Raw genomic sequence first — 114131 nt, forward strand, 5'->3', positions numbered from 1 at the left:
AAAGCGATCACCCATGCTCCCCATCGTGGAGAAGACCCTCCGCACGTCCTTCGTCAACGCCTCGCGCAAGGAGGTGTCCGACCTCACGCTGCCCGCCGACTTCGAGACACTCGACTGGGACGCGCTCGACTACCTCGGCTGGCGCGACCCGAAGATCGGGCGGCGTGCGTACGCCGTCGTGCCGACCCTGGACGGCGACCTGATCGGCATCCTGTTCCGGCAGGCCGAGGCCTCGCCCCGCTCCCGTGCCCAGTGCTCGTGGTGCCAGGACGTCAAGCTGCCGAACGACGTCGCGTTCTACAGCGCGAAACGGTCCGGGCCGGCCGGACGGAACGGCAACACCGTCGGCACCCTGGTGTGCCAGGACTTCCAGTGCTCGCGGAACGTCCGGAAGCTGCCGCCGCCCGCCTACGAGGGCTACGACGTCGAGGCAGCGCGCCTCCGGCGCATCGAGGACCTGCAGGTCCGGGCCGCGTCCTTCGCCGCCGAGGTCTGAGACGCCGGCGTCCTCGGAAGACGCCGCCGAGTCCGCGAGACGCCGCCGGATTCGGAGGCGTCTCGCGCTGACGCCGGCGTCTCGCGTCCGCAAACGCGACTGACGACGGACGGGAGGCCCGTGACGGATCCGCCACGGGCCTCCAGGCCGTCAACCGGTCGCGTCTACCGACCGATGGTCGACATGTCGGGGTAGCGGTCGCCGGTCGGGACCGGCAGCGCCGACAGGCGCGACAGCTGGTCCGCCGTGAGGGTCAGGCCGGCTGCGCCGACGTTCTCCTCGAGGCGGGAGACCCGCTTCGTGCCGGGGATCGGGACGATGTCGTCGCCCTGGGCCAGCAGCCAGGCGAGCGACACCTGCGCCGGGGTGGCGCCGGCTTCGGTGGCGATCTCCTTGACCGCGTCGACGATGCGCATGTTCTGCTCGAACGCCTCCTGCTGGAAGCGCGGGTTCGCCAGGCGGAAGTCGTCGGAGTCCAGGTCGGACGGCTTCGTGATGGCACCCGTCAGGAACCCGCGGCCGAGCGGCGAGTACGGCACCAGGCCGATGCCGAGCTCGCGCAGGGTGTCGAGCACGTCGCCCTCGGGGTCACGCGTCCAGAGCGAGTACTCGCTCTGGAGCGCGGTGATCGGGTGGACGGCGTGGGCCTTGCGGATGGTCTCGGCGCCGGCCTCGGACAGTCCGATGTGCCGGATCTTGCCCTCCTGCACGAAGCCGGCGAGCTGGCCGATGACGTCCTCGATCGGGACGGCGGGGTCGACGCGGTGCTGGTAGTAGAGGTCGATGTGGTCCGTGCCCAGGCGACGGAGGGATCCTTCGAGGGCCTCGCGCACGGACTCGGGCTTGCTGGAGATCCCGCGCTGCTGCGTCGGCGTCTCCTCGCCGGCCTCGTGGTGGTACAGGCCGAACTTGGTCGCGATGACGACGTCGTCGCGACGGCCCTCGAGCGCACGGCGCAGGAGTTCCTCGTTCGTGTAGGGGCCGTACGCCTCGGCGGTGTCGAACAGGGTGACGCCGAGGTCGATCGCGCGGTGGATGGTGCGGATCGACTCGTCGTCGTCGGTGCCGGCGCCCGTGTAGAAGGCGCTCATGCCCATGGTTCCGAGGCCGATCGGTCCGACCTCGAGGTCTGCGAGCTTGCGTGTCTGCATGCTGCAGGTCTACTCCCGGTCCCCCTGACGGCGGGAGGCACTGGCTGTACCCGCCTCCGCACCGCTACGCTGCGAGGGACGGGGCAGACGCCCCGGGCTCGGGGGAGTGTCGTGGTCGTCATCGGGATCGTCATCGCCGTGGTCGTCGTGCTCGGCGCCCTGCTCGTCGTGCTCGAGGTGCAGAACCGCCGTCGGCGGCGAGCGCTCGCGGACCTCGAGGACTTCTCCGACCCCACGGCCGGGCCACGTGCCATGGTCGAGGCCGACGCCGCTCGATCGACGGCCGAAGGGGTGTCGAGGACCGCGCACCCGGGTGGCAGCGCCTCCAGCGGGATGTTCTCCGGCTGACCCACCCGGCCGCTCCGGCGGTTGTCGGAAGCAGCGGGTCCGCGGTGACCAGCGCTACCGGCGCTTCGTGAGGTTCCTCTAAGGTGCTCGCACGATTGCTCCGCGCACTGGTGTGATCAATCCGTGAACCTGTACTTCCGACTGCTCTTGCTGCAGCTGCGGACCCGTCTGCGCGCTCGGGTCGGTGGACGCCGCCGGGCGTCGCTCTGGGACGAGGTCCGGACGCCGTTCCGGGTCGCTCCCACCGACCTCGACCCGCTGCGGCACGTCAACAACGGCAAGTACCTGTCGATGCTCGACCTCGGTCGGCTCGACCTGATGCTCCGCTCCGGGTACTGGGCAACGCTGTCCGAACGTGGCTGGTACCCCGTCGTCTCGGCGCAGACGATCACGTACAAGCGGTCGTTGACGCTCGGGCAGCGGTTCGAGCTCCGCACCCACGTGCTCGGGGTCGACGACCGTGCCGTGTACCTGGAGCAGACGTTCGTGCGACAGGGCGCCGTGATGGCCCGCGCCGTGGTGCAGGCCCGGTTCCTGCGACGTTCCGGCGGGACGGTGCCGACCGCGGACCTGCTCGAGGCGGCGGGTGGCGCGGACCGCGACCTCACCGTGCCCGACTGGGTGCACGACTGGGCGAGTGCGACCCGGATCAGCAGCAGCGCGGCCTGACCCGCACTGATCGGCGTCGCCGGCCGGTCCTACGATGACCGCATGGACATCGTCGACCTGGTACTGCCGGACGTCGCCGCGTGGCGCGCCTGGCTCGACGACCACGAGCACGAACCGGACGGGGTGTGGCTCGTGCTCGCGAAGAAGGGCGTCACGGAGCCGACGACGCTGACCTACGACACGGCCCTCGACGAGGCGCTCTGCTCCGGGTGGATCGACGGGCAGCGGCGCGGGCGCGACGACACGACCTACCGCCAGCGGTTCACCCCGCGCCGGAAGGCCTCGCTGTGGTCGCAGCGGAACCTCGGCCTGGTCGCGGCACTCATCGCCGAGGGCCGGATGCGGGAGCGCGGGCACGCCGAGATCGAGCGCGCCAAGGGCGACGGCCGGTGGGACCGCGCCTACGCCGGCTCGGCAACGGCCACGGTGCCCGAGGACCTGCAGGCCGCGCTCGACGCCGCCCCCGCAGCCGCCGCGCTGTTCGCCGAGCTCGACGCCACCAACCGGTACGCCGTGCTGCACCGCATCACCACCGCCCCGAACGCCACGGTGCGGACGAACCGGCTCGCCAAGCTCGTCGGCGGACTCGAACGCGGCGAGACCCCGTACCCGCGGCCCACCCGTCCGTAGACCCTGCGAACCCGGAAAGCGGTCGGGGGACACCGACTCAGGGACCGGCAACGCACCGGGCGTAGACCGGGGACATGACCACAGGCACTGACACCACGAACCGTCCGGCCGCGTCCTCCGGCACCTTCCGCATCGGCGGCGACCTCGAGGTCAACCGGCTCGGCTACGGCACCATGCAGCTCACCGGCCCCGGCGTCTGGGGACCGCCGAAGGACCACGACGAGGCGATCCGCGTCCTCAAGCGCGCCGTCGAGCTCGGCGTGAACTTCTTCGACACCGCCGACTCGTACGGCCCCTACGTCGCCGAGGAGCTCCTCAAGGAGGCCCTGCACCCCTACGGCGACGACGTCGTCATCGCCACGAAGGCCGGCCTCACCCGCATCGGCCCGAACGTCTGGCCGCCCGTCGGCCGCCCGGAGTACCTCCGGCAAGAGGCGGAGATGAGCCTCCGCCGCCTGGGCCTCGAGCGCATCGACCTGTTCCAGCTGCACCGCATCGACCCGAAGGTCCCGCTCGAGGACCAGGTCGGCGAGCTGAAGAAGCTGCAGGACGAGGGCAAGATCCGCCACATCGGCCTGTCCGAGGTCTCCGTCGACGAGGTCAAGGCCGCGCAGGAGATCGCCACGATCGTCTCCGTGCAGAACCTCTACAACCTGCAGAAGCGTGACGCCGAGGAGCTGCTCGACTGGTCCGAGCAGCAGGGCATCGGCTTCATCCCGTGGTTCCCCCTGGCCACGGGTGGCCTGACCGGCGAGGACTCGCCGCTCACCGAGATCGCCGAGCGCAAGGGTGCCACCCCGGCGCAGCTCGCGCTCGCCTGGCTGCTCAAGCGCTCCCCGGTGATGCTGCCGATCCCCGGTACGTCGAGCGTCGCGCACCTGGAGGACAACCTCGCGGGTGCCACCGTCGAGCTGACCGACGACGAGTTCGAGGAGCTGGCGAAGCTGGGTCACTGACCCTCCGGGCGCGACCGCGGGTCGCGAACGCGACGACCGGTCGGACGGGAGGCGCGGTGCCAGCTGGCACCGCGCCTCCCGTCCGTTTTCCCGCCCTCTCCAGATCCGTGCTTGCGCACGCATACCGGGTATGTGCATACTCAGTATGGCCACGGTGGCCCGGGACAGGGGAATTGTCATGAGCGTTCGGATGGGCGTACTCGCGCTGCTGGTGGGGGGACCCGGCTACGGGTACCAGCTCCGGGGGGAGTTCGAGCACCGCACCGGCGGGAGCTGGCCGCTGAACATCGGCCAGGTCTACACGACCCTGGACCGCCTGGAACGCGACGGCCTGGTGGCCCGCGGCGACGCCGACGACGACGGACACGTCGTCTACACGGCGACCGACGCGGGTCGCGCGGAGGTGGCACGCTGGTTCAGCGAGCCCGTGCCGGCCAAGCGCGGCCGCGACGAGCTGGCGATCAAGTTCGCCCTCGCCGTGACGGTGCCCGGAGTCGACGTCGCCCGGCTGGTGCAGGTGCAGCGCGGTGCCGCGATCCGGAACCTGCAGGACCTGACGCGGCTGAAGCGCACGACCGACCCGTCGACGGACCTGGCGTGGTCGCTCGTGCTCGAGTCGATGGTGTTCCAGGCCGAGGCCGAGGTGCGCTGGCTCGACCACGTGGAGTCGAGTGTCGCGCGGTACCGGCCGGACGAGCACCCGGCGGCGCCTGCCAGTGCCGACGCCTCCGCTGCCGCTTCCGCTCCCCGGAGCGCACGGTGACCGCCGCACCGCTCCTGCAGCTCGACGCCGTGAGCGTGCACTACGGCTCCGGCGCGAAGGCCGTCACCGCCCTGGCCGGCATCGACCTGCGGGTCGAGCGCGGCGAGATGGTGGCCGTGATGGGCACCTCGGGGTCGGGCAAGTCGACGCTGCTCGCCTGCGCCGGCACCCTGCTGCCGCCGACGAGTGGTGAGGTGCTGATCGACGGCGCCTTCGTGTCCGACCGTCCTGCCAAGGAACTCGCAGCGCTGCGCCGACGACTCATCGGGTTCGTGTTCCAGGACTTCAACCTGATCCCCTCGCTGACCGCGGTCGAGAACGTGGCACTGCCGCTCGAGCTGGACGGGTGGAAGGCCTCGCAGGCCCGCCGCGCCGCGGAGCTCGCGCTGGACAACGTCGAGCTGTCGCACCGCGCCGACGCCTACCCGGACGACCTGTCCGGCGGCCAGCAGCAGCGCGTCGCGATCGCCCGCGGCGTGGTCGGCGAGCGCCGGCTCGTGCTCGCCGACGAACCGACCGGAGCCCTCGACTCGCAGACCGGCGAGGTCGTGCTCCGCATGCTCCGTCGGCACGTCGACGCCGGAGCCGGCGCCCTCCTGGTGACGCACGACGCCCGGCACGCGGCTTGGGCGGACCGGATCGTGTTCCTGCGCGACGGTCGGGTGGTCGACGAGACCGTGTACTCGGGCGTCGAGGCCGCGCTGACGGACCGGACCGCCTCGTGAGCCGGGGTCGGCGTGCCGGGACCGGCCGGACGCCGTTCGCCCTGAGACCGGCGCTCCGTCTGGGGCGTCGACTGGCGTTCGCGAAGGCGGGCCGCGCGGCACTGATCATCGCGCTCATCGGGATCCCCACCGCCGGGTTCGCCGCGGTCGCCGTCGTGGTGCAGTCCACACAGGCCACCGCAACCGAGCGGCTCGACTACGACCTCGGCCAGGCATCGGCGCAGATGCGGGTGTCCGGCCCGGACCTGCCCGGCATGGTGCAGGACCCCGTCCAGTGGCAGTCCACGGACTCGAAGCGGAACAGCCCCGTCACGAAGTCGGACGAGGACTCCCCCTTCGCGAACGTCCTGGCGCACGTGCCCGACGGCGCCCTGTCGATCCCGGTCGGCGGCACACCCGTCGTGGTCCAGGGGCCGAAGGGTCCCGTCGGCCTGACCGCGGTCGAGGGCAGCGTCTGGGACCCGTCGCTCGAGGGCCACTGGCACGTGCTCGACGGTTCCAGGCCGACCACGCGCAGTGAGCTCATGGTCACGCCGGCCACGCTCGAACGCCTCGGGGCGCGGATCGGCGACACGGTGGACCTGACCGACCCGGTCACCAAGCGCTTCACGATCACCGGCACCTTGACCGACCTGGGGACGGACCCGGGTTCGCAGGGCGTGTTCCTGCCCTGGGGCACGACGCTCTCGACGACCGACACCACCGACGACGTGGGGCTCACCGACGTCACCGTGTACCTGCCGTCGGACGCCCCGACGTGGTCGGAGATCCGGCAGCTCAACGCGCACGGCATCATCGTGCAGTCGCGTCCGGTCGTGCTCGACCCGCCCGACGCCCGGCTCCCCGGTGGGCAGCTGGGTTCGTCGCTCGGCTGGTACCTCGGGGCGATGGGACTGCTCGGCGTCTTCGCGATGTTCGAGGTCGCCCTGCTCGCCGGGGCCGCGTTCCTGGTCGGCACCCGGGCGGACACCCGCTCGTACGCCATCGTCACGAGCGTCGGCGGCGACAAACGGTTCGTCCGCACGATCGTCGCCGGGTCGGGCCTGGTGCTCGGGCTCGTCGGCGCGGTCCTCGGGGTCACCGCCGGCACCGGGATCGGTGTGCTCGCCTACCGACTGATCGACAACGGCAACGTGGCGTCGTTCCCCGGGTTGCACGTGCCGCCGCTCCTGCTGCTGTCCATCGCGGCCGCCGGGGTGCTCGCCGGACTCGTCTCCGCGCTCGTCGCCGCACGGTCGGCGACCCGGATCAACGTGCTCGCGGCGCTGCGGGGCTCGCTCCGTCCGGTGCCCGTCAGTCGTCCGGCCCGCCGTCGTCGGCGCATCTGGGGCCCACTGCTCATGGTCCTCGGAGCCGTGATGACGATGGCGTGCGGCGTCGGCGTCCTCATGCTCAACGACCGCCCGGTGCAGCACGACCGGTGGGCCTACGTCGTCGGTGCCGGCGTCGCGATCGGGCCGTGCCTGATGCAGCTCGGCATCGCCATCTGCTCACCGTGGCTGCTCGCCCTGATCACCCGGCTCACCTCGCGGGCCGGTCTGTCCGCCCGGCTCGCCGCCCGCGACGCCCGCCGCAACCCGGTCCGCACGGTACCCGTGCTGGCGAGCGTGATGAGCGTCGTGTTCGTGGCCTCGGTCGTGATCACGTGGAGTGCGTCGAGTCACGCCCAGTACGTCCGTGGGTACGAGTACACGACGGCGGTCGGGGTCGCGACGGCCGAGGTGCAGACCGAGACGAAGGACGGCGGCAGTACCGGTCGCCACGACGCAGAACTGACGGCCCACGCCGCGAAGGTGGTGTCCGGGGTCTTCGACCAGGACCGCATCCGGGTGCTCGGTGTCGCGCAGGAGCAGCCGGGCGACACCCCCTCGACCGTCACGATCCCGCACCGCTGGAGCGCGTACGACTGCCCCGCGAACGACACGACGAGCTGCTCGTACTACCTGGACACGGCGAGCGTGTCGAGCCCGCACATCTGGACCGGGACCGTGGACGACTACGCTGTGCTCACCGGGCACCGGCCGTCCGCCGCCGTGCGGGACGCGCTCGAGCGCGGCGAAGCCGTGTCGCTCTGGCCCGAGTACGCCCACGACGGTGCGGTCCGCGTCGACACCTTCCACGACCGGACGTGGGAGAGCGACCCCATCACCGAGCGCAGCCGACCGGCGGCCAGCGTCTCGATCCCCGCGGTACTCGACGTGCAGACCCCGCGGATCCAGGTCGGCGTCTTCATGACGAAGGCGACCGCCGAGCAGTACGGCGTGCCCGTGGTCGACGGCATGCTCGTCACGACGCTGCCCCACGACCTCGACCCGGCCCAGGCGGACGAGCTGAGCTCGGCGTGGCAGAGCTTCGGCGGCGACGACCGTGCACGGTGGAGCGGCCCGTCGTTCATGTACGAAGCCGGTCCGATCGACAACGAGGCGATCATCCGGGCGATCGTGCTCGCACTGGCCGCGGCCGTCACGATCGGTGCGACGGCGGTGGCGATCGGACTCGCACGGTCCGACGGCCGGCGGGACGACGAGGTGCTCGATGCCATCGGTGCCGCACCACGCCTGCGCCGAGGGGTGTCGACCTGGCAGGCGGCGATCCTGGCCACGGTCGGCTCGGTGATCGGGACGCTCCTCGGACTCCTGCCGATCCGCGCCCTGACCCTGCGGTTCACCGAGAGCCCGGTCGGGGTGAACCACATGCCGTTCGTGCCGGACTGGCCGGTGCTGGCGCTGCTCGCGATCGGCCTGCCCCTCGTGGTGACGGCCGGGGCCTGGCTGACCTCGCGGGGTCGGCGGCGGGTGGCGGTGCGACGGGCGCACTGACGCGCGCGCTGCCTGAGCCGCGCGCTGCGTGAGGCTTCGCTTGGTGAGCAGAAGATGTCGAGTCGGCTGCTCGGACTCGACGTCTTCTGCTCACGAAGTGACCGGCAACGAAGACTCGGAAGCACATTGACTACGTTTGGCGTCACAACAACCGAACGATCACAGTGCGGACGTCCTTGAGTGGCCACATCAGCAACGGATGGGTGAGATGAGCGAAATTGCACGGCTCGTCGATGCCGGAGCGATCGAAGCCGCGGTCGCCGAAGCTCAGGGGCTGGCTCCCGACCGGGTGGCCGACCTGCTCTTCGCCTCGGGCGGCTTCGCTGTGGACATGGCTCCGTACGACGCGTTCGTCCGGCGCTGGTACGAGCGCCTCGACAGCCCCTATCTGCGCGCGGCGGCTGCGGAACGGTTCGGGGATGCCTACCTCACCGAACTCGCGGGGGTGCCCGGGGGCGAGGCGTTCGCGGCCGAGCTGACCGAGGCCGCACTCCGAGCCGTGATCGCGCACACCGGTCGACTGATGCGCGGGCCGGCGATCACCGAATGGGCAGAACCGCACGTCGCGGTGATGAGCACCGCCCGCGCGCGCTCCTGGCGAGACGCGTCGATGGATCTCGCGAAGGTGCACTTGCCGGAGTGACGGACTGGAGGCCCGTGGCGGCGTCGCCACGGGCCTCCAGTCCGTCATGGAGTGAGCAGAAGGCGACGGGTCGGGTTTTCGGACTCGTCGCGTTCTGCTCACTCGATGCCACTCACGCGAGCTCGGGCAGCGCCTCCGCGTAGGTGCGGAAGTCGCCGCGCTCCGTGTGGATCGCCCACAGGCGGTCGGCGATGGACTCCCCGGAGTGCTCGGGCTGCCCGTCGTCGATGCCGAACGGGATGATGAGCTGGCCGACGTGGACGTCCTCGTCGCGCACGGCGTCGTGCAGCAGCTGCGCGTAGGCGCTCTCGGCCGCGAAGGCGACGGACGTTCCGGTGACGCGGGCGCCCGGTCGGACCGCGCTGCCGCCGTTGACGAACAGGATCGTGCCGTGGCCGATCGCGCGCATGCCGGGCAGCACCTGGCGGACGGCGTTGACCGAGCCGTAGACCGAGAACTCGATCGGGCCGACCAGGTCGTCCGCCGTGGTCTCGAGCACGGGGCGCATGTACTCCTTGGCGGGAAGCGGGCTGTACTGCAGTACCTCGATGGGGCCGAGCTGCTCCGTGGCGCGCTCGAGTGCGGTGCGCAGGGAGTCCCCGTCACGGACGTTCGCGGCGAACCCGGCTGCGGTGTGGCCGTGCTCACGCAGTTCGGCGGCGAGGCCGTCCAGGCGGTCCTGGTTGCGGGAGATCAGGGCGACGGCGAAGCCCTCACGGGCGAAGCGCTCGGCGACGGCGAGGCCGAGGCCCTTGCCGGCCCCGACGATGGCGATGGTGGTCATGCGGTGTACTCCTCGTCGCTCACGTGCTCGAGCCAGGTGGTGGTCGTCGCCGGGTCGGCGGCGGCCTCGAGCATCGCGAGGTGTTCCATGTAGTCGGTGGGGGTCGCGCCGTGCCAGTGTTCCTCGCCGGCGGGCGTGTAGACGGTCTGTCCAGCCTGCACCTCGATGACGCGGCCGTCCCGGGTACCCATCCGCGCGACGCCCTCGGTGACGTGCAGGGTCTGCCCCTTGGCGTGCGAGTGCCAGGCGGTGCGGGCGCCGGGCAGGAACCGGACCTTGGCGACGGTCATCGTCTGACCGGGCTCCTTCGGCGAGGCGATGGCGTCGAGGTACACGTCGCCGGTGAACTGCTCGGGCGGGTTCTTGACGGTCGGCTGCTTCGGTTCGATCTGCATGCCGACGACGGTAGGCCGCCGTACGCACCGTCGGGAGGTGCCGACAGACCCCCTCAGGGGTTTCCCGAACGCAGCGTGTGTGATCGACCCACGACCCCGGGAGGATCATCGTGGACACACCCGCCGGAACGCCCCGCAGCCGCCGTCTCTGGTCGGTGGCCGGCCTCGCCGCCGTCGCCGCGCTGGCCCTCACCGCCTGCACGAGCGGCGACGGAGCAGAGCGGGACGGGTCCGACCGCGGCGGTTCGCCGTCGGCGCGCGCGACCGCGCCCGCCGACCTGTCGGCCGGTCAGGTGGCGCTCGACGGTGACACCACCGACGTGGTCACCGGCCTGGAGGCCCCCTGGTCGGTGGTCCTGACGGGTGACGACGGCGACGCGCTGGTCAGCGAGCGCGACTCGGCCCGGGTGCTCGAGCTGCGGTCCGACGGCACCACCCGTCAGGTCGGCACGGTCGACGGTGTCAGCCACGGCGGCGAGGGCGGACTGCTCGGGCTCGCGCTGCACGACGACGACCTGTTCGTCTACTCCACGGCCGACGACGGCAACCGGATCCAGCGGTACGAGCTGACGGGGAGCACCGGGTCGTGGGGGCTCGGCGAGGCGACGTCGATCATCGACGGGCTGCCGAAGAACACGTTCCACGACGGCGGCCGGATCGCGTTCGGGCCCGACGACATGCTCTACGCGAGCGTCGGGGACGCCGGCGCGAGCACGGACGCGCAGGACGAGGAGTCACTCGCGGGCAAGATCCTGCGGCTCACCCCGGACGGCGACGTCCCCGCCGACAACCCGATCGACGGCTCGCCGGTGTGGAGCCTCGGGCACCGCAACGTGCAGGGCATGGGGTGGTCGTCGGACGGCACGATGTTCGCGTCGGAGTTCGGCGAGAACACGAACGACGAGCTCAACGTGATCGAGCCCGGGTCGAACTACGGCTGGCCCGAGGTCGAGGGCACCGGCGGCGAGGACCAGGGCTTCGTCGACCCCGTGCAGCAGTGGTCCACCGACGAGGCGTCCCCGAGCGGCCTCGCCGTCGTCGACGACACGGTGTTCGTCGCGAACCTGCGGGGCGAGGTGCTCCGGGCGGTCCCGGCCGACGACCCCGGCACGGCGACCGAGTACTTCGCGGGCGACTTCGGCCGCATCCGGACGGTGCTCGAGGGCCCGTCGGACACGCTCTGGTTCGTCACGAACAACACCGACGGGCGCGGGACACCGTCGAGCGGGGACGACCGGATCGTCTCCGTCCCGTTCACGCGCACGTGAAAGGGGTTCCCGCAGCCCCTCGCTCGCGCCGGACGGGGCCAAGTACCGTGACGGCATGAACCACCGCGACGAAGCGCGCGACTTCCTCTCCAGCCGTCGCGCCCGCATCACCCCCGAACAGGCCGGCGTCGAGACCTTCGGCACACGGCGCCGCGTCACCGGGCTGCGTCGCGAAGAGGTCGCACGCCTGGCCGGCGTCAGCATCGACTACTACACGCGACTCGAGCGCGGGAACCTGCAGGGGGTCTCGGACAGCGTGCTCGACGCCATCGGCCGGGCCCTGCAGCTCGACCCCGCCGAGCAGGAGCACCTGCGGGACCTGTCGCAGCACCAGAACGAGACCCCGCGTCGCGCCGGTCGTGTCGTGCCCGTCGCTGCCGTCCGGCCCGAGCTGCAGTACCTGCTCGACGTCGTCACGGACGCCCCGGCGATGATCATCAACAACCGGCAGGACATCGTCGCCGCGAACGCGCTCGGCTTCGCGATGCACTCGGACCTGGTCGCGGCACCGGCGCGGCCGATGAACTTCTCGCGCTTCATCTTCCTCGACCCACAGGCGCGGAACTTCTACCAGGACTGGCAACGGGCCGCGCACACGAACGTCGCGATCCTGCGCCGCGAAGCGGGCCGGACGCCGAACGACAAGGACCTCGCCGCGCTGATCGGCGAGCTGTCGATGCGGAGCGACGACTTCCGCGAGCTCTGGGCAGCGCACGACGTCCGCCGCCACTACGCCGGCGTGAAGTCCTTCCGGCACAGCGTCGTGGGGCCGCTCGAACTGCACTTCCAGACGCTCGAACTCGCCGAGGACCCGGGGCTCGCGCTCACGATCTACCCGGCGACCCCGGGCAGCCCCACGGCCGACGCCCTGCGGGTGCTGGCTTCGTGGGCGGCGACCGAGGGCATCGCGGAGCGGGCGCGCCAGCTCGCCTGACGCGGTGGTGCGACCACCGCATGTGCCGGGAGGGACGGGGCGGGCCCGCACCGCGCCTCTCGGCCGCTCGTGGTCGCGTCAGACCTCCGGGATCACCCGGTCGAACCGGCTCGTGTCCGTCCCGTCCGGGTCCGGGCCGATCCCTGCTGACGGGTACCACCAACCCCTGCTTCCGGCACCCGGCCGGCCGTACCGTGGACGCATGGACACCAGAAGCGAAGTGCGCGACTTCCTCCGCACACGCCGCGAGCGCGTCACGCCGCAGCAGGTCGGTCTGCCCGACTTCGGTGGGGTCCGCCGCGTCAAGGGGCTGCGGCGCGAAGAGCTCGCGCTGGTCGCGGGGATGAGCGTCGACTACTACGTCCGCCTCGAGCGCGGGAACCTGACCGGGGTCTCCGAGAGCGTCCTCGAGTCGTTGTCCCGTGCGCTGCGTCTCGACGATGCCGAGCACGCGCACCTGTTCGACCTGGCCCGCCTGCAGAACGCTTCGGGTGCCTCACGCCGGACAATCCCGACGTCGAAGGTCCGGCCGAACGTGCAGCGGGTGCTCGACTCGATCAGCGCCCCGGCCTGGGTCCGCAACGGCCGGTTCGACTTCCTCGCCGGCAACGCGCTCGCCCGCGCGGTCTACTCGCCGCTGTTCCTGTCGCCCTCCGGCACTCCGAACACCGCGCGTTTCGCGTTCCTCGACCCGCGCGGTCAGCAGTTCTGGCGAGACTGGGACTCGGTCGCCGGCGACGTGGTCGCCGCCCTGCGCGCCGAGGCGGCCCGCTCGCCGTACGACAAGGGACTGACCGACCTGATCGGGGAGCTCTCCACCCGCAGTGACGAGTTCCGGCGGCGCTGGGCCGCCCACGACGTGATGCGGCACCGGAGCGGTGTGAAGCGCGTGCACCACCCGGACGTGGGCGACATCGACATGAGCTACGAGACGATGGAGCTCGTCACGGACTCGGGGCTGACCATGGTCGTGTACGGCACCGAGCCCGGCTCGGCGTCCGAGGAACGGCTGCAGCTGCTGGCGAACCTCGCGGCGACGAGCGCGACCGGTGCGACGAGTGCGGCGGCTGTGTCGACCGCTTCCGTCGCTGGTGCTGCTGCTGCCGCCGCTGCTGCCGGGGAGGACGCGTGAACGAGACCGAGTCCGTCGAGACCGTCGTCCCGGCTCCGCCGACCGGGTTCCTCGGCCGACTGCGGTTCCGGTGGCGTGCCGAGCAGGAGATCCACGAGCTCACCCGCGACCGTCAACTCGAGGAGCGGGTCCGAGCCGAGGCAGCGGTGCGGCTCGCGCCCGGGCCGTGGCACCTGGGGGAGCTGTTCCGGCGACGGTGACGGCTGAGGGGGGAGGACAGCACCTGTCACGGCTCCGCGGTCGGCCCTAGCGTCGAGGACATGACCTTCGCCGACACCGACCCCGAGTTCGCCCGGTACCACGCCGACTTCGTGGACGAGACCCTGCGGAACGCATCACTCAGCGAGCACGACCGCGTGGTCGTCCAGCTCGGTGCGACGATCGCGGCCGGGGCGCCGACGGCGTTCCGCGATCTGCTGGACGAGGCCCTCGACGGTCCGCTCTCGCCCACCGAGGCGAAGGAGATCGTCTACCAGGCCGTGGCCTACGTCGGTTCCGCACGCGTCGGCGACTTCCTGACGATCACCAACGCCGTACTGGTCGCCCGCGGGGTCACCCTGCCGTTGGCTGGACAGTCGACGACGACCCCGGCGGACCGACTCGAGCGCGGCCGAGCGGTGCAGGGCGCCGTCGTCGGTGTGGACCGCATCGACGCGATGTACGAGAACGCCCCCGCGGACGCCGTGCACTTCCAGCGGTTCCTGTCCGGCAACTGCTTCGGGGACACCGTCGGCCGGGACGGGCTGTCGCTGCCCACCCGTGAACTCCTGACCTTCGCGCTGCTCGCGGCGCTCGGCGGGGCCGACGCCCAGGTGCAGGGGCACGTGGCCGGCAACCTGAACGTCGGGAACACCCGCCAGCAGATGCTGGACGTCCTGACCGTGCTCGTCCCGCTCATCGGTTACCCGCGCACGTTGAACGCCCTGGCCGCCGTGAACGAGGGAGCACCCGCAGCATGACCACCGACCACTCGATGTCGACGGGCCGGACCCTGCTGTTCGCCGTCGCCGGGGGAGCAGCGGTCGGCAACCTGTACTGGTCGCAGCCACTGCTCGACGACATCGCATCGTCGCTCGGCACCTCGGCGTCGCTCGCCGGGCTGCTCGTCACGCTGACCCAGGTCGGCTACGCCCTCGGCATCCTGCTCGTCGTGCCGCTCGGGGACGTCCTCGACCGCCGACGCCTCATCCCCTGGGTGCTCGTCACCTCCGCCGTCGCGCTGCTGCTCGCCGCGATCGCTCCGACCTTCGCGACGCTCCTGGTCGCCCTGGCACTGGTCGGGCTGACCACGGTCGCCGGGCAGCTCCTCATCCCGCTTGCCGGGGACCTCGCGGACCCCGCGCAGCGCGGACGCGTCGTCGGCACGATCGCCTCCGGGGTGCTCACCGGCATCCTGGTGTCGCGGACGATCAGCGGCCTGGTCGCGGACGCGTTCGGGTGGCGTGCGATCTACGTGCTCGCCGCCGTCGTCGCGGTGATCCTCGCCCTGTTGCTGCGGCGCGCCATCCCGGAGCTCGAGGCCCGCGGCGGGGTGCCGTACCCGCAGCTCATCCTGTCGGTGTTCCGTGCCGTCCGGACCCACCGGACCGTGCAGGTCACGCTCGTGATGAGCTCGTCGGTGTTCGCCGTGTTCACGATGTTCTGGACCGCCCTGACGTTCCTGCTGAGCAGCGACCCTTACGACTTCTCCACCAGCAGCATCGGGCTGGTCGGCCTGGTGGGGCTCGCGGGTGCCGTGGCGGCGCAGCGGGTCGGGCGGCTGCACGACCGGGGACTGTCGGTACCCGTCACCGGGGGAGCGATCGTGCTCCTGCTCGTCTCCCTGGTCGTCGCCGGGATCGGTGCGCACTCGATCGTCGTGGTGCTGCTCGCCGTGCTGCTGCTCGACGTCGCCGTGCAGGCCGCGAACGTGCTCAACCAGACCCGGCTCTTCTCGGTGGACCCGGCCGCGCGGAGCCGGCTCAACACGGCGTTCGTCACCTCGAACTTCATCGGTGGCGCGATCGGTTCGGCCCTGGCGTCGGTGCTGTGGAACGCCGGGGGCTGGACGGCGGTCACGATCGGCGCCGCGGTGCTGGCCGGATTCGCCGCGACGGTCTGGGTCGTGCACCGGAACCGTGGGCTCGTGGTCGAGCCGGAGCGGGCCTGATCACGGGGCTCAGCGGAGCAGGGGGTTCGCGACCTCGAGCTCGCCGTGGTCGACGAGCCAGCGCACGGCGTCCAGCACGGTCTCCTCGGCGGTGAACGCCGGCGCGTAGCCGAGCAGACGACTCGCCTTCTCGGTGCTGAAGACCTGGCTGCGGGACAGGTGCTCCCAGCTGGCGTCAGCGTGCTCTGGAGCCGTGGTCTCGCGGAACCGGTCCCACGTGACGGGGTCGAGCCGGGCCTCCTGGCCGAACCACGACGCTGCCAGGTGGGCGTACCCGCGCGCGGTGAGCGCCGTCGGAGCCGTGACGAAGAAGTCCTCGCCCGCCGCCGCATCGCGGTGCTCGACCGCGAGCTGGAACGCCTGCGCGACGTCGTCGGCGTGCACGTGTGCCATCGTCTCGGCGCCGAGACCGGGGACCTCGAGCGGTTCGCCGGCGGACAGCTTCGTCAGCACCGAGGTGTCGAGGTTGCCGAGCGGACCGATCGGCGTCCAGCCCGGACCGCTGATGTGCCCGGGGTGCAGCGACGTCGTGACCAAACCACCTGATGCGGTTTCTTCCTCGAGCATCCGGGCGATGGCGTCCTTCTGGACGCCGTAGTCACCGAACGGCGGGGTCGCGTTCTGCTCGGTGATCGGCAGCACGTGCGAGACGCCGGCGCGCCAGATCGAGCCGCAGTGCACCAGGTGCGTACCGGTACCGTGGAGCGCGTCGACCAGCGCTGCGGCCGAGGACTCGGTGAAGCAGACGAGGTCGACGACGGCATCGGCACCGAGGGCGGCGATGCGGCTGCCGAAGGTGCCGTCGCGGTCCTCCTGCTCGCGGTCGGCGGTGATCCGCTCGACCTGCTGCCACTCCGGGGCGTCGGCGTACGGGGTGCTCGTGCCGCGGGTGACGGCGACGACCCGGTGACCCGAGCGGACGAGACGGGGGACGAGGAACGAGCCGATGTGGCCGGTGGCTCCGATGACGACGATGTGCATGGGGGCCACCGTAGGCCGAGGCGTGCGGATCGTGAGCAGGAATGGTCGGGTGCGGCGGTGCGACCCGACCGTTCCTGCTCACGTAACGCGCCCGCGGCGAGCGCGGCGCCCACGAGCGCCGCGCACGAGCGGCATGCTCAGTCGGCGGTGATGACCTTCACGGAGCCGGCGATGGTCGCGGCGTCCTCGGCGAGCGCGACGACGGGGTCGGGCAGGCCCGCACCCCCGAGGGCCTTGCGCGCACCCCAGCCGACGAAGCTGCCGACGAGGGCACCGACGCCACCGAGGATCGCGCCCTCGATGCGCAGGTCACGCTTGCCCGTGGTGCCGAGGGCGGCACCGGCGAGGGCACCGGACGCGACACGTCCGAGCAGCGCCGAGGGGGCGATGCGGTTCGGGGTCTTCGGCAGCTTGTCGCCGATGAGCTCACCGATGGCGGAGGCCACGAGCAGCCCGCGGCCGACCGGGGTGCTGAAGACCTTCCACTGCTGCCACGAACCCTTCAGCGAAGACCGGTCGTGGTTCAGTGCGAGGACGGCGAGCGGGGTGGCGCTCCGGCCGCCGCTCATGATGCCGAGGACCAGGGTGCGGACCAGGGTGTGCTGCTCGTGCTGCTTGCTCATCGTGACTCCTGTCGTGTTGCCCCTGACGGTACGCACGGTGACCTCGGGTGTTCCGAGCATCGCGGGCGACGGGCGGACGTCGGGCGTTCCCCGGGCGTTCCCCGGGCACGGAGCCGCCCCGAGTAGCGTCCGGCCCATGAGCAACGTCATCGTCTTCGGCGGCCACGGCAAGGTCGCACTCCTCGCCACCCGCATCCTGTCCGAGCGCGGACACACGGTCACCTCCGTCATCCGGAACGCCGACCAGTCCGACGAGATCCGAGCCCACGGCGGCGAACCGCACGTCGCGGACATCCAGCAGCAGTCCCTGAACGACTTCGCCGAACTCGTCCGCGGGCACGACGCCGTGGTGTGGTCGGCCGGTGCCGGTGGCGGGTCCGTCGACCGGACCTGGGCGATCGACCGCGACGCTGCGGTGCTGTCGATCCAGGGGGCGAAGCAGGCCGGCGTCGACCGGTACGTGATGGTGTCGTTCTCGGGCTCGCAGCTCGACCACGGCGTCCCGCAGGACCAAGACTTCTTCGCGTACGCGCAGTCGAAGATGATCGCCGACGCCGTGCTCCGCGACTCGGGGCTGCAGTGGACGATCGTCGCCCCGAGCACCCTGACCGACGACGAGCCGACCGGCTCCGTCGACTGGGACGGCTCGTCGACCCAGGTGCCGCGCGGTGACGTGGCGCACGTGGTCGCCGACGTGGTCGAGAACCCCGGTACGGCCGGCAACACCTTCAGGTTCAACACCGGGTCGACGCCGGTGGCGGAGTTCCTGCGCGCCGACGCGATCTGACCGAGACCGACTGCGCCGACGCGGTCTGACCAAGACCGACCGCGCCGACGCGGTCTGACCGACAGTCAGACCCACCAACGCGCAGACCAACGGGGTCGCGGCGGTTCTCCGCCACGACCCCGTCCGTGTCCCTGCAGAGCGTCGAGCTCAGTAGAGCGTCGAGATACCCGTCATGTCGCCACGGCCGAGCGTGCGGCCGTCGAGCTCGCAGTAGCCGCCGGACGGCTCCATGACCTGGCCGGTGCCGGTCTTCACGTGGTCGAGGCCGTACAGGTGACCCCACTCGTGGGTCGCGACGACCTGGGTGTCGAAGCGCGCGCCCGAGCAGGTGGCCGTCGAGCTCCACTTGAAGCCGGTGGCGTAGCGCTGGTCGGCCTCGCGGGCGTTGCCGTTGCCGTCGAACCAGACGCACGTCACGCCGAGGGTTCCGGTCGGGAGCTTGCCCCAGCCCATCACGTTGTAGCCGTTGTTCCGCGAGCAGCCGCCCTGGTCGGTGAGGTTGGGCTTCTGGGTCGCGAGACGCAGGTAGTCGTTCTTCGCCGTCGACGTGACGGTGCGGTCACACGCCGAGATCGTGCCGTTCCAGGCGTTCGCCCCCTTGCGCAGGGCGTCCTTGGCGTACGTCGACTTCTGCCCGGTCTGGTTGTAGTACCACTTGACCGTGCTCGGCCAGGTGTAGCCGGACGCCTTGTACGCCGTGCTCGTGCACTTCGTGGTCGCAGCGGTCGTCGCGGCGGGGGCGGCCTGCGCCGTCGCGGCCTGGCTCTGCGCACGCTCCTGCTGGACGGCGGGGGCCGAACCGGTCCAGGCCTCGTCGACGCGGACGGCGACACCGGCGGAGCCGTTGTTCGCGATGAGGACGTCGGCGAGTTCGGGCGCCCCGGGGGCGGCCGAGCTGCTCGCCATGACGCTCTCACCCGGCGCGGGGAGCGCGAAGGTGCGGCCGTCGGGCGTCACGACCGTGCCGGAGGTCGCCGTGCAGCCGCTCTCGAGCGTCTGCACGGACAGGGTCCCGGGGGCGCAGCTCGCGCCGGCCCCCGGGGTCGCCGCCTGGGCGGGTGCTGCGGTGATGGTGAGGCCGGCGAGGATCGCGACGATCGCCCCGGTGCTCAGCGCGTTCCTGACAGGACGCATGGTTCCCTTCCAGCGGCAGGCGACGTGCCCACCGCTCCTGATCGGGGTCCATGCTCGCCGATGACCACGCAGCGGGTCCAGGACTGCGCTGCGGGGACACGCCCCCAGTCAGGGGCGGCGGCTCAGGCCATCTGCGCGTAGAAGGGCTCCGGTGCATCGGCGAGCGACGCCTTCACCATCCGGCTCCAGTCGTCGACGAGCACCTCGGCCACGCCACGCTCCACACCGTCGAGTGCCGCACGGGCCACGTCCGTCGGGTCCGTCTTCGGGCCGTCGTAGTCGCCCATCATGTCGGTGTCGGCCGCACCGAGGTGGAGTCCCTGCACGCTGATGCCCCGGTCGGCGAGCTCCAGGCGAACGGCGTTCGTCATGTTCCACTCGGCCGCCTTCGCCGCGGCGTAGCCACCCGCGCCGGGCGCCGCGAACCACGACAGGGCCGACAGCACGTTGACGATCGCGCCGCCGCCGTTCCGCTCGATCACCGGTGCGAAGGCGCGGATCATCGACAGGCTGCCCCAGAAGTGCGTGTCCATGGCCTTCCGGACGATGGTCAGGTCGTCGGTCACCAGGGAGCCCTGCGTCGAGATGCCGGCGTTGTTCACGAGCAGCGTCACGTCGCCCGCGGCGGCGGCCACCGCGTCGACCGAGGCCTGGTCGGTGATGTCGAGGGGCAGCGCGACGACGCCCTCGACGTCGACGAGTTCGGGTCGGCGTGCGGTCGCGTAGACCTTCGACGCACCGCGCTCCAGCAGCTCCAGGGCGAAGCGGCGTCCGATGCCCCGGTTCGAGCCGGTGACGAGTGCGACCGATCCAGCGATCTCCATGGTGTCTCCTCCTGCCGCTCGGGTGTCTCCCGCAGCGGCTCGGCTACGCTAAGACCTCACATCCATGTCAGGGGCAAGCCCCGGATCGGAGCACCATGCGGATCGGTGACCTCGCTGCGGAGACCGGCGTCAGCGTCCGCTCGCTGCGGTACTACGAGGAGCAGGGGCTGCTCACCGCGTCGCGCACCGCGAGCGGGCAGCGGATCTACACGGACGCGGCCGTCGAGCGGGTCCAGCTCGTGCAGCAGCTGTTCGCCGCCGGGCTCGCGAGCCGCACGATCGTGCAGCTGCTGCCCTGCGTCGACCGCGGGGAGTCGACGCCGGAGTCGTTCGCGCTGCTCATCGCGGAGCGGGACCGGATCACCGCGCAGCTGGCCGAGCTCGAGGCGGTCCGGGGGCGGCTCGACCAGGTCATCGCGATCACCGAGCACCCCACCGCCGAGCACTGCCCGGCACTGCGTGACCGGCCTGCGGAGCCGGTCGCGGCCTGAGACGCGGCACCGGGACGGACTGGAGGCCCGTGGCGGGTCCGCCACGGGCCTCCAGTCCGCATCCTGGTCACGACCAGGGCCGCGGGTGCCGCGTCAGGGCTGGCACACCTGGATCTGGTCCAGCTCGGCGAACCCTGTCCCCTTGGTGAAGGTGAGCGTGTTCGCGCCGGCCTTCAGCGTGACCGTCTTCTGCGCCCATCCGAACCGGCCCCAGTTGACGGTCGGCGCGTAGCTGACCGAACCGGCCGAGGTGCCGTTGACCGCGAGCGCGTGGGTGCTCGTCGCACCCGTGCCGTTGTCGTACCGGACGTTCACCGTGTACGTCCCCGCGGTCGCGGCCTGCACCGTGAACTGCACGGAACTCGTCGCGTTGTTGATGTTGCCGACCTTCGCGCCGCCCACCGCGTCGGCCTGCGTGACGGTGCTCGTGTCGTTCCGGACCGCGGACTCGGCCTCGTACCGCTGCGCGTTGATCGGGATCGACCCGACCCGCACGTCGTTGTACGTGGTGGTGAGGTTCTCGACGTTCGTCGCCTGGTACAGCGTCTTGCCGTCGGCGCTCGAGTCGAAGCCCTGGGCGAAGCCGCTGAACGTCCCGCCCTCGGCGTCTCGCGCGTCGTACGTCACCGCGTACGGCAGCTGCTCCCACGAACCCGTGCCCTGGTTGCGGTTCACGACGAAGTTCTGGCCGCCGTCGATGTTGCCCGCGCTGTCGAGGGACCACTTGGACGAGACGACGATCATGCCGTTGGCGTTGCCGGCGGTCGGCACCCAGCGCACCTCGGGCGACGACCCGACCCCACGGCCGTCCGGCAGCGCGATCTTGGTGCCGATGCTCGTCTCGGGGCTCCAGTTCAGACCGTCCGGTGAGGTCTTGAAGTACACCGGCGCCGTGTTGTTCGTCTGGCTCGGCCGGTTCACGACCTCGAACGTCGCCACGTAGTTGCCGTTCGGGATCCTCGTCACCGTGATCATGCCCGGACGGTCGCTCTTGTTGGTCGGTGCGGACACGTTGACCAGGGGACCCCAGGTCAGGCCGCCGTCCGTGGAGCGCCGGTAGCTGACGGCCTGCAGGACGTTGTTCGCCTTCTGCCGCTCGTCCGAGAAGTACGTGACCAGCCCGCCGTTCGCGTCGACGGCGACGGACGGCTCCCACACCGTCGAGGTCGTCGAGCTCGGGCTCGGGTCGTAGGTGGCCGGGCCGCCGGTGTCGACGGTGCTCACGAAGGACCAGGTCAGCCCGTGGTCGAGGCTCTTGTACATGACCAGTCGGCTGCTCGAGCGGTCGGTGGGCATGATCATGCCGCTCAGCAGCAGCGTGCCGGCCGGCATCGTGCCGAGCTGGATCGGGGTCTCGTACAGCGAGGGCTGCGCGGTGCGGGTGAGCGTCGGGAACTGCGTGCTCGGCTTGACCGTGGCGACGCGGCTCCACGAGGTGCCGTTGTCCGTGCTCCGGTAGATCGGGTAGACCTGCACGCCGTTCTCGAGCACGAGCTGGTCGAAGGTGACGAACTGCTGGCCGTTGGCTGATCCGCTGTTCTTCAGGACGATGTTCTTCGCGTAGGTGGTGCCGGCAGCGCGGCCGCCCTCGGGGTTGAACGAGGAACCCGCTGCCGGCGAGTACACGAGGGCTCCGTTGCCGGTCGTGACCGCCTGTGCGGGGAGGGGGCCGGTGACACCGGCGACGAGGGCTGCCGCAGCAGCGGCAGCGGTGACGACGAGCGCGAGCGTTCGGCGTCGACGAGGCGCCGGAGCGGCGCCGAGGCGGAGGGACATGGTGCTCCGTTCGGTTGGTGGTGCAGTGGTGGTGCGCGGAGACGGACTGGAGGCGCGGGACCGACCCGACCCGCGCCTCCCGTTCGTCACGGGGTCGCGGACAGGGCCGCTGCCACGGCCCGTTCCTGTCGCGTGTGCGCAGCGAACGCGTCGGCGACCGGGTTGCGACGACGGTCGAGGCCGCCGGCGCCGTCCTCGACGAGGTCGAAGAGGCCCATCGTGAGCAGGTGCTCCTGGCGTGGGGCGTCCGTGTGCCGCCAGGTCCACTCGTACATGTCGAACAGCGGCCACCAGGTGTAGCCGACGACCGGCACGCCCTCGTCGCGGAGCTCCCGCACGGCCGTGACCGAGGCGTCCAACCAGCCGATGCGCTCCTCGACCGAACCGGTGACGCACGTCTCCGTGAGCATGACCGGGGCACCGTAGCGCTCGGCGTAGGTGGTGAGCACGTCGCGGAGCCCCTCGACGCCGGTGTCCTCGTAGGGCCGCGGGTCGGCGAACCCGCCGCCGTGGTGCACCCCCGCCTCGAACACCTCGGTGGAGTGCAGCGGGTAGTAGTTGACGCCCATCACGTCGGGCCGGACGGCGTGCTGCCGGAACCAGTCGAGGTCGGCGTCGGTGACGCCCCCGGACCGGAGCCGACCGACCAGGGGGTGCGCGTCGTCGACGCCACCGGTGACCAGGTCCTCGACCAGGAACGTCTGGGCGCGCAGGCGTGCGACCGTGTCCCGGTGTTCCGGGGCGTCGACGTCGCCCACGTACCGGATGCCGGCGTCGACGTGCACGAAGGTGGCGGCGTCCCCGAGTTCGCGGGTGATCGCGTGCTGCGTCGAGACGAACCCCTTGGCCAGGGCGGACGCGATCCGGGCCGACCCCTCGGCGCCGGTCAGGTACGGGGGCCAGTACCCGTACTCACCCGAGAACAGGGCGTGGATGACGGGCTCGTTCACCGGCGTGTAGTCGGTGGCGACGTCGCCGTACCGCGCCGCGAACCGGGCGGCGTACTCGGTGACGTGTGCCGGGTAGTCGGGGTGGGCGAACTGCCCGTCGAGCCAGAGCGGTGTGCCGTAGTGCAGCAGGTCGACGACGGGGCGCAGGCCGGTCTCGCGGAACCGCGCCATGACGCCGTCCACCCACGACCAGTCCCAGACGCCCGGCTCGGGGGCGACCCGGTACCAGGGGACGCCCCAGCGCAGGAGCTCGGCGCCGACGTCCACCGCCAGCCCGAGGTCAGCGGCGTACTGCCGGTAGTGGTCGGTCAGCTCGTACTCGTCGATGGGCCGTTCACCCGGTCGGGCCTGCGGGACGAAGGTGTCCTCGATGCCCAGGGCGAAGTGCAGCCTGCCGTCGTCGGACCAGTGCATGGTGTCTCGTTTCGTGGTGGGCACGGCCGCTCCGGGCTCGTGCGGTGTCGTCGTCACTTGAGCCCGGTGCTGGCGACGCTCTCGATGAAGCGGCGTTGCACGAGCAGGAACATGACGGCGAGGGGCAGCACGGCGATCAGGGCGCCGGCCATCATCACGCCCTGCGGGATGATCCCGCCGGGCCCGGTCAGCAGGGTGAGGCCGGACGTGATGGTCCCCATGTCCTGGTCGGTGGTGAACACCAGCGGCCAGAGCAGGTCGTTCCAGTTGTTGACGAAGGTGAAGATGCCGAGCGTGAGCAGGGCGGGGACGGCGTTCGGCAGGACGACGCTCCGGAAGATCCGCCACTCCGAGGCCCCGTCGATCCGCGCCGCGTTGTCCAGGTCGCGGGGGAGCGACACGAAGAACTGGCGCAGGAAGAAGATCCCGAAGGCGTCGGCCGCCCGCGGCGCGATCAGCCCCGCGAACGTGTTCACCCACCCGAGGTCGGACACCAGTTGGTAGATCGGGATGAGCGTCGCCTGGAACGGGATCATCAGGCTGGCGACGATCACGATGAGCAGCACCTTGCTGCCCCGGAAGTCGAGCCGTGCCAGGGCGTAGGCGGCGAGCGCGTCGAACGCCAGCGCGAACACCGTCACACCGCCGGCGAAGGCGAAGCTGTTCAGGATGAGCCGCCCGAACGGCAGCTGCGTGAAGATCGCCCGGAAGTTGTCGAGCGTCCAGGTGTGCGGGAACAGCGTCGGCGGGTAGGCGTTGACCTCGCTCGCCGGCTTGAACGCGGTGAACACGATCACGAGCACGGGGAGCAGCACCGCCAGGGTCACGACGGCCACGGCTGCGAAGCCGAGCCACCGCATCGACGGCTGTCGACGGGCCACCGTGCTGCGTCGGACGACGGTCGCGGGACGGGGGAGCGCGGTCATGATGTGGTGTCCTCTCCGCGCTTCCCGAAGAACAGGAACTGCACGAGGCTGAGCAGCAGGGTCGCGATGAGGAGCACGTACGCCAGGGCGCTCGCGAACCCGAGGTCGAGGTCCTTGAAGCCGGACTGGTAGATCTGCATGACGATCGTCTCGGTCGACCGGTACGGACCACCGCCGGTCAGGACGTAGATCTGGTCGAACGCCTGCAGGGCGGCGATGAGGGCGACGATCACGACGAACGCCATCGTGTTGCTCAGCATCGGGAAGGTGACGTTCGCGAACCGCTGGCGGCCGTTGGCCCCGTCGAGCTGCGCTGCCTCGTACAGGCTGGTGGGGATCTCCTGCAGCCCGGCCAGGAAGATCACCATGTAGAAGCCGAAGTTCTTCCACACGGCCACGAGCACCACGGTGGGCATCGCGAGCGTCGGGTCCTGCAGCACGTTGCCGAGCCGGATGCCGACGAGCTGCAGCCAGTGGTTCAGCAGGCCGATCTGCGGGTCGAGCAGGTACGACCACGCGAACGCGGCGACGGCCAGGGACACGATGAACGGCAGGAACAGCGCCGACCGGAAGAACCCGCGGAACGGCAGGGCCGGGTGGTTCAGCACGAGGGCGAGCACCAGGGCGACGACGATCGCGACGGGGGTGAAGAGCACCGAGTAGAGCGCGGTGTTGCCGATGGACCGCAGGACGTCGGGGTCGGTGAAGACCCGGACGTAGTTCGCGAAGCCGATGAACGACGGGTCGCCGAACCCGCTGGCGTCGGTGAACGACAGCTGGAGCGCGGAGAGCATCGGCCAGAGCACGAACGCCCCGAGGATGACGATCGCGGGTGCGAGGAACCCGACGATGTTGGCGCGGCGGCGGAACGTGCCGTTGAGGGGCGATCGTCCGCCGAGCTGGCCCGGTGGTCGGTACCGACGGCGTCGGCCGAGTTGCTGCGTGGTCACGAGGGTCCTCCGAGGGCCGCTGCTGCTACTTCAGGGCCGACTGCACGTCGGCGTCGGCGGTGGCGAGGAGCGATCCGGGGTCCCCGCCCGCCATCGCCTTCTGGGTCGCGGTGTCCACGGCGGTGAGCACGCCGGCGCTGTCGACCACGCCGGGCAGGAGCGGGATCGTGGTGCCCGGCAGCCCGGTGAGCGTCGCGACGGTCGGGTTCTCGTCGACGTCCGCGGCGGTGACGTCGGTGCGGAGCGGCGGCCAGCCGGACCCGAGGGCCCACTTCGTCGCGACGGACTGCTCGTTGAAGTAGCGCAGGAACCGCTCGGCTGCGGCCTGCTTCGCGTCGTCGGTCTGGGCCGTCACCCCGAGCGAGATGCCGATGGCCGAGGCCACCTGTGCTTCGGGGCCCGCCGGGATCGCGGCGATGCCGTAGTCGATGTCCGACGCCTCGGCGACACCGGCCATCCAGGGGCCGCCGATCTCCATGGCGGTCTTGCCGGCCGTGAAGAGCTTGTCCGCGGCGATGCCGTCGACACCGGTCGGCGAGATCTTGTCGTCGCGCACCGCCTTCGCCCAGTACTCGAGCGTCTCGGCGTTCGCGGCGGAGTCGATGGTGGACTTCGTGCCCGCCTCGTTCGTGATCGATCCGCCGTTGCCGGCGAACAGGCTCGGCCAGATGCCGTTGCCGACGGTCTGGTGGTCCGGCAGCACGAGCCCGTACTGCTCGGGGGTGCCGTCGCCGTTCTCGTCCTTCGTCAGCTTCTTCGCGTCGGCGACCCACTCGTCCCAGTTGGTCGGGAAGGAGTCGATGCCGGCCGCTGCGAACAGCTTCTTGTTGTAGATCACGGAGAGCGGGACGAACCCGCTCGGCACGCCGTACTCCTTGCCGTCGACCCGCTCCATCGCGACGGCCTGTTCCTTCAGGTCCCCGGTGTTGTTGGCGTCGTCGGCGTAGAAGTCGCTGAGGTCGACCAGCGCCTTCTTCTGCGCGTAGACCGGCAGCCGGTCGGAGGTCATCGCGACGAGGTCCGGGCCCTTCTTCGCGGACAGGGCGGGGAGCATCGTGTCGTCGATCACGGCCCAGGTCTTCGTCTGGGTCGTGATGGTGACCTTGTCCTGCGAGGCGTTGAAGTCCTTGACGATGCCGTCCAGGACCTTGCCGTCGGCCTCGGTGTAGCCGTGCCAGAACGTCAGGTCGACGTGGCCGCCGTCACCCGACGATCCGGGGGAGCCGGCGCACCCGGCGAGGGAGAGCGACGCCGCTGCTGCGAGCGCGACGACCGCGATGTGCTTCTTCATCGAAAACCTGCCATCCGTCCGGCACGTCGGTGTGCGGACCTCGTCCATCCCGGATTTACACCGGTGTAAATGTGGACAGTAGCCGGTGCTCGACCGCCCGGTCAAGGGGTCGGGGAGCACCCGTGGTCAACGGGTCAGGCAGCAACCGGACGCAACGGTCCGGACGACGCCCGGACGACGAGTGCGTGCGGGGAGCGCAGCACCCCCGGTGTCGCCGGGGCACCCTCCTCGAGCTGGGCGACGAGCACCCCGACCGCCGTCGCCGCGACGCGGTCCAGGTCGGCCGACACCGTGGTCAGCGCCGGGGTCGAGTACGCCGACTCCTCGATGTCGTCGAACCCGACGACCGCGACGTCGTCCGGCACGGTCCGGCCCGCGAGCTGCAGGGCGCTCATCGCCCCGAGCGCCAGCGCGTCGTTGCAGCAGACGATCCCGTCGACCGGCACGCCGGCGTCGAGGAGCTGCCGTGCAGCCGCCGCTCCCTCGGCCCGGTGCCACAGCGCGGTCGGCACCACCCGCTCGGGCGCGAACGGCAGGCCGTGGTCGTCGAGTGCCTCGCGGTAGCCCCGCAGTCGCTCCTGCGCCGTGCGCACGGGGCCCGACGGGTCGGAGCCGATGAACGCGATCGACCGGCGGCCGGCGTCGAGCAGGTGCGCGGTCGCGTCCCGCAGCGCGTCCGCGTTCGACATCGCGATGAACGGCACGGGGACGTCGGGGATCGGCTCACCGAGCACGACCAGGGGGAACTTCACCTCGAGCGCGGCGGCATCGCTCGGCCGGACGGTCAGCGGGCTGTAGATGATGCCGTCGATGGAGTGCTCGCGCATCCGGGTGATCGCGTCCGCCTCGCGCACGCCGCTCGCGGTCTGCTCGATGAGCACCGTGTAGCCCACGGCTCCGGCAGCGCGGATGACGGCGTCGGCGAGTTCGGCGAAGTACGCCTGCCGCAGTTCCGGCACCGCGAGCCCGAGCACCTTGGAGCGTCCGGCGCGGAAGTTCCGGGCCGAGACGTTGAGCTCGTAGCCGAGCTCGTCGACGGCGGCCATCACACGGTCGCGGGTGCGGACGGAGACGTGTTCGTAGCCGGACAGCACGTTCGAGACGGTCTTCTTCGAGACACCCGCCACGGCGGCGACGTCGCTCATCGTGGGCGGAGAGCGGTGCCCCTGCGCCATCGGGCGCCCCCTCTCACGTGCGGACTGCGTTCGGCAGGAACCTACCGCACCAGCGTGGTGCGGACCGGACGGGAGGCCCGTGGCGGGTCCGCCACGGGCCTCCCGTCCGGTCTCGGCCGCGCTCAGGCGCCGGTCTGCTCCGTCGGCGCCGCCACGGGCTTCGACTGGCTCGACCCTCGTTGCCGCAGGGACACGGTGGCGATCACCATCACCGAGATGACCAGGAACTCCGACTGCCAGTTCTGCATCGACTCGAACCAGAACTGGCTCGTGCCGAGGTAGCCCCACGCCGAGACCACGCTGTCGCCGTGCTCGAGCTGCTCCTCGTTGTAGGCCGCAGCGCCTCCGATCACGTGCCCGACGACACTGCCGAGGAACAGCACCGCGAACAGGATCAGCAGGGAGTTCTCGTACAGCACGAGCACGATCCCGCCCCGGCGCACCGGCCACGGAGCCTTCGGGTCGTCGGCGTGCTCCCGGGGGTCCTCGTCCTGCGGGCTCTGTTCGTCCAGGGGCTCGGACTCGCTCGACCCCTTCTGGAACAGGAACACCGTGAACACGATGTAGGCGCCCATCTGCAGGAACTCGCTCTCCCAGTTCTCGAACGTGGCCTCGGCGAAGTCCCCGCTCGTCAGGAAGCCCCAGAGCGACACGGCCGCCTCACCGTGCTGGAGTGCGTCCGCCGCAGACACCCGCCACCCGGCGAACACCATGCCGACGAAGCACACGACGAAGACGGCGACGTTCGCGAGGAGCAGGCCGTGCCGTCGCACGCGCTGCCACCCACTCGATCCGTTGTGCAGGCCGAGGGTCACCGGGTCCTCCGTTCGTCGTCTCGTGCCCATCGTGGTCCGGACGCCACGAACGCCCTCGCAGGAGCACCCGACCGCTCGCGGCGGTTCCGTCAGCGACTCAGAGCGTGATGCCGGTGGCCTCGGCGAGCGCGTCGAGCAGTTCGGTGCGGAACCGCTGGTCGGCGACCGCCGGGTGCGGTTCCTGCCGCTCCCCGTGGAACCAGTAACCGCCTGTCACGGTTTGGTCCGGGTCGGTCGCGAGCGTCTCCTGCGTGCGGTGTCCGAGCTCGAAGTCGTCCGGAGCGCCGGCCCCGCCCATCTTGGTCGCCACCCAGCCCGGGTCGACGGCGTTGCTCAGCACGCCCGGGCGTCGGAGCGGCACCTCGGCGGCGAGCGCCGTCACGAACAGCTTCGTGTCGGAGTACGAGTTCGTCTCCGACGCGCCGGTCCAGTCGACGGTGTCCAGGCGCGGGCGGCCGCCCCGGTGCATCCCGCTGCTCAGGTACACGTGCCGCTCCGGCGAGCGCAGCAACGCGGTGAACAGGTAGGGCGCCACGACGTTGACGGGCACCAGGGAACGGCCCGAGATCACGCCGGCGTTGTGCACGACGGCGTCGAGCGGGGTGCCGGCGTCGAGTTCCCGGGCGGTCGCGATCACGGCGTCGCGGTCCGCCAGGTCGGCGACGACGAGTTCGGCACCGCGCTCCACCAGGTCGGCGATCGCCTCGGCGCGGGCCCGGTTGCGCGCGTGGACGACGACGTCGTGTCCGCTGCGGAGCAGCGAGTCGGCGGTTCCCCGCCCGAGGCCGTCGGTGGATCCGGTGACGAGGATGCGTGCCATCCGCCCATCATGCGCCCGACCGCTGCGGCGGGTCCGGCAGGTGTACCGGCAACGGGCGGACGGGAGGCGCGGTGCGGGCCCGCCACGGGCCTCCCGGCTGTTCACGGGCCGGCCACAGGGCCGCGGTACGGTCGCTGCATGAGCAGCTTCCTCGAGCCCATCGACGCCGTCGGCGTCGGTGACGCGACGATCGTGCCGGACGCCACACGACCGGTCGCGGCGGTCGTCACGGGCGACGACGTGCGGTGGGTGACGTGGCCGGACGCCCCGTTGCCGGACGGTGCGGTCGACGAGGTCGGGGTCCTCGCGACCGACGAGGGCGCTTGGGTGGTTTACGTGTCGCGCGAGGACGCTGAAGGCGACCTCGACACAGAGTCGCGGATGGCCGTGCACGTCACGCCGGCCGGGGTGACGTGCGCGGTCGACCTCGGGGATCGACGGGTGCTCGGGGCGGACGTCGAGGGGCTGTGGATCGGCGACCCACGTGACGCGTCGATGTGGATGGGTGAGGACGAGGACGAGGGCCTCGAGGATCCGGAGGACGACGAGGCGGTCGAGAACGACGAGGACTCGGACGACCCGCTCGACGGCGTCGACCCGGAGACCCTGCCGTGGGCGCCGTCGGAGCCGTTCTGGCCGTCGCCGGAGGAGTGGGCGGCGACGCTGGCGGCCGGCGAGGAGCCGGAGGACGACGACCCCGAGCTGCTGGACGACGACGATCACGACGTCCGCCCCCGCTACTTCTGGAGTGCCGGACCCGACGCCGACGACGAGGACGACTTCCCTCGCCCGTCGGGACCACCGGCCGATCCCGCGCCGCCCCTGCCGACCCCGCCGACCGACCTCGTGCTCGTGCGGACCGACGGCAGCCGGACGACGATCACCGTCGACCACCTGGCTGAGGAGGTCCGCCGGGCGGGCACGGTGCTCACCGTCCGGTACATGCCCACCGGACCCCGGCGCACACCCGATCCGACGGGCGGATTGACCTACCACTACGACGCTCGGGAGGTCGACCTCGACGTCGCTGCCGGCCTGCCCAGCGTCGTCACCACCGATGACCTGCCGTCCCGTGCCGCGAGCGACGAGGACGAGACGTCGTGGGAGGACGAACAGGAACGTCTGGAAGCAGCCCGCGCTCCGTGGACGGAGCGGTTCGACCTGACCGACGTCGAGGGCGCGCGCTGGCCGCTGCACGACCTGGACGCTGCCGCACGGGAGCGCGCGGTCGCGGACCTCGTGGACGTGTTCGAAGCCCTCGACCAGCCCGGCATCCTGTGGACCCGCGACCATCCCGAACCCCGGCGGTCGGCGAGCGACTACCGAGCCGTCGAGGTCACCGTCGAGGGCGAGTGGCCGGCGACCGAGGTCGTGGTGTCGTTCGATCACCGCGCCGTGCCGTACCTGCGGCTCCGTCGGCGCTACCGGGTGTTCGACGACGCCGGGCACGTGGAGGACTGGACCTACGTCGGCGTGCACCTGGACGAGGACATCGACAGCGGGCACATCGCCGACCGAGCGGACGCGGTGGACGGGGTGCTCGACATCTGACGGCGTCGGTCCTGCCTGATCCCACCGCCCCGTCCGGCCCGCTGGTCCTGTACGTTTCCTGTGTAGACATCCCCCTGATCAGAGAGGACGCGGCGCCATGAGTGACGGCACGCCCCAGTACAACCAGCAGAACCCGAACCCCTACGCCGCCGGCGGGCAGCCCTACGGCGCTCCGATGCAGCCGTCGTCCGACCGCTTCAACGTCATGGCGATCGTCGGGTTCGTCCTGGCCTTCGTGGTGAACATCGCCGGCCTCGTGGTGTCGATCATCGCGCTCTCGCAGATCAAGAAGACCGGGGAGCGCGGCCGCGGCCTGGCCCTCGCCGGCATCATCATCAGCGCCCTGTCGCTCGTGTTCGGCATCATCTGGATCATCTTCGGGATCGCTGTCGTCGCGAACGCTCCGGCGGGCAGCATGGGCAGTTACTGACACCCACCAGCACCAGAACGGAGGCCCGTGGCAGCTCGCCACGGGCCTCCCGTCTGTCCGGTGTCGGTTCCGAGCGTGGCCTCAGCCGATGACGCCGGTGTGCTCCAGCACGATGTTCAGACCGATCAGGATCAGGACGACGCCACCCGCGATCTCCGCCGGCTTGCCGAAGCGGGCACCGACACGGCGACCGACCAGGACCCCGACGAACGACAGCACCGCGGTGGTGATCCCGATGAGCAGCACCGCGCCGCCGATCGAGACGGGCAGGAACGCCAGGGTGACGCCCACCGCCAGGGCGTCGATGCTGGTCGCGACCGCCAGCACGAGGAGCTCGCGTACCGGCAGCCGATCGGTGTCCTGCTCGGTGTCCTCGTGCTTCGAGAACGCCTCCCACAGCATCTTCCCGCCGATCAGCGCGAGCAGCCCGAACGCGACCCAGTGGTCGAAGGCCGCGATGTACTGCGCGAACGCCGACCCGAGCAGCCAGCCGAGCAACGGCATCACCGCCTGGAACACCCCGAACGTCAGCGCGATCACGATCGCGTGCCGCATGTCGAAGCGCTTCATGTGCAGGCCCTTGCCGAGGGCGACGGCGAAGGCGTCCGCGGAGACGCCGAGCGCGATGAGGAAGAGGGCCCAGAAGGACATGGGAATGGCGCCTTTCGAGACGGTCGGATGGAGACTCCGACGTCTCAGGACCTGACGATCCTGGCACGGTCTGGGGCACGAAAAGGCCTGATCAGCGGGATTCGTCGCCCCGAATCCGCGGGTTGGTGGGCCCGGTCCGCGAACCCGGCCCACGTTCTCGACGTGACCAGGGGACGGACTGGAGGCCCGTGGCGGCGCCGCGGTGCGCCTCCAGGCCGTCAGCCGGTGCGTCAGGAACCGGCGGCCGCGTGCGCGGCCACCTGGCTGGCCGTCAGTTCGGTGCCGTAGACGGCGGCGTACCGCATCGACCCGGTGAAGTACGGGTTGTTCGTGGCACCCGGCCACCCGCTGACGACGTCGTAGCCGACGCGGAAGTACCCGGTGAAGTTCTCGGGGCTCTTGAAGGCCGCGTTCGACGTGACGAGCGTGCCGTCGACGTACAGGCGCATCCCGTTGGTGGGCGACATCGTGGCGACGGTGTGGTGCCAGGCGCCGTCGGTGTAGGCCTTCGGCGAGGTGAGGACCTGCGTGGCGCCGTTGTACGTGCCGAACGCGAGCTGGCCGCTGGTGGTCAGGTAGAGCTTCCGGTCGTGCTGGCTCGACGCTCCGGTCTGGCTGCTGCCGAAGCCGATGAGCATGCCGCCGGCGACCGTGGTGCGGAACCAGACCTCCTCGCTGAAGGTCGTGGGGTTGGCGTACGAGCGCGGAGTGGAGACGTAGCTCGTCGAACCGTTGAGCGCGTACGCGCTCCCGCTGTCACGAGGGCAGGCGTTCGGGCTCGGCGTGGTCGCGGTCATCGTGCCCTGGTAGGTGCCGTTCGCGCCGCGGCCCGACCAGTCGGTGGCCGTCTTCGAACCCGAGGCCTCGGTGAGGCGGTAGGCGAACAGCGCGTTCGCGGTGTCCGCACCGACGGCACCCGTGCACGTGAAGTACGGGGCGGTCGCCGCCGTGTTCGCGCTGTTGGTCACGCGCGCGGTGTACGCCGAGCGGGTCGGGGCGAACTGGTTCAGCAGGACGACGACGGCCAGGGCGACCACGAGCAGGACGGCGACGACGCGACCGTCGCGCAGGCGACGGAGGATCACGAGGGACGCACCGCCTCGACGCGGCCGACCGCCAGGCACGCCACGAGCGGCACGAGGCACACGGCGAACAGGGCGACCCAACCCAGGGGGTCGAGGTCGATGTTCGACATGAGCTGGTAGTGCCCGTTCTTCGTCAGCTCGTGGATGACGACCTTGCCCATCTCGCCGTCGACCAGGTGGACGCTGTTGCCGCCGTGGGCGTCGACGCGGACCGGGAAGATCCCCGACGAGATCACGGTGGCCTCGACGCCGGTCGGGCTCGAGGTGTTCGTGATCGTCGTCACGTTGACGAACGGCTTGAACACGAACGCCGCGTACGCGACGGTCAGGGCGCTGCCCGCGATCCGCAGGCACGTGCGGGTCACCCGGTCGGTGAACGCGCTGGTCAGGGTCAGGATGATCAGCGTGCCGATGAGCAGGATCGGAGCGGCACGGAGCAGCCAGCCGATGCGCGGGACCAGGAGCGCGGGGGCGCCGATCACGTCGGCCTGGGTGAGCGTCCACGGGTCGGTCGCGCCGTTGACGTCACCGCGGGTGTGGATGCCGCCGTCCGCGTCGATCGAGACGATGCGGTGCGTGTAGACGACGTCCGGGTTGGCGGAGGTCTCGAACGAGACGATGTCGCCGACGCTGAGCGTGGCGACGTCCACCGGCAGGTCGAGCACGAGGGTGCCGACCGGGGCGGCTTCGCCCATCGAGGGGGTCTCGACGACGAACCAGCGGCCGCCGGCGGAGAGGAACAGGACGGCGGCGGCGAGGAGCAGTGCGGCGATCGCGGCGACCGACCAGGCGAGGACCGTCTCGGAGCGGGTGACCTGACGCCCGCGGAGGACCGGGCGGTCGAGCATGCCGCTGAGCGGGATCGCTGCGGTCTGGCTCATGGGCGCTGCTCCGGACGGTCGGGGTGGGGCGGTGGTGGGGCTGGTCGTGCTGGTCTTGCTGGTCTTGCTGGGGTGGCGACGCTCGGCCGGAGGGGGGTCGGCCGAGCGTCGCCGGTCTGGGGGAAGGGTGATGGGGGTCGGATCAGGCCGTGAAGGTCCAGGTCATCGGGACCGAGGCGGCAAGGCCCTGGTAGGTGTTGCCCGCCGAGGAGTCCAGGGTCACCGCGAAGTTGAACGGGACGCTCGCGCCGGCGGCCGGGGCCTGCGGCATCGTGAAGGCCGACGCCGCCGCACCCTTGAAGCTGGCGAGGGTGCCGCTGAACACCGTGGTCGAACCGGAGGTGACGACGAGGTTCATCTTGGCGCAGAGGTCGGTCGCGGTGCCGTTGGCCGAGCCGTTCGCCGACTGGGTGCACGTGGCGCCCGGGTTCAGCGTGAAGGTGCTTGCGTTCGCGGTGCCGGTGTTCTTGATCGAGATCGCGGTGTTGACCGTGTTGCCCGGGGTCATCGTCGTGCTGCCGCCGAACTTGTTGATCGTCGAGCAGGTCGCCGAGTTCGTCGAGACCGAGCCGCCGTCGGTGCTGAGGCAGGTGACGGTCGCGCCGGCGTTCTGCTCCTGCATGATCAGCGTGCCGCTGCCGGCGGTGTTGCTGCTGTTGGTGATGCTCGCGGCGAACCCGGAGAGGGTGCCGGTGAGCGAGAGGGAGAGCAGGACGGCGGCGAAGATACCCGCGAGGAGCGCCACGGGGGCGAAGCGGATCCGCTTCAGTGCGGAGGTGCGGAGCTTGGTGGACACGGGGTACCTCTTCGTTCGGTGGTGGTTGCAGGAAGTCGGGGAAGCAAGGCATTCGGGCTGTTTTGCTTCAATGGTTAAGATAGTCACTGATTCACCAAGTTGACCACTCGTATACTTACCCCAGTGCGGGGGACGCCTCTTGTCCCCCCGGTACCCGACACGGAAGAGGGCCCTCGTGGCAGCAGCACCGAACGACGACGACGCCGCCGATCTCATGGCCGCGTTCACCGCCGTCGTGCGTGCGAACGCGAGCCTGGTGAGTCAGCTCAGCGCTCGTGCGGGCGTCCACGAGAACGCGTTGCGAGCGCTCGTGCTCATCAGTGACACCGGGTACTCCACGCCGACCGAGGTCGCCGGGTACCTGGGGCTGACCTCGGGCGCGGTGACGAACATGATCGACCGGATGAGCACCGCCGGCCTGCTCGAGCGCGCACCGAACCCGGCGGATCGCCGCGGCTCACTGCTGCGGCTGCTGCCCCCGGGGCATGTCGTCGTGTCGGACTACCAGGAGCGGTACACAGCGATGCTCCGGGCCGTCGACGGGGCGCACAAGGGCGAACTGCACGAGGTACTGAACGACCTGGCGACGAGTCTGTACGAACAGGCTGCCGCCGCGTCCTGATCTCGCTCGCGGGGACCGCGCGTCTACCTGGTGGGGATCGCCCGTTCCTCCGTCGAGGTGAGGCCGGCACGGCGTTCCCGAGCCGTCCCGCGGACGCGCTCGTCCTCGAGCACGAGCACGACGGTGTCCCGGAGGGGTCGGGTCACTCCGCCGGCGTCCCTGAAGGCCACGGTGGAGCGCTGCGCGAACCCGCCCTCCGACACCGGGATCCACAGGGGGAGTGATCGCGGTCCGGCCCAGTAGGCCACGTCGTGCGCGAGCAGGACGTCGTCGTCGACCGCGACCAGCTCGTCATCGAACCCGGTGACCTCCGCCACACACCGGAAGAAGTCCTGCATCGGCACCGGAGCGCCCACCGCGTTGACCGTGCCGACGAACCCGTCGCGCCCGGCCCGGACGAGCCAGGCAGCGAGGTCCGCGACGTCGATCACCTGGACGAACCGCTCCGCCGACGTCGGCACCAGCACCGGCCCACCGCGGTCGAGGCGTGCGGGCCAGTACCCGAACCGGTCACTCGGGTCGCCGGGGCCGACGATCAACCCCGGGCGTGCGATGAGCAGCCGTGACCCGAGCCGGAGCCGCGTCATGCGCTCGGCGAGGACCTTCGCGTCGGCGTACTCGGACGGGTCCTTCGGCTCCACCAGCCGGGCGGACTCGTCAGCGCCCGGTTCGTCGTTGTCCGCGTACACCGAGACCGTGGACACCAGGGTCCAGTGCGCGGCTCGGTCGGCGAGGGCGTCGAGCGCCGGGGCGACGAGTTCGGGGGCGCTGGCGAGCTCGATGACCTCGTCCCAGTTCCCGGTGGCCTGTTCGTAGGCGCCGGCCAGGGCTCGATCCGCCTGGACGAAGCGCGCTCCCTCGGGAACGTTGCCGGTCGTGCCCCGGGCGAGGCAGGTGACGTCGGCACCCTCGGCCAACAGCTCGTCGACGATCGTTCGCCCGAGCCAACCGGTTCCGCCGAGTACCAGGACGCGTCGCACGCGCTGCGTCATCAGACGGGCTGGAGGGGTCGTCGTTCACCGTCGGGGAGCTCGACCCGGATGCGGTCGCCCGGCCGGACCGTGCCGCCGGTGAGCACGACGCTCATCACCCCGCCCTTGCGCTCGACCGTGCCGTCCTCGGCCCGCCCCAACACGGCACGGAGGAGCCCCGGCTCGAAGCCGTTGATCTGCTGGCACGGGTTCCGCAGGCCCGTGACCTGCACGGAGGCGTCGTCGCCGAGGTGCAGCACTGCACCCTCGGGCAGCCCGAGCAGGTCGATGCCACTGGTCGTGACGTTCTCGCCCATCTGTCCCGGTTCGACGCTGAACCCGGCTTCGGCGACCTCGTCGAACAGCTCGGCGTGCAGCAGGTGGACCTGGCGGAGGTTCGGCTGCGACGGGTCACGCGCGACCCGGGAGCGGTGCTGCACGGTCGTGCCGGCGTGGGCATCACCCTCGATGCCCCACCCCGCCACGAGCGTCACCGCGTCGACCAACGGCTTGCTGAACCGGTGCTCGCCGTCCTTGCTCACCGCGACCACGCGCGGCTGGTCCATGTCGTCCCCGCTCATGGGGCCGATTCTGCCCCATGGTCACGGTCGCGCGAGTGCAGCGTCGGTCAGTGGCGCTCGCGCAGACCGGTTCAGCGGCGCTTGCGCAGCGCGTTCGTCGCCCACAGGGAGACGGCGATGAGCACGGGCTGGAACAGCAGGCGGACGAATCGCTTGGTGTCGGTGTCCAGGCCGAACCCGTCGCGGTGGTGCATCCACTGCGCGATGTTGCCGGGGAAGACCGCGAGGAAGAACACCGCGACGACCCAACCGACCGTCACCTGACGCCGAGCCAGGAGCATCAGCGCAGCCCCGAGGGAGATCTCCACCACGCCGGAGGCAATCACCGTGACGTCGGTCGGCAGCGGCACGAACTTCGGCACCTGCGCCTGGAACTCCTCGCGGGCCACGGTCAGGTGGCTGATGCCGGCCCAGGTGAGCATCGCGCCGAACAGGATGCGGACGATGGTCCGGGGGCGGGTGGAGCGGACTGCGGGGGTGCGGGTTGCCATCGGGGTGGTGCCTTTCACGGTGGTGGTGGGGTTCGGTGGAGTGGGGGTGCCGAGGTCAGCGGCTGCGGAGGACGCGGCGTCGGCGTGCGGCCTCGAAGCTGATCGCGGCAGCGGCGGCACCGAGCGTGAGGATCCGGGCGACCGGACGGCCGCGGGTCGAGGTGACCAGCCGCAGCACGCCGGCGAGTGTGAGTGCGGCAGCACCGCCGGTCGTGCTCGTCACCGAGCCGTCTTCGCGGTCGATCACGAGCCGGGTCCCACCGAGGGCTGCCGCCGCGACGGCGGAGCCGGTGCCGGCCAGGTCGGTCCCGGGTGCACGGCGGACCGCTGCGGTGGCGAGTCCGAGCCCGGACAGGACTTCCAGGCCAGGGATGCCGAGCGCGTGTGGGACGCCCGGCTTGAATCCACGTCGCTGCATCTGCTGGGCTCGAGCGCGCAGCGGGGTGCGGCGAACCGTGGCGATGCCGTGCCCGGCGAGCAGGCCACCGGTGACGAGGTCGATCCAGCTGGTGAGTTTCACGTTGTGCTCCATTAGGTTGTGCACAACCTAACACGTCGAGGTATCCGTCGGTCAAGGTCCCCAGGTCCTATCCGCGGCGCCGACCGCGGAGGACGATCACGACGAAGACCACGAGCACCGTGACGACCACGGCCGCTGCGATCACCACGGCAGGCAGCACGTCTACGGACGCGGCCATCGTGTCGTCGCAGTCCGGCACGGACACTGCACAGGATGCTGACGCTGCTGCTTGGACCGGACCCATGAGCGCAGTGAACCCGAGAAGCCGGACGAGGACAAGCGAAGACGGTCGGAGGGCCAGTAGGTTCGTCTGGTGCCATCACGAGTGTCCGGGTTCGCCGGCGACCTCCGCCTCCGCCTGACGATCGCCTCCCTCGTCGTGATCGCCGCGCTCTACCAGTACTTCTGGAACCTGGCCGGCTCGAACATCACCGGCGACGAGAACATCTACCTGCAGAGCGGGTGGCAGTACGTCAACGGCGACTTCACCGCGAACCGCGAACACCCGCCGACGGCCAAGTACCTGTTCGGGCTCGTGCAGCTCCTCACCGGGCAGGGTCCGATCGGCCCGCGGGTCCTCGTCGGCGTGCTCACCTTCGCGGTCGGCGTGGTCCTGTACCTGTGGCTGCGTCGCGAGATCGGGTACTGGGGTGCCCTGCTGGCGGCGTCGCTGTGGTGGCTGACTCCGCGTGGTGGTGCGGGTGCCCGCGTCGACCGGCTCGCCCTGCTCGACCCGGTGATGACGGCCTTCGCCGTGTTCGCGATCGTCGCCGCGTGGTGGTGGATCCGCAGCGAGCGGGCTTGGTGGCTCGCTCCCGTGTCCGGCGTGCTCATGGCTGCCTCGGTCACGTCCAAGCTGTCGACCATCGTGCTGCTCCCGGCGTTCCTGCTGCTCCCGGTCCTGTTCAAGGCCTGGCGGAAGGGCCTCGTCGGCGGCGTGCTGTGGGTCGCCGCCTTCACGGTCACGTTCGTCGCCCTGTACGTCCCGATGGGCATCCGTTCGGCGATCCAGTACATGGTCGCGTTCCAGGAGGGGCAGAACACCAACGGGCACCCGATCACGATCGACGGGCAGATCTACACGTTCGCACCGTGGTGGGCGAGCTTCCGGTTCTTGCTCGACGGCACCGGCAAGGGGATGCTCGTCGTCCTCGCGATCGGTGTGCTCGCTGCCCTGGTGGTACGGGCGGACCGCCTGGTCGCGTACGTCGGCGCATCCCTGGTGCTGCTCGTCGGGTTCTACGTCGTCGTGGCCAAGATCGCGCTGCCGACCTACTACACCGCGTGGATGCCGTTCCTGCTGGTCCTCGCCGCCATCGGCTTCGCGCGACTCGCCACCGTCCCCCCGAGGGCCCTGACCGTCCCGGTCGTGCTGGTCCTCGTCGCGACGCTCGTCGTCCCCTCGTTCCGGGTGAGCCAGGCCGTCGCGCGGGCGCACCCGACCGGGATCGCGCTGTTGCCCGGGTACCTCGAGGAACACGATGTGCCCGACGGTCGGATCCTGTTCGTGTCGGCGACTCCCACGCTCTTCCAGCCGTACGTCGGCGACCACGGCACCAACCGACTCGACCGCGGCCCCTACGTCGCCATCGTCGTCGGACGCGACCAGCGGCTCCCTGCACCGGAGGCCGTGACCACGCTGCTGCAGGATGACGCCTCGTCCTTCACCACGGGCAGACTCGACGGCCTGCGCGTGTGGGTCCCGAAGGACGGCCGCATCCGCGAGGACAACGGGGCACTCACGATCGCCCGCTAGTCGATGCTGTGCACGCAGTCGCAAAGTGTCGCCGTAGAGCGGCTCGGGTAGGTGGCTGCGCATCTAATCTGTCGCCGCACTTGCGTGCGTAAAGTGTCGCTCCGCCACGAACCGCACCGTCACGGGGGGCCAACGGCGTCTCAGGGGAGGACGAAAGGGCGCTGGCTTCGCGAAACCGCTCTTTGGACGAAGCCAGTCGGTTCATCCAAGCCCTTCGCTATAGGCGACTCTGGAAGTGCTGCTGTACGAGTGAGAGCACTTCGGGCGGGGTGGTCGTGTCGCTGGCAAGGCGTCGAAGGAAATTGGTTGCTGCTCCATCGTTGACCCACCGGGCGGCTTCGGCGACCGCGAGACTGGTCGACACGGGTGCCCGTCGGCAAGTTTCGTCCAGGCTGTCCCACCACTCGGGGAACGCCCGCGCGACACTTCCGACAGCGAGGGTCAGGACTCGAGAGGCCCTGTTTCCGATGAGGTCCGTGTCGGTCTCCCCGATGACGCGCTCGAACTCTTCAAGCAGCGGCGAAGGCGGAAGGATGCGCTTGCAGACTTCCGTCATGAAAGTGAGGTTCTGGCCGAAGACGGCTGGTCGTTGGGTGTCGGCGAGCTTCCCGGTGACCTTGAGCGCGTGGCGGAACGCGGCGAGAACCGAGATGCACTGGGGCGGGGTTGGGCGTGCTGTGTCGTCCGCGGAGCGGTGGGACAGATCGGCTAGTAGGGACAGCAAAGTGTTCGTGATCTGGGGTTCGTGCTGGGCGCGTATGGCGCCGATAGCTCGTGCTAGAACCGCCGAGGTCACTTCCGGCGTCCACCCCGGGTCGAGGATCTCCTGACGCAGCTGCTCAGTGAGACTGATCACGGCGCCGGGTGCCCGAAGTTTGAGCAGCGTGGTCGTCCAGCCTAGGCCGCGCGTGCTCCACTCGTCCGGCTCCCAGTCGCGTCGATGCTTCAGCAAGACCTTGACAGCGTCCTCTTGATCCTTGTTGTGGCTGTGCTTCAGGAGCCCGTCGAGGGCTGCGCCGCCGTCGGCCGAAGCGGACGCCTCCGCGGCCGCCAGACGAATGCGCGTCCTGGTCGGGACGGGCGAGCAACTCGCGAGCAGCGCCTCGATCGCTGGGCGTTCGCGTGCGAGTGTGGTGGCGGGCACGAAGGTGGCGAGCGCGTCAAGTACCTTGTGTGCGATCGTCTCGTACTGCTGACTCTCTCGCCCTCGTTCGGCGAAGAGCGTGATCGTTTGGGCGACCGCAATTTCATCGGCGCTCGCGACTCGGACCATCGCCGGCCAGGCCGTCGCGGGCACCACGTCGGTCGCGGGGACGAGTGCCGTGGCGATTTGCCGCGTGGTGCCCGGGTCGGCGGATTGGGCTGCCCGGGACAGCAAGTGGCAGAACTCAGTCCAAAGCCCCGGGGACGTTGGTGCCGCATTGGCCAGGATCGCGGCCGCTACTTCCGTGGGATGATCGCCCGCGAGCTGGCGGAGCAAGCCGGTCAGGTTCCGGCGATGGTTGCCGGTGACGGCTTCGTCGAAGACCTCTTCCGTGATCGAAGCGAGGTCGTCCGCGTTCGGGCTGGAGTTCGAGATGGCACGTGCGAACACGGTCATCCAGTTCGAGGGATGGTCAGCCCTCACGATCGCGCTCCAGTCGTCCCAGTTTCCGGCGTCTCGGTTCGCGCTTACAAGGTCCACGACGTCATCGAAGACCGCCATCGGCACCGCGAAGTGGACTGCCACCTGAAGCAGCTCAGTCGCGTCTCCGAGTTCGCCACGAGCGAGCGTCGCGAGGATCCCCGCACGCCCCGCCTCCGGCAGATATTGGTAACGCCTCTGGAGATCCCGAAGGAGACACCGACGGTGCGGACGTCCCGATGCGAGGACATTCTCGATGAGGCGACGGATCTCGGATTCGGCCAGCCGATCGCCTCTTCCGCGTCTGGTGTTGAGCGCGTCGAGACCTTCATTCAGAAGCGCGACGGCGTGATCGGCGTCACCATCGCCAACGTGGTCGCCAAAAATCCGGACGATGGTCGTTAGATGACCGTGCGCCGACGGCAGTAGCTCTCGCGCCGCGTCGAGTACCGATGGCGCGTGGTCTTCGGGGGCGCCGAGCAGAAGATCGACGCTCTCGATCAACCCGTCACGTCGTTCCCGCAGGAGGGTGCCCCACCACTTCAAGGACATCTCATCGAGGGGCCGCTGGAGGATCCCGGTGAGGATCGTGTAGACACCGCCACGAGCTTCCTCGGGAACAGCGGAGGCGGCTCTGTCGAATTGCGCCGGCGTCAGGTCGGCTCTGCGCATGAGGTGTCCTGCGATCGCCCAGTAGCCGGAGCGTCTGATAGCCATCCCTTCCCCGAGGCGACGCCAATCATCCTCGGCGTCTTCCGTGGCGAGGTGACGGGCGACCGCGAACTCCGCGAACGTCTGGTGGAAGAACGCGACCGTGCGCGCGCTGAACTCGGCGATGCCGTCGCTCTCGAGATGGCGGCGAGCGTCGTTCGTCATCTCTGGGACGGGGACCTGGTCAACGAATCGCGACACGCTTCGCACCCACATGCGCTCAGCGATCCGAGACGCTCCGATCTCGACGTCCTGCGACAGCTGGGTGATCCGCCCGCGCCGGTCGGTGTGAATCCGGTCCAACCAGTACTGCTCATACAGCCGGGACGCGGTGAGGTCGGCGGGCAGGGCCCCTTCCGTCGCGTACAGCGAGCAAGCCATGCCGAGGCGAAGCGGCACTCCGAGCACCTCGACTCCGCCGTGGCTTCGCAACGTCGAATCGAGGCTCGCGAGAAAGCTCGCTCCCAGTTCCTCGGTCAGATCGTCCCCAAGGTGGTCTCGGACGTAGTCCTCTGCCCACGAGCGCGCTTCCTCCGCCGAGAGGGGATAGATCGAACGGGGCTTGACGGACTTGCAGAATGAGCCAGCGGCGAGCAACTCCGTCCACTCAGTCTCACGACAGGTCACGAACAGGTCCGCATGGTCAGCGACTGCCTGCAGAATCCGGTCGATCTGTGCCGCCGTGTCGTCGCGCGTGACGATGTCGAGGGTGTCCAGCACCACCAGCGGTCGGACAGGCTCGTTCCCCGCGATTGCGCGCACGCTGGACGACAGCGATCCGTCGCTACCGATTACCGCACCGAAGTCGCGGTCAAGATTCTCCGCGTTTCCTCCAGAAGTCGGGACCTGGTCACACCTAACGAGGATCACGACACGATCCCCGCTCTCCGCGGCGACCACTTCGCCGGCAAGGACGCTCTTCCCCATTCCGCCCTCGCCGAGGAGCACGCGGACATCGGACGATTCGGCGAACAGCGTGCCGAGCATGGGTAGCCGGTTCTGCTCCCTGAGGGTCCTCGGTCGCAGACCAGTTCGCCCCTCGTTCGTCGCTCGTCGCGCGGAGGAGCGAAGCTCGGCCGGTGCCCGACCCGAAACGCCATCGAGGGACCTGTTGATGCCCGCGAGTACGTCGCCGGACTGCGTCAGCAGAGTGTCAAAACTCCGGACGGTGTAGGCCGTGACCGCGTCCTGCAGCCCTGGTGCGTTCTTCGCGACGCGGACGAACGTGACAGCTGCGGCATCAATCAGGCGGTCTAGGAACGGTTCAAAGGACGCCTCGGCATTGCGCCGGAGTTTCGCGGCGGCCGCTCCTTGGGACAGGATCCGCGGGTCGGGGTCCTTCACGACGGCGAGCAGGGCGTCATCGGACTTCAACTCGGCTTTCAGCATGGTCGCGACGTCCGTACTCACGGCGCGCATCTCCGACCATCGCAGGGGATCGGGACGCCGGTTGGCGAATTCCTCGCGAAGTACGTTGTGAATCTCGCGGCGAAGCGCGCGCTTGCTGGAGCGTGAGTTCCACAGCCCGACGGACAACCGAGCGGCGTCGGACACATCGCCGGCAATCGTGGCCCCGGTCGACAAGTCGAACGCACGAAGGATCAGCTTCGTCATCACCGTCGCTAGACCGAGAAGCATCATCCCCATCGCGCAACACTATCGAGGCATCGTCGATTTCCCAAAGGCTCTCCGGCCGGTCCGGTCGGGACAATGCGAGCGCTTTCATGGCTAGGTCGATGCGTCGTGGCCGCGGAGCCAACCGCCGACATCAGCTGCTCGCCACCGCCAACAGCGCTCGAAGTCGCCGCTGCTCGTCTCGGACCGCGCGCGATCGCCTGATCAGGAAGTCTGCGCGAATCGCATCCACCGCCGCTCGAATGCTCCACCGAGTCGACCGCGGAGTCGCGACCGCGACGAGCATCGATGTGATGTATGCCGAGGCCACGACCAGAGCGGCTCCTGTCGGAAGTGACCGTGACACGGCGAGGCCCACTGTCGGAGCGGAGGCAGCCACGAGGTAGACGCACGCCGGCACAATCCCTCCCCATGAACGCTTGGGCGCGTCGCGAAGGTAGGCGCACAGGACGGCCTGCACGCCGCCAGCGGCTGCCGACGGCGCCGCCAACGCGAGTGAAGCCACCACCCACGGCACGCTCGTACCCGCCCACACGGCGAGACCCACCGAGACCGCCACCGAGAACAGCGCCACGAAGGATGCCGCTCGGAGCAGGAGACGGATCGGACGCGGACGCAATGCCGACATCGGCAGAGCGTCCATCGACGAGTACAGGTCGTCGAGGGTGTGGCTTAGAACACGGAGCTGCTGCTCCGGCGTCCCGAACACGACCGTCCCGACCCAAAGCGCCGCGATGACGAGGAGCGTCACCGAGACGACGACCGCCCACGCGTGAGCACGTCCGCTGCCGCTGAGCACGAGCCCCGCGTCAGCGACCCCGATTCCCGCGACGACCCAACACATGACGGCCAAACGGCGGCGATTGACGTCCGCCTGAGCCGCGGCGACGATCGTGAAGCTCTGTCCAGCGGTCACTGCCAGCACGGCCAGGACGATCCCGAACAGCAATGGAATCAGCCACGACGAGTCCGCCGCCGCGGCAACGCTGACCGCGTTCACGGTGACACCGAGGTGTTCACGATCCGAGCTTATTGTCACGGCGGCCACGACGAACCCGCCGCAGATCATGGCGGTCATGGCACCGATGACGGCGCCAGCGCGCAGAGCAAGCCCGGCACCGGCAGGCGCGGATGTGACCGCGTTTTGCGAGGTCATTTCCCGCTGAGCGCCGTGAAGAACGCTGTCTTCAGCGCTTTGCCCTTGAACACCTGGTCCCTGGTCGACTCCGGGTTCTCCGCCTGGTACGTGTCGTACACGGTCTTGAGGGAGGTCAGAACGGACGCGAAGCGGGCTGTGTTGAGTGCGTCAGGCATCCGCCGGTGGTTCTTGTCCCACCGGATCTTGTCCGCCGCGTACGCCTTCAAGGTCTTCATCACGTAGCCGACGGCGACGTAGAAGCGCGCGTTCGTGAAGTCGTCGAAGATCGCTGTCGCGTCCCCCGACCGCAGGTACGCGTCCGCCTGCGCCATCACCTTCACCACAGCGAGGTAGGAGTCACGGTCGACGCCGTCGCCGAAGATCGTCGTGTAGAGCTTGTCGTCGTTGAGGACGCTCTGCGGACGTGCGCGGGCGTCATCCGGCCTCGCGAGCGCGATCGCGATCATGTACTGCGACAGTTCGGTCATCGCGATGATCCGGCCGCCGTGCTTCCCCGTCCCGCGGTACTGGTGCTTCCGGCGTTCGTAGTACCAGCCCTGGGTCTCGAAGTACGCCTCGATGTCTCGGTGTTGCTTCTCGGTGGCGTGCAGTTGGGCGGGCTGGATGCTGTTCTGCCGGTTCGTCGACGCAATGACCCCGTCCCGGACCGCCTCGTCCGCGCTTGTGATGATGCGAACGAGCAGGCCCTGATCCAGCCGCTCGTCCGACACATCGCCAGCACGGTCCGCCTCATGGAGCACGTTCGAGGTCTGCAACCCGTTCACGACGAGGGGGTTCGTCAGCGACACGGACAGAGGGGGTGCGTCCTGGGCTGCGTCGCAAAGCACCGTAACGCCGTTGTTCAGCCACCAGAACGTGGGACCGTCCTCGGTGGTGAGGGTTCCACGGATCGCGGCGTTGACCTGCACCTTGGATCCTGCGTAGTCGCGGACGTTTGACTCAAAGATGTTCGGCCGAAGCTCCTGCCCGTCCTCTTGACGGATGAAGGTCAAGTAGTCGCGCAGTGTGACCAGACCGACGAAGGACTTGTCGTCGCGGATGAATGGGCCGTTGAACTTTAACGTCGAGGTGGTCGCCGGCGTCGTGGCGATGATCTCGCACATCGCTTTCGCTCCGAGGAGTCGCACCTCGACGGTCGCGTTCGCAGGCAGCAGCTTCTTCACCGCGTCCTCGAGCGACTTGCGTTTCGATTCAGCGTCGTGGTTGTCGACGAGGTTCTCGTCCGGACCATTGGTGGAGTAGTAGATGTGGAAACGGAACCGAGCGAACTTCGTGAGCGTGTTCTCGTAGAGGCGCCGGAAGATCCCCGTCCGCTCGATCGTGGCGCTGTTGAGCGTCAGTTCCAACGCCTTCTCATCGGAGTCGAACGGGATCGTCTTCTCCAGAGTGTGGCGCATCCGTGTCAGCGGATCGCTCTGCCACGATCCGGTCCACTTCGACTGGATCACGACGACGTCGACGGTCGCGTTCTGGGCGAGCGACTGCAGGGCCTTCTTGTCGCCGAGAACCAGGGGACTGTCGATGTCGAGCACTTCAGACTCGTTGATCACCACGTAAAAACCATCGATGCCGCCGTCATGGCTGCCGCCGATGATGCCCTTCTTGACCTCACCCGCGCTCAGGCCGAACTGCTTCGTGAGTTCCTGCCCGCAGAAGTGTTCAAACGCGTCGCCCAGCGGCTCGTCCGACATCTCTTGCGCCCGGTAGGCGTCGAACGCGCTCTGCAAGACCGCTTGGTCGGGTGTCTGAGACTGGGGCACTGCACGCTCCGCTTCGAGGCCGGTATCGATGGGTCCGAACGATGATGACGACCTCACTTGAGCGTAATGTAGTTGGTTGTTCGCCTCATTCTCGGGTTAGTCGCAGCCGTGGAGTCTGGATCGCCTCGCAGGGGAACGGCCGTCGCGAACTGCCCTCCCAGCACGAGAAGTCCCGCGGCGAGCCCCATGACCGTCTTCTCGTTCCCCTCATTCACTGTGCGACGGGCCGCACCGCGGTCACCCATCGGGAGAGTGGAGTTCGTTGTGCGAGCAGCTAAGCAACTTTATCTTCCGTTCATCGCGAGGGGGTGTTGGCCGGCTGGGGCTGCAGGTGGCTCTCCGTTCGCTTGGTATTTCCCGGGGGCCGCGACTCGATGGCCCATTCGAGCTGCCGAGGTGAGACTCCGGCGTGACGCGCGAGGCCCGCTTTCCCGTCCACAGAGGACGAGAGGGCTGCGGTTATTTGTGCGGCCGTGGGCGGCTTGACGAAGAGTCCGTTGGGCATCCGGGGCGGAGTCGGCGACCACACCACGGGCTCGTTCACGCCATGGCTGAGGAGAAAGGACCGCAGATAGAGGTTCAGGTGCTGTTGCAGCTCTTTGGTGATGCGGAGCCGGAAGGACGCGTAGTCATGGCCGTCGGCTCGATTCCGCGCGCTCGCTAAGGCAGGCGGCGCGTTGTCGAGTGTGGTGCCGGTGAGGCGCTGGAACGCGTAGCGGCGCGCGTGGAGGAGGCGGCGTGCTCCACCGATCCGCACACCAGATGCATTCGCGATCGCTACCCAATCGTCCATCGGGAGGAGGCCATCGAAGGGCAACTGGACGCGTCGATGGTAATCGACGGGGCACCCTTCATCGTCAAGCTGCCGTGCTACGGCGCCGACAGCTTGTAGCAGCGCGTCGGTCTGTTGCGGTGTCCCGAGCATGCTCGGGCGCAACGCTCGTTTGAGGGCGCTGTCGTTGGCGACTTCGGCAGCACTCCCGGCGCCGGTCAACCGAATTGCAACGCTCAACCCGCGTTGCAGGGCTGGCCCGGTCACCGCGCCGCCGACGTCGAGCCGTTCCGCGATCTCTGGCCAGCACAGATCCGGGACTCCGCGGAGCCTTCGTGCAGCGATGTGCGGCCCTGGCACGCTTGTCGCGGGGGCGGTGGTGTCGTGGAGAACCCGCTGGCCGACACTGAAGTCCTGGTCGAGCGCTCGGAGCACGTGACGGCGAAGCGTCGGTGGCGCGCCCGGCCAGCGCGCGAGCAGCTCCCGCACACTTCCGGGGCCGTGTCCGGCGCCGCGGGGGACGTGAGAAGGTGCGCGGCTGAACGTCACCGTACGGATGATTGGGGCCGCGGCCTCAGGTGGCATCTGCGTCAGATGGAACGCGGCGCCCGTGAGAGCCGCCATGGCGACGGCGTTCCGTGGGGGTGTCGCGCCGGCGTGTGCTTCATGATCCAGCATGCCGCTGAGGAGATCGCGTGGCACGCCGGCGAGGTCGGCGACGAGTTCGGGAAGCTCGGCTGCGCGGAGGGCGACGGCTGCTGCTTGGAGCGACCGGATCAGATCCCAGGCCGACCCGTCGCGAGTGGCGAGGATGATTGATGCTTGCGCGATCGCCGGCCATGCGGTGATGGGGAGCAGGGTCTGGTCCCATGTGTCTGGGAGCCAACCACCGCAGACGTCTCGGCTGGGTTTGCCGTCTCTGTCGCGAAGCGGCGTTTGGCAGGTCGAGGGGTCGAAGAGCCGTTGGGTCCGGTCGCGTGTTTCAGTGAGCGGTCGGGTGCAGTGCGGGCAGTTGTCGAGGAGTATGCGCTTGTGGATCAGGCAGAAGAACGTCCAAGGGCTGCGCCAGGCGAGGTTGAACACGCCGGGGCGCTCGCGGAGGCAGTCGGGGCAGTAGCGGGTTCCTGCGCGCCAGGACCATGGACCGCGGGAGGAGACGTTGGTCGTGCCGGAGGCTGTTTGGCCGGTTAGGTTGACGAGTTGCCCGTCGAGAGCGCGCATGGTGGCAGCGTCGAGGGCTGCCGGCGAGATGCCAGTCGCTTCGGCGATGTTGGCACGCACTGCGGCCGGCAGTCCGACTGTGAGGCTCCGCACCAGTGCGGGCGGCACGGTCTCCAGGCCGAACGCTCGGAACAGCGCCCACCGGGACGCGCCGAACGTTTCCCAGCTCCACCGGGTGATCGCGGTGTTCAGCCATTCGCCCCGGTGCAAGCGCAGGGTGGGTCCGAGCCTTGTCGGGGCTGTCAGTCCGTAGCTCATTTCGACGGTTCCGGAGAGTAGCCCCCTGCTTCGAACACGGCCATCCGTCCGGCCCGGCCCGCTTCCACCTCCTCCTGCAGCGGTATCAGGTCGAACACCTCTCGCGTCAGCGTTTCAGCTCCGGAGTCCATCGCACAGACAGTGGCGTCGATAACGAGTCTGGCGAGGGCGTTGAGGTATCCATTCGTGCGCGCCCACAGGTACACACCGTGGTCGTCAGCGAGCCAACCGGGCGCGGTCGGGACGTCGGAGAGCCGGATCCGCGCCTCGAATCCGTCGAGGAGGGCGAACCACTCCTCTCGCCCGGCGTCGTCGTCGATGGTCATCCGATCGATCTCAAGGGGGATCCATCTCCCGCGAGAGTTCCTGGCTCCGGCTTGCAGCTCCGCCGATCCACTGTTGTGCAGCACCCAGTCGATGTTGTTGCCGCTGAGCACCACACGAATGCCGAAGTTGCTCATCCATCTGATGATGTTGTGCACGTTCCGTCCGGTGCGTCCAGAGAAGTTGATGTGCTGGATCTCGTCGATGACGATCAGTTCGAGGCCCGATCTTGTCGCGGCTTCCTTGAAAGCGCGCAAGGGCCTCCGGTCGGCGATCCAGCCCAGCTCAGTGCAGGCGAGGTCGATCAGCTCGTTGACCGTCATCGGGCCCTCAAGGTGGATGAAGATCGCGGGCCGGAACTGCTCGAGCGACCTGGCGACGCAGTCCTCGACGTCGATCGAGCGGTTGATCGCGAGACGGCAGAGTTCGGCGGCGACGAACATCTTCGCCAGGGTCGTCTTGCCGACACCGGGTTCGCCCGAAAGCACCAGGGTGTCCTGATTGCGGTCCTCCTGATCGACCGACGATTTCGCGGCGACGCGGAGCGTGCTGAGGACGCGCTCGCCAGCGCTCGTGATCAAGGCGGGCATCGAGCGAAGGAACCGGGCGCGGGCGCGGTCATAGCGAACGCGGTCCCGTGGAGCCAGAGCGTCGATCTCCGCACGGGAACGTCGCCGCGGGTCGGGGACGTCCAGGGCGAGGATTCTGCGGACGTACCCGCGGTCCTGTGGTGCGAGCAACGCCATGGCACCTTCGTCGAACTCGATCAAGGGACTGGGCGTCAACGCGGTCACTCTGCGCCTCCGGGGAGCGTGAAACTTCGCAGAGCACGGCGCGCGGGCCCCGACTTCGTTCCTGTGGTTGGCGTGTCTGCGGCGTTCATCCCCCCTGAGCTGTCAGAACCCGCGAACGGTCGCGTCGTCGAACCGCCGATGGTCTCTGACGGCCGGGCGACGGGCAGCGCCTGCTGGGAAGATGCGGCCCGTTCTGGTGCTTCGAGTACTGGAACGCCAGCCCCCGGGCTGGTGAGCCGCGCGGCCTGGAGCACGACGAGGTCGTCGATGAGGTCGACGTGGCGCATCCGCTCCAGTCGGCCGGGTTCATCGTGGGCGCCGGCCACGACCTCGGCGATTAAACGGTCGATGTCGTTGTTGCTGAGCCGCTTGTCGGCGTACTGCTCGACCACCCAATTCGTGTGCATGATGCCGAATTGTTCGGTGTGTCGGGTGAGGTACTGCCAGTGAAGGATGTGAAGCGTGCCAGCCGAGTCGAAGCAGTAGGCCCGTCGGAGGTCGTACGGGTCGTAGTGGACGCGCAGCTTTCCGGTCCGCATGACATCGGGGTCTCCCCGCAGGGCCTTGAGGTCGCGGCTCTTGTAGTCAAGTCGCGCGGCGCGGATCCGGTTGCCGGTGCGGATGGTGCGAGCCTCGGAGGGTAGCAACTTGATCCACTCGTGCTCCCACGACACATCCGGCACCCACCCCTGCTCCGACAGCAGCAACCCCCACATCATGAAAGGGCTGAGGCGTTCGAAGGGGTCGCCTGGGACGACCAGACCGGTGTGGGTGCGGTGGTTGTAAATGTCGATGCATTGTCGGAGTCGGCGCTCATACTCCAGCGGCGTCATCCGCGCGTCCGCGGCAGGGTCCTCCCCTTGCTCGTAGACCGAACCTCCCGTGAAGCCGGGCATAAGCGCCTCGAACATGTCCTTGATGGTGCGGAACACCCTTTCGATCTGCGCCTTGTCGGTCGGTGTGTACGAACGTTGCGGTTCGTAATGGATGCCCGCCTCGGCCATGATGCCTGTGGTGTACATCGAGACGTAGGGCCGTCCATTGTCCGCGACGGCTCCCTCAGGGTTGAAGGCTTGCGAGTAGAACGGGCTGATCTCGTGGGGGCTTCCAACGCTGATCTGCTGGAGCGAGAAGTCACCAGGCGACGTCCACGTCTCCGCGAGTTCAGCGGTCTTGGGTCGGAGGACGTCAGCGACGCAGAGGCCGATGGCGAACTGTGGAGTGTCGGCCGTGACCGCCAGTCCGACGATCGCGCGGGTCGCGAGGTCGAGGGCGAGCGTGATGTCGAGCCGAGCCTTCCGTTTTGTGCGCGGATCCGTGACCCAGACATTGGATTTCGTGGTGTCGAAGAGCACCAGCTCGCCGACGCGCGTAGCCAGACGTTGCACATCGGAGATCTCGGGGACGTTCGACGCTGACACCCGGTTCTTCGCATTGGCGCCGAGGTCGGGGAACGCCGCCCGGAGCTCCGCGACCCGCTTGCGGAGGGTGGACGAGTGCGGCATCGGCAGGACGAGCTTTTCGAGCAAGCAGAACGCGAGGAAGCCCCGCACGACGGCGGCGTTGCTCACTGACGACTTCAGATTGTGCTTGTCGATGTACGCGCACAGTTCAGTGATCACCGGTTCCGGCGTCCTGTGAGTAGACGGGCGCAGCAGCCGCTTGTCGATGAGTCCGCTGCCGTTGCCGTCCCCGTAGCGTTCCCGGAGCCGCTGGAGCCGCCGCATCGCGCTCTTGTGTTTGATCCGGCCGCCGTTCCTTAGCCCGGCAGTCTGCGTCTGAGCGGCGATCTCTGCCGCGACGGCCGTCGCTCGCCGTCCGACGGGACGCTGTTCCGGATCAAGGTACGGCGGAGGTACCGCATGCGGTGGCGCGTCCGCGTGCAATCCGGTGTTCAGCACCCGCAGCAGGTCCTGGTCTCGATGTAATCGGTCGAGTGCGCTCTTGGAGAGCCTCGCTTCGACGTCGTGGAGTTTCGGAGCGTCTGGGGAGGATCTGCCGCCTCGTGCCGCGGCGGAGACCTCTCCGAACGGGACTTCGCCGAGTCGCTCACCCAACGGCGTCTTGAGCAGCACCGTCGCTCCGAGCCGGGCGATGACGACATCCTCGCCGTCCCACCGCAGTTTCGCTCCGACCCTCAGCGTATGCGTCGACTTAGCCAACGGGGCTCGACCTATGTGCGGTGGACGATGGACCGCGTTGAGAACGGCACGGTCATATCGACCGCGAGTCGACGTTCCCACAGGAGCCGCCGGACGGCGACAATCGCGACGTTCGCTGGCACCGCTTGTTCGGCGGCCGCGTTCGCGAGCTGTCGGACACTCATGCCATCACGGTGAGCGGCCAGCAACGTTGGGGCGGTGTGCGTGAACAGCGAGTCGGGGACGAACGCGCCGGCAAAGTTCGCGAGGTTCTCCAACGCCGTGGGGTCCGAGCCCGTCCAGACGACGTGGCGGACTCCTGCCTGAGCCAACAACCGGGACACCGCCGCGTGCCGCTCGATCGTCTCGGGGCGCTCCGCGTCGTCAGGGCGTTTCACGTCGACGACCAGAACAGACCCGTCGGCTCCGATGAGAGCGAAGTCCGGCGTGTGCAGTCGAACCGCCGAGTCTGCCGGGAATTCAAGCGTGAAGGGCTGCGCGGCGACGTGGACAACGCCTGGGTGCCAGTCCGCGATGAGCACGAGCTTCGACTCAAGTTGCGACTCACACATCACCAGATCTCGGACGGTCCGGCTGTAAAACGCGATCGGCTTGTTCAGCTGCCGTGGGCGACGGGAGTAGTCCCGGGTGGGGTGGCAGAGCACAAGATCCCGCAGCGTGAGCGACGAAAGGGTGCGCTCGTAGCCGGAGCGGCCATTAGCGGTGAGGAGGAAGCGTGCTCCGCGGTCTCCCTCACGTCGCTCCGGGAACACAATCCGCCGCGGCCCTCTCACGGGACGGGACAGGCGTGCGCGCTGCCCCGGTCGCAGCCGGGATGACGCCCGCAGGTCCTCGAGCGCGTCCCAGAGGTCCGACAACATCCGCGGTTGAGGCTCGGCGAGCCGTGAGCTTGACGGATTCCACTCACGGAATACGGGCTCATCCCAGCGCGCAGCGATCATCAGGGGCCTCCTCGGTCGTGAACGGCCTCAGAGTCGCACGGCGCGCGGCGTCGCAACGACCGCTGGACGTCCCCCACCGGCACGTCCACATATACCGGTATGGGGTACCGCTATGGGCCCCTGCTGTCGAATCGCTCAACCTATGGCATGCGTTCACGGGACGCCGCCCTATCGAACCGTGACAGACGACTGCGGATCCGGTGGGGTTAACCGCGGAGGTGGTTTCTCGGTGAACGCTCAGCGTCTCGGGACACTCGGGCGGCTTCGAGCCACCGCTCGACCGCGTCCGCCGACTGGCCCACCGCTTCGGCGAGCAATGGCACGGGTACCCCGGTCTCGTGCGCGTACAGGGCTTCGCGCGCTCGCGCGCCCTCCAGTTCCAAAATCTCCCGGTGCGCGTCGTCGACGTGTCGCGACGTCGCCGCGACCTGCCGCAGGAGGCGTTCTTCGTTCGAGTTCACAGCGGATGCTCCTCGTCCAGCTGGTTGTCATGGCCTCGGACGTCATGACAAAATAACCAGCAAGGATCCCCATCCGCTCCGAAATATCAGTGACAAAGGGAAGACGGGCTAGGTCTTCTCGGTGCGCCGCCGACGTGCTCGGTTCACTAGCAACGCACGACTTCGTTGACGTGCTCGCCGGTCGCGGCGACTCACCTGACGGGAAGCCTCGTCGCGCGTTCTGGCGTGCTGTTCTGGCTCGATCAGGGTAGCGCTGCTTCGTCGCTTCACCCAGCCCCGAACGCCGACATCGCCGCGTGACGCAAAGTGGCCACGTGAGCGAACTCTCCTCGCCCCTGCAGTTCGCAGGCCGAGACGATCGGGTCGACAGTCAAGGGACCAGCAGCTCCGGAGGGGCGCCATGAGCGCGCCGTGGCCGCGAGCGTCGGATCCTGGACGACTCGAATCTCCAGCGAGGCGTCGGCGGCGTCGCTGGGTTCGAATTGACTGTTTCCGGGTGGAGCGTTCACCGCGGCCAGCAACACCAAAGCGGGCGAGAGTGGTGTCGGTTCCGGGGAGCGTTCTGGCAGGAGGAGTGCGACGGTCTCACCGGCCCGGTACCGACTCAGTTCCGTGGCCGCGATCGCCGCCTGCTCCAGAAGCCCCAGGCTCCTCCCAGCACGCGGCCGCCAGTACGCACCCCCGCCGTTCGTGTCATGTTGCAGAAGCGCAGCGTGGTGAGCCAAGCATTCCGCCCACACAAGCTCGGGGTCGCCTGCGACGAAGCCCCGGCCAACGCGCTCTACGCCGGGGAGCCCCTGCTCAACCAGGTACTGCCAGGCCGCGGGCTGTGAGACGCCAGCTTCCCTCGCGAGCGTGGTTGGAGTGCGGGGTTCCGTCGTTCTCAGGAGCGCCCGTTGCAACGCCCATCGGCCGCGCGGCAACCGCCCACGCGAAGTCAGCTTTTTCTGGTGGTCCCTGTTGAAGACGACCAAGTCCCGCTGGTCCACGGCCACCGCGGCCACCGCGGAGTCGTAACGGGCTCGCTCCCGAAGACTCTTGCTGATTCGGGCGGTCACGTAGAGCACGCCCACCGGTTGGCGCAGCTCACCGCCGACGGACACAACGGGGCGAGCGCGAGCAAGCGCAGCGACCTCCGCGTCGACGCGCGCTGGCGATGGAGGGCGCTGCGAGAAGCGGATCCGGAAGAGCACGCCCTCGCCCCTTCGCCGCACATCCCAGTGCATCGGATCCTGGGGCACAACCGGGATCGCCTCAGCGCGCATCAGACGCAGCACCTCAGCGAGGTCATCCCACATGGACGAAAACTATAACCACTGCGCTCAAATGACGCGAACTTATAGCCTCTTGAAGACGGGTTCGCCAGCGCCGTGTCGAGCGCGCCCATCGGCTCCAGTGCCGCTCCCATCAGGTGTTGTGACATATACCAGCCAAGGACGTACTGTTCCGCGGCGTACAAGATCGCGGACGGCGGCCGACGTTTACGGCTGGACGCGATCAGAGCGCCTGCGTAACTTCCCTACACGACGACGGTTCGGTGCCGTCGACGCGATCTGGTCTCGCGCCCTCGACGGGGCGCTGTTTCTGCGTGCCCGCAGAGAGGTGGTCAAGGTGAATCTGACACGTATCGAATCGTTTCCGGACCTGACCGTCCTTCCGGGATTCGCTCCCGCTGTCGTGTCCAGGATCGGCCCGACTCCACCTGGCAGCGCGGCCTCGCACCCTCCCGTCCTCGGCTCGTATATCGCCGGCGTGTTAGCGACGGGCACGTTCTCCACGCCACCTCGCGTGGTGGTCGCGGACCCCGAACGGATCGTTCCGCGTCTGGCCCCGCCGGAGTGGCTCACCGACCTCGCGGCCGACGACCGCGGACCGTTGGCCCTGGTGAACGGCGACGGAGCCGCGGCAGATGCGTGGACGAACATCACACCGTTCCTTCGAGGCGCAGAGGACGGCGTCCGTCTCCTGGTCGCGTCCGCAACGCCGGGTCACGCTCTTGATATCGACCCGATTCCGACCACCGACGCCGATGTCAGGGCGTGGTTTCCATCCCACGCGGCGAGGAACTGCTTCCTCAACACCGTGGCCTGGCGCGCCTGGTGCACCGTCGCCGATCTACCCGCCCCGAGACCAGCGGTCAATGAGCACTTCGTGCGGCGCGTGAATGAGCTGCTCGCGAACACAGTCCGAGCGACCGGCGTCGACGGCCTCCTCGACGCTGACCAGCTCTCCGCCGAACGCCTGATCCACCACGCCGCGCAAGGCCTCGTGACGGTCGGGGCCCGGATCATTTGCTGCGGGGCGGAGAAAGACATCGCCGCGCACGGCCCACTGTTCCGTCGCTACCTCGGCCCGGCGTGGCCGACGCTGCACGACGCCGTCAGCACGATCAGGGTGGACGCCCTCGATGATCTCAAGGCGTGCCGGGCGGCCCTGGACGCCCTCGCGGGATGTGTCCAGAAGGTCGTCGCATCGCTCGGTTGGGGGTGGGGGCAATGGAACGGCAAGTCACGACTAGTGCCGCGCCGCTGACCGGCGACGACAGCGATTCCGACCTCGCGGTCGCACAGCTCGCACGCATCCGAACGTTGGTCCGACGGCGACGTCTTCCAGCAAGCGTGATTTACGGAGCGCTCCTTGACGCGCTCGAGGAGCTGACCTTCGATCCCCCGGCCATCACCCGCCCCGCACCACACGACCCGGTCGCACATCGCGTCGCCGTTCACACCCGTGAGGTGCTTCGGACCCTCACCGTCCGGGAAGCGGCGCAAAGACTCCACACGACCGCCGCGGACATCCGCGACGCGATCGACGACCAACAGCTCGTCGCGCACCTCATTCACGGCGAAGACCGCCTCCAGCGCTGGCAATTCGCCGACACCCGGACAGGGGTCTTACCGCATACGGCTCAGATCGCGCGCGCGGTGGCCCAGCGGCACATCGGCCCACTCAAGCTAGATGACCACATGGCCACGCCACAGACCCATCTCGTCGCCATGGGCGAGCTGACCCCCATCACCTGGCTCGCCCGCTTCCGCCCAGCAGCGGTAATCGAAGGCCTGGAGCGGATTTCCTCGGAAGGACGACGTGGATGACTGACCCAGTGTCAAGCTGCACCCTCCCCACCGGCGGACGATGCGCTTGGAAGATGACCGAACGACTCAGCTCGCGCCGTCGGCGACGCACCGCACGTACGGTGACGCGCTTCATGACATCCTTCGGCTCGCCGGTGATCGATCACCCCGGTCCCGCGAGGCGCACACTCCCAGCCGACCGGGCCAGCGACAGGTCCTGCGTTCGCTCCAGTCCGACCACGCCGACCTCGGCCGTGAACGCGAAATGACGCTCCGTGGCCGCTCGGTGATCTCGCTCACATCGGCCGAGCGCGATGTCTGGCCAACGCCTGACGGGCAGGCAGGATCGCAATGGTCGGATCCCACCGATCGTCGGATCGCGTTACTCGGCGACGTCGAAAGCCACATTTGGGCGTTGCGACGCCGGTTCCGGCAGATAGCCGACGTCTCACCCGATGTTCGAACGATCGTGCAGCTCGGCGACCTGCGCTACTCCAGTCCGACGCGCGTGGGCAAGAAGGTCTGGCGTCGGGGAGCTGAACTCGTCGCAGAGGTGGACGCGATGTGCCGAACGACGGGCGTCGATCGTTTCCTCCTCGTTCCCGGCAACCATGACTGGCCGCAACGGCTGGCACAGGAGTTCTCAGCGCACCCGGAGAGGCCATTCCGCCTGGGTGAACGCGTGTGGACGATGCCTCGAGGGTTTCGGTTCAACCTGGCTGACGTCCGATGCATGAGCTTCGGGGGAGCGGCGTCGGTGGCCCGTTCGACGTTCCGCCCTGATTGGCACCCGTCAGAGCTTCCCTCCGAAGACGAATACCGTGCTGCCGCGGCCGGCCCGCCGGTCGACGTCCTGTTCACCCACGAAGCGGTGGACGCGGGTGTCCCGAGCGTCGAGGACGCTATCGCGAGCCCAGCGCCCAAGGGCACCGAGGCCTTTGAGATCGAGCAGTCTCGCTGGTCCCGATCCTGGACCACCTGGCTCGCTCGTTCCGTCCAAGCCAAGCGCGTCTTCCATGGACACATGCACGTGTACGGGCACGGCCGCCTGTCCGATACGCAGCGGGTGATCAGTCTCGCGCCCAACTACGCCCGCTACGGCGGTGGCGGCCTTCTCGATCTTCGCACCCTGGAGTTCACGCTGATGCCGGACCAATCCGAATACTCCGACACGGATTTCGATGTCTGAGCCGGAGGCGGCGAAGCGCGGCCAGCACAGCCCCGGCGCGGTCATGCCCTCCCGCTCGGACGCGAACCTCGTTCACGCTGTCGCACGGAAGCTCGGCGTGACGCCCGAGCAGTTCCTCCTCACGTCTGCGGTGGCCGCAGCGGAGAAGGTCGTCGCCGCTGATATCGCCGACAGGCGTTGGCGCCGGAAGGTAACGAACCGCCGTCTCACCTTCGTCTCGGACCGGCAGCTCCAGGATCGATTCGGGCGTCTGCTCAAGCGGGCACGCGACGGCGAGGAGATCGTCATCGTGCTACATGGCCGGCCCATCGCGCGACTCGCGGGGTGTGACGGTCAGCTTGCCATTCCTGACCGTCGTACTCGCCGGCCCCGACGCACGTCGCAGCGTGATGAAGAACAAGGCGACGAACGCGCCGCACGTTCGGGGAGCGACGGTCTGGAGGCCGTTTTGGAGCTTGCGCGTGCTAGCCAGGCCGTCGCCGACGGCGCACTCGATCGCGCTCACGACGAAACGATGGCGGCGCTGATCGCTGGTTCGCTCAGCGACGAGGAGACCAGCCGGCTGCTGCGGCAACCCGTGGACGCGGTCCGACAGGCGGCCCGCGTCGGCCGCTTGTACGCCTTCACGATTGGCGGACAAGCGCACTTTCCACGCTGGCAGTTCGACGGCCGGGCAGTCCTGCCGTGGCTGAACGTCATCGTCGCCGCTGCCGGCGGTCCGGCAGCAGTAGCCATGCTTCAAACGTTCATGACGACGCAGTCCGATCAACTCATGGCAGACGACCACGCTCAAACGCCCCGCGACTGGCTTCGCTCCGGACGGAGCGTGGCCCCGATAATCGCACTCCTGGAAGGACGAAAGCACACATGACCGACGCACCTGAGGGGCAGCCGCCGCTTCTCGCCCACACGACCTTCAACGATGCGGTCTTTCCCGTCACCGTCAACGAGCCCATCGACGGAGCCGACGTGACTGAAGCCACTCTCTCGCCCGAGCCGGTATGGCTTCCAACGATGGGCCTCCCCACAACCGTCGTTCGTGTCGCCCTCAGTTGCACGCCTATGCGTGCGGCCCAACTGCTCGGAGCAAGAATCGAATTGGACGTGAAAGCAGAACTGACTGACGCGTTCTCCGGCGCAGCCGTCTACCCGAGAAGCCTCGAGACGGTTCAACCGACCTCGGTCGGTCCCGGCACATTGCAGGTCGAGACGCGCCTCCCCATGTCCCCATTCGTATTCAGCGACCCCCGCAAGCTTGAACTCAGTCTGCGTGCGCAAACCTCGACAGACCACAACGATGCGTCGTGAGCTGGCATTCGCCTCGGCTGCGATGTCTAGTCACGGCGCACCCGTGCTGGGGGAGTACTCCCGTGCCTCGATCGGACGCCGCCGCGGAGAACATCAGCCCGCATAACATGCCGTCTGACTGGTTCGGCCGATTGACCGATCGCAGCACAGCCAAGCTCCGCGCCTCTCCGCTCCGATACCCCTCCGCGACCCGCGCGAGAGTCGCGCGGGTCGTGTCCGCTCAATATGGGGGCGTCGTTGGGACAGAGTCACGGGCCGCTCGGATGTCTCAACTACCCCAGCGGTGGATGGTTCGGTAGCACTGGTCAGCTGTCGTCTACAGCGGTTTCGATGCCATCAGGAGATGGCTACAGGCGGTCGCACCGGATCAGACTGTCGGCTTTTCGCGAAGACGGCGATCCCCTCAGCCTCGTGAGCGGTCCTAGAGGCGGGTCATGCCTTGCTGACGTGTCCGTCAAGCCCTTCGTAGAGATCGAAGTTTCGCTCACCGATCAAGGCGACAAGGGTGTCGAAAGCCTCGGACAGTGGAACCTCGGTGGAGAGATCGTTCGCTTCGAACGCACGTACAGAGGGCGCAGTGTCGTTGAGGTCGGCCAGGAGAACGTAGAACTTCTCGTATTGCTCGTCGCGCCCTGAGGGATCCTGACGGCCGGTGAACAGTCGCAGCCGCGGGCCGGAGTTCAGGAACGTCGACTTGCGTCGTCCAGTGCCGTCGCTCTCGGCGCCGACGTCGAAGATGAGCAACGCGGCTAGTACGGCGTAGGGGAAGCGGCGATGCAGGGTGACCGCTTCATTGAGGAGGTCCGCTCGGCGGTTGGTGAGATTCTTTTGGAAGTTCAGCGTCGTGCCGTCGCGGAAGAGAATTGTCTTGACGCTGACAGCGAGGATCAGCCCCGACTCCTCGGTAGCCCAGGTGACGTCAACTTTCTTGGCTCCGATGCCGCCTGCGAGTCGTCGCTCGGCGCCGCTCGTGCCAGCTTCCCCTGGGCCGGTCGGTCGAGCACCGTCCATGCCGCGTGCGCGAAGCTCTGATGAGACCGCGAGGGCGATCGCTGCGGACAGCTTCTCGTTGTAGTTCTTCTTCGTCGCCTGGGGCGCTTCATTTCCGGGCTTGGATCCGCAAGAGCGGATTGCAGCAACCAGTCGATCGTTAACCGTTACCACGTCGGCTCCTCGCTTCCCGCCTACCAGCTAGCGTCGCACGCGCGGCACGGACCTTTGCCACCTCGGATCGGCGCATGCCGAGCGCTCGAATCAGGAAAACTTCATCCACGAGCTTCGCCGCGTCCAAGACGTTTCCGCGGCGCAGCTTCCCTGCGACCTGTGGCCGGATTGCGAGCAAGTCGTCGCTCGCGGCCCCTACGGCGGCGGGCGAAGGGAGGGCCCACAAATCAGCTTCGCCGGGCTCCATCTTCAACATGCCCCCGCCGTACGCGCGACCGGTGAACTCAGCGCCGAGCATCGTGACCGAGTTCAGCGCCGCGACGGGCAGGAGTTCGCGGCCCAGTTTCTTGTGCTCAGCGGCGAGGTAGACCCCGTGGACAGAGTTGAGATGCAGGGCACCAGCGCTATTTGTCGTCAGGCGCGGAGTGTCCGCGTTCATGTAGGTCAGCATCATGTCGGCTTTGGCGACGAGGGGTACGCGCCACCAGTCCCTCCGCACCCGGCACTTGTAAGCCGTGTGGATGGCATCCGCTTCACCCTGAGCGATGTATGCGAGCGCCGCATTGGAGGGTTCGCCGGGCGGGCGGAACAGCATCGTTCTCTTCCCCGCGCGCCCAAGCTCGGTGTGAGCGCGGGTTGAGAATTCGAGTCCGCGCAGATGGCTTGATCCTGGTGGCGAGAGGCGGAGGACCTCGCGAGGAAGGAGACCGAGCTCTGCCACACGATCAGGACTGAGAGCGAAGTACTTGTTGTTGCCGGTGACCATCCCAAGCGTCGTCTCGCCCCAGGTTTTCAACGCCGTGAACGTGCCGTCGACGATCAGCTTTGCGTAGATACGAGCCGCTTCAGGACTGACTGTGGAGCCGGACCACTTTGCAGCGGGGTCGGTCGGGGTCCAAGTTGCAGCTGCCGGCAGGTCCAGGGTTAGGGCGTCGGCGTCGTTGACTTGGCGAATGCGAGCATGATCGGTGGATCCGCCGTAACCGTCGGCCAGCAGTAGTAGCGCCTCTGTCTCAGCTTCTGCAAACACCCGCTCCTCGAACAGCACGAGATCCACGCGCGCAAAGTTCTCGAACAGGAACCGCCGCACTGGGGCGGCGTAGTTCGCGTGCAGGAGCTCCGCCGGAAGCACGTAGCCGAGTCGCCCGCCGGGCTGCAGGCTGAGCGCGCCGTGCACGGTGAACGCTGCCCACGATGAGGCCAGACCGGAAAGTGCCACGCCGCCCCGAAGTGCAGCAGCGCGCGCTTTCGCGCGCGCATCACCGGCGAAGTCTTGGAACCGGATGTAGGGCGGGTTCCCGACGACGGCCGAGTGGCGGGGGGTCGCCGGCGTATCGAAGAAGTCACCGACGGTCATATCAACGCTGCCGCCAGCATCAGTGATCCGCTCAGCGCCGACGTCAGCGCTCCACTGGTGTAGCTCTACTCCGTACACGTGCGGGTCGACGGCACCGAGGCTTTGCAGTCGTGCCACCGCGTGCACCAGGAACTCCGCATCACCCGCTGACGGTTCCAGCACTGCGTCGTGGGCCGAGCGGACCGCCCAGTCCGCGACGAACGCGGCGATCTTCGGGGGTGTGAAGAACGCGCCGCGCGCCTTGCGAAGAGTGGCGCTATCGAGGGGATCACGCACGACGAGTGTCACAGCACTAGTCTGCCTTGCGCCGGTGACTTTTTCGCACAGGCATAGCGCCTCACCTGACGTCCGGACGCGCCGTGTCCGTCTCTCGATAGCCGATCTTGCTATCGGACGCACGCCTGTGCTCTCCGTCCACGTGTTGAGCCCGTTCAGTCCGCCGAGGGGGCTGAGCAGGCAACCGATGGTCTGAGGCTGCACCACCGACGTACTCTCCTAGGCCCGCGAGTAGTGCGGCCACCGCGCTCGCTCTCGCAGGTGTAGTCACAGTCTGTCCGCATGCGCGGTGAAGGCTCGGAGCAACAGCGGTCTCGCCGCGGCCGTGCTTGCCTGACCTCGCCAGCCCAGACGTCGGCGACCACGAGCGTCGGAGTGATCGCCAAGACGTCGGCTGCGAACCCAGGCGCCGGGTATTCGAGAGGCTGCGAAGGCGCGGCAGGGTCCTTCTTCGCACGAATCTCACGTCGTCCGCGAAGGTCCGCGCATAGAACGCGAGACGCTTCGAACGCTTCGAAGCACCCCCCTCCACGGACCTGGCCATCCTTCGGAGACGCACGCTCAGGCCGGAAGGCGGACACAATGTCCACACCACCCCGCACCGTCCCGCTCATCAGCATCGCGGTCGCCGCCATGGTATTCGCGCACGTCGGTCTCGTCGTCGCGATGTCCGTGTTGTCGCTCAGCCGTGACCCCTACATCGCGCAGTGCGCGCGGCAGGTGCTCGGCCTGCTGCTGGCCAATCCACCGAAGTTGACGAGCTGAGCCTGATGACCCGCGCCCTCGGTGAGCGCGCGGGTCATCAGTTCGTCTCGGTGCGCTGGCGCCACCCGCCGCCGCTGAGGACGGGGCCGTCGGGTTGCGCCTTGATCTCGAGTAACGATCGACCGCATGAACAGCGCGATCTCCGACGAGTACAACTGGATGCCGTCGTCACTCACCTAATGCAGCGTCGACCGTGCCCGCGTGATCCCCGCAGGTGCCAACCACCGAAGGTCATGCTGCGAACACCACCTGGGACGACGACGCGATCTACGAACTTCTGATCGCGAGAGTCAGCGGCTGCCGAGGTAAGCCGAGCGAGAGTACGGCTCTCAGCGCTGCGAGCTGTCGAAGTGCGCTCTCGCTTCTCGACAGTGGCCGGAATGACGCGCCGACCGTCGCCCCGTCACTATGCCCGACCCCCTGACGATCGGTCCGCACCGCAGTCCGAGCAGCCTTGACGGCCCGGGACCACGATCACGCCAACGACGCGTGTGCGGCGGCACAGGTGGGACACACGTCGAGCCCCTCGTGGTCTCGCATCGGAACGAACCAGTACCCGCAGAGCGCCGGAACCGCCACTCCGTCCACTGTGGCGTCGGTGAGCTGTTTACGCGGCGAGTAATGCGCAACTGTGCCCAGACGCAGACCCTGTGACGCCGCGGCGGTGAGGGGCTGGCCCGCCGCGACGTCGCTCGCGAGCGAGAAGACGGCGCCGTCCAGCAATGCCGAGTGCGTGATCGAGGTGTCAGCAGTGACGCTGAGCCGCCAAAGCGCGGCGTCCGGGTTCAGGATGCCGCGAGCCTTGAAGGCGACTTCCTCCGCCCATCGGACGTTCTCATGCCCGAGAGCAGTCACAGTGAGAAGGCATTCCACCATCTCGTCACCGTCGACCTCCTCGATCGCGAGGTCCAAGGAGACCTCCACGGACGCCGCTCCATCCCCCGACCGCGACGGTGCCGGAATCGTCACACTCGCTCCGCCGGCGTTGTGGTTCTTCGCCGCGTGCAGGAGTGTGAGCACCGTGACCTGCACCTGCAGCGACCAAGCGCTGAGGGCGTTGAGCTTCCCCGACGTGCGGCTGACCACTCGGTCCGCGTCCGTCGGCAGCACGGACGCCGCGCCGGCACGCTGAACCCGGTCCATGAACCGGGCGTAGAAGTCTTTCGTCCGCTCGCCGCCCGCGCGCAGGCCCGCGGCGCACAGCCACACGGACCCGGTACCGACGACTGCGTGATCGGTCGCTGCGCCTCGCCACCGATTGGTCTTCTGCTTCCACCAGTGCGGGTCCTTGAGTCCAGTGATGCTCTCGCGCGCGTCCGCATCCTCCGCGAATGCTTCGTCGAAGTGTCGGACGATTGGGTGGTCCAGGCGGTTCAGTTCCGGCAGGCACTCCAGCACCTGGGCTACATGACTGTCCGTCGCATTGCCGGATGCGACTCGCTCGGCGCGCCTGCTCAGCTCCGCGACGGCACGTTTGTGGTCGGCGACACCCCAGTCGGTGTTGAGGTCCTCGGTGAGACAGCGCAGCGTCACGCGTCGCTCTAGCGGCATGCGTTCAGCCTAAGCGAAAGGCCCGACGGCGAACCATCGGGCCTTTCGGAGGAGCACGTCCGATCAGTCGATCAAGTCGACGAGGGAAGCGTTCCCCTCACCCCGGTTGGCGAGGAACTCGGCGTCGGCGCGTCGCGCGGCGTTCGTCTTGGCGACGTAAGCGTGAAGGTCCGCGACGCGGACGCGGCGGTCGCGTCCAGCGTTCGTGTACTGCAGTGCGCCAGAGTCGAGGATCTTGTAGAGGTGCGGCCGGCTGACGCCGATCACCTTCGCTGCGACCGTGGTCGTCAACAACTCGTCGTCGCCCCAGACGAACACGTCGGAACCCTGCCGCAAGTCGTCGGAGAGCTTCGCCAGCGTCGATCGGAGCGGCGAGGCCTCGGGAAGGGATCGCTGGAGCGACTCCAACTGGTTCAGCTCGGTCGCGGGAACGTCGGATGCACTAAGCGTGGCGGTCATCGTTGCCTTCGATGCGTGGTGGATGCGTTGGCGGGAGGTATTGGAGAACCTACACCGCGCAGATTCAAGTGTCACAGAAGTAACACTTCCACGCAAGCTGCGATTCCCGAGCCCTGGTCGAGCCTGGGACGGTGGGTGCCATCCCCCCTGCAATCACCGGCCACCCAGGTGGCCAGCCGCTTCGGTCGCGCCGACAGTGCCGCGCCTTGCGTGATCACGCATGCCTCAGTTCTGGGCTCCTACATGAGTATCCCTTACGACTACACTCCGAGCACCCGCAGCATTCCCCTCACCCGAAGGACGACTAAATGGGAAGCGCAAGCAGCAAGTACGGCGTCATCAGCTTCGACGGCGACTACATCACGATCCAGCCGAAGGGCATCGCGAGCACGCTGGCTGGCAAGAAGGCAGTTCGCATCCCACTCCGATCGGTGAATTACATCCAGTTCGAGTCGGCAGGCCGCATCGCGGAGGGCTTCTTCTGCGTCAACGTTGGTCAGCAGGATCACCGCGGCACGCTGACGCAGCCAGCGATGCTGGAAGCCCGCCACGACCCGAACGCGCTGCTGTTCGGACGCTCCGCGGAGAAGGAGTTCGCGGCTCTGCGAGACGAGGTCGAGTCGGCGATCGCCCGCCCCACGGCGGCAGCGTCCGGGAAGATTGCGTCCGGGCCCGAGCAGATTTCCCAGTTGGCGGAGTTGCGCGACCAGGGAATCCTCAGCGTCGCCGAGTTCGAAGCCAAGAAGAAGGAGATCTTGGCGCGGATGTGAACCTCGTCGCGCCCGTGGGTGCGACGAAACTCCGCCCGACGAGATTCACTCGACAGCGCGAAAGGGCATCGAGCACCCATGGAACGCGTGATCTCCAGCGCCGCCGTAGCCGTCTTGGTCGTCGTGGTGATCGTCGCCGTGCTGAAGGCGACGGTTCCGTCATACGGAGGCGCGCGCTCCTGGTCGGGTTTCCAGGACTACGACGCGTCGAAGCGACTGCAGAACTGGATTGCCCCCGGGCTTGTGATGGTTGGGCTCTGGCAGGCAGGGCTGATCCAGTTCACGAACGCCACCTGGTGGTCACCATTCGTCGCGGCGGCCGTCGTGGGGGCCGTCGCGCTGATGATGGACTTCCCGGTGGTCCGCGTCGTCCGGGACGTTATCTTGAGCGTCGTTTCGGCATGCGTGTCGATCGCGTTGCTCGTGTCCTATGTGAACCGACCGGTCGAAGAGCAGGTGCACGGGCTGATCTCGGTCGTGACGATGGTCCTGTTCGGGTTCTCGTTCGTGTTCGGGGTACTGCTCAACATGCTGCGGATGTTCAATATCCCGAAGCTAGGCATCGGCGCACTCGGCGCGATCGACGTCCTCCTCTTCCTCGTTTACCCGTTCAATGTCGACATTCTGCGAGGCGTGCCGGTGGAGGCTGAGCTGCTCCTAGCCGTCATCGCGGTCATCCTGGGCGCCGCTGGAGCCGCCGCGCCTTCCTTCCTTGCGTTCTTGGGAGGCATCGCGATCTGCGTCGCCGAGATCGGCGTCAACGTGGTGCTTGTCATCACCTCGCAGAACACGGCGTCGATCGATTGGGCGGGAGCGCTCCTCATCGCCGGCTCGCAGGCGGGCGTCGCCGTGGCGCTGACGGCCAGGACGATGTTCAAGATCTGACGTCCGAGCACGTGTTGAAGCAGCCCGGTGTCAGGCGCGCCCCAGCAGTTCTCACGATCAGCATCGAGGCTCGAAGCCCGCTCGGGCTCCACCACATCAGAGACACTTTTGGGGCCGAACGACACGGAAACGCTCAGAGGACCGAGCTGTCGCCGTAGCCGTTCGGCTACCCGATTTTCAGTCGCCGCACGAGGCTTGCCTAGGCCACGCGGACGCGTCGTCGGGACCGATTGAGTCGGGTGGGTCGGTCCGCTGATCCGAACCGTCATCGGCGGCGAGAGATCGAATTCCACGGGGATCGCCTCGCCCTGCTGCAGGCCAGGCAGGAACCGGCGGACTCCGTTGCAGAGGCTGGACGCGGCCAGGGACACGGATACCTCAGCGCGCCTGCGCGGTCAGTGCTGGCAGGTCGCACGCTTCTCGGAGCACGCGGACCCCGATACGGTCGCCTCGGCAATCGTCTGCTTGGTGTGCCAGCCAGACGCCCGCGATGACACGCAGAGTGCCGACAGGATCGTCCTCGAACCGAGCTGAGCACCGTCAGCCAGTCCCGCGAGCGCGAAGTGTGTCACTCCCGGCCGCGCTTGCTCGGTGCGTACGATTCCGCGCCATTCGACGCAAGGCTCCGGCTCGCCGGGGCTGATGCGCTCCGTGATGCGTCGCGCGACCTTGACGTCGTGTCGACGCCTGCGGTAGATGGTCCGGAACGAACAGATCGTCGTCCTCCTCGCCAACAACTCGTCTGCGTTCTCCGCCAGCTAGATCGTCCGACTGCGCATGTGTAGCGACGGGAGCACTCTACGTCGTCCTTCAGCACTCAAGCCCGGGCCCCGACCACGCATCGGCCTCGGCGGCCTACCCCACGAGCTCGTGTCCACAACCCCACGGGGAACTACAGCTTGGGGGCACGCGGACCTGAGAGAAAGGACGTCGCACACCTACGAAGGGAGATCCTGGCGCAGACGACCGCGGGTCGTGGCCGCAGGAATGAGACGAACGGCCCTCCGGGTTTGCGCGTGGGTGCCGCTCGGGACGTCAGGTACAAGTGCGATTTCGCCGGTGATCTCGAGGTTGAACGCGAACTCGAAATCATCGTCAAGCAGAGGAAAGGGAATCGCCCAGGGAACAGTGAGCTTCCCGGTTTCGGCGCGTGCCATCAAGTCGTCGAGCGCTGCAGGGTCATCTTCGTACCAGAGGACGAGTTCGCCGATGCCAACTTCAGGCTCCAATCCGGCGACCGTGTCGGCGATGACGCGCAGACCTACGCCCTTCTGATCTGCCAGGGCGTGGATGCTTTCGGGCAGCGCGATGGGTCGTTTCGTCGCCGTGCTGATTCGCGCCAGGTCCTCGACGGCTGCGACCAGGGCAGGTGAGATAGGCGCCTCACCACTGAGCGTAAAGGTGTGCTCGGCAACACGGAGACCGAACTCGTCTTGTGGGCGCAGCCTGTTGTCGTTACCCCACGACCCGCAAAAGCGCAGCGCTGGCAGGACTCGTTGCACGGGTTCGCCCACCCAGCGGTCCCCGCGCACATCGAGCTTCACCTTCATGGAGTTCCCGTCCGGGGTGTCCATTTTCACGAAAAGATCGACGCCGATATAGTCCTCTGCGTCGGTGCCGTGAAGATGTTCACCGCCAGCAACGCCGCGTCCTGTGCGGCGCAGCGAGAAGAGCCGGTCGGCCAGGCGTTGGCCTTCGGTGTCCTCGATCACCCAGAGCGATCGGCCGGTCGGTTCGTCATCGAACTCACCCACAGCCGGGCCGATTCGCAGCACATTGTCACTGGCGGGCAGCTCACCGCCCAGCCCTCCGGGGAGGTCGACAGTGAGATTGTCGACAACGTCACCGTGGAGGGTGACGGGCGTGCCGTAATCCTGCCATTGCTCCCATGCCTCGCGCTGCTCGGGGGTCATCCGCTCGGGATACACGGTGTAGCTACCCGGGATAGGACGGTCTTCCAGGGCACTGTCGTACTTGGTGGAGACATGCCAGGTCACGTGTGGCGCCTCGGGGCTCGTTCGTGCGATCACGCTGGCGACGAGTCCGACCCTGGGCGTGATGACGGGCGGGTCCTTTGTCACCTGGTAGTCGTAGTTGAAGTGCGGGTCGGCCGCGTTTATTTGCTGGTGAAGATCCGCCAGAGAACTCGACACGTCACCAGGTTCGATCTTCGTCGGATCCGTCGTGAGGTTATGGAGCTCGGTGAGGCTACTCATCTGGTTCAGGATCTCGCGAACCTTCTGCATGCCGTCGCCGAGGTAGTACTCGCGGATGTTGGGCGACTCGAGCAGCAGATCCTCGATCTGGGTAAGCCCGAAAACTTCAACGGGGAACGGTGCACTGAGCTCTGTAGCAACGTTTGCGAGCCATGTCTCCTGCTCGCGGGTGAAGTCCATGGGCAGCGCCAGATACCACCTTGAGATGGTGTAGCGAGAAGTCGTGTCCTGATGGGTCGCGATCGCAGTCTTCAGAGACTTCTTGATCTGGCGCTTCCGCGAGTCGTCGAGTCCGTCCGCAAACTTCTTGACCTGGTAGTTCTCGACGTGGAACTGCGACTGCCCGGTGGGTACCAGGACGTCCAATCCACCGTCGCCCTGTGAGGGTCTAATGCGCCGCGCATGCTGGTGTCGGCGACACAGCCCAACCGCGATCATCCGCTCGATAGTGTCAGGGTCTACGACAGTCCACGGAATCGCGGTCATCGGAGGCGCCTCCTTCCGTCTTCTTGGGCATCACCCGGATGCCATCCTCGCATCGGAGGACATGGGAGGTGAGCAGTCTGGCGCGACGTCGGTGGCGCTTCGGGTTGCTCCACTCAGGTTCATTGGCCGCTGAGAGCGGGAGACGTACTAGTCGTCGTCTGTCCCCGCGAAGGATACGAGACGTGGGTTCTCGAAGCCGTTCCAGCCGTTGTAAGCGAAGGCTTCACGTACTGCCGCCCTGTTCACGCGCCGGTACGCGGCCGCCAGCTGCGCATTGGTCCCGTCGAAGAGTGCGGCGCGCGCGACGGGGTCGTCGAGCAGGGTGAGGAACGCAGGCTCGGCCCTTGCCGAGTTGTAGAGGGCGAAGTTGGTGTAGGCGCCGAGTTTGTCGTTTTCATCTTTGCCGGCGTTCGCGACGCCCCGGTAGACGTCGTGGTAGCTGACGAATCGGTTGACCACGGCAGCAGACCCTCCGCGCTGCGCCTCTGGGCCTGCCAAAGCTGGCGGCTCGCACGAACAGGGCCCGTGGCGACCATCCTCCGCCAACTCACCACAGGCTTCCCACCCGGGTAACTGCGAACCAGCGGATCGCGTCGAAGCTGGCACAGGGTGCAGAGGGTTTCGTGGTCGACGGTTCTCGGTGCGACGAGCCGTCCTCTCCCTGGCCCGTCATCGCCCCGGTTAGCCTCGACGAATGACCTCGTCGCGCGACAGCATCGCCCTGACGACCGACCGCCTGACCATCGAGCCGCTGACGGCACACGACGTCGACGCCTTCACCGAGTACCGACGGGACCCTGACGTGGCCCGGTACCAGTCGTGGGGAACCGACTTCTTCCGAGAGTCCGCCGAGCGCCTGGTCAGCGCCCAGCGCGAGAGCCGGCTTCCGTCGCCCGGCGGCTGGTTGCAGCTCGCCGTGCGCGAGACCGACTCGGGAGTGCTCCTCGGGGATCTCGCGCTGCACCGCCTCGACGAGCAGCCCGACACCTTCGAGGTCGGCGTCACGCTCGCGCGATCGTCGCAAGGTCGAGGCATCGCGTCCGAGGCGTTGACCGCGCTCCTGGACTTCGTGTTCGACCGAGCGCGCGCCCACCGAGTGGTGGCATCCTGCGATTCGCGCAACGAGCGGGTGGCGCGACTGTTGATCCGTGCCGGGTTCCGGCACGAGGCGAGGCAGGTGGATGCCGATTGGTTCAAGGGTGAGTGGACCACCCTCGACGGATACGCCCTGCTCGCCGCTGAGCGACATGCGCTGCGCCTCTGAGTGGCACCCCGGCAGCGGTCCGTGCAGTGAGGGGGAGGAGGAACGATACCCGGCAGCGAGAGGGGTGCAGTCGAGGTGCGTACGTCGTGCCGGTCCAGGCGGACGCGTCGTTCGTCATGCAGTTCGCGACTGGTTCTCCTGCCACCCTCCCGGTGACACGACCGCGGACGCTGACCGAGGCAGGCGGAGTGCAGTCGGCGTCCGTACATCTGTCGGACCGTTTCTGACAAGGCACCCTACGATCGGCGAAGCGTCGCTCTGGGGTACTCGCTGTGACGGGCGGCGTAGACGGAGGAGAACCGGCCGGCGTGGGCGACGCCCCAGTACTTGGCGACGTCGGCCACTTCCTCGGCCGCGCGGCTCGCAGCCTCGGAGCCGGCAGCCCCGGTGACGACGAGCGCAAGTACGACGGGCGCTGCGTCACCCGAGATGCGGTAGGGCAGTTCGAGAGTGCTGACCTCGACGAGGCTTCCGACTTGGCTCCTGTCGCTGAACCCGGCTACTTCCCACAGTGCGTCGGTGCCGGCTGCGGTCGCAGGGGATCCCGCACTATTGAGCAGGATGTTCCGCAGCGTGCCGCGACGGTCAGGGGCAAGCGTCTCACCGTAGATGGCGTCGTCGAGCAGGGTCGCGAAGCTCCGCGCTGACGGCCTCTTTGTCACCGGCGCAGCGGACCCGCTCGACGTGATCGCCCGCGCGACCCAGATCGCCCTCACCGCCTGATCCTGCGTCCCGAAAGTCTGCCGCCGCCCGCGGTCCGATAGCCGATCGGCTAACGAGGCACTTTTTCGGCAGCGGCCGCACACCGTTTTGCAGACGCTGTTTCGTCTCCTGCCGTCGAAGCGTCGCCTGCGCATACAAACTGTCGCTCCGCCACAAGGCGACACTTTGCGCGCTCAGGCGACACTTTGAGGCTGCGCGCACAGATGCGACGTTGGCGAGGCGTCGCGCGCCCATGTGTCGGACGCCAGATTACTTGTCCTTTGCAGGGCTGCTCGCCATGCTACGCGACGGTCGCGTCCCAGCTCACTGCCAACTAACTTGTCCAGGCCTCAACCTTCACGATCCACGGATGTCTCTACATTCAGATCGGGTCCAAGTTGTCCGGAGCGACGAAGGCTCGCCGCGCTTCTGGAAAACGCCGTACACGCGATCAAACAGATCGTGTTGCGGACTTCGCACCTCAGCACCGGCCCGAAGCATCTCAGCGACCTCTCTACGACGCCGTGGACCCCGCTTCGCGCGAGCGCCTTCACCACCCTACGCATAGACGAGGCGTCTCGCGCCTTCCGTGTTCATCGCGTGCACTAGCCGCTACGTTTAAACAGCGCGCTTTTCGCGGGGACCGCCGCACGCGAAGTGCTTACGCTTGAGTGGCCCAGCCTCGAAGCGCGTCGACAAGTTGACCCTGCGAATGGCACTCGATCATTTTCACTCCGCACTTATCGGCCGCCTTATCTGCCTGTTCCCAGACAGCATGCGGCACGCGCCCCGTTATGCACACGGCGATGTCCTTAGCGGGGTTCAGGCTCCCCCACCGCTTGTCTAGATCCCGTGCGGGCTTCGCCTTCTCACTGACTATCCAGTGGACCGACGGCGTCGGTATTCCAAGCTCGACGTCGAGAGCACGACCTAATGATTCAGTCAGTTCGCCCCCCACTACATGCAGTTGCCGACCTTCGAAAGCCACCTTCGCTGCCCGACTACTCAATATTTTGGGCTCGTCCAACGGATCGAAAAGCAGCTCGATTTCAAGATCTCCGATCGCCAGCAGTGGCTCTTGGTCCACCCAGTGACGAGTGTCTGACATGAGCGCAGCCACCGTCGAGCTGTGCTGAGTCGCGTCAATGACAATGGAGAGAGCAGCATCCTCCGCTCCAAGATATGCAGGCGATAGAGAAGCCTCCGCTATCTCGTCACTGCCACGTGAGACCCTCGTGAGAATTTTTTCGACAGCGGTCTGGCATTCCCGGCGAAACTCGGGTGGGCCGAAATCGATTCTTCGATCAGGATATCCTCTTTCTTGCAGCTGATCGACCACCCAATAAAACGACTCGTGACCAATCGAGAATGTCCCGCTTGCTGCGACGTTGACTACGCGCTGCCAGAACTCCTCGTCGTCTGGTATCCCTTCAAGGGTGAGCGGCACCAGAATATGCGGATCGAGGAGGCAAACTACGTTGGTCATCGCCGCTCTCGACGCCCCGCGATTGCACGCACGATCGCACGCGCATCGCCGTCCTGCGCATCAAAGAAGCCAGCAGGCCAGTCGTCAAGATTCCCGAGCTCCGACATCCGAAGTTCTCGAACTTCAGTGCCGTCGACTGCGGGTTCGGCAAATAGTACATGTACCTTTTCGCGTTTGACGCGCCCCTCTGCAACCCAGCGTCGAATCCGGGTTATCAAGTATTCGCTATGGGTCTCGACAATTACGCAAATGTCCGGCCTGGCGAAAATGAGCAAATCACCAAGGCGGGACTGTACGGATGGGTGTAGGTGCAACTCCGGTTGCTCGAGTAGGACGACGGATCCTTCAGGCGCGTCCAAAACCGCAGCGACAACGGGCAGTAACTGGCTGGCCCCCACCCCGACCATTGTCAAGTCCCGAGCGGTGCCATTCACCGTAATCCGGAGACCTCTGCCAAGCTTGCCCTGATCCTCGACGGAGACATCCTCTCCAATACCGAGGTGAGCACACCAAGCGCTCACCGCAGTGATCAGATCGGAGCGGCGCGCATTACCTTCCCAATCAAAATATGCCACGGGCGAGGTCCTCGTCGAAAGGAGTTCCGCTGTGAGTTCTCCGCGCAGGCCCACGGGGATCTGCCTTGATCGTGCGCCTGTCTTTGAGACAACTTGCGGCTCTTCTCGGAGCGGCCCGAGGTATCGAATCGATTGTCCAGCTCGGACAAACACTTCCCTTGCGATTGTCAAAGCATCATAGGCTGCTGACACCGCGGAGAGATTCAGCAGCAGGTGCCGCGAAACACCTCGCCGAGGTGCCGAGCCCATCCAGGATTGAATGGGGATCGCCTGCCCGGCAGCACCTCCGCCTCGTTCTGCCAAAGCGTTCAGAAGAACGTCGATGGTTGCCCGGCTGAGCGGCTCGCGAGCCTGATCCCTAAACAGCCCGCCGCCGATAATTTGACGCACCGCATTGCTGAGGGGACCCGCCTCTTCCTCGGCCTGCGTACGGTATAGGTAAGTGAAGACTAGATCAGTGAATTGGTCCGCAACTGCACTGTCGTGCCTCAACGCCTCGACCGAAAAGGTTTTCCGCAGTTCTCTGAGAACTGCTTCCGTGTCCGCCCGAGTATGTAGAACTGTCGGGAGAAAACCGTTGAAGATGACGTAGGTGCGGGACGGTGCAGGTTTTCCGGCAATCTCTCGGATTCGTAGAAGAGTATCGCCGTAAGCTCGCTCGTCGTCGACTTGAGCCCGCGTGTTCTCTGTTATGCGGGCGTCGCTTGCGGAGAATACAGCGATGCCGTCACGGGATATTTCGCACTCCGAAACGCGGAGCCCGTCCTGCGTAGGTCGAAGAGTAAGCTGAACGTGCCATTCAGACGGTGCATCCTTGGGGCCCGTCTCCGCAGTACAGGTGATTGCAAGAGTGTTGGCGCCGCTCCGAACAACATCTCGCGGCACGCCGAGTCGAACGAGATTCCCGTTGAGAGTAACTTCTTGGTCTCCCGATTGGGCCACGAGAAGAAGGCTCTGAAGCAGACTCGATTTGCCAGAGCTGTTTGCTCCCGCGACTGCAATCAGACCCGTTGTGGGGGTCTCAGCAAAATCGATTGCCTTGAAGTTTCGTACCGACCAAGACCGTACTCGTGGCGCCGCCGAGGATCGCGCGTACCGAAAAACGTTGTCAGCCACTTTTCACTCTCTTGGGGTCGGAACCTGCTTCGCCCTGACCCTATATCAGGGTGACGGGAACACACGGCATCCTGGACCAGCGGTGTCTACGGGAAGACTTGAGCCCGAGAACCCCGAGCAGCACACTGCCTTGCGCGGGTCCTCACGTGTTCCGACACGATGATGACGCCGTGAGCGGGCGTCCCTGCCCGCTCATCTTCGCGCGGACGATACGACCCCCACACCCGTGGTCTTCTTTCCCCTGCGCTGAACCTTGAGGAACGCGGCGCTGTACTTCCAGCGTGCTGAGTCGGAGCGTTGCAGAGTACGTGCAGTCCGATGTCGGACCGTACATCTTGCCACCGCTGTTCTTCCTTGTAGATTGATCGGCCTGCGCCGTAGAACCCTTCTGTCAATGCCAATCGACGAACTGGTTACCGCGCACTCCGCTGCGTACGCGAGCGCCGTGCCAGCCGTATGGCACCAGCAAGGTAACGTCCCGACCGAAGCCGCACTCAGCTCGCTGTGGCGTCCGCATGATCGGAAGGTACGGCCACCACGGGACCTCGCGTAGATGCAGGCTCCAATCGATAGGCAAGACCGGCTGGTCGGACGGCACCGGATGCTTCCGGAGCGCCCAGCGAACGTGCTGCGGAGTGCGCTGCACGACTGCGGCGAGGGCTCTGACCGTCGTGACGCCGGAGCCGACGAGCTCGTGGAGTGCCGGCACGTCGATATCGTCGAGCTCAGGGCCCAGGTGCACGACCTCCGGACCGGCCCAGCGCGGGGGCTCCCACACAGCGGTGGGGCATGTGCCTTTGCCTCGGTCGTATGCGTTCACGGCGTCGATCGTGACTCCCAGCCAGGCCTCTAGATATGCGTCGAGGGCGAGTTGGAGTTGTGCGGTCATGCGGATCTGGAAGTCGGTGTACTCCGCGGCATCTCGACCGTTGGCTGTGACCGCCCAAGGAACGGGGAGGGCGCTGGTGGGCTGCGCTGTGGCTCGGAGGTAGAGGTATCGGCGTGCGTTAAGTAGCCGTTGGCGGCTGCCGGTGAAGGTGCCGACGCTCGCGCAGATCATGTCCCAGTGCGTCTGGTCGAGGAGTTGCCACCACGGCAAGTGTCGGCGCCGGGTCGAGTAGTTGATGAGCGGTGTGGACGCTGCGAGGTAGCGGGCGAGCTCGCCGAGTTGGCGCAGGATCGCGGTCGTCTGGGCGGGTGCGCCGAGCATGGCTGGTCGGAGTCGTCTTCCGATGCCGGCGATCACCTCGGGGTCAGGTGCGTCTCGGTGGGTGCCAGCGAGAGCAGCAGTCAGTCCGAGCGCGAGTGATCGTTGGAGGGTTTCGGAGTCGGCGCCGCCGGCCACGCTCAGCGGTACCGCCCAGTTTGTCCAGAGCAGTGGTGGGATGTGGTCCGCGGTCCACTCTGGGTTGCGTAGGGAGTCTTGGGCCGTCAGGAAGCCGATGTAGGCGGCGACGGCTGGTTCGTCGAACTCTGCTCGCACCGCGCTACCGGTCACGAGGCGTTGCATCGCGGGGAGGTCCTGATCGATGGCTCGGAGGATGCGGCCTCGGAAACGCGGTCCGACGCCGGGCCAGTAGCCGAGGAGGGTCGCGGCGCTGCCAGGGCTGCGTTCGGTCTGCCCCCGCTCGGATGGCCGCGCGAACGTGAGCCGGCGAATAACGGCTCGCACTGTCTCCTCCCGGGCAAACATGAGCGTGAACGAGGCTGCCATCAGCGCCCCCATCGCTAGCGCGTTCTTCGGAGGCGCCGTTCCGACTCGAGCGGTCTCGTCGAAGAGACCTTGCAGCTGCGGGGGGTCAAGCTCGGCGAGCTCGGCGATGAGGGGGATGTCGTTCGCGGCGAGGAGTGCGATGCCGACGCCGCGCAGCGTGGGGAAGAGGTGCTGCACGTCTGGGATGAAGACGTCCAGCGTCTCTCGGTCGCGTTTCCAAGCGGCCGAAATCGCGACTTGTGCCCGGACGACGGGAGCGGAGTTATCGAACGGTGCTTCGTGCCAGGTGGCCCGTAAGTCATGACCGCACCGACTGCCGTCGTTGAGGCGTGCGCGGCAGCTTGAGGGGTCGACAGGATGTGCTTCCATGAGCGCGGGGTCTGGAATCCCGTGCCCGCAGGCAGGGCAGGTGTCGTGCAGCGGCACAAGGTGCGTCTCGCAAAGGAATGACCACCACAAGCGCCAGTGCGCGAGGAAGACGGCTGGCCGGGCGGCGAGGCACTGTGGGCAGTATCGGGTCCCGGATCCTCTGGTCCAGTTCTTCGCATGCGCTGGGAGACCGTCGACGCCCGGTGCGAGCGCGTCGTTCACGAACGACCGCATCATCCCGTCCATGAGTTCGTTGGTGCTGCAGCCGATGGCGATTCCGATGGAGCGTGCGACGTCGGCCGGGAGAATCATGTCGAGCCGCCGCCGGTCTTCCCACCGAAGCGCACCAAGACCGCACCAACGGCTGATCGCGACCGGGGGCTCGCCGACGTATGCAGCAATCCGCTGTAGCAAGCTCGGCAGGTACTCGCCGGGCACGACGGTCGTCCGGAACCCGAACGGGACCGTGTGGACACGGTTCAACGCGTCCGGCCCCGGGTACGACGCCCTCACCTCAACGCCAACTCTGGCGGAACGAGAACCGGCCGGCGTCCCACAGCTGTAGGCGCTGTGCACGGCCGTCCTGGGCCCGCTTTTCCACAGCGACCATGTCGAGAATCTTCCGGGTGATGCGCTGATCAGCAGTCGCCGTCGCAACGTTCACGGCGCCCGACACCAGCGTCGACACGTGACTCATGTACCCGAGCGTCGCGACCCACAGGTACTCCTCGAACTCCTCGCTGAGCACCGCTTCTCCCGGCTCGTGACCACTCAGCCGGATCCGCTGCTCGATGCGTTGCAGCAACTTCCTCCATTCGGCTATTTCGGTTTTGGTGCTGCGCCGGTACGGCTCCAACTCGATGAGCATCCAGCGCGCTTCGGACTGCACCCGTGCTGCCTCCCGGGCGCCGCTGCTCTGCGCTGCGAGCTGCTGCCGCATGTCATGACCAGCCAGCACGACTCTGACGCCCATGTTCTGCAGGGACTTAAAACCGTCGTGGACGTACTTGCCGGTCTGACCGTCGAAGTTGATGAACTGAATCTCGTCGACGAAGACCCACCGAATGCGGTGCCGCTCCACGGCTCGGCCGAACGCGGCGCGGGCGTCTTTGTCGAACGGTGCTCCGACCTGTTGGCAGAGGAGCGCGAAGAGTTGCTGCTCTGCTTGTTTCTTCGGCAGATCCACTACGACGACGTCTCTACGGGGTGCGGTGAACAGGCCGCCGTCGAGAAGTGGCGCGCTGATGCCGATGCGGACATCCCAGGCCGCTTGGCACATCATCTCTGCCGCGATACGACGAAGGAGCTTCGTCTTCCCGGTCCCTGGAGGACCGGTGACGAGGGTGATCGGGATCAGATCGGCAGTGCGGCGAGGCTGCGGGCTTCGGACGGTGCGGTACTGCATCTCGGCTCCCGCAGTATGGCGGGTACGAAGGTACGGCCACGAGTGATGCCAGTCTTCGAGCGCAGCACGATGCCGGCGCCGCTCGTCCGGCCCGGCTCCAACTCGCGGCAGGCCAGGATCGGGAACATCAGCGCCGGCAACACCAAGAACGAAGGAACGGTCCTGCTCGGCCATCAGCGCCCAGCTCTGCTCCGGATAGGGATCCTCGCCGAACAGCCGCCGGACCGACGACGGCAGGAGGCCCTGCCGGACGAGTGTCATGCGAATCGTCCGAACAGGTCGTCGAGGTCATCCAGGTCGTCGAAGTCATCGTCGCCGCCCTTCCCCGCCTCGTCCAAGATCGTCTCGAGGTCGTAGTCCATGTCGCTCGGGATCACCGTGCCCGAGTCAAGCGATTGCAGCCGCTCGTACGCGGCCGCGGTCATCTCGTCGGTCCGGGACAGCTCCGATCTGTTCTCGCGCACGAGAGCGTCGTCGGCTCGCCACTGGATAAGCAGCTGCAGCATGCGGTCTTGATACTCGAACCGGCGCATCGTCAGGTCTCCGGTCTGTTCGGCGAAGGCGGTGAGGGAGTGGTCCGAGAACCGGGGTGTGTCCTCGGTGCGCAGAACCCATGGCACTTCCCACGCAGCACCATCCGGGTCGAAGCAGTAGACCTGCCGGAGGTCCGACGGGTTGTAGTGGAACGTGTAGTTGCCGTCGCGCGTGGCGCCAGGGGTGCGCAGCAGTGTCTCGAGGATGGGCGCGTTGAAGACCTCCTGTCGGCGCGTGATGCCGTACTTGCGGAGCTTCGATGTGAACGTCGGGAGAAAGCGGATCCACTCGTTCTCCCACTTCGGCATCTCCACGAATCCCGTCTCGCCGACCAACTCCGCCCAACGTTGGTAGGGGCTGATGCGTCGTCCGAGTTCAGCACGGAGACCTCGGTGCTCGCGGAAGTTGTAGAGGTCGGTCCATTGCTGGTCGCGTTCCCACAGCTGCTCCCAGGTGAGGAGCGCCTCGGTGTCGAGGCCGCGCTCGTCGGTCGACCCGCCGACGTAGCCTGCGCAGAGCTCCTCGAACTCAGTCTTGTAGCTCAGGAAGCTCCGTTCGATGAGCGCCTTGGCTCGCGGGTCGCGGATCCGAGCGAACTCGACCTCGCACCCCAGACGCGCGAGCTGAGCGACATGGAACGCGGAGAGAAAGTCTTTGCCGTTGTCCGTGATCAGCCGTCGCGGCGGGATCGGCCAGCGGGTGAGGGCGCGCGGCAGTCCGACGAAGGGTCGCGGGTAGACGCGCCCGTCAACGGTCACCGTCTCGCGGTCGTCCACCATCGACGCGAACGCGTCGGCAAGGGCGAGCACCGCTCCGACGCCGGAAGCATGCTCGGTGATGGAGCGGCCGACGATCATCCGTGTTGCGGAGTCGATGATCTTCACCAGCGTGACCCGGTAGCAGCGACTGTTGCCCGACCGATCCTTCGGGTCCCACAGCATCACATTCGAGGTGGTGGCGTCGATCTGCCAGAGGCTCCCGGGTCGTTCAGGATGGCGTGGCGCGAACGACTGCTTCGGCGCTTGCTCGGTCCCATGCTTCGTCTTGGACTTCGTCTTTAGGTGCGGCATCCGCTTGTGTAGACGCCCGACGAGTCGGTAGAAGGTTCTCTCCGACGGCGTCTTCTTTACGTCGGTTGCGTTCTGGGTTAGCCACAGGCGGAACTCGAGGTACTGCGTCTGCGTGTGCAGGGCGGGGTCGAACACCCGCTCAAGGAGAAACTGCTCGACCAGCTCAGGGATGTCGGCGTTGCGACCGAGGTTGCGTTCTCGGATGAAGCGACCGTCGACGGTCGCAGCTGGTCCCGCCGCTTCTCGCTGGAGTGCGCGCCTGATGCGTTTCCGGGCGGCCTCGTAAGAGACCTCGTCGTGTTCCGCAATGCGTCGGGCGACTGCGGCGAGGCGCTTCTGGTCAACTCGGATGATGTTCGGGTCGACGTCTCGCGTGGGCGTATCGTCCGCGCCTTGCCATGGCGCGATTCCGGTGTCGATGAAGCGGATCAAGGCACGGTGATCGTCACGTTTGTCGAGCGCCCGCTCGCTGAGATGGGACTCGAGGTTGTGCAGCCGCATCGACACTGGAGGCGGGTTGTCCGGGCTGGCGAGAGCTTTGGCGACCGCTCGCAGCGGTCGCGGTGTCATGGAGCGGTTGGCGGCGTCGACAAACTGCACCCAGCCATCTGCCCACGACCGGACGAAGACTTGCTCTCCGTCGAACACCACAGGCATGCCGACGCGGAGCCTCGCGACCCATTCCGAGTCCTTCGTCACGGGCTCACCGTCCAGACGATCGAGGTTGACCGGAAGGGCAAGCGCATGTCGGTGCGCAGATCACGTCGCCACAGCATCCGCCGGATCAGCATCAGCGCAAAGCCCGGCTCGTAACCCTGCGCCGCGATGCGTGCCACGAGTTCGACAACCGGCATCGGCTTCGAGCAGAGCTCTTGGCCGACCGGCGCCCACCGTCGGTACGACGGCTCCGGGACGCGCGCTTCGGTGAAATTCTCGAGGTTCGCCTGCATGAGCCGCGGCATACCCGCCCAGGTCTCGTACCCGATACCCGCCTCGGCCAAGACGTCGCGGATCACGGCGGCACGCTCCTGCCATTTCTGCGTTGCCGCCTGCTCGGGGTTCTTCACGTCCACGACCAGCGGCGGCAACCCGTCCCCGAGAAGAACCAGGTCTGGGGTATGCAGCTTGCAAGGAGCTCCGGGCGCGAACGCCAGCGTGAATGGCTGACCGCCGATGTATCGAACCGCTGGGTGGAAGTCGGCGAGAGCGATGAAGTCGCGCTCCAGATGCGACTCCGCACCAACGAGCGACCCGTTCGTGTGCGTCCACACGGCGACCGGCTTGTGCTCCTGTGTCAGCCGGCGAGAAAACTCCCTCATGGGATGGGCAGCGCGCAGCAACTCAGCCGTCAGATCGGCCAATTGGACGCTTCGGACGATGCGTCCGTCGGTCGAGTACCCAGCAACCACGCCCGCGGAAGGTCGATCTGGCTTCAACCGGTAGGTCGACCACGGCCGATGCACTCGCACCCGCAGCCCCTGGACCACGGCCACCACGCGATTCGTCGTGGGCCGGGGTTTCGCCGCCCAGGAGTTCAGCATCGCCATAGGGTCCACCTCCCACTCACCGACGCGCGTTCGGCCGCGTCGAGCCAACCGTTCACTGTCGCGGAGGAGCGCAAGCCCAAGCTCCCCGGCCCATGCAGGAGGGACTCCGGGGACCCGAACATGCGGCGATTGGCTGGGGCGGTCTGGCTCGCCGGGGGGATCAGCGACGGCCGAAAGCGCGCTCAAGACGCGAACGAGTCGCGGCGGAGGAGGGTCAGGTCCGCGGACGACTCAAGCCAAGTGATGGACAGCGGTGCACTCATGGCCGCACACTAGGCCTTAACTTAGTTAAGGAGCAAGTGTGATGAAGGCACGGCCGTTAGGAAGAAGCTCCTTGCTCGGCTGCTCGGATCCACTTCCACACGGCGACGTGACTCACGCCGAGCGCCTCAGCGATGACGCTCATTGGGACGCCAGCGGCGTAGGCCTCCAGGGCGAGGCGAACCCGCTCCTCCTTCGTCTCCCGAAGTACCCGCTCCGCGCGCCTCATCTCCTCAAGGAGTACATCGGCTCGAACCTGGTCGGTGACGGTTCTCGCGGAAGGTCCGCTGCGCGGCTCTGGGGACGGTGTGGTCATGGCTGCTCTCCAACGATCAGATCGAGCGTCGGAACAGCGGTTGCACGGCACGGGCGCGCGTGGAAGGATCCGACGCGGATACCGCTCGGATCGGACCTGAGGTTTCGAGTTGAGGCGGGCACTACTCGCGATCTGGACGTCGCGTTCTCGGAGGTCAACGGTGACCTCTTCGAGTCGTGCCTTCCCGCCATCGTAGCTGCCGACCCCTTCTGCCTCTCTTCGCCGCCTTGGACCTGTGCTGGCTCGCCCATTGTCCCTCGTTTACGAGCAGAATCTACCGATCAGCAGGTATGGGAGCGATGATTGCGCCTCAGCCGTCCTTCGCCTCAATCGTTGGCGTGCTAGCGCACGGCAGCGACTACGGTCCAGTCAACGAGCCACAGGTCCGACCACGTGGACGTCGAGCGACCCCTGAAGAGGAGGAGTTCCTCATCCGCTCCGGCAGCTTCACTCGCGAGCAGTACGACGAATCGAAGGCAGAAGTCGCTCGCGGCGAGCTCGACGAGATTGAGCGTCGCACCGAGCTAGAGGGCCTCATCGCTTCACTGTCAGCCGAGGAGACCGCGGACTGGTTGAGCATCAGCGACACGGAACTCCATGCGCGCCTCGTCGTGGGAGAAGTGACCGCCTTCGTCTGCCACGGTCAGTTGCGGTACCCGGCGTGGCAGTTCACCGATGACCCAGCGACGCCTGTCCTTCCCGGCCTCGCACGACTCACGCCGGCGTGGGGCGAGCAAAAGCACCCGTCCACGATCCTCGGCTTCATGTACAACGCGGACCTCGAGATAGAGGGGACCGATAAGTCCTTCACGCCCGTCGAGTGGTTGAGCATCGGCGGCGATGTCCAGGTCGTCCTCGACCATCTCGAAGCCGCGAGCTGGAGTTAGGAACCCCTCGGATGCACAAGTGTCCGCCATTTCGCGTCTCGCAATCGCCCTCCACCCACCCCCCCCTACAGGCGGCGTCCTGCGGGGGACCAAGAAGTCGAACAAGAGGGGAGTGCCCGATGACGTCACGGGTACAGATCGCACGCGCACGCGCACGTGTTGCTCTCGGCGCCCTGACAGGTGAAGACCTGCCAGGCAGCGTCCGCACCACCGCCGCCATGGACTTCGCGGATGCGGACGACGCTGTCCTGGTCACCCGGGACCGCGTTCTTGACCCGCCGCGGCAAGACGGCGCCTTCACGCGCCTGATCGGTGTTCACGCCGGCGGTCGAGATTTCGGGCCACGCCACAACCCACCGCGCCCTCGAACCGGCCGAGATCTCACACCAGACGAAGAAAACGCACTCATCGAGTCCGCGTTCGGCACCCGTGAACGGTACGAAGCGGCAAAGGCTGCAGTCGCGCGAGGCGAGCTCGACGCAGCCGAACGCCGCTCTTGGCAGCGCGGAATGAGCGCCTCCCTCACCCTGGAGGAAGCGGCCGACTGGCTGGATGCCGGAACGGCACGGGTCCTCACCCACCTCGCGTTCGGCGACCTCCTCGCGTTCGTATGCGACGACGAGCTCCGGTTCCCGGCATGGCAATTCACCGAGGACCCGAACCACCCGGTGCTGGACCAGCTATCGACGTTGGTCGGAGCCTTCGACGACGAAATGCACCCGACGTCGATCCTCGGCTTCATGACGACACCACACCCGTACACGCGCATCCACAGCGTGCCGGCGACGCCCGTCGAATGGCTCACCGCGGGCCGCCGCGTGCAGCCGTTGCTAGAACTACTCGCGACCCGGCGCTTGAGATAGCTCCTGCACCAAAGACCTGCTCAGCCCACCTCGCGGTATCCCTGCCCCCTGCAGCGGCACGTCCGCCTCCCCAGGATCTCTAGACGCGCTGTAGAGGGAGCGGCGTGACGCACGAATGTCGAGGTCAGAGCTGGATGTACCCGTTCCAATCCCGCTTCGCGTCCAACCCGTACCTCCCGAGGACGTCGTGGTCGATCGGGGGTTAGCCAAGCGATGCCCGCGGCTGGTCCTGCAGAGCGGGAACGTTTCCGCCCGCTGTGTCCATGGATCAGCTTCGGTATGACGGTCGACGCTGGCCGAGGCGAGAGAGGAGAGGGCATGGCAGCCCGCCCAGCCACCCGAACCAAGCCCGTCCACGTCGGACGACTGACCCTAACCCGTCCGATGACCTGCCCAGCGAAGCCAAGATAGGGCGCCCGCGCGTAGCGCCTACCAGCGTCCGATCGCCGAGCCGTCGACACAATAAAGCGGGTCCCAGCAGCCTGCTGGAACCCGCCTCGGTATAAGGGCTAGTGCGCCGCTCGCTCTGGGCGGCCTGCGATAGCAGCACTGTGATTCTTGGCTCGTTCCTCTACAAGTGCAAGAACCTCCGGCTGCGCGCGCAATTCAAGATCTTGGCGGGACATAATTACAGCTGGCTCCAAAATAACTGTTCCATTTGACGTGACGTTGACGATGTACTGATCGTCTCCGAGGACGCTCCCCAGGGCAACGCGACCTCGACTGTCTTTTTGAACAAGCGTGATTGACATTAGTCGACTCTTTTCGCTCGAACCACTGAGCCCGAACTCCTCCTGCACGGAGGCCGACGGGACCGAAGAGCGCCACGACCACACGGTCTGTGGTCGTAGCGCTCGTGGGGCACTTCATTCGAAGCGCTGGGTGGCATCTGCAACCCACTATACCCGTAGTACCCCATAAGTGCCACAGTACACATCTGTATCTCTGCCCACTTTCCCCCATGTGTCACTGGGGTCTGGTATACTGGAAGCATGTCCCAGATCAACTTCGAGCCAGAGGCTCGCCAGGCGCTCATGCGCACCTACGCAGACGACACCGAGGAGTCGCTCTCGAACCTGTACGACTACTACTTCGACTGGCTGCAGGCGGATCCGGTCGACCCTAGGGCGCGCCTGCACCCGTTCTCGACCGTCGATGCCTGGATCATCTACGTCGAGCTGCCGGGCCGTTCCGAGCGATGGGCGATCATCTGGACAGAAGACAAGGGCCAGGTCTACGTCCTCCACGTCGGCATTTGGCTCTGAGTACGTGAGCCTGGCGGGTCGTTCAGCACCGTTGAACGGTCCGCCAGGCGTGCGTCCCAGATGCCGACGTGGCGCTCTCACGCCCGAATGCCCGGCAACTCACCCCATACGCGGTCACGCTCGGTAGAGGGTCGATGGCTTCCAGCCGACGGCTTCAAGCGACCGGAAGAAGCCCAAGACCTCTTCGAAGGTGTCCGCCGGATCCCTCCCCGCGAGGTGCTCCTCGTACATCGCCACACGCTTCCGAACGCGGGCACTCTCGAGCGCCTTGGGTGTCCAGAGCTTGTGCAGCACGACGGAGGACCGCCACGACGGAGGGCCTATGACGACCGGGGCTACGATCGGTGCGGTTATGCCTCCGGCGTTAGTCGTGACGAGCGCCGCGTGCATGACGCCGTTCCGTGCATGAACGAGCCCATGCACCAAAGGGACTTCGCGATCCCTTAGTTCTTCGTACTCGGCACCCAAGTCCTCGCGAAGGTTCTCATCAAGAACGGCCGCCCACATCACTCCGGCACCGACATTGGCATAAAGCTCGCCATGACGTCGGCGAAGGTCGGTCAGCGCCTTCTCGAGAGCGTTCAACGCCATCCCGCGGCTCCGAGCTCGTTCCCACTCCACCATCCGAGGACCGTAGCGCGACTGCAGCCCTGAGAACCCGGCGGCGCCGGCATCAGGCCGCGATGCGTCCCACCTAGCGCTTAAGACGCGCGGTTAGACCTTTGCGAGGGCACCAGCCGTTGCAGCCGCCGCGTCCCAGTCGATGTTCGCGTCCGCGGCAGGGGCGTGGAACTTCACCCGACCACGCACCGCCGCCTCCGTAGCCGTGAAGAGCGGGTTGTCAAACCCAGCGATGAGCGCCGCGACAGCATCCTGCAGGCCTCGGTACGCGTCGACGTCGTGTGCGTCGACGCCCACGACGAGCTTGCTCGCAGCAGCAGCAGCGGTCTTCCGCGCATCGGAGGCCGCTTCACCTGCGTGGTCAATCGCCCACGCGTGCAGCGCGGCAAGGAGCATCGCCGCCTGATCGTGCGCCGGGCCGGAGAGGCTGGCGACCCGGGTGTACCGGTTCGCGGCCATCTCCACGAGACCTTCGGACTCGAGCCGAGCGATCGCTTCCCGCACCGGAGTGCGTGAGACACCGAGCCAGCTCGTGAGCTCCTCGTCGTTGAGGCGTTCCCCCGCCTCGAGCGTGCCGTTCTCGATTGCCTCGAGCATCTGCTCGTAGACGACGTCGCGGAGGAGACGGCGGGGGCCCTGGCTGGTCGGACTCTTCGGTACAGGCATGCCGCGACCATATCCCAAATATTAGTCAAGGGGTAGGGTGCCACACAGAGGAGCCGCAGCTGACGCGTCGATCAGAGACACCATCTCGGCAGCCGATCTAGCGGAGGATGAAGCCGAATAGGCTCGTCAGCACGATCGTGAGCGGCACCGTGACCACCGTGGTGATCGCTGCGACCTTCACGTTTTTCTTCTCGTCAGCTCGCCGTGCGACCGTCTGCGCGCGCGACTCCATACGGATACGGTGACCAGGCCCGAGAATCGTGTCGCGTCGACGCTTGTAGATCGGCCGAGCAACGGCGATCAGAACCCCGGCGATCAGGACCCACCCGAGCGCATGAGCGGGCGCCGGCATCGGCTGGACAGCTTCGAGCCAGATCCAGAGAGCTGTCAGCACCAGCGGAAGCACAAGCGGGACCAGCCGAGCAACAAGCTTCCACTTAATCCGAGGGGGGTTGTTGTGCAGCTTTTCCACGATCGCGTCGCGGACTTCCGGCGCCGACACGACCACCATTGGGTTGCCGTGGAAGGTGACCGATCCGCCTATCGGCGGGAGGACGTCTGGCCTGTTCACAGAAACGATGAGTCGCGCCCGATCCTCCGCGGGGAGGGAGTTGAGCTCGGCCTGGGAAACCTCCCGGTTGCCGTACTGTCCGTGCCCATCAAGAGTGAACCTGGGGTCGGCACCGGCCCACTGCTTCAAGATCGCTCCGACCTCGACGACGGTGTCCATGTCGAGAGCGACGGATCGAACTCGCACCGAGCCGTCCGGCTGCCCGGAGAATCGCTCAACCTTTGGGCCGTAGAGCCAGTTCCACACCGAGAAGTCGTACTCGGTCCGTTCAGGCCCAAACATGACGCCACTGTCTCGCATGCTGGCAGCCGTAGCAACAGGCAAACGCCTCCGATGCCCTCAGCGCTCCGGACGTTCTGCAATGACAGATGCTCGGGCTAGCGTCGCGGGATGAACAATCACCGCGCGATGATCATCGCCGACCACCTCGCCGCACTGCCTGGCCGCAGCGGACAAGCCATCATCCAAGCCGCCCGCGTCGTGTGGGGCAACCAGCATCGAAGCCCCAAAGAAGCCGCCTACTTCCACCGGTCGCTCACCGCCTCCGCTGCACCGCTCATCCCCGACATCGAGGCGATCCGCTTCGCTGACATCGACGTCGAGGTGAACAAGCTGGGCCGCTCACTGGCCGGCACCGCCTACTACGTCACCGATTCAGCCATCGTCTGCCTGATGTTCTCCGCTGAGACGGGGGCGACTCCAGCCCATACCGTCGGGTCGGTCGAGAGCGCCGCGGTCATTCGTCGCCGAGCCGACATAGTGCAGGCGAAACTGACGCGAGTCGACGCACCAGACTTCGACGACATGGAAGCGCAGTGGACCCCGGAGAACCCGGTACTGACGCTCACCATGCGATCCGGAGACACGATCGAGCTCAGGAGCACGGCCGGAGAGGAAGCAGAGTTCATCGCGCTCTGCGGCAACTTGCTCCACTAACCCCATGCACGACCGATCCGGGCCTGATCATCGTGGCCGTTACGCAGCAGACCAGTCGTCCGGTAGCCGATCCCCTACCGTGCACTATACGCGGGCTCGCTGAGTGCGAGGACGGACCGGAGGAGCGTGAGCTCAACTCCGGCCCGCAGGGAAGCTGGTGAAACCCCCTGGCGTCGACGGTACCCCCGCGCTGGTCGTCGACGGTCAGACCTTCGCCAGCTCGGCGGCCGTGGCGGATGCTGCGGCCCAGTCGATGTTCGCGTCCGGGGCAGCGGCGTGGAACTTCACCCGTCCCCGCACCGCAGCTTCCGTCGCAGTGAACAAGGGACTGTTGAACCCGCCGATGAGCGTCGCGACCGCGTCCTGCAATCCGCGGTACGCCTCAACCTCGTGCGCGTCGACCCCGGCAACGACCTTGCTTGCCGCGGAAGCCGCGGTCTTCCGCGCGTCAGCACTCGACTCGCCAGCGTGACCGATCGCCCACGCCTGGAGCGCAGCGAGGAGCATCGCCGCTTCGTCGTGCGCAGGCCCCGAGAGGCTGGACACACGCGTGTACCGGTTCGCGGCCATCTCCACGAGCCCTTCGGCCTCGAGGCGGGCGATCGCTTCCCGCACCGGGGTGCGAGAGACACCGAGCCAGCTCGTGAGCTCCTCATCGTTGAGGCGCTCCCCCGCCTCAAGCGTGCCGTTCTCGATCGCCTCGAGCATCTGCTCGTAGACGACATCACGGAGAAGGCGGCGGGGACCTTGGCTGGTCGGAGACTTCGGTACAGGCATGCCGGTACCGTATCCCGCATATCAGTTAAGAGGAAGAACGCCACACCGCCGCTTCCTCGCAGAAGACGCAACTGTGTCCGATCCGCGCCACTCAGCGGGCCACATGACAGCACGGCAAGCGACGCCTTTCTACCGTGGGGCTCATGAGTAGCTGGGATGGCGAGCCGACTGATCTGACCATGTCAACCCCGGTGCGACGCATGACCGTCCAGATCAGCGAACAGCTCGAAGATCCACTCCAACTGGCTGACCTCGCCGACGCGTCCGGCATCAGTGATCGATCCCTGCAGAAGGCATGCGCTCGCGACCTCGGGATGTCGCCGATGCGATACCTCCGGTTGGTACGCCTACACTCTGCACGTCGCTTGCTGACAAGGGCCGCCCCAACGACGACTACCACCGTGACGGAGCTCGCTCAGCGGTTGCGGTTCAGTAGCCCATCGCGGTTCGCGTCCACGTACCAAGCACAGTTCGGCGAGCTCCCGAGTGCCACCCTCCGACGCCAGAGCATCCTTGAAGCGGCCGAACTCCCGATCAGACAGAGCCGATAGCCGATAGCCGATCGGCTACCGAGACACCGTTGGCGGACAGACGCACGGTACCTCGTCTCATTCCCCCAAGATCGCCTGCAGGTACGACACCCCACCCTGGTTGATGCAATCCAGCGCTAGGTCACGCATCTGTCTCCGAAACGCGTCCTCGTCCGCGCCCGCGTCGATGGTGACCTCCACGGGCACGTAGCGATGCACTGGAGTCGAAACACCGTCATACGTCTGCCCGAAGCCGTCCCTGGTCAGGATCTCCAGAGGACCAGTACCGGCCCACTCAATACCGACCATCACGTCGTACTCGGACCCGCTCCCACGCTGGGCGAGCACACGAACAAGCGCGAGGAGGTCAGCCACTGCATTCTCGATCGCGGTCGATTCAACCTGCGTCGGCTCGAAGTGGCCGTCGATGGACTTTCGGTGCCCACCGACCGCGCACGCCAACCCAGCAGCGCCAGACCGATAGACACTCGCCCAGGCTTCCTTCCATGCTTGCGCGCCCTGGCTGCGATTCGGCGCTACCCAGCTACGCAGGCCCGGTCGAAGGTTGTACCGCTCAACGGCCGTCAGGGGGCGTACGCCGATCCCGTTCGTCCAGCCCTGCGCGAGGGTGAATGCCTCCTCGAAGATGTCGCGCGCGTCATCGCGGTCCGTCCCGGAGGCCACGCTCGGAACACGTGGCGACGCCACCGCATAGAGCCATGCATGGGGAACCACCGCCCGCCCAGCGCTCACCTGCGCATACAGGTTCGTCAGGGCTTCTCGAGCGTGCCGCTGCTCATCAAAGCGAGCACGATAGGCGTTCGCGACCTCGCGCTCCTTCATCCAGACCGTATCGGCGTCGTTCCGCACAGGTGCACCGAAGTAGTCGTTGCGGTAGATCAAATGCGGCCCGTCGACGCTCGCCGGCACCTCGACGACCACCGCCAGTGCGCCGTCGCCGACAAGGACGTGCACACCCAACGCGAATACCGGTGGGGAAATCGCCGTTACCGCCGCACTGCGCAGGGCTCGCTCGTACCCCTCATCAAACTCGACGATGTGCACGCGCTCTGTTGCGGCCTTCTGCGCCTCGCGCACCCCGTACACGATCACGCCACCGCCGCTGTTGGCCATCGCAGCGACGTCCTTCGGGAAGTCTGTCTGTGTGATGTTCTTACGCGGCGGTAGCTCTGACTTCCAGTCAAGATCCCGTGTCTCACGAACACCCGCGGCGACGGCATCGTTCAGCAGCTCGTCAGTGATGGGCCCAGGGGCAGCACCCGTCGTTCGGTGCAGCGCAGTAAAACTCATCTCGCCAGCCTAATTTCGCCGCGCCACCCCTCTACGAAGCTGTCTCGATAGCCGATCGGCTACCGAACAGGGTCTTGCCCGGCATGATCATTCGGCACGATCTTCCTCGGCATCCCATCCAGCACTGCGCTCGATGGCTTCGTCCGCCCCACGATTCATGCCTGCTCGTTGCGCAAGGCCCATCACAGTGGCGCACGCTGCAGCACCAGCAGCGAAGAGGCATCCCTCGAGAATGCGGCCTACGTCTCCGTGGGAAGAGCCGATGAGGGCGATTGCGACCCCGGCGAATACGAGGAACGGTAGCCCTAGAAGCCAGGAGAGTCCTACGAACCACTTCACGCCTCGATGGTACGTACCCGGAAGGGAACAGGGCCGGCCCCTGGTTGATCAAAGGATGTGCGGCTCAGTAGCCCCCCCGCAACCGGACAGCGCTCAGGTCAATGGAGCGGCATCGGGGCCGAGCGCGGTCACTGTCCCGATGAAGCGAGCTGGTCCCTCGACATCAGTGAACGTCACGGGAGTGAGCTCGGACACCGGAATCAGCCCACTCGCTCCTTCGTCTGTCCTGAACCAGACCGCGGGCACGGGTTCTCGACCCTCCTCAGTTGCCAGGACCGCGGCGGCTGCCAACTGCGGCCAGTTCGCCTCCTGCTCCGCGGAGACACCCATCGCTACCGTCTGAATCGTCAACACGCGCACAAGTTCATAGTGCGCCGGAACGTGCTCGAGCGCGTCCCGTAGCCGATGGGGAAGCGGACGGCGGGATTGCGCGCATCCAGCGACTATCGGACCACGGGTGCCGAGGGCGGGCGCCGACTGCCGTACCCCTTTAAAAGTCGGGGCGTCCGGCTCGCCGCTGCTGTCGGAGGCGGCCGGTCGCAGTGGGTCGACGGGTCGGCTGCCTAACCCGGCGCGGTTCCCGCAGTTCAACCGAGTGCACGTCGGTGCTTTCGGCGACAATGGAGCTGTGACGGATCGGATCCCGTGGGAACGGTACAGCGGCGAGGACGTCGAAGCAGTCGTCGCGTTGTTTGTGCTCCGGGACAACCCGCACGGCAACCGTCGTCTGCCTGCCCAGGGCGACCACGGCATAGACGTCTTGGTCCGCAACGACGACGGCAGTTGGAGCGTCTGGCAGGTCAAGCGGTACACGGACCCGCTCGACAGCAGCCAGAGACGATCCATCACGAAATCGTGGAACCGGCTCCAGGAGTATGTCCGGGGACGTGGAATCACGCTCCGCGACTGGTGGGTCGCCCGCCCCCGCGACCCCACCGACGGCGACGAGCGGTGGTTGGCGGAGTTGACCGCGGGTAGCGGCGTCCCCACACACTGGTTGGGTCTTGCGAATCTGGATGCCTGGACCACGCGATACCCGGAAGTCGTCGACTATTACCTCCACGGAGGACGAGACCGGGCCTTCGACTATGCGATGCGAGCACTGCAGGCAGCTCGCCTCCTGGGGGGTGACTCCGACAAGCCCCTCGACCCGGACGGCGTCGAGCTCGGCCTGGAGGCCGTCTTCCACGCAGTCAACGACCGGGATCCCCACTATCGGTACGAGTTCCAGGTTCGAGCGCCGCGACCCTTCGACGAGTCCGAGCTCGCGGAGTTCCCGGAGGACTTGGCGTGGAGAGCGACCGTTACTCGTCCCGATGTGGAGGTAGTCACCGAGGTGTTCCGGCGCTACGACCAAGCGGGCGAGGACAGCCCCCTGCAGCTCGAGGTGTTCGCGAAACCGGAGTCCGACGAAGACAGGCAGCAGCTCCGTGACCACCGCGAGTACGGACTGCCGCTCGTGGGGCTCCCTGTCGAGGTAGCGGGTTCACTGCCCGGCTTCGCCCTGTCGGGAGCACACACCGCCACAATCACCTCGGTAGTCGGCCGATCGGGGCGGCACAGCGGTCCCCATCTGCTCAATGTCTCCATCGGAGAGGAGCATCCGGTGGCTGGAACAGCCTTGATGAGCGACTTCGTCCGTGGTGAGAACGGCGGATGGAGTTGGAGCGGCCGCATCGGCGGCGTCGCAATGTTCTCCACGCTCGGCGGCGGCGAGCCTGCCAAACAGGGGATCACAATGCGCCCCTTCTCCATCGAGGGCATGACGCCTGCGGAGGCAGATCTCGCACTGACCCTGATGCGCGCCACGATGAGCGTCGGGAAGATTGAGCTGCGGTTGCCGGACGGCCCGATCGTCCTGGAGATGAAGAGCGTCGACGCCGGTTCCGATGACGACACGCTCGCCGAGGCGCTACGATCGCTGGACCGCACGCTACAGGTCGTTCGAGCACTCCGAACGCTTCAGACGCGCATCCCAGTCGCTCTCCGCGTCCCGGACAGGTCAGAGTTGACTATCCCGGAGATCGACGCCTGGGTCCGCGCCGCCGATCTACTGACTGGCACTCAGCGCGTCGCGCAGTGGGAGCCGTTCCTCTTCACCGCGGATATCGCCCACCCACAGCTGCCCGCGGCGTTCAAGATCACCATCCCGTTGAAGGTCACCATCGGTGGGCAGGTCTGGCAGTTCGGGTGGATGACGCAGCAAGGCGTCGCCGCTTCGCAAGAACTGCAAGGTGACGGTCGGTTGCTCCTTCGACCGGGAGACGATGCTCGCCTGATCCAGACGGTCACCACCGACCCGGACGACATCCGGCACTCGGGACGAGTGTTCTTCGCCTCCTTGGGTGTCACCGACCGCGGTTAGCCGAACGCGCCGCGGATGGCTTTCGGTCGCCGGGCCAGACGCTCAGGCTGGTGTCGACCAGAAGGCGAGTGCGAGGGCTCGTCAGACGCCATCGAGCCTCGAGAGGTACCGATGGCTGGTGGGGCAGTGGTACTGCGCGCGGGTGGTCGCGGGGTAGCCAGGCTCGGAGCAGACGTGCACATCCACCTTCGCTCTCGGCACCCGACCGGGGTGCAGACAGACCGCGGGGCGATGGTTACTCTCTCCGGCATGGAGTTGCTCGTCGTGCTGCTGATCATCGTGCTGGCGTTCAGCGGGTGGCTGATCCTCCGTCACTTCACCCGGCCGGCACAGAAGCCGGAGCCCGGTCGCAAACCGAGCGCCGTCATCACGCTAACTCGACCGGACGGAAGCACCGACGTGCGGGACGTGAGGCCCAACGCGGACGGCGGCTCATTCGACGAGTGGGTGGCAGAGCAGCAGGAAAAGGCCCGGCGCATCCGATCAGGCGGTCCGGCAAAAATTGCGGCCGTGCACCTCGAAGAGGGGCTGACGCGTGTTGACCTTCGTGGGCTGCCGTCATCCCGGTTCCGCATCGTCGGGACCGCGCACTGGGTGACTGACGCGGAACGGCGGACGTATAGCGCGCAGGAGTACGAGCTCGTCCGCGAGCCGAACAACGAGCACGACACGCGCGCCGTGGCCGTCTACGGTCGGGGCCGGAAGGTCGGGTACCTCAGCGCGGCGAAGGCTGCGGGCCTGGCGCCGGAGCTCGACCGGCTCGGCGAGGCGGCGTTCGTCGTCGGCGGTGACTCGGTGACGGAGCACAGCATCCGGATGTGGGTGGACATCCCTCGACTGCCAGCGCTCCGCGCCTTCCGGGCAAATTGACAAGCCGTGTCGGGGGCCAACGGTAACCTCTGAGCACCCTTCACCTAGCGAGAGGAGCACACCTGTGCCGAGCTACAACGACCTCATCTCTAAGCGGAACCAGACAGCCGAGCAGCTGCTCGACCACCTCAGCAAGAAGATCGCGGCCGGCGCGAACGCCACGGTGATCAGCGAACTCGCACTCGCGTTCCGCTACCTCGATGGCGGCCCCCAGCCTGGCAGTGCAGCGCCGGGCGAGTAGCCGATAAGGGGCCCGGCCCGGGCGCAGGCGTTCTGCGCTCGGGCCCCTCCATATCGCGCATCAGGCCGACAGCTCCGCGGCCGAGCCATCGGCTACCGGTGACGTGACGTCACCGTGCGCTGTATAGTCACTGCATGCTGACTATCGCGCCACGGTTGGATGTCATGAACCGTCTGGGTCGAGCCCTTGCTGACCCGACTCGGGCGCGCATCCTGCTCCGACTTCTCGAGGGTCCGGGCTACCCGGCACGGCTGGCGGAGGAGCTGGAGCTGACGCGGACGAACGTGTCGAACCACCTTGCGTGCCTGCGCGGGTGCGGGATCGTCGTCGCTTCGCCCGAAGGCCGCAGCACCCGGTACGAGATCGCTGATCCCCACCTCACCGTCGCGCTCGAAGCACTCGTCGACGTCGTCCTCGCCGTCGATGACGGAGCCGAGTGCACCGATGTCGACTGTGATGTCCCCCTCTGCTGCGGAGTGAGCGCATGAGCGCCGCGATCGAGCTCGGCACGCCGCTCGCCACCGCGCGACGGCTGCTGTTGCAACGACGTGTCAGGTGGATCGTCGCAGCGACGATCAGCTACAACGTCATCGAAGCGATCGTGGCGATCAGCGCCGGGACCATCGCCTCCTCGACCGCGCTGGTCGGGTTCGGTCTGGACTCCATCGTCGAGGTACTCTCCGCCGCGGCGGTCGCATGGCAATTCGCCGGCCGCGACCCCGAAGCACGCGAACGCACGGCACTGAAGGTCATCGCGGTGTCGTTCTTCGGTCTCGCCCTCTACGTCACCGTCGACGCCGTCCTGGCGCTCACCGGTATCCGCGAGCCGGAGCACAGCACGGTCGGGATCATCCTCGCGGCCGTCAGCCTGGCGACCATGCCGTTCCTCAGCCTCCTGGAACGCCGCACCGGCAAAGAGCTCGGCTCCGCCTCGGCGATCGCGGACTCGAAGCAGACACTGGTGTGCAGCTACCTCTCCGCTGCCGTCCTCATCGGACTCCTCCTCAACACCCTGTTCGGATGGACCTGGGCGGACCCGGTCGCGGGCCTCGTCGTGGTCGTCTTCGCCGTCCGTGAAGGACTCGAAGCATGGCGCGGCGACGCATGCAAGCAGCCCGTGTCAGCGCTCACCGGTGAGCGGGAAATCGACACCTGCGCCTGCTGCTGACCAGCCAGCACACCAATGTCACTCGTCCCGAGGCGAAGAGGGGTGCCGCTCAGCGCTGCCCGGTAGACGGTCGTCCACCGGCGCCGTTGCCGCGCGTGGGTCGGCCCGGTAGAGAATCGGCTACCGGTCGTCCTGCTTGACGACGACGAACCGTGGGTCGAGCGCTGCCGCCGAGGCTTTTTCGCGCCCGTTGGGATTGGTTGGATCGACCCTAGACTCGTCGCAAGTGCTCCAGTACCCAGACCTCGCGCTGTAGCTCCTCCATGGAGGGAGTCAACATGTCTAGGTCCAGCGACGCGATCCATCGCGCGGGGGACGGTGACGAGGACGACGATCTCGCCGGCCCGTTCGTTACCGTCCTCCCGATCGCGGCAGCGGTGGTCTCAACCCTCGGTGGAATCTTCGGATCAGCCGTCGTCGATGCGTCCGATCCGAGCGCTGCGGCCGCGGATGAAGAGCAGGTGACGCTCGGGGAGGGCCCGGGGTGGTCGGCACTTCGACACCGGAGCGCTGTCACCGTGTACGACCTAGCCACCGCGACCGCCGAGGAGTGGCCGACAGCCCTCACGATGCTCCGACAGACCGACTGGTCCGGGCTGCTGTCCTTTCCCCTGTTCGTCGGATCGCTCGACATCGGCGCCGTCACCCTCTACATGTCCGGTGCGGGACCGTTCTCGTCGGCGCAGATGTCCGATGCGACATGTCTGGCCGGCCACACCGCGCAGCGGATCCTCGCCGGCGCGGTCCGCGACATGGCAGCAGGGTCCACCCCTGCTGTGTCGTCCGTCATGCAGCCGTCCGGCCGGCGCATTCACCAAGCAACCGGGATGGTGTCGGCACAGTTCGGCGTGGCCGTCGAGGATGCACTCCTCGTCATACGCGCTCGCGCGTTCGCGGACGACCAACCGCTCCCCACACTCGCGGAGGCGATCCTCGAGCGCCGCTTGGACCTGCGTCACGACCCGGGCAACCAGTAGGAACCGAACAACCACCGCTAGCAGCTCGCGTCCCGCGCTGCCAGGGCAACCGGATCAAATGCCCGGTAGCCGATCGTCTCTGGACACGGGGCCCGAGGGGCCGACACACTGCAAGCAGCTTCGGTCGGCGTCGCCCCTCTCGCACCGCTCCACGTCGTGATCTTCACAAGCCGCTCGCCCACCGGGGCCTACGCCTGTGAGCGATTCTCGTCGGCGGCCAGAACGTCCGCCCCGCCTTTCGATTGGCGACCCCTGAGTATCGCTGCGTCCAGCCGGGCGTCGCGCCACCGGTTCCGCGCGCAACCGGTCACCGCGAGACAAAGGGCCGCGCCTGCGCCGGCCAGGACCGTGAGCAGGATCCGCCCCGCGTCTCCTGCCGTGGCCCGCGCGGACCCGATAGTGACACCGACTAGCCCGGCGAACGCCAGGCCGAGAACAGCCGAGACCACCCCGATGGTCGGGCGAACCCGTCTCGCATAGGTGGTCCGCGAACTATCTCACTTCACGCACGCCATACGGACGCCTCGCGACGCACGAAGACTTAGCCGACCCCTAGTCAGCCTGGCCCGTCCGTACTGCCAAACATCGTGTCCACGTCCGTATTTCAGACACGTTGAGTGGCAGTCGGACACGTTAGCTGGCGGACGACACCATGCGCCTACTGCGGCATGTCGACGAACCGCGAGAACATCCCGTGGAACGCCACGGTGATGGTGTCCGTCGGTCCGTTACGGTGCTTCGCGACGATCAGGTCCGCCTCACCCTGACGCGGGTTGTCCTTCTCGTACGCCGACTCGCGGTGCAGCAGGATGACCATGTCGGCGTCCTGCTCGATGGAGCCGGACTCACGGAGGTCGGAGATCGCCGGCTTCTTGTCGGCACGCTGCTCCGGGCCACGGTTCAGCTGCGACAGGGCGATGACGGGGACCTGGAGCTCCTTGGCCATCAGCTTCAGGGCACGCGAGAACTCGGAGACCTCTTGCTGGCGGCTCTCGACCTTCTTGCCCGAGGTCATCAGCTGCAGGTAGTCGATGACCACGAGCTTCAGGTTGTGCTGCTGCTTGAGTCGACGGCACTTGGCGCGGATCTCGACGAGCGTCATGTTGGGGGAGTCGTCGATGAAGAACGGGGCGTCGTTGATGCGACCGCGGGTCTGCGCGATGGTGGTCCAGTCGCGCGAGTCCACGGTGCCCTTGCGCATGTTCTGCAGCGGCACGCTGGTCTCGGCGGAGAGCAGACGCATCGCGATCTCGGCGCGACCCATCTCGAGCGAGAAGAACGCGGCGGTCTGGTCGTGCTTGATCGCGGCGGCGCGGCACAGGTCGAGCGCCAGCGTCGACTTACCGAGGGCGGGTCGGGCGGCGACGATGATGAGCTGTCCGGGGTGGAAGCCGTTCGTCAGGCCGTCGAGCTGCGCGAACCCGGTCGGCACCCCGGTCATCTGGCCGTCGCGGCCCTTGGCGGCCTCGATCTCGTCGAGCGCGGCCGAGATGGCGTCGGTCAGCGGGACGTAGTCCTCGGTCTGCACACCACCGGCGACGTTGTAGACCTCGGCCTGCGCGCTGTTGACGAGGTCGGTGACCTCACCCTCGGACGCGTAGCCCATCTGGACGATGCGGGTGCCGGCGTCCACCAGGCGGCGGAGCACCGCCTTCTCGGCGACGATGCCGGCGTAGTAGCCGGCGTTCGCGGCGGTCGGCACCATGCTCGTGACGCTGTGCAGGTACTCGGCGCCGCCGGCGCGGGACAGCAGACCGGTCTTGGTCAGCTCGTCGGTGACGGCGATGACGTCGGTGGGCTCACCGTGCGAGTAGAGCGACAGGATCGCGTCGAAGATCACCTCGTGCTTGGGGACGTAGAAGTCCACGCCTCGGGCGGTCTCGATGACGTCGGCGACGGCGTCCTTCGACAGGAGCATGCCACCGATGGTCGACTGCTCCGCGAGCATGTCGTGCGGCGGGGTGCGTTCCATGCCGCGCTCCGCGTAGTCCTGCGGTGCGGGCTCAAGATGTGCGATCGACACACGCTCTCCTCTGTTGACGACACGGACCTGGACCGGCGGGACAGCACCCACCGGCCGGAACCCGCACCCCTGTTTCTACCCCCGGCAACCGACATCCCCGAGTCGCTGGGCCAACGTACGGCCCCAGAGTTATCCCCAACAAACGGCCCTGTGGATAACTCTGTGGAGAGCCTGCGGAACACGCCGGAGCGCTGTGTGGAGAACTGTGGACGGGCCTGTGGAAAAAGACCCGTACGAACACACTTTCGACCACTTGATCTGGGGTTTTCTGTTGCACACGGTGTGTGGAAAAGTGGGGTTCAAGTACCCCTTGAAGGTTCCGATTTGACACGTTTCCACTGTGTAAAACGACTTGACAAGGACCCCTCCTGTGGGAAGAGTTCTCGGCCTGTTCCCAGCCAGCGCGACCCCGTCTGAACCGTAACCAGCCAGCCCGAGTCGAGCCGCGCCTCCAGGCCCGTGACCATGTCGGCGACAGCCGTGGGACAAGCCGCGCGGCCGCCCCGGAACGCAACGACGGGCGGGCCTCCCGGAGGAGACCCGCCCGTCGTGGAGCGGAACGTCAGTGCTACTTGGCAGCGACGACCTTGAGCGAGATCACGGCAGTGATGTCCTCGCGCAGGCGCACGGTGGCCTCGTGGTCACCGACGGTCTTGATGGTCGCGGGGACCTCAACCTTGCGCTTGTCGAGCGAGCCGACACCCTGCGCCTGGACGGCGTCAGCGACGTCGCCCGGACGGACGGAGCCGAACAGACGACCGTCCTTGCCGGCCTTGACCGACAGGGTGATGGTCGCGTTCTCGAGCTTCATCTTGAGGTCCTGTGCCTCTTCGATGGTGGCGAGCTCGCGCGCGGTACGCGCGGCACGGATCGACTCGACCTGCTTCTCGCCGCCCTTGGACCACGCGACAGCGAAGCCCTGGGGGATGAGGTAGTTGCGGGCGTAGCCGTTCTTGACGTCGACGACGTCACCAGCGGAACCGAGGCCGGAGACCTCGTGGGTGAGGATGAGCTTCGACATGTGTCGACCTCCGATCAGCGGCCGGAGCCGGCGTAGGGGAGGAGCGCCATCTCACGGGCGTTCTTCACGGCACGGGCGATGAGGCGCTGCTCCTGGACGGAGACGCCGGTGATGCGACGGGCGCGGATCTTTCCACGCTCCGAGATGAACTTGCGAAGGGTCGCAACGTCCTTGTAGTCGATGACGCCGACCTTGATCGACTTCGCGGGAGCAGCGTTCTTGCCGCCCTTGCCGCGAGGCTTCCGGCGGTCGCCGGTGCTCTTTCCAGCCATAGTGATTTGTCCTTAGAAGAAAAGTTGTGTGTCCGTCGGAACGCTGAGGATCAGAACGGGGTCTCGTCGTCGAAGTTGCCGCCGGGGGTGCTCCACACGTCGTTCGACTGTGCGTTGCCGCCACCCTGCTGGCCACCCTGGGGAGACCAGGGCGCGTCCGACTGACCGCCACCGTTGTTGTTCCAGTTGCCGCCGCCGTTGCCCGCGGGGGCGCTGCCGCCGCCGCCGACCTGGCCACGACCGCCGCCACTGCCACCCGCTGCGCGGGTGATCTGTGCGGTCGCGTAGCGGAGCGACGGGCCGATCTCGTCGACCTCGAGCTCGATGCTCGTGCGCTGCTGGCCCTCACGGTCCTGGTAGGAACGCTGACGCAGACGACCCTGCGCGATGACGCGCGAGCCCTTCGTCAGCGACCCCGCCACGTGCTCGGCGAACTCGCGCCACACACTCGCGCGGAGGAACAGCGCATCGCCGTCCTTCCACTCGTTCGCCTGACGGTCGAACGTGCGAGGGGTCGACGCGATGGTGAAGTTCGCCACGGCGAGCCCGTTCTGCGTGTAGCGCAGCTCGGGGTCCGCGGTGAGGTTGCCCACCACCGTGATGACGGTTTCGCCGGCCACGGGTTACTCGGCGCTCGCGGTCGCGGAGGCGTTGGCGGCCTTGCGGGCCGCGCGAGCCTCGTCACGCTGCTTCTGGGCGGCGACCTGCGCGATGCCCTCTTCAGCGCGGAGGACCTTCGTGCGGAGCACGGCCTCGGAGAGACCGAGCTGACGGTCGAGCTCCTTGGCGGCCTCGGGCGACGACGTGAAGTCGACGACGGCGTAGATGCCCTCGGACTTCTTCGCGATCTCGTAAGCGAGCCGGCGACGGCCCCAGACGTCCACGTTGTCGACGGTGCCACCCGCGTTGCGGATCACGGCCAGGAACTTGTCCAGGCTGGGAGCGACGGTGCGCTCATCGATCTCGGGGTCGAGGATCGCCATCAGTTCGTACTGGTGCATGCGGAACCCACCTCCTCTGGTCTCAGCGGCCCCGGGCGGTTCCCGGGGCAGGAGGGTTGATGCATGTGCCCCAGACCACGCAGGTGCGCGAGGGGCAACCTGGGTAGCCTACCGGACTGCCTGGAGGCGCGCCACCGGCCTGTGGAGAGCGGTCCCGCCCGTCAGGCGGTCGCGTCTCAGGCGCCGGTGTCGCCTCGGGTGCTCCACCACTCGCGCAGGCGCTCCTCGGCCGTCTCCGGTCCGAGGGGCCCTTCGTCCATCCGGGCCTCGAGCAGGAACCGGTAGGCCTCGCCCACGGCACGCCCCGGCGGGATGTCGAGGATCCGCATGATGTCGTCGCCGGTCAGGTCCGGACGGATCGACTCCAGCTCCTCCTGCTTGGACAGGACCTCGATGCGGTCCTCGAGGTCGTCGTAGGCGAACGCCAGCCGGTCGGCCTTGCGGCGGTTGCGGGTGGTGACGTCCGAACGGGTGAGCTCGTGCAGCCGTTCGAGCTGCGGTCCGGCGTCGCGGACGTAGCGACGGACGGCGGAGTCGGTCCAGGCGCCCTCGGTGTACCCGAAGAAGCGCAGGTGCAGCTCGATCAGGCGGGACACCGCGGCGATGGTGTCGTTGTCGAAGCGGAGCGCACGGAGTCGCTTCTTCGCCATCTTGGAACCGACCAGGTCGTGGTGGTGGAAGCTCACGGCGCCGCCGGGCTCGAGCTTGCGCGTCGCGGGCTTGCCGATGTCGTGCAGCAGCGCCGCGAGCCGGAGCACGGTGTCCGGGGGATCGCCGGCGTGCCGCTCGGCCTCGTACCCGATCGCCTGCTCGAGCACGGTGAGGGAGTGCTCGTAGACGTCCTTGTGGTGGTGGTGCTCGTCGACCTCGAGCCGCATCTCGGGCAGCTCGGGCAGGAACCGCTCGGCGAGGCCGGTGTCGACGAGCAGCCGGAGGCCGGGGACCGGGTCGTCCGTGTTGAGCAGTTTGACGAGTTCGTCGCGGACCCGTTCGGCGGACACGATGTCGATCGATACGACGAGGTCCTGCATCGCGGCCCGCACGTCGTCGTCGACGGTGAAGCCCAGTTGGGACGTGAACCGTGCGGCGCGCATCATCCGCAGGGGGTCGTCGCGGAACGAGACGACCGCGGTCTGGGGCGTCCGGAGCCGTGCGGCGAGCAGGTCCTCGACGCCGCCGTGCACGTCGACGAGTTCGCGGTCCGGCAGCCGCAGGGCCATCGCGTTGACGGTGAAGTCGCGACGGAGCAGGTCGTCCTCGATGGTGTCGCCGAACGCGACCTCGGGCTTGCGGGTCTCGCCGTCGTAGACGTCGCTGCGGTACGTGGTGATCTCGACCTGCTCGCCGGCGACCCGTGCGGCGATGGTGCCGAACTGGCGACCGACGTCCCAGGTGGCACTCGCGATGGGTTCGACGATCCGCAGGATCTCGTCCGGCCGGGCGTCGGTGGTGAAGTCCAGATCGGTCACCGGACGGCCGAGGAACGCGTCACGGACGGGGCCGCCGACGAGGGCGAGTTCGTGTCCGGCGTCGGCGAAGGCCCGAGCGAGGAGGTCGACGGGCTCGGTGGTGGCGAGTGCGTCGAGTCGTTCGACGGCCTGGGCAACGGACTGCATGACGGTGCTCATCCTCCCAGATCGAGGCCCCGAGTTCTCCACAAGCCGCGCGCGCACGGGACCTGTTCATGGTCACGCCTCATACACTCGTGCTCGGCCCGAACCGACCCCGTGGCCCGCTCCCCGTATGCAGATGCTCCGCACCACGCTCGCCGCAGCCGCGTCGACCCTCGTCGCGCTCGGCCTGGTCGTCGCGCCCGTCGCCACCGATCACGCCTCGGCCGCCACGGTGTCCGCAGCCAAGAGCCACGTCGCCGATCCGGCCGCCGCAGACGCGGGCAAGGCCACCATCTCGATCGCCCCCGCGAACCGTGGCGTCGTCCAGCGCGACCAGGACCTCACCCTGTCGGTCACCGTCACGAACGACACCGACGCGGCGCTGCCGGCCGGCACCGCGGAGTTCGACATCTTCCGCTCGGTGAGCACGCGCGACGTCCTGGCGAGCTGGCTCAGCGACACCACCACAACCGGTTACCTCGGCGCCCCGATGGACTCCGTGGACATCCCGGCGATCCCGGCGCACCGTTCGATCACCATCGACTCGGTCGAGATCGTCTCCGGCAACGTGGCGCTCGGCGGGTACTCCTCGTTCGGCGCCCGCCGCATCGCGGCCGAGTACACGGCGGGCGATGCCTTCGCCGTCGACCGCTCCGCCATCACCTGGTACCCGGACTTCGAACAGGCCCCGGTCAGCGTCTCGGTCGCGATGCCGATCACCGTGCCGAAGTCGACCGACGGCATCCTCACCGCCCCCGTGCTGGCCGCCGCGACCTCGGTCGACGGCACGCTCACGCAGCAGCTCGACGCAGCCGAGGACCACAACGTCGCCGTGGCGGTGGACCCGCGGATCATCGCCTCGATCCGGATCCTCGGCGACAACGCCCCGTCGAGTGCGATCACCTGGCTGCAGCGTCTCGAATCACTGCGCAACGAGACCTTCGCGCTGACCTACGCCGACGCCGACGTCACCGGTCTGCGCCAGGCCGGGTCCGACGGCATCCTGTCGCCGATCTCCCTCGACCAGTCCGTCAAGTCCGAGAACTTCCCCGGCGCCGAGACCCCGGCACCGACTCCGACGGCCACACCGGGGCAGACCTCGTCACCGGCCCCCACCGAGGCCGCGAGCGACGGCACCACGACCGACGACGGTGCCGACCAGGCGCAGGAGACGCTGCCGACCACGGAGTCCCTGCTCGACTTCCCGTACTCGATGGACTCGATCGCCTGGCCGACCGAGGGGACGGTTTCCTCCGCCGACCTGCCCGCCCTCGAGCGTGCCGGCACGAAGACCACCATCGTCTCGAGCGGCAACACCTCGGCCGGCGCGGACACCACCATCACCGCGTCCGAGAAGATCGGCGACGACCACGTGCTCGTCTCCGACCAGTCGATGTCGTCGATGCTCCGCCGGGCCGCCGCCGCCACCGACCGGCAGACCTGGTCGTCGACGATGTCCGAGCTCACCGCGACGCTGGCCACCTCGGCCCGTGCCGCCACCGCCACGGGGCCGATCCTGCTGACCCTCGGGCGCGATTGGCCGTCCGACTCCACCCGGCTCAGCCAGGCGCTGGACGCCCTCGAGAGCACCGCCTGGGTCGCCCCGGCCGACCTCTCCACCGCCTCGAAGGCCGTGGCCGGGTCGCTCACGCTCGCCAGCGCGTCCACCGGCGAGGCCCGGATCGACCAGCTGCAGCGACTCGTGCGGGGGGAACAGGGGCTCTCCGCGTTCGCGACGATCCTCGGCGACCCGAACCAGCTCACCGCGCCCGCCCGGCTCCGTCTGCTCGCGCTTGCCTCGAACGCGTGGCGCGACGACGACCAGGGCCTCGCCGCCGCGGTGGAGGCCCGCACGGCCGCCTGGGCGAAGAGCACCACCGAGGTCGGGATCGTCGACTCGAGCAGCCTCACCCTGCTCGGCGACCGGTCGTCCCTGCCGGTGTCGATCCGCAACAGCTCCGCCTACCCGGTCACGGTGCACCTGTCCGTGCAGCCGTCCAACTCGGCGCTGCGGGTCGTCCGCAACGACATCGTCGTCGAGATCCAGCCCGATTCCTCCACCCGCGCGACCGTCCCCGTGCAGTCGGTCGCGAACGGCAAGGTCGAGTTGACGATGTCGCTCTCGAGCCCGACCGGCGTCGCCGTGGCCGAGCCCGCGACCGTCGAGCTGAACGTGCAGGCGCAGTGGGAGACGGTCATCACCGCGGCCGCCGCGATCGCCCTGATCGGCATCTTCGGCTTCGGCATCTTCCGCAGCATCCGCAAGCGCATCCGCCGCCGCAACGGCGAACTCGACGACGAGGACGACGACGACCCGAACCGCCCCCTTGCGGTCCAGCCGACGGTAGGGGGCGCGCAGGCGTCCACCACCCGGCCTGGAGGCACGGATCACCGCTCCGGAGCGGCCCCCGCACCCAGCGTGGCCGCGTCCACGGCCGGCACGGCCACCGGAGCGGCGACCGCGGCGGTGGACCAGGGCCCCCTGCAGGACGCCATCGCGCGCGCCGGAGCCGAGCCGAGCCTCCCGTCCGACGCCGCACGCAACACCGTCGCGGACGACCGCGACCCCGAGGAGCCGACCATCAGCACCAGCCAGCCCCAGCCCGACGTCGACGCCGAGCCGGTCGCCGAGCGCAGCCTCGGCCGGGCGAGCGCGATGCTGGCCGCCGGCACGATGGTGAGCCGCATCCTCGGCTTCGCGAAGACCTTCGTGCTGGCGTACGCGATCGGGCAGAACGCGAGCCCGTCGGCCAACGCCTTCGCCGTCGCGAACCAGCTGCCGAACAACATCTACGCCCTCATCGCGGGCGGTCTGCTGTCGGCCGTGCTCATCCCGCAGATCGTGCGCGCGATGAAGACCGGCACGGACGGCGGGCAGGCGTACGTCAACAAGATCGTGACACTCGGTGGTTCCGTGTTCATCGTCATCACGATCGTGGCGACGGCACTCGCGCCGCTCCTCGTCCGGCTGTACACGACGTCGTCCGACAGCCGAGGTCCGGCCGCCACCGACCTCGCCATCGCCTTCGCCTTCTGGTGCCTGCCGCAGATCCTCTTCTACGCGATGTACTCCCTGCTCGGCGAGGTCCTCAACGCGAAGCAGGTCTTCGGCCCGTTCACGTGGGCACCACTGCTGAACAACGTCATCGCGATCGCCGGCCTCATCGTCTTCATCGCACTGTTCGGCAGCGGGCACAGCGACGTCGGTGAGTGGACGCCGATCAAGATCGCTGTCCTCGCGGGCAGCGCGTCCCTCGGCGTCTTCGCCCAGGCGGCGTTCCTGCCCTTCTTCTGGAAGCGCGCCGGCTTGTCGTTCCGACCGGACTTCCGCTGGCGCGGGGTCGGTCTCAAGTCCACGGGCACCGCCGCCGGTTGGCTCTTCGCGATGATCCTCGTGACCCAGATCGCCGGGATCGTGCAGTCTGCGGTCGCCTGGAAGGGTCAGGACGACGGGCCCGGAAACGCCGTGCTCGGCAACGCGTGGCTCATCTTCATGCTCCCGCACTCGATCATCACGGTCTCCATCGCGACGGCGTACTTCACCCGCATGAGCCACGACGCCGAACGCGGCGACCTCGACGCGGTCCGCCGCAACCTGTCGCTGTCACTGCGCATCGTCGGGCTCTTCACTGTCTTCGCCTCGGTCGCGCTGATCGTCGTCGCAGTCCCGTTCGGCCGCCTGTACGAGGGCACGTTCGAGAGCGCCCTGCAGGTCGGTGCCGTGCTCGTCGCCTACATGCCTGGTCTCGTCCTGTTCAGCATGCTGTTCGTCATCCAGCGTGTCTTCTGGGCGATGCACGACCACCGCACCCCGTTCCTCATGCAGTGCATCCAGTCGGTGCTCTTCGTCATCGGGGCCCTGGTGGTCTCGACGTTCCCCACCTCGATCATCGGCATCGGGGTCGCCGCCTGCACCACCATCGCGGGGTCGGCGCAGACGATCGTCGCACTCGTGCTCGTCCGCAAGCGGCTCGGGAGCATCGAGGGTCCGGTCATCACCCGGTCGCACGTCCAGTTCGTGATCGCCGCGTTGATCTCCGGCGTCGTCGGGCTCCTCGTCGTGAACTTCTTCGGCGCGTTCTCGGAGGCCGGGTTCGCGATGTCCGACCGCACCGGTGCCCTCATCACGATCATCCTCACCGGCGCCGCGATGGTCGCCGTGTACTTCGGAGCCCTCGTCGTCGCGAAGAACGGCGAGATCGGCAACGCCGTCCGGATGCTCCGGAGCAAGCTCGGCCGCTGATCCCTGCCGGGCACCACACGCTCACGGGGCGTGTGGAATGCCTCGCCGGTACGATGGGTTGACCCGGTCAGACGCAACGGAAGGGCAATCAGGCATGCGCCAGCTCATCATCATCGGTTCCGGCCCGGCCGGGTTCACCGCCGGCATCTACGCAGCGCGCGCAGAGCTCAAGCCGCTCATCGTCGCCTCCAGTGTCGAGACGGGCGGTGAACTCACCAAGACGACCGAGGTCGAGAACTTCCCGGGCTTCCCCGAAGGGATCCAGGGCCCCGACCTCATGATCAAGATGCAGGAACAGGCCGAGAAGTTCGGTGCCGAGGTCCTGTACGACGACGCCGTCTCCGTCGACCTCACCGGCAAGGTCAAGAAGGTCACCGTCGGCTCCGGCGAGACGTACGAGGCCCTCGCGGTCATCTACGCCACCGGCTCGGCGTACCGTCACCTCGGGCTCCCCGACGAAGAGCGCCTGTCCGGCCACGGTGTCTCGTGGTGCGCGACCTGCGACGGCTTCTTCTTCCGACAGAAGAACATCGCCGTCGTCGGTGGTGGCGACTCCGCGATGGAAGAGGCGACGTTCCTCACCCGCTTCGCCGACAAGGTGACGGTCATCCACCGCAAGGACTCCCTGCGTGCGTCGAAGATCATGCAGGACCGCGCGATGAACGACCCGAAGATCGAGTTCGCGTGGAACAAGGAGGTCACCGGCATCACGGGTGACTCCGCGGTCGAGGGCGTCACGCTCAAGGACACCGTGACGGGCGAGGAGTCCGAGCTCGCACTGGACGGCCTGTTCATCGCGATCGGCAACGACCCGCGCACCCACCTGATCCACGGCCAGATCGACATCGCGCCCGAGGGCACGATCGCCGTCCAGGGCCGTTCGTCGAAGACCAACCTGCCGGGTGTCTTCGCCGCCGGTGACGTCATCGACCCGTCCTACCGCCAGGCCATCACGGCTGCCGGTTCGGGCACAGTCGCCGCGCTCGACGCCGAGAAGTACCTCGCCGAGCTCGACGACGCGCTGACGGACGAGGCCGAGGGCGTCGCCCCGACCGAGCCCGCCATGGTCGACGTCATCGCCGCCCGGGCCTGACCCGCCTCGGAATACCACGACGGCATCGCCGTTGTACCCCCTGAACGACTTCTCGAAGGAGCACACATGTCCAACGCCAAGGCTGTCACCGACGCCACCTTCTCGGACGAGGTCCTCAAGTCCGACAAGACGATCCTCGTCGACTTCTGGGCCGAATGGTGTGGCCCGTGTCGCGCCGTCTCGCCGATCCTCGACCAGATCGCCGAAGAGCACGCCGGCAAGATCGAGATCGTGAAGCTCAACGTGGACGACAACCCCCAGTCGGCCATGAACTACCAGATCACGTCGATCCCGGCGATGAAGGTCTTCAAGGGCGGCGAGGTCGTCAAGACCGTCATCGGCGCCAAGCCGAAGCCCGCACTCGAGGCCGACCTCGCCGAGTTCCTCGCATAGGTCGCCCCACCCGAACGGCCCCGCTCTCCCCGGAGAGCGGGGCCGTTCTCGTCCGGAGCCACCGGATGACGATCGGCCCCGTCGCGGAACCCTGGTTCCCCGGGCCGATGTCGTAGTGTGGCGGGAATGTCCCACTGAACGGAGCACTCGATGACGAACGGCAACAGCCTCGACCCCTGGTACGACTCCTACGCCCAGCGCACCGCCGGGCTGAGCGCCTCCGAGGTCCGAGCCCTGTTCGCCGTCGCCTCGCGCCCCGAAGTGGTCTCGCTGGCCGGCGGCATGCCGTTTGTCTCCGCGCTCCCCAGAGAGCTCGTCACGGGCTCTCTGGACCGTGTCATGAACGAGCACTCCGCCATGGCGCTCCAGTACGGCGGCGGACAGGGCCTGCGCTCCCTCCGCGAGCACATCGTGGACGTCATGAGCCTCGAGGGCATCCGTGCCAGCGCCGAGGACGTCGTGGTCACCACGGGCTCGCAGCACGCCCTCGACCTCGTCACACGGCTCTTCATCGATCCGGGTGACGTCGTGCTCGCCGAGTCGCCGTCGTACGTCGGCGCGATCGGGGTCTTCCGGTCGTACCAGGCCGAGACGGTGCACGTCACGACGGACGAGCTCGGTCTCGTCCCCGAGGCGCTGCGCGAGGCGATCGCGAACCTCCGCACCCAGGGCAAGCGGATCAAGTTCCTCTACACGATCCCGAACTTCCACAACCCCGCCGGCGTCACCATGAGCCGCGAGCGCCGCATCGAGGTGCTCGACATCTGCCGGTCGAACAACATCCTCGTGCTCGAGGACAACCCGTACGGGCTCCTCTGGTTCGACGAGCCCGCGCCGCAGGCGATCCGATCGATCGACGAAGAGGGCGTGGTGTACCTCGGCTCCTTCTCGAAGACCCTCGCACCCGGGTTCCGCGTCGGCTGGGCGCTCGCGCCGCACGCCATCCGCGAGAAGCTCGTGCTCGCCAACGAATCGGCCGTGCTCGCGCCGAACTCCTTCGGCCAGTACGTCGTGAACGCGTACCTCGACGCCGCGGACTGGAAGGGTCAGGTCGACACCTTCCGGGGCATCTACGCCGAGCGCCGTGACGCCATGCTGTCCGCACTGGGGGAGTTCCTGCCCGACCTGTCCTGGACGAAGCCGAACGGCGGCTTCTTCGTGTGGCTGACCCTGCCCGAGTCACTCGACTCCAAGGGCATGCTGCCGCGCGCGGTCAAGGAGCTCGTGGCCTACACGCCCGGCACGGCCTTCTACGCCGACGGACGCGGAGGCGGACACATCCGCCTGTCGTTCTGCTACCCGACGCCCGAGCAGATCCGGGTGGGCGTCAAGCGTCTGGCCAACGTCGTCAACGACGAGCTCGAACTGATCGAGACGTTCGGCCCGACGACCCGCCCGAACACCGTGGTCCGCGAGACGTCGTCCGTCAGTGCACCGCCCCCGAACATCTCCTGATCAGCGCTTTTCCTCGGTACTGATCGCACAGCACCGCAGTTCCACACCGGAGGACCCCGCATGGCCGAGCTCACCCGTCGTCACGTCGTCGTCGTCGCCGGAGGCATCTCGCACGAACGAGATGTCTCCCTCCGCTCCGGTCGTCGGGTCGCCGACTCACTGACCGGCTACGGCTGGCAGGTGGACCTGCGCGACGCCGACGCGATGCTCCTGCCGGCTCTCGCCGATTCACGCCCGGACGTCGTGTGGCCGGCCCTGCACGGCGCCTCCGGTGAGGACGGGGCCCTGCGGGGCATCCTGGAGGCCGTGGACATCCCGTTCGTCGGCTCACGTTCGACGTCGGCCCGGTTGGCATGGGACAAGCCCACGGCGTCAGCACTGGTCGCCCGCGCCGGCGTCCGTACCCCTCGTTCGGTGACGCTCTCCCACGACGTGTTCCGCGAGCTCGGCGCTGTCGGTGTCCTCGAGGCCATCGCCACCGAGCACCCGGTACCGCTCGCCGTGAAGCCGGCGCGCGGCGGAAGTGCGCAGGGCGTGACCCTCGTCGATGACGTCAAGGACCTGCCCCGGGCCATGGTGACGGCGTACACGTACTGCGACGACGTCGTGGTCGAGCAGCTCATCCGTGGCACCGAGGTCGCCGTAGGGATCATCGACACCGGAGACGGCCCCGTGGCGCTCTCCGCCGTGGAGATCGTGCCGCGCAACGGTATCTACGGCTTCGAAGCGCGCTACAACGCGGGGGAGACGACCTTCTACACCCCCGCACGACTGTCCGACGAGTTCGCCGGAGCAGCCTCGGAGGCTGCGGTGGCCGCGCACGTAGCTCTGGGACTCCGGCATCTGTCCCGCGTCGACCTGATCATCGACGGGGCCGGGACGCCCTGGTTCCTCGAGGCGAACGTGCTCCCCGGGCTCACCGAGACGTCACTGCTGCCGCAGGCGCTGTCCGCGTCCGGGTTCGACCTCGGCTGGACCTACGCCGAGCTCGCCGAGCAGGCCATCCGGGATCACCGCGCCTGACCCTGCAGCCGATGTTCCACGTGGAACACCGGCACGTGCTCTTTACCCGCCCCTCGAACGGGCCGAGATGTTCCACGTGGAACGACGGCATTGAGTGACTTCCCTGCTTCCCGAGGCGAGGTGTTCCACGTGGAACATCTCGCCATGAGGATCCTCACTCAGCGCCGGTGTTGGCGCCCCGCGCGTTCGGCGGGCCCGGAGGCGCCCGAACCGCGTGAACAGACGATCGGAGAGGCCTTGACGTCAATCTCCACGTTTCGCTACCGCACGCCCTTGTTCGAAAGCATCGAAGCTTCGACTCCCTCAACTGGCAATCCGACGTAGCGCGTCAGATCGTCCGCTCTGCAGTAGCGGCTGGCGGAACGCGATCCCTCGAGAGCGAACTCACGGAACCTCGGGTCGACCGCTCGGAAGAACGTCCCTCGGATCGCTGGTATGAAGGGCGAGCCGATGGTGGTCACGTCGCCACCATCTCACCTGAGGCCAACCACCCTCACTGCTGGAGCAGCCGCGTCGGTCACGCTGTGTTGCCACCAGAGCTGCCGGATTGGGTCGCAGGTGCGCCGACCCCAGCCCGACCGTCGCAGGGGCTCACAGCGCCGCACAACGCCGCGCACAGGCTGGTTCAGCCCTCGAGGTCCTCTACCCCGAGCTCACCGAGGATCCGGTTGAGGTCGTCGCCGTTCGCAAAGTCGATCGTGACGGAGCTCTTGCGAGCACCGACTGCGATCTTCACCCGCGTGTTCAAGCGATCACCGAGCCGTTCAGCGAGATCGTTGAAGTGTGCCTGGCGCTTGGACGGCTCGGTCTTCGGCTTCGCCGGCGGCGTCTTCGCGGAGAGTTGCTGCGCGATCGCCTCGGCAGCACGGACGGACAGGTCCTCGTTGACGATCTTCTCGGCCAGGTACTCCATCGCCTCGGCGTCCGGAGCGGCGAGGATGGCGCGAGCATGTCCGGCAGAGAGCACGCCTGCGGCCACTCGCCGCTGCACGGGGGAGGGGAGCCGCAGGAGTCGGATCGTGTTCGTGATCTGCGGGCGCGATCGACCGATGCGCTGTCCGAGCTGTTCCTGGGTGATCCCGAAGTCCGCGAGGAGCTGCTGGTACGCCGATGCCTCTTCCAAGGGGTTGAGCTGCGCCCGGTGGAGGTTCTCCAGCAGGGCGTCGCGCAGCATCGCGTCGTCGGGGGTGTCCTTCACGATCGCGGGGATCGTGCTCAGGCCGAGTTCCTTCGTGGCCCGCAGACGGCGCTCACCCATGATGAGCTCGTATTGGGGCTCGGTACCCGTCGCGCCGGGGATGGGCCGGACGACGATGGGCTGCAGCACGCCGATCTCGCGGATCGAGTGCACGAGCTCCTGGAGCTCCTCCTCGCGGAACTCCTTCCGCGGCTGCTGCGCGTTCGGGATCACGTCGAGCGGATTGAGGTTGGCGAGTCGAGCTCCCGGCACGGCCACCAGCTCGTCCGCGGTCGGAGCGGATGCCGGCGAGCCACCGGTCGGGAAGAACACGTCGACGGGACGGTCCTGCTGATCGGTCGCCGTCGGGATCAGGGCGCCGATGCCTCGGCCGAGTCCGGTTCGCTTCGGTGCCATCAGTGCTTCGCTCCTCGTGCTGCGATCTCGGCGGCCGCTTCCAGGTAGGACAGCGACCCGGTGGAGTTCACGTCGTAGGCGACGACGCTCTGGCCGTAGCTCGGTGCTTCGCTCACGCGGACGGAACGGGGGATCATCGCCTTGAGTACCTGGTCACCGAAGTGCTCCCGGACGTCGTTCGCGACCTGGTTCGCCAGGTTCGTGCGGCCGTCGTACATGGTCAGCAGGATCGTGGAGACCCGGAGGTTCGGGTTGAGGTGTCGTTCGATCAACTCGATGTTCCGCAGCAGCTGGCTCAGTCCTTCGAGCGCGTAGTACTCGCACTGGATCGGGATGAGCACCTCCTGCGCGGCAACGAAGGCGTTGATCGTCAACAGGCCCAGCGACGGCGGGCAGTCGATGAAGACGTAGTGGTACGGCTCGTCCAGCGACTGCAGGTACATGTCGAGCGCGGTCCGGAGACGCTGCTCACGTGCCACCAGTGACACGAGCTCGATCTCGGCGCCGGCGAGGTGAATGGTGGCCGGCACACACCAGAGGGTGTCCGACTCGGGGGAGGCCTGCACGGTGTCGGCCATCGGTGCCTCGTCGACGATCACGTCGTAGATGCTCGCGACCTCGGCCTGGTGATCGACGCCAAGCGCGGTCGAGGCATTGCCCTGCGGGTCCAGGTCGATGACGAGCACACGAGCGCCGCCATGGGCGAGACCCGCTGCCAGGTTAACGGTCGTGGTCGTCTTGCCGACGCCACCCTTCTGGTTCGAGACGGTGATGATCCGTGTCTCAGAAGGGAGTGGAAACTGCTGCGTGGCGATCGCGCGCCGGCGACGGTTCAGGTCGGCGATCTCGCGAGCGAGCGGTGTCGACGCGTCGTAGTCGGTCGATGAACTCAACGAGTGCCTCTTCCCCGGTTCGATGTTTCACGTGGAACGCGGAGCCACTGGCGGCCGGATGACCCGGCCCGAGCCGCAGCGTCAGTCAACTGTAGCCCGGAAGACGCGGGTGGTCTCGTCGACCACACCTTCTCCGAGCTCGAGCACCTCGACATCAGAGAGGCGCTTCCGAAGGATGACCTTGCGGGCCTTCTCGATCTCTTCGTCGACCCGCGCACCCTTCATCAGGATGAGCTGGCCGCCGGAGCGGACCAGCGGCACGGTGAGGGGGATGAGCTTCGACAGGGCACTCACGGCGCGTGCGGTGACCTGGTCAACCACGACGTCGTCGGCTACGTCCTCAGCACGGCCGCGGAGCACCATGACGTTCTGCAAGCCAAGCCGGTCAGACTCAGCGCGAAGCCAATCCGTCCGGCGCTCCATCGGCTCGATGAGGACGAACTCGACGTCCGGACGGGCGATCGCGAGCACGAGACCCGGCAACCCTGCACCGGAACCGACGTCGGCAACGCGACCCCGGGCCTCCAGGAGGGGTGCGAGCAACGCGGAGTTGAGGATGTGTCGCGTCCAGAGGCGGGGCAATTCGAGCGGGCCGATCAGGCCCAGCTCCTCACCCCGCCGCGCGAGCTCGTTGGTGAACGAGCGCGCGACCTCGATCTGGTCACCGAAGAGTGCTGCAGCCGCCGCGGGCTCAGCCTCGAGCACCGGTGCTGCCTCGGTCGGGACGGGTGCGTCCGTCATCGGGTGACGACCGTGTGGCGGTCCCGACCCTCACCCTCGGACTCCGAGTGGAAGCCCTTCTCAGCGACCAGGTCGTGCACGAGCTTGCGTTCGTACGACGACATCGGGGGGAGCGCAGCCGACGACGAACCGGCTTCGATGCGCTCGACAGCGGTGTCCACGAGCCGCTGGAGCTCGTCAGCACGGGCGTCCCGCGAGCCACCGACGTCGAGGATGAGCCGACTGAACTCGCCGGTCTCGGCCTGCACGGCGATCCGGGTGAGCTCCTGCAGCGCCGTCACGGTGTCGGGCTTCGACAGCACGCGGAGTGCCTCGCCGTCATCGGTGACGGACAGGTACACCCGACCGGCGCGTTCCTCGATCTCGATGTCGCCGTCGAGGTCGCAGATGTCGAGGAGTTCCTCGATGTAGTCCGCTGCGATGTCCGCTTCGTCGCGGGCGTCCTCGGTCTCGGTCTCCGTCGTCTCGACGGCGCCTGCGGTGTCCTGCTCGGTCACTTACTTCTTCCCGTTCTTCTTCTGGCGCTGCTTGCCGACCGGCTGCT

109 protein-coding genes (1 of these 109 running past the window's edge) are annotated in these 114131 nt (G+C 67.7%); 46 read left to right on the top strand and 63 right to left on the bottom strand.

All coding sequences use genetic code 11. From position 1 onward, the window contains the following. The first annotated feature begins 13 nt into the window (after positions 1-13). Positions 14-496 (top strand): FBP domain-containing protein, encoded by a 483-nt coding sequence (locus tag DEJ11_RS17555; RefSeq protein WP_071406263.1) that lies wholly within the window; start codon positions 14-16, stop codon positions 494-496. Positions 497-660: 164 nt separating this feature from the next. Here DEJ11_RS17555 and DEJ11_RS17560 read toward each other — a convergent pair whose 3' ends face one another. Continuing rightward, positions 661-1647: an aldo/keto reductase gene (locus DEJ11_RS17560; protein WP_111102691.1), complete on the bottom strand. Its 987-nt coding sequence runs from the start codon at positions 1645-1647 to the stop codon at positions 661-663. 111 nt (positions 1648-1758) lie between these two features. Here DEJ11_RS17560 and DEJ11_RS17565 point away from each other — a divergent pair, with 111 nt between their 5' ends. The 8 genes from DEJ11_RS17565 to DEJ11_RS17600 all read left to right on the top strand — a co-directional run bounded on the left by DEJ11_RS17565 (position 1759) and on the right by DEJ11_RS17600 (position 9200). Continuing rightward, complete coding sequence (locus DEJ11_RS17565) at positions 1759-1995, top strand: hypothetical protein (RefSeq protein ID WP_111102692.1); 237 nt, start codon at positions 1759-1761, stop codon at positions 1993-1995. Between the two features lie 123 nt (positions 1996-2118). Beyond that, entirely contained in the window at positions 2119-2664 is a 546-nt protein-coding gene (locus tag DEJ11_RS17570; RefSeq protein ID WP_111038397.1) for an acyl-CoA thioesterase, read from the top strand. 42 nt (positions 2665-2706) lie between these two features. Then, positions 2707-3294 carry a YdeI/OmpD-associated family protein gene (locus DEJ11_RS17575; protein ID WP_111053648.1) on the top strand — a complete coding sequence of 196 codons (588 nt, stop codon included), beginning with the start codon at positions 2707-2709 and terminating at the stop codon, positions 3292-3294. Between the two features lie 74 nt (positions 3295-3368). After that, a complete protein-coding gene (locus DEJ11_RS17580; RefSeq protein ID WP_111102693.1) occupies positions 3369-4250 on the top strand; it encodes an aldo/keto reductase in 882 nt (293 codons plus the stop codon). A 178-nt stretch (positions 4251-4428) separates the two neighbouring features. Then, on the top strand, positions 4429-5013 hold the full coding sequence (locus DEJ11_RS17585; RefSeq protein WP_258375272.1) for a PadR family transcriptional regulator: 585 nt from the start codon (positions 4429-4431) through the stop codon (positions 5011-5013). Continuing rightward, positions 5010-5738: an ABC transporter ATP-binding protein gene (locus tag DEJ11_RS17590; protein WP_027466859.1), complete on the top strand. Its 729-nt coding sequence runs from the start codon at positions 5010-5012 to the stop codon at positions 5736-5738. The genes DEJ11_RS17585 and DEJ11_RS17590 overlap by 4 nt, the downstream gene beginning before the upstream one ends. Then, entirely contained in the window at positions 5735-8557 is a 2823-nt protein-coding gene (locus DEJ11_RS17595; protein ID WP_111102696.1) for an ABC transporter permease, read from the top strand. The genes DEJ11_RS17590 and DEJ11_RS17595 overlap by 4 nt, the downstream gene beginning before the upstream one ends. Before the next feature lie 199 nt (positions 8558-8756). Then, positions 8757-9200 (top strand): hypothetical protein, encoded by a 444-nt coding sequence (locus DEJ11_RS17600; protein ID WP_111087660.1) that lies wholly within the window; start codon positions 8757-8759, stop codon positions 9198-9200. Positions 9201-9312: 112 nt separating this feature from the next. Here DEJ11_RS17600 and DEJ11_RS17605 read toward each other — a convergent pair whose 3' ends face one another. Both DEJ11_RS17605 and DEJ11_RS17610 read right to left on the bottom strand, forming a co-directional pair. Next, positions 9313-9984: an SDR family NAD(P)-dependent oxidoreductase gene (locus DEJ11_RS17605; RefSeq protein WP_111099655.1), complete on the bottom strand. Its 672-nt coding sequence runs from the start codon at positions 9982-9984 to the stop codon at positions 9313-9315. Next, on the bottom strand, positions 9981-10379 hold the full coding sequence (locus tag DEJ11_RS17610) for a (R)-mandelonitrile lyase (RefSeq protein WP_111028874.1): 399 nt from the start codon (positions 10377-10379) through the stop codon (positions 9981-9983). The genes DEJ11_RS17605 and DEJ11_RS17610 overlap by 4 nt, the downstream gene beginning before the upstream one ends. 110 nt (positions 10380-10489) lie before the next feature. Here DEJ11_RS17610 and DEJ11_RS17615 point away from each other — a divergent pair, with 110 nt between their 5' ends. The 6 genes from DEJ11_RS17615 to DEJ11_RS17640 all read left to right on the top strand — a co-directional run bounded on the left by DEJ11_RS17615 (position 10490) and on the right by DEJ11_RS17640 (position 15862). Then, positions 10490-11647, top strand: a complete 1158-nt coding sequence (locus DEJ11_RS17615) for a PQQ-dependent sugar dehydrogenase (protein WP_111028873.1) — start codon at positions 10490-10492, stop codon at positions 11645-11647. Between the two features lie 55 nt (positions 11648-11702). Beyond that, positions 11703-12581: a helix-turn-helix transcriptional regulator gene (locus DEJ11_RS17620; protein WP_111028872.1), complete on the top strand. Its 879-nt coding sequence runs from the start codon at positions 11703-11705 to the stop codon at positions 12579-12581. Positions 12582-12783: 202 nt separating this feature from the next. Next, positions 12784-13713, top strand: coding sequence for a helix-turn-helix transcriptional regulator (locus tag DEJ11_RS17625; protein WP_181440767.1), 930 nt, complete (start codon positions 12784-12786; stop codon positions 13711-13713). Next, the gene (locus tag DEJ11_RS17630; RefSeq protein ID WP_111102698.1) at positions 13710-13913 is read left to right on the top strand and encodes a hypothetical protein; all 204 of its coding nucleotides are present in this window, start codon (positions 13710-13712) and stop codon (positions 13911-13913) included. The genes DEJ11_RS17625 and DEJ11_RS17630 overlap by 4 nt, the downstream gene beginning before the upstream one ends. 60 nt (positions 13914-13973) lie before the next feature. Beyond that, positions 13974-14672, top strand: coding sequence for a carboxymuconolactone decarboxylase family protein (locus DEJ11_RS17635; RefSeq protein WP_111102700.1), 699 nt, complete (start codon positions 13974-13976; stop codon positions 14670-14672). Next, positions 14669-15862: an MFS transporter gene (locus DEJ11_RS17640; protein WP_111102701.1), complete on the top strand. Its 1194-nt coding sequence runs from the start codon at positions 14669-14671 to the stop codon at positions 15860-15862. Before DEJ11_RS17635 ends, DEJ11_RS17640 begins: the two co-directional genes overlap by 4 nt. A gap of 9 nt (positions 15863-15871) precedes the next feature. On the opposite strand, the gene DEJ11_RS17645 is transcribed toward DEJ11_RS17640, so the two are convergent. Further along, entirely contained in the window at positions 15872-16843 is a 972-nt protein-coding gene (locus DEJ11_RS17645) for an NAD-dependent epimerase/dehydratase family protein (RefSeq protein WP_111102702.1), read from the bottom strand. A gap of 137 nt (positions 16844-16980) precedes the next feature. Next, complete coding sequence (locus DEJ11_RS17650; protein WP_163342984.1) at positions 16981-17466, bottom strand: DUF4126 family protein; 486 nt, start codon at positions 17464-17466, stop codon at positions 16981-16983. A 136-nt stretch (positions 17467-17602) separates the two neighbouring features. Here DEJ11_RS17650 and DEJ11_RS17655 point away from each other — a divergent pair, with 136 nt between their 5' ends. After that, positions 17603-18253 (top strand): NAD(P)H-binding protein, encoded by a 651-nt coding sequence (locus DEJ11_RS17655; RefSeq protein WP_111102703.1) that lies wholly within the window; start codon positions 17603-17605, stop codon positions 18251-18253. 147 nt (positions 18254-18400) lie between these two features. Here the strand turns inward: DEJ11_RS17655 and DEJ11_RS17660 are convergent, their stop codons facing one another. Both DEJ11_RS17660 and DEJ11_RS17665 read right to left on the bottom strand, forming a co-directional pair. Beyond that, positions 18401-19387, bottom strand: a complete 987-nt coding sequence (locus DEJ11_RS17660) for a matrixin family metalloprotease (protein WP_111045734.1) — start codon at positions 19385-19387, stop codon at positions 18401-18403. Positions 19388-19509: 122 nt separating this feature from the next. Further along, a complete protein-coding gene (locus DEJ11_RS17665) occupies positions 19510-20211 on the bottom strand; it encodes an SDR family oxidoreductase (protein ID WP_111102705.1) in 702 nt (233 codons plus the stop codon). A gap of 95 nt (positions 20212-20306) precedes the next feature. On the opposite strand from DEJ11_RS17665, the gene DEJ11_RS17670 reads away from it, so the two are divergent. Further along, positions 20307-20702: a MerR family transcriptional regulator gene (locus tag DEJ11_RS17670; protein WP_027466874.1), complete on the top strand. Its 396-nt coding sequence runs from the start codon at positions 20307-20309 to the stop codon at positions 20700-20702. Positions 20703-20795: 93 nt separating this feature from the next. Here DEJ11_RS17670 and DEJ11_RS17675 read toward each other — a convergent pair whose 3' ends face one another. From DEJ11_RS17675 to DEJ11_RS17710, 8 genes are all read right to left on the bottom strand, one after another. Further along, positions 20796-22478, bottom strand: a complete 1683-nt coding sequence (locus DEJ11_RS17675; protein ID WP_111102706.1) for a CBM35 domain-containing protein — start codon at positions 22476-22478, stop codon at positions 20796-20798. Positions 22479-22564: 86 nt separating this feature from the next. Further along, positions 22565-23842: a family 1 glycosylhydrolase gene (locus tag DEJ11_RS17680; RefSeq protein ID WP_110865361.1), complete on the bottom strand. Its 1278-nt coding sequence runs from the start codon at positions 23840-23842 to the stop codon at positions 22565-22567. Positions 23843-23895: 53 nt separating this feature from the next. Beyond that, positions 23896-24768, bottom strand: coding sequence for a carbohydrate ABC transporter permease (locus tag DEJ11_RS17685; protein WP_071404106.1), 873 nt, complete (start codon positions 24766-24768; stop codon positions 23896-23898). Continuing rightward, positions 24765-25718 (bottom strand): carbohydrate ABC transporter permease, encoded by a 954-nt coding sequence (locus tag DEJ11_RS17690; protein WP_111102707.1) that lies wholly within the window; start codon positions 25716-25718, stop codon positions 24765-24767. The genes DEJ11_RS17685 and DEJ11_RS17690 overlap by 4 nt, the downstream gene beginning before the upstream one ends. Positions 25719-25743: 25 nt before the next feature. Beyond that, positions 25744-27009, bottom strand: coding sequence for an ABC transporter substrate-binding protein (locus tag DEJ11_RS17695; protein ID WP_111102708.1), 1266 nt, complete (start codon positions 27007-27009; stop codon positions 25744-25746). A gap of 134 nt (positions 27010-27143) precedes the next feature. Continuing rightward, positions 27144-28154 (bottom strand): LacI family DNA-binding transcriptional regulator, encoded by a 1011-nt coding sequence (locus tag DEJ11_RS17700; protein ID WP_111102710.1) that lies wholly within the window; start codon positions 28152-28154, stop codon positions 27144-27146. 152 nt (positions 28155-28306) lie between these two features. After that, on the bottom strand, positions 28307-28999 hold the full coding sequence (locus DEJ11_RS17705; RefSeq protein ID WP_164941154.1) for a DUF6766 family protein: 693 nt from the start codon (positions 28997-28999) through the stop codon (positions 28307-28309). Positions 29000-29096: 97 nt separating this feature from the next. Further along, positions 29097-29819 (bottom strand): SDR family NAD(P)-dependent oxidoreductase, encoded by a 723-nt coding sequence (locus DEJ11_RS17710; protein ID WP_111102711.1) that lies wholly within the window; start codon positions 29817-29819, stop codon positions 29097-29099. Between the two features lie 138 nt (positions 29820-29957). Here DEJ11_RS17710 and DEJ11_RS17715 point away from each other — a divergent pair, with 138 nt between their 5' ends. Together DEJ11_RS17715 and DEJ11_RS17720 are read left to right on the top strand one after the other, a co-directional pair. Then, a complete protein-coding gene (locus DEJ11_RS17715; RefSeq protein ID WP_111102712.1) occupies positions 29958-31370 on the top strand; it encodes a hypothetical protein in 1413 nt (470 codons plus the stop codon). Between the two features lie 97 nt (positions 31371-31467). Continuing rightward, positions 31468-31800 carry a DUF4190 domain-containing protein gene (locus DEJ11_RS17720; RefSeq protein ID WP_111102713.1) on the top strand — a complete coding sequence of 111 codons (333 nt, stop codon included), beginning with the start codon at positions 31468-31470 and terminating at the stop codon, positions 31798-31800. Between the two features lie 81 nt (positions 31801-31881). Here DEJ11_RS17720 and DEJ11_RS17725 read toward each other — a convergent pair whose 3' ends face one another. From DEJ11_RS17725 to DEJ11_RS17740, 4 genes are all read right to left on the bottom strand, one after another. Beyond that, the gene (locus tag DEJ11_RS17725) at positions 31882-32451 is read right to left on the bottom strand and encodes a manganese efflux pump MntP (RefSeq protein WP_111102715.1); all 570 of its coding nucleotides are present in this window, start codon (positions 32449-32451) and stop codon (positions 31882-31884) included. A 230-nt stretch (positions 32452-32681) separates the two neighbouring features. Further along, entirely contained in the window at positions 32682-33536 is an 855-nt protein-coding gene (locus DEJ11_RS17730) for a LamG domain-containing protein (protein WP_111045715.1), read from the bottom strand. Beyond that, positions 33533-34417: a S26 family signal peptidase gene (locus DEJ11_RS17735; RefSeq protein ID WP_111102716.1), complete on the bottom strand. Its 885-nt coding sequence runs from the start codon at positions 34415-34417 to the stop codon at positions 33533-33535. Before DEJ11_RS17735 ends, DEJ11_RS17730 begins: the two co-directional genes overlap by 4 nt. Positions 34418-34559: 142 nt before the next feature. Then, complete coding sequence (locus DEJ11_RS17740) at positions 34560-35213, bottom strand: COG1361 family protein (RefSeq protein ID WP_027466885.1); 654 nt, start codon at positions 35211-35213, stop codon at positions 34560-34562. A gap of 175 nt (positions 35214-35388) precedes the next feature. Here DEJ11_RS17740 and DEJ11_RS17745 point away from each other — a divergent pair, with 175 nt between their 5' ends. Further along, positions 35389-35835 carry a MarR family winged helix-turn-helix transcriptional regulator gene (locus DEJ11_RS17745; RefSeq protein ID WP_269149419.1) on the top strand — a complete coding sequence of 149 codons (447 nt, stop codon included), beginning with the start codon at positions 35389-35391 and terminating at the stop codon, positions 35833-35835. Positions 35836-35858: 23 nt separating this feature from the next. Here the strand turns inward: DEJ11_RS17745 and DEJ11_RS17750 are convergent, their stop codons facing one another. The 4 genes from DEJ11_RS17750 to DEJ11_RS17765 all read right to left on the bottom strand — a co-directional run bounded on the left by DEJ11_RS17750 (position 35859) and on the right by DEJ11_RS17765 (position 38398). Further along, a complete protein-coding gene (locus DEJ11_RS17750) occupies positions 35859-36815 on the bottom strand; it encodes an NAD-dependent epimerase/dehydratase family protein (protein WP_258375276.1) in 957 nt (318 codons plus the stop codon). An 11-nt stretch (positions 36816-36826) separates the two neighbouring features. Then, on the bottom strand, positions 36827-37387 hold the full coding sequence (locus DEJ11_RS17755) for an MOSC domain-containing protein (RefSeq protein WP_228516464.1): 561 nt from the start codon (positions 37385-37387) through the stop codon (positions 36827-36829). Positions 37388-37458: 71 nt separating this feature from the next. Continuing rightward, positions 37459-37878, bottom strand: coding sequence for a DoxX family protein (locus DEJ11_RS17760; protein ID WP_027466888.1), 420 nt, complete (start codon positions 37876-37878; stop codon positions 37459-37461). 55 nt (positions 37879-37933) lie between these two features. Beyond that, complete coding sequence (locus tag DEJ11_RS17765; RefSeq protein WP_146250004.1) at positions 37934-38398, bottom strand: hypothetical protein; 465 nt, start codon at positions 38396-38398, stop codon at positions 37934-37936. A gap of 313 nt (positions 38399-38711) precedes the next feature. Here DEJ11_RS17765 and DEJ11_RS17770 point away from each other — a divergent pair, with 313 nt between their 5' ends. After that, entirely contained in the window at positions 38712-40154 is a 1443-nt protein-coding gene (locus tag DEJ11_RS17770) for an ArnT family glycosyltransferase (RefSeq protein WP_181440768.1), read from the top strand. A 217-nt stretch (positions 40155-40371) separates the two neighbouring features. Here the strand turns inward: DEJ11_RS17770 and DEJ11_RS17775 are convergent, their stop codons facing one another. The 9 genes from DEJ11_RS17775 to DEJ11_RS17815 form a co-directional block, all read right to left on the bottom strand. Then, the gene (locus DEJ11_RS17775; protein WP_146250005.1) at positions 40372-44103 is read right to left on the bottom strand and encodes an NACHT domain-containing protein; all 3732 of its coding nucleotides are present in this window, start codon (positions 44101-44103) and stop codon (positions 40372-40374) included. Positions 44104-44257: 154 nt separating this feature from the next. After that, a complete protein-coding gene (locus DEJ11_RS17780; RefSeq protein WP_111102722.1) occupies positions 44258-45202 on the bottom strand; it encodes a hypothetical protein in 945 nt (314 codons plus the stop codon). 74 nt (positions 45203-45276) lie between these two features. Continuing rightward, entirely contained in the window at positions 45277-47010 is a 1734-nt protein-coding gene (locus tag DEJ11_RS17785) for an AIPR family protein (RefSeq protein ID WP_111102723.1), read from the bottom strand. Positions 47011-47338: 328 nt separating this feature from the next. Continuing rightward, a complete protein-coding gene (locus tag DEJ11_RS17790) occupies positions 47339-49294 on the bottom strand; it encodes a TniQ family protein (RefSeq protein WP_111102725.1) in 1956 nt (651 codons plus the stop codon). Continuing rightward, positions 49291-50388: an ATP-binding protein gene (locus tag DEJ11_RS17795; RefSeq protein ID WP_146250006.1), complete on the bottom strand. Its 1098-nt coding sequence runs from the start codon at positions 50386-50388 to the stop codon at positions 49291-49293. Before DEJ11_RS17795 ends, DEJ11_RS17790 begins: the two co-directional genes overlap by 4 nt. 20 nt (positions 50389-50408) lie before the next feature. Next, positions 50409-52574: a Mu transposase C-terminal domain-containing protein gene (locus DEJ11_RS17800; protein ID WP_146250007.1), complete on the bottom strand. Its 2166-nt coding sequence runs from the start codon at positions 52572-52574 to the stop codon at positions 50409-50411. 11 nt (positions 52575-52585) lie between these two features. Next, positions 52586-53515 (bottom strand): TnsA-like heteromeric transposase endonuclease subunit, encoded by a 930-nt coding sequence (locus tag DEJ11_RS17805; RefSeq protein ID WP_111102728.1) that lies wholly within the window; start codon positions 53513-53515, stop codon positions 52586-52588. A 206-nt stretch (positions 53516-53721) separates the two neighbouring features. Beyond that, positions 53722-53976 carry a hypothetical protein gene (locus DEJ11_RS17810; RefSeq protein WP_111102730.1) on the bottom strand — a complete coding sequence of 85 codons (255 nt, stop codon included), beginning with the start codon at positions 53974-53976 and terminating at the stop codon, positions 53722-53724. Positions 53977-54242: 266 nt separating this feature from the next. Further along, positions 54243-55274 carry a hypothetical protein gene (locus DEJ11_RS17815; protein WP_111102731.1) on the bottom strand — a complete coding sequence of 344 codons (1032 nt, stop codon included), beginning with the start codon at positions 55272-55274 and terminating at the stop codon, positions 54243-54245. A gap of 313 nt (positions 55275-55587) precedes the next feature. On the opposite strand from DEJ11_RS17815, the gene DEJ11_RS17820 reads away from it, so the two are divergent. The 5 genes from DEJ11_RS17820 to DEJ11_RS17840 are packed head-to-tail and all read left to right on the top strand — an operon-like array spanning position 55588 to position 59547. Further along, a complete protein-coding gene (locus DEJ11_RS17820; protein WP_146250008.1) occupies positions 55588-56508 on the top strand; it encodes a hypothetical protein in 921 nt (306 codons plus the stop codon). Next, positions 56472-57071, top strand: coding sequence for a hypothetical protein (locus DEJ11_RS17825; RefSeq protein WP_146250009.1), 600 nt, complete (start codon positions 56472-56474; stop codon positions 57069-57071). The genes DEJ11_RS17820 and DEJ11_RS17825 overlap by 37 nt, the downstream gene beginning before the upstream one ends. A gap of 46 nt (positions 57072-57117) precedes the next feature. Further along, the gene (locus DEJ11_RS17830) at positions 57118-58239 is read left to right on the top strand and encodes a metallophosphoesterase family protein (protein WP_181440769.1); all 1122 of its coding nucleotides are present in this window, start codon (positions 57118-57120) and stop codon (positions 58237-58239) included. Continuing rightward, positions 58232-59110: a type II toxin-antitoxin system Phd/YefM family antitoxin gene (locus tag DEJ11_RS17835; protein WP_111102736.1), complete on the top strand. Its 879-nt coding sequence runs from the start codon at positions 58232-58234 to the stop codon at positions 59108-59110. Before DEJ11_RS17830 ends, DEJ11_RS17835 begins: the two co-directional genes overlap by 8 nt. Beyond that, the gene (locus DEJ11_RS17840) at positions 59107-59547 is read left to right on the top strand and encodes a hypothetical protein (RefSeq protein ID WP_111102737.1); all 441 of its coding nucleotides are present in this window, start codon (positions 59107-59109) and stop codon (positions 59545-59547) included. Before DEJ11_RS17835 ends, DEJ11_RS17840 begins: the two co-directional genes overlap by 4 nt. A 432-nt stretch (positions 59548-59979) precedes the next feature. Here the strand turns inward: DEJ11_RS17840 and DEJ11_RS17845 are convergent, their stop codons facing one another. Further along, complete coding sequence (locus tag DEJ11_RS17845) at positions 59980-60711, bottom strand: hypothetical protein (protein ID WP_258375278.1); 732 nt, start codon at positions 60709-60711, stop codon at positions 59980-59982. Further along, complete coding sequence (locus DEJ11_RS17850) at positions 60698-62356, bottom strand: N-6 DNA methylase (protein WP_111102738.1); 1659 nt, start codon at positions 62354-62356, stop codon at positions 60698-60700. The genes DEJ11_RS17845 and DEJ11_RS17850 overlap by 14 nt, the downstream gene beginning before the upstream one ends. Before the next feature lie 570 nt (positions 62357-62926). Between DEJ11_RS17850 and DEJ11_RS17855 the strand changes: the two genes are divergently transcribed. Beyond that, positions 62927-63109, top strand: coding sequence for a hypothetical protein (locus DEJ11_RS17855; RefSeq protein ID WP_111102739.1), 183 nt, complete (start codon positions 62927-62929; stop codon positions 63107-63109). Positions 63110-63583: 474 nt separating this feature from the next. On the opposite strand, the gene DEJ11_RS17860 is transcribed toward DEJ11_RS17855, so the two are convergent. Beyond that, a complete protein-coding gene (locus DEJ11_RS17860) occupies positions 63584-64660 on the bottom strand; it encodes a DUF3039 domain-containing protein (protein WP_111102740.1) in 1077 nt (358 codons plus the stop codon). Between the two features lie 63 nt (positions 64661-64723). Next, positions 64724-65194 (bottom strand): excisionase family DNA-binding protein, encoded by a 471-nt coding sequence (locus DEJ11_RS17865; protein ID WP_146250010.1) that lies wholly within the window; start codon positions 65192-65194, stop codon positions 64724-64726. A 233-nt stretch (positions 65195-65427) separates the two neighbouring features. Between DEJ11_RS17865 and DEJ11_RS17870 the strand changes: the two genes are divergently transcribed. Together DEJ11_RS17870 and DEJ11_RS17875 are read left to right on the top strand one after the other, a co-directional pair. After that, a complete protein-coding gene (locus DEJ11_RS17870) occupies positions 65428-65889 on the top strand; it encodes a DUF4429 domain-containing protein (protein WP_111102743.1) in 462 nt (153 codons plus the stop codon). Between the two features lie 78 nt (positions 65890-65967). Continuing rightward, on the top strand, positions 65968-66774 hold the full coding sequence (locus tag DEJ11_RS17875) for a hypothetical protein (protein ID WP_111102744.1): 807 nt from the start codon (positions 65968-65970) through the stop codon (positions 66772-66774). Between the two features lie 938 nt (positions 66775-67712). On the opposite strand, the gene DEJ11_RS17880 is transcribed toward DEJ11_RS17875, so the two are convergent. Together DEJ11_RS17880 and DEJ11_RS17885 are read right to left on the bottom strand one after the other, a co-directional pair. Further along, positions 67713-69476, bottom strand: a complete 1764-nt coding sequence (locus DEJ11_RS17880) for a hypothetical protein (RefSeq protein WP_111102747.1) — start codon at positions 69474-69476, stop codon at positions 67713-67715. Between the two features lie 147 nt (positions 69477-69623). Then, complete coding sequence (locus tag DEJ11_RS17885) at positions 69624-69935, bottom strand: hypothetical protein (protein WP_111102748.1); 312 nt, start codon at positions 69933-69935, stop codon at positions 69624-69626. A 235-nt stretch (positions 69936-70170) separates the two neighbouring features. Between DEJ11_RS17885 and DEJ11_RS17890 the strand changes: the two genes are divergently transcribed. After that, positions 70171-70740, top strand: a complete 570-nt coding sequence (locus tag DEJ11_RS17890; protein ID WP_111102749.1) for a GNAT family N-acetyltransferase — start codon at positions 70171-70173, stop codon at positions 70738-70740. A gap of 236 nt (positions 70741-70976) precedes the next feature. Here the strand turns inward: DEJ11_RS17890 and DEJ11_RS17895 are convergent, their stop codons facing one another. The 8 genes from DEJ11_RS17895 to DEJ11_RS18130 all read right to left on the bottom strand — a co-directional run bounded on the left by DEJ11_RS17895 (position 70977) and on the right by DEJ11_RS18130 (position 81835). After that, positions 70977-71456, bottom strand: coding sequence for a serine hydrolase (locus DEJ11_RS17895; RefSeq protein ID WP_111102750.1), 480 nt, complete (start codon positions 71454-71456; stop codon positions 70977-70979). 647 nt (positions 71457-72103) lie between these two features. Further along, the gene (locus tag DEJ11_RS17900; RefSeq protein ID WP_146250011.1) at positions 72104-72928 is read right to left on the bottom strand and encodes a hypothetical protein; all 825 of its coding nucleotides are present in this window, start codon (positions 72926-72928) and stop codon (positions 72104-72106) included. Continuing rightward, positions 72925-74445, bottom strand: a complete 1521-nt coding sequence (locus tag DEJ11_RS17905) for an AAA family ATPase (protein ID WP_146250012.1) — start codon at positions 74443-74445, stop codon at positions 72925-72927. Before DEJ11_RS17905 ends, DEJ11_RS17900 begins: the two co-directional genes overlap by 4 nt. A gap of 565 nt (positions 74446-75010) precedes the next feature. Further along, entirely contained in the window at positions 75011-77140 is a 2130-nt protein-coding gene (locus tag DEJ11_RS17910; protein ID WP_181440770.1) for a TniQ family protein, read from the bottom strand. A gap of 76 nt (positions 77141-77216) precedes the next feature. Then, the gene (locus tag DEJ11_RS17915; RefSeq protein WP_111102754.1) at positions 77217-78368 is read right to left on the bottom strand and encodes an ATP-binding protein; all 1152 of its coding nucleotides are present in this window, start codon (positions 78366-78368) and stop codon (positions 77217-77219) included. Then, a complete protein-coding gene (locus DEJ11_RS17920) occupies positions 78365-80410 on the bottom strand; it encodes a TnsB C-terminal domain-containing protein (RefSeq protein WP_111102755.1) in 2046 nt (681 codons plus the stop codon). Before DEJ11_RS17920 ends, DEJ11_RS17915 begins: the two co-directional genes overlap by 4 nt. Further along, on the bottom strand, positions 80407-81258 hold the full coding sequence (locus DEJ11_RS17925; RefSeq protein ID WP_146250013.1) for a hypothetical protein: 852 nt from the start codon (positions 81256-81258) through the stop codon (positions 80407-80409). Before DEJ11_RS17925 ends, DEJ11_RS17920 begins: the two co-directional genes overlap by 4 nt. A gap of 319 nt (positions 81259-81577) precedes the next feature. Then, positions 81578-81835, bottom strand: a complete 258-nt coding sequence (locus tag DEJ11_RS18130; RefSeq protein WP_111102757.1) for a helix-turn-helix domain-containing protein — start codon at positions 81833-81835, stop codon at positions 81578-81580. A gap of 290 nt (positions 81836-82125) precedes the next feature. On the opposite strand from DEJ11_RS18130, the gene DEJ11_RS17930 reads away from it, so the two are divergent. The 3 genes from DEJ11_RS17930 (at position 82126) to DEJ11_RS17940 (ending at position 84850) form a co-directional block, all read left to right on the top strand. Then, the gene (locus DEJ11_RS17930) at positions 82126-82722 is read left to right on the top strand and encodes a hypothetical protein (protein WP_111102759.1); all 597 of its coding nucleotides are present in this window, start codon (positions 82126-82128) and stop codon (positions 82720-82722) included. A 119-nt stretch (positions 82723-82841) separates the two neighbouring features. Beyond that, the gene (locus tag DEJ11_RS17935; RefSeq protein WP_146250014.1) at positions 82842-83585 is read left to right on the top strand and encodes a hypothetical protein; all 744 of its coding nucleotides are present in this window, start codon (positions 82842-82844) and stop codon (positions 83583-83585) included. 992 nt (positions 83586-84577) lie between these two features. Beyond that, positions 84578-84850, top strand: coding sequence for a hypothetical protein (locus DEJ11_RS17940; protein WP_111102762.1), 273 nt, complete (start codon positions 84578-84580; stop codon positions 84848-84850). 114 nt (positions 84851-84964) lie between these two features. Here DEJ11_RS17940 and DEJ11_RS17945 read toward each other — a convergent pair whose 3' ends face one another. The 3 genes from DEJ11_RS17945 to DEJ11_RS17955 form a co-directional block, all read right to left on the bottom strand. After that, positions 84965-85474: a hypothetical protein gene (locus DEJ11_RS17945; RefSeq protein WP_146250015.1), complete on the bottom strand. Its 510-nt coding sequence runs from the start codon at positions 85472-85474 to the stop codon at positions 84965-84967. Positions 85475-85564: 90 nt separating this feature from the next. Further along, positions 85565-86137, bottom strand: a complete 573-nt coding sequence (locus tag DEJ11_RS17950; protein WP_111102765.1) for a GntR family transcriptional regulator — start codon at positions 86135-86137, stop codon at positions 85565-85567. Positions 86138-86234: 97 nt separating this feature from the next. Next, a complete protein-coding gene (locus DEJ11_RS17955; protein ID WP_146250016.1) occupies positions 86235-86990 on the bottom strand; it encodes a hypothetical protein in 756 nt (251 codons plus the stop codon). 108 nt (positions 86991-87098) lie between these two features. Here DEJ11_RS17955 and DEJ11_RS17960 point away from each other — a divergent pair, with 108 nt between their 5' ends. After that, positions 87099-87644 (top strand): hypothetical protein, encoded by a 546-nt coding sequence (locus DEJ11_RS17960; protein WP_111102767.1) that lies wholly within the window; start codon positions 87099-87101, stop codon positions 87642-87644. Positions 87645-87848: 204 nt separating this feature from the next. On the opposite strand, the gene DEJ11_RS17965 is transcribed toward DEJ11_RS17960, so the two are convergent. After that, on the bottom strand, positions 87849-88421 hold the full coding sequence (locus tag DEJ11_RS17965) for a GntR family transcriptional regulator (RefSeq protein WP_111102768.1): 573 nt from the start codon (positions 88419-88421) through the stop codon (positions 87849-87851). Positions 88422-88621: 200 nt separating this feature from the next. Here DEJ11_RS17965 and DEJ11_RS18135 point away from each other — a divergent pair, with 200 nt between their 5' ends. Further along, the gene (locus DEJ11_RS18135; RefSeq protein WP_181440771.1) at positions 88622-88972 is read left to right on the top strand and encodes a helix-turn-helix transcriptional regulator; all 351 of its coding nucleotides are present in this window, start codon (positions 88622-88624) and stop codon (positions 88970-88972) included. Between the two features lie 57 nt (positions 88973-89029). Here DEJ11_RS18135 and DEJ11_RS17970 read toward each other — a convergent pair whose 3' ends face one another. Both DEJ11_RS17970 and DEJ11_RS17975 read right to left on the bottom strand, forming a co-directional pair. Continuing rightward, on the bottom strand, positions 89030-90262 hold the full coding sequence (locus DEJ11_RS17970) for an AlbA family DNA-binding domain-containing protein (RefSeq protein ID WP_111102771.1): 1233 nt from the start codon (positions 90260-90262) through the stop codon (positions 89030-89032). An 87-nt stretch (positions 90263-90349) separates the two neighbouring features. After that, the gene (locus DEJ11_RS17975) at positions 90350-90601 is read right to left on the bottom strand and encodes a hypothetical protein (protein ID WP_146250017.1); all 252 of its coding nucleotides are present in this window, start codon (positions 90599-90601) and stop codon (positions 90350-90352) included. Between the two features lie 628 nt (positions 90602-91229). Here DEJ11_RS17975 and DEJ11_RS17980 point away from each other — a divergent pair. The 6 genes from DEJ11_RS17980 to DEJ11_RS18005 all read left to right on the top strand — a co-directional run bounded on the left by DEJ11_RS17980 (position 91230) and on the right by DEJ11_RS18005 (position 96222). Continuing rightward, positions 91230-92966, top strand: a complete 1737-nt coding sequence (locus DEJ11_RS17980) for a hypothetical protein (protein WP_111102773.1) — start codon at positions 91230-91232, stop codon at positions 92964-92966. Positions 92967-93215: 249 nt separating this feature from the next. Beyond that, positions 93216-93836 carry an HIRAN domain-containing protein gene (locus DEJ11_RS17985; protein ID WP_181440772.1) on the top strand — a complete coding sequence of 207 codons (621 nt, stop codon included), beginning with the start codon at positions 93216-93218 and terminating at the stop codon, positions 93834-93836. A gap of 64 nt (positions 93837-93900) precedes the next feature. Then, positions 93901-94077, top strand: a complete 177-nt coding sequence (locus DEJ11_RS17990) for a hypothetical protein (protein WP_181440773.1) — start codon at positions 93901-93903, stop codon at positions 94075-94077. Positions 94078-94211: 134 nt separating this feature from the next. Further along, a complete protein-coding gene (gene cmtR / locus DEJ11_RS17995; RefSeq protein ID WP_111102776.1) occupies positions 94212-94565 on the top strand; it encodes a Cd(II)/Pb(II)-sensing metalloregulatory transcriptional regulator CmtR in 354 nt (117 codons plus the stop codon). After that, on the top strand, positions 94562-95245 hold the full coding sequence (locus DEJ11_RS18000) for a cation diffusion facilitator family transporter (protein ID WP_111102777.1): 684 nt from the start codon (positions 94562-94564) through the stop codon (positions 95243-95245). Before cmtR ends, DEJ11_RS18000 begins: the two co-directional genes overlap by 4 nt. 278 nt (positions 95246-95523) lie before the next feature. Continuing rightward, the gene (locus tag DEJ11_RS18005) at positions 95524-96222 is read left to right on the top strand and encodes a GAF and ANTAR domain-containing protein (protein WP_111102778.1); all 699 of its coding nucleotides are present in this window, start codon (positions 95524-95526) and stop codon (positions 96220-96222) included. 658 nt (positions 96223-96880) lie between these two features. On the opposite strand, the gene dnaB is transcribed toward DEJ11_RS18005, so the two are convergent. From dnaB to DEJ11_RS18035, 6 genes are all read right to left on the bottom strand, one after another. Continuing rightward, positions 96881-98245, bottom strand: coding sequence for a replicative DNA helicase (gene dnaB / locus DEJ11_RS18010; protein WP_031260130.1), 1365 nt, complete (start codon positions 98243-98245; stop codon positions 96881-96883). A 568-nt stretch (positions 98246-98813) separates the two neighbouring features. Continuing rightward, positions 98814-99266: a 50S ribosomal protein L9 gene (rplI, locus tag DEJ11_RS18015; protein WP_027466901.1), complete on the bottom strand. Its 453-nt coding sequence runs from the start codon at positions 99264-99266 to the stop codon at positions 98814-98816. Between the two features lie 14 nt (positions 99267-99280). After that, positions 99281-99538: a 30S ribosomal protein S18 gene (rpsR, locus tag DEJ11_RS18020; protein WP_017887834.1), complete on the bottom strand. Its 258-nt coding sequence runs from the start codon at positions 99536-99538 to the stop codon at positions 99281-99283. Between the two features lie 50 nt (positions 99539-99588). Continuing rightward, positions 99589-100158, bottom strand: coding sequence for a single-stranded DNA-binding protein (locus DEJ11_RS18025; protein WP_111038694.1), 570 nt, complete (start codon positions 100156-100158; stop codon positions 99589-99591). Positions 100159-100161: 3 nt separating this feature from the next. Further along, positions 100162-100539 carry a 30S ribosomal protein S6 gene (gene rpsF, locus DEJ11_RS18030; protein ID WP_111102780.1) on the bottom strand — a complete coding sequence of 126 codons (378 nt, stop codon included), beginning with the start codon at positions 100537-100539 and terminating at the stop codon, positions 100162-100164. Positions 100540-100715: 176 nt separating this feature from the next. Then, positions 100716-102155, bottom strand: coding sequence for a CCA tRNA nucleotidyltransferase (locus DEJ11_RS18035; RefSeq protein WP_111102872.1), 1440 nt, complete (start codon positions 102153-102155; stop codon positions 100716-100718). Positions 102156-102282: 127 nt separating this feature from the next. Here DEJ11_RS18035 and DEJ11_RS18040 point away from each other — a divergent pair, with 127 nt between their 5' ends. The 5 genes from DEJ11_RS18040 to DEJ11_RS18060 all read left to right on the top strand — a co-directional run bounded on the left by DEJ11_RS18040 (position 102283) and on the right by DEJ11_RS18060 (position 110359). Beyond that, positions 102283-106395: a DUF6049 family protein gene (locus DEJ11_RS18040; protein ID WP_220038308.1), complete on the top strand. Its 4113-nt coding sequence runs from the start codon at positions 102283-102285 to the stop codon at positions 106393-106395. A gap of 94 nt (positions 106396-106489) precedes the next feature. After that, positions 106490-107488: a thioredoxin-disulfide reductase gene (trxB, locus tag DEJ11_RS18045; RefSeq protein WP_071404123.1), complete on the top strand. Its 999-nt coding sequence runs from the start codon at positions 106490-106492 to the stop codon at positions 107486-107488. Between the two features lie 66 nt (positions 107489-107554). Continuing rightward, complete coding sequence (gene trxA, locus DEJ11_RS18050) at positions 107555-107881, top strand: thioredoxin (RefSeq protein WP_017887828.1); 327 nt, start codon at positions 107555-107557, stop codon at positions 107879-107881. A gap of 150 nt (positions 107882-108031) precedes the next feature. Next, positions 108032-109336 carry an aminotransferase-like domain-containing protein gene (locus DEJ11_RS18055; RefSeq protein ID WP_071404124.1) on the top strand — a complete coding sequence of 435 codons (1305 nt, stop codon included), beginning with the start codon at positions 108032-108034 and terminating at the stop codon, positions 109334-109336. A 60-nt stretch (positions 109337-109396) separates the two neighbouring features. Then, positions 109397-110359 carry a D-alanine--D-alanine ligase family protein gene (locus tag DEJ11_RS18060; protein ID WP_111102782.1) on the top strand — a complete coding sequence of 321 codons (963 nt, stop codon included), beginning with the start codon at positions 109397-109399 and terminating at the stop codon, positions 110357-110359. A 625-nt stretch (positions 110360-110984) separates the two neighbouring features. On the opposite strand, the gene DEJ11_RS18065 is transcribed toward DEJ11_RS18060, so the two are convergent. The 5 genes from DEJ11_RS18065 to yidC form a co-directional block, all read right to left on the bottom strand. After that, entirely contained in the window at positions 110985-111953 is a 969-nt protein-coding gene (locus DEJ11_RS18065; protein ID WP_111038691.1) for a ParB/RepB/Spo0J family partition protein, read from the bottom strand. Further along, positions 111953-112846, bottom strand: a complete 894-nt coding sequence (locus tag DEJ11_RS18070) for a ParA family protein (protein ID WP_269149421.1) — start codon at positions 112844-112846, stop codon at positions 111953-111955. The genes DEJ11_RS18065 and DEJ11_RS18070 overlap by 1 nt, the downstream gene beginning before the upstream one ends. 81 nt (positions 112847-112927) lie before the next feature. Next, complete coding sequence (rsmG, locus tag DEJ11_RS18075; RefSeq protein ID WP_111102783.1) at positions 112928-113587, bottom strand: 16S rRNA (guanine(527)-N(7))-methyltransferase RsmG; 660 nt, start codon at positions 113585-113587, stop codon at positions 112928-112930. Further along, positions 113584-114084: a Jag family protein gene (locus DEJ11_RS18080; protein WP_110863687.1), complete on the bottom strand. Its 501-nt coding sequence runs from the start codon at positions 114082-114084 to the stop codon at positions 113584-113586. The genes rsmG and DEJ11_RS18080 overlap by 4 nt, the downstream gene beginning before the upstream one ends. Further along, positions 114085-114131, bottom strand: the 3' end of a protein-coding gene (yidC, locus tag DEJ11_RS18085) for a membrane protein insertase YidC (RefSeq protein ID WP_111102784.1). The gene runs 922 nt beyond the window's last position; only the last 47 of its 969 coding nucleotides appear in the window; the start codon falls outside the window, past its right edge; the stop codon is at positions 114085-114087.

It is taken from the genome of Curtobacterium sp. MCLR17_058 (assembly GCF_003234705.2).
GTDB lineage: Bacteria > Actinomycetota > Actinomycetes > Actinomycetales > Microbacteriaceae > Curtobacterium > Curtobacterium flaccumfaciens.

Coding starts and splice junctions, on each gene's coding strand:
- DEJ11_RS17555 (WP_071406263.1), top strand. CDS start 14: ATGCTCCCCATCGTGGAGAAGACCCTCCGCACGTCCTTCGTCAACGCC.
- DEJ11_RS17560 (WP_111102691.1), bottom strand. CDS start 1,647: ATGCAGACACGCAAGCTCGCAGACCTCGAGGTCGGACCGATCGGCCTC.
- DEJ11_RS17575 (WP_111053648.1), top strand. CDS start 2,707: ATGGACATCGTCGACCTGGTACTGCCGGACGTCGCCGCGTGGCGCGCC.
- DEJ11_RS17580 (WP_111102693.1), top strand. CDS start 3,369: ATGACCACAGGCACTGACACCACGAACCGTCCGGCCGCGTCCTCCGGC.
- DEJ11_RS17585 (WP_258375272.1), top strand. CDS start 4,429: ATGAGCGTTCGGATGGGCGTACTCGCGCTGCTGGTGGGGGGACCCGGC.
- DEJ11_RS17600 (WP_111087660.1), top strand. CDS start 8,757: ATGGGTGAGATGAGCGAAATTGCACGGCTCGTCGATGCCGGAGCGATC.
- DEJ11_RS17605 (WP_111099655.1), bottom strand. CDS start 9,984: ATGACCACCATCGCCATCGTCGGGGCCGGCAAGGGCCTCGGCCTCGCC.
- DEJ11_RS17610 (WP_111028874.1), bottom strand. CDS start 10,379: ATGCAGATCGAACCGAAGCAGCCGACCGTCAAGAACCCGCCCGAGCAG.
- DEJ11_RS17620 (WP_111028872.1), top strand. CDS start 11,703: ATGAACCACCGCGACGAAGCGCGCGACTTCCTCTCCAGCCGTCGCGCC.
- DEJ11_RS17625 (WP_181440767.1), top strand. CDS start 12,784: ATGGACACCAGAAGCGAAGTGCGCGACTTCCTCCGCACACGCCGCGAG.
- DEJ11_RS17635 (WP_111102700.1), top strand. CDS start 13,974: ATGACCTTCGCCGACACCGACCCCGAGTTCGCCCGGTACCACGCCGAC.
- DEJ11_RS17640 (WP_111102701.1), top strand. CDS start 14,669: ATGACCACCGACCACTCGATGTCGACGGGCCGGACCCTGCTGTTCGCC.
- DEJ11_RS17645 (WP_111102702.1), bottom strand. CDS start 16,843: ATGCACATCGTCGTCATCGGAGCCACCGGCCACATCGGCTCGTTCCTC.
- DEJ11_RS17650 (WP_163342984.1), bottom strand. CDS start 17,466: ATGAGCAAGCAGCACGAGCAGCACACCCTGGTCCGCACCCTGGTCCTC.
- DEJ11_RS17655 (WP_111102703.1), top strand. CDS start 17,603: ATGAGCAACGTCATCGTCTTCGGCGGCCACGGCAAGGTCGCACTCCTC.
- DEJ11_RS17660 (WP_111045734.1), bottom strand. CDS start 19,387: ATGCGTCCTGTCAGGAACGCGCTGAGCACCGGGGCGATCGTCGCGATC.
- DEJ11_RS17665 (WP_111102705.1), bottom strand. CDS start 20,211: ATGGAGATCGCTGGATCGGTCGCACTCGTCACCGGCTCGAACCGGGGC.
- DEJ11_RS17670 (WP_027466874.1), top strand. CDS start 20,307: ATGCGGATCGGTGACCTCGCTGCGGAGACCGGCGTCAGCGTCCGCTCG.
- DEJ11_RS17675 (WP_111102706.1), bottom strand. CDS start 22,478: ATGTCCCTCCGCCTCGGCGCCGCTCCGGCGCCTCGTCGACGCCGAACG.
- DEJ11_RS17680 (WP_110865361.1), bottom strand. CDS start 23,842: ATGCACTGGTCCGACGACGGCAGGCTGCACTTCGCCCTGGGCATCGAG.
- DEJ11_RS17685 (WP_071404106.1), bottom strand. CDS start 24,768: ATGACCGCGCTCCCCCGTCCCGCGACCGTCGTCCGACGCAGCACGGTG.
- DEJ11_RS17695 (WP_111102708.1), bottom strand. CDS start 27,009: ATGAAGAAGCACATCGCGGTCGTCGCGCTCGCAGCAGCGGCGTCGCTC.
- DEJ11_RS17700 (WP_111102710.1), bottom strand. CDS start 28,154: ATGAGCGACGTCGCCGCCGTGGCGGGTGTCTCGAAGAAGACCGTCTCG.
- DEJ11_RS17710 (WP_111102711.1), bottom strand. CDS start 29,819: ATGGCACGCATCCTCGTCACCGGATCCACCGACGGCCTCGGGCGGGGA.
- DEJ11_RS17715 (WP_111102712.1), top strand. CDS start 29,958: ATGAGCAGCTTCCTCGAGCCCATCGACGCCGTCGGCGTCGGTGACGCG.
- DEJ11_RS17720 (WP_111102713.1), top strand. CDS start 31,468: ATGAGTGACGGCACGCCCCAGTACAACCAGCAGAACCCGAACCCCTAC.
- DEJ11_RS17725 (WP_111102715.1), bottom strand. CDS start 32,451: ATGTCCTTCTGGGCCCTCTTCCTCATCGCGCTCGGCGTCTCCGCGGAC.
- DEJ11_RS17735 (WP_111102716.1), bottom strand. CDS start 34,417: ATGAGCCAGACCGCAGCGATCCCGCTCAGCGGCATGCTCGACCGCCCG.
- DEJ11_RS17755 (WP_228516464.1), bottom strand. CDS start 37,387: ATGAGCGGGGACGACATGGACCAGCCGCGCGTGGTCGCGGTGAGCAAG.
- DEJ11_RS17760 (WP_027466888.1), bottom strand. CDS start 37,878: ATGGCAACCCGCACCCCCGCAGTCCGCTCCACCCGCCCCCGGACCATC.
- DEJ11_RS17775 (WP_146250005.1), bottom strand. CDS start 44,103: ATGACGAAGCTGATCCTTCGTGCGTTCGACTTGTCGACCGGGGCCACG.
- DEJ11_RS17780 (WP_111102722.1), bottom strand. CDS start 45,202: ATGACCGCCATGATCTGCGGCGGGTTCGTCGTGGCCGCCGTGACAATA.
- DEJ11_RS17790 (WP_111102725.1), bottom strand. CDS start 49,294: ATGAGCTACGGACTGACAGCCCCGACAAGGCTCGGACCCACCCTGCGC.
- DEJ11_RS17805 (WP_111102728.1), bottom strand. CDS start 53,515: ATGATCGCTGCGCGCTGGGATGAGCCCGTATTCCGTGAGTGGAATCCG.
- DEJ11_RS17815 (WP_111102731.1), bottom strand. CDS start 55,274: ATGTGGGATGACCTCGCTGAGGTGCTGCGTCTGATGCGCGCTGAGGCG.
- DEJ11_RS17825 (WP_146250009.1), top strand. CDS start 56,472: ATGGAACGGCAAGTCACGACTAGTGCCGCGCCGCTGACCGGCGACGAC.
- DEJ11_RS17835 (WP_111102736.1), top strand. CDS start 58,232: ATGTCTGAGCCGGAGGCGGCGAAGCGCGGCCAGCACAGCCCCGGCGCG.
- DEJ11_RS17840 (WP_111102737.1), top strand. CDS start 59,107: ATGACCGACGCACCTGAGGGGCAGCCGCCGCTTCTCGCCCACACGACC.
- DEJ11_RS17855 (WP_111102739.1), top strand. CDS start 62,927: ATGTCCACACCACCCCGCACCGTCCCGCTCATCAGCATCGCGGTCGCC.
- DEJ11_RS17860 (WP_111102740.1), bottom strand. CDS start 64,660: ATGCCGCTAGAGCGACGCGTGACGCTGCGCTGTCTCACCGAGGACCTC.
- DEJ11_RS17870 (WP_111102743.1), top strand. CDS start 65,428: ATGGGAAGCGCAAGCAGCAAGTACGGCGTCATCAGCTTCGACGGCGAC.
- DEJ11_RS17875 (WP_111102744.1), top strand. CDS start 65,968: ATGGAACGCGTGATCTCCAGCGCCGCCGTAGCCGTCTTGGTCGTCGTG.
- DEJ11_RS17880 (WP_111102747.1), bottom strand. CDS start 69,476: ATGACCGCGATTCCGTGGACTGTCGTAGACCCTGACACTATCGAGCGG.
- DEJ11_RS17890 (WP_111102749.1), top strand. CDS start 70,171: ATGACCTCGTCGCGCGACAGCATCGCCCTGACGACCGACCGCCTGACC.
- DEJ11_RS17900 (WP_146250011.1), bottom strand. CDS start 72,928: ATGACCAACGTAGTTTGCCTCCTCGATCCGCATATTCTGGTGCCGCTC.
- DEJ11_RS17915 (WP_111102754.1), bottom strand. CDS start 78,368: ATGACACTCGTCCGGCAGGGCCTCCTGCCGTCGTCGGTCCGGCGGCTG.
- DEJ11_RS17925 (WP_146250013.1), bottom strand. CDS start 81,258: ATGGCGATGCTGAACTCCTGGGCGGCGAAACCCCGGCCCACGACGAAT.
- DEJ11_RS18130 (WP_111102757.1), bottom strand. CDS start 81,835: ATGACCACACCGTCCCCAGAGCCGCGCAGCGGACCTTCCGCGAGAACC.
- DEJ11_RS17930 (WP_111102759.1), top strand. CDS start 82,126: ATGGGAGCGATGATTGCGCCTCAGCCGTCCTTCGCCTCAATCGTTGGC.
- DEJ11_RS17935 (WP_146250014.1), top strand. CDS start 82,842: ATGACGTCACGGGTACAGATCGCACGCGCACGCGCACGTGTTGCTCTC.
- DEJ11_RS17940 (WP_111102762.1), top strand. CDS start 84,578: ATGTCCCAGATCAACTTCGAGCCAGAGGCTCGCCAGGCGCTCATGCGC.
- DEJ11_RS17945 (WP_146250015.1), bottom strand. CDS start 85,474: ATGGTGGAGTGGGAACGAGCTCGGAGCCGCGGGATGGCGTTGAACGCT.
- DEJ11_RS17950 (WP_111102765.1), bottom strand. CDS start 86,137: ATGCCTGTACCGAAGAGTCCGACCAGCCAGGGCCCCCGCCGTCTCCTC.
- DEJ11_RS17955 (WP_146250016.1), bottom strand. CDS start 86,990: ATGTTTGGGCCTGAACGGACCGAGTACGACTTCTCGGTGTGGAACTGG.
- DEJ11_RS17960 (WP_111102767.1), top strand. CDS start 87,099: ATGAACAATCACCGCGCGATGATCATCGCCGACCACCTCGCCGCACTG.
- DEJ11_RS17965 (WP_111102768.1), bottom strand. CDS start 88,421: ATGCCTGTACCGAAGTCTCCGACCAGCCAAGGTCCCCGCCGCCTTCTC.
- DEJ11_RS18135 (WP_181440771.1), top strand. CDS start 88,622: ATGACCGTCCAGATCAGCGAACAGCTCGAAGATCCACTCCAACTGGCT.
- DEJ11_RS17970 (WP_111102771.1), bottom strand. CDS start 90,262: ATGAGTTTTACTGCGCTGCACCGAACGACGGGTGCTGCCCCTGGGCCC.
- DEJ11_RS17985 (WP_181440772.1), top strand. CDS start 93,216: ATGGAGTTGCTCGTCGTGCTGCTGATCATCGTGCTGGCGTTCAGCGGG.
- cmtR (WP_111102776.1), top strand. CDS start 94,212: ATGCTGACTATCGCGCCACGGTTGGATGTCATGAACCGTCTGGGTCGA.
- DEJ11_RS18000 (WP_111102777.1), top strand. CDS start 94,562: ATGAGCGCCGCGATCGAGCTCGGCACGCCGCTCGCCACCGCGCGACGG.
- DEJ11_RS18005 (WP_111102778.1), top strand. CDS start 95,524: ATGTCTAGGTCCAGCGACGCGATCCATCGCGCGGGGGACGGTGACGAG.
- rplI (WP_027466901.1), bottom strand. CDS start 99,266: ATGTCGAAGCTCATCCTCACCCACGAGGTCTCCGGCCTCGGTTCCGCT.
- rpsR (WP_017887834.1), bottom strand. CDS start 99,538: ATGGCTGGAAAGAGCACCGGCGACCGCCGGAAGCCTCGCGGCAAGGGC.
- rpsF (WP_111102780.1), bottom strand. CDS start 100,539: ATGCACCAGTACGAACTGATGGCGATCCTCGACCCCGAGATCGATGAG.
- DEJ11_RS18035 (WP_111102872.1), bottom strand. CDS start 102,155: ATGCAGTCCGTTGCCCAGGCCGTCGAACGACTCGACGCACTCGCCACC.
- DEJ11_RS18040 (WP_220038308.1), top strand. CDS start 102,283: ATGCAGATGCTCCGCACCACGCTCGCCGCAGCCGCGTCGACCCTCGTC.
- trxB (WP_071404123.1), top strand. CDS start 106,490: ATGCGCCAGCTCATCATCATCGGTTCCGGCCCGGCCGGGTTCACCGCC.
- trxA (WP_017887828.1), top strand. CDS start 107,555: ATGTCCAACGCCAAGGCTGTCACCGACGCCACCTTCTCGGACGAGGTC.
- DEJ11_RS18055 (WP_071404124.1), top strand. CDS start 108,032: ATGACGAACGGCAACAGCCTCGACCCCTGGTACGACTCCTACGCCCAG.
- DEJ11_RS18060 (WP_111102782.1), top strand. CDS start 109,397: ATGGCCGAGCTCACCCGTCGTCACGTCGTCGTCGTCGCCGGAGGCATC.
- DEJ11_RS18065 (WP_111038691.1), bottom strand. CDS start 111,953: ATGGCACCGAAGCGAACCGGACTCGGCCGAGGCATCGGCGCCCTGATC.
- rsmG (WP_111102783.1), bottom strand. CDS start 113,587: ATGACGGACGCACCCGTCCCGACCGAGGCAGCACCGGTGCTCGAGGCT.